Raw genomic sequence first — 111,817 nt, 5'->3', positions numbered from 1 at the left:
GTGGATCTCGCGCGGATCGGCGGCCATGTCGGCGAGGAGGGAATCGGCGATCTTCTCGACGCTCGGGGCCAGGTTCCGGACAGCCGGTCCGGCGAACGCGCCGGTCAGGAGATTGCGCAGCCGCGTGTGTTGCGGCGGATCGTAGAAGACCATCATGTCACTGAACAAGCCGCTCTTGACCCGCTGGTCGCCGCCGTGATCGGTGAGCGCCGCCCGGGCGCCCGGCGACTGGATCACCTTGCTGACGGTGGTGTCGGCGAACGCCGCCTTCGCGGCCTCGTAGCCGGTGACCAGCCATCCGGTGCGGCCGTCGGGAAACCTGACGTAGTGGACCGGCCCCAGGTCGCGCAGCCTGTCGTAGGCGGCATGCGGATTCCGGTAGTACTCGTCGCCCAGTTCGATAGGTGACCGATCGTGCTTCATCCGTCTACTCCCCGCCCGCGCGTCGTTGGATCAGCTTCGCCAGTTGCGCGACCGTCATCGCGAGTTTGATGTCCGCCGGTTCTGTTTCGACGCCGAATTCCTGTTCGATCGCCGCACCCAGGTCGATCGCGCCGACCGAGTCCAGGCCCAGATTCACCAATGCCAGGCTCGCGTAGTCGTCGTCCAGTTCCTCGCCGATGAGCCGGGAAATGAATTGACCGACGAATCTCTCGATGTCCCGAGTTCGTCTTTTGTTCGCCGCGCCGTCATCTTCGGCCGTCGGTCGTGAAAGACGATGCCACGGTCTGTATTTCACCCGCACAATGCTCCCGCCGTTTCTTCCCGAATTGTTGCCGTGTAATAGCTGTACGTCGGGTGCTCCGGTCCCCCCGATCAGTCGCTATTGCATGGGACTACAGCTGGGTCGGGGTTGTCAACAGTCGGTTCTCGGCGGTGCTCGTGGTTTGTGCGCCGGCACCGGTCGCGACCTGGTGTGACGATGTTCGTTGCGCGGATTCGTTGATGAAATCGGTTCTGCTCCTCTAGTATTCGGGTCGAAGGGGGAGGTGGTTCGGTGAATGGAATAACGGACGATTCGGCCACAATCGTGCCTGTCGATCGTTGGCGGCGATACGTTGCCGACAGCCCGTTCAGTTTCGCGATACCGGGCGATCGTCCGCACACTTCGACGCGGACTTCGGCCGCGAACGAGGTCTGCGCCACGGTGCCCATTCCGGATATTCCCGACGACTCGGTCCGGGATCTCGCAATTGGTATGGGGGCGTCTTTTCGGCAGATCTGGCTGGCATTGTTCGCGGCCCTCGTGCACAGGTATACCGGCGAGACGGATTTCCTCGTTGCCGAGGCCACGGCGAAGGGCCTGCTGGCCCATCGCGTCGACCTCGCGGGCTCCCCAGGCTTCCGGGAGCTGGTCGGCAGAGTGACCGCCGAATCCGGCCAGGTGCCGGAACTTCTCGGTCCGATACCGGCCGAGAGCCTCCTCGAGCTGGTTCAGCCCGAGGCACGAGCCTCGGAGCGCACACCCTTCACCGCAGCGTTCGGGACCTCGCTCGACGTATCCGGCACCGGCGCAACGGATATCGCCGAGCTGACCGTGGTCATCGATCGCGGTGTGCTGGTCTACCACCCCGAGCGGTGCTCCCGCGCCGACGCCGAGCTGATCGCGGGCCATCTCGCGACGCTCACCGCCGCCGTACTCGCGGATCCGGATCGCCCGGTGCGCGGCCTGCCGATCCTGGCCCCGCACGAGCGCGCGACCCTGCTCGTCGAGTGGAATGCCACGGCCGTGCCCGTCGAACCCTTCCGGACGCTCCAGGCGAGGATCGCCGAGCTCGCCGTCGCCGACCCGGGGCGCCCCGCCGTCGTCGACGCGACCGCAACCGTGACCTTCGGCGAACTCGACCGGGCCGCCGACCGCCTCGCCGCGTACCTCGGTTCCGTCGGCGTTCAGCGAGGCGACCGGGTGGGGATCCTGCTGGAGCGTTCCGCGGCGAATGTCATCAGCCTGCTGGCGATTCTGCGCAGCGGCGCGTCCGCGGTACCGCTGGATCCGTCGAACCCGCACTCGCGCACCGCGTTCATGCTCGACGACTCCGGGGCGACGGCAGTGGTCACCGTGGACGCCATGACACCACAGCTGGCGGGTACCCACGGGCTGCGGGTCATCAGCCTCGACGGCGACGCCGCCGCCATCGGCTCGGCCGTAGCGTCCGCTCCGCCGCCGGATCCGGAGCCGGACGACATCTGTCATGTGTTCTACACCTCGGGGTCCACCGGGCAACCGAAGGCCGTACTGGAACGGCACGGTGCGATGGCGAACATGATCGCCTGGACCGGGCGCGCCTGTGGCGTCACTCGCGGCGACCGCGCCACCTGGATCTCCTCGCCCGGATTCTCGGTCGGGCTCATGGAGTGGATCCCCTTCCTGGCCAACGGCACCACCGTGTACACGGCATCCGCCGACGCCGCGCGGGATCCGAAACGGTTGCGGGACTGGCTGATCGAGAACGCGATAACGCACACATTGCTGGTCAGCTCGGCCGCCGAACGGGTGTGGTCACTGGATTGGCCGGACCTCTGCGCGCTGCGCTACATGGTGGTCGCCGGTGAACAGGTCCGCCGCTGGCCGCGCGCCGGGCTGCCGTTCGAGGTCGTGGTGAGCTACGGCTCGACGGAGACGACGCTCGTGGCCTCGACCTTCGACGCCGCGACCGGCCTGCGCGTCACCTCGGCCACCGTGACCGAGGCGGAGCGGGACAGCCCGCCGCCGATCGGAAAGCCGATCGCCAACGTTCGCGTCTACGTCCTCGACGAGGCGGGCGAGCCCGTGCCCCGCGGGGTGGTGGGTGAACTGTATGTGGCGGGCACCGGAATCGCCGCCGGCTACCTCGACCGACCCGAGCTGAACAGCGAACGCTTCGTACCGAGCCCAGTGCCCGAGGAGCCCGACGCGATCGTCTGCCGGACCCGGGACCTGGTTCGCTATCGCGCCGACGGAATGCTGGAGTTCCTCGGCCGGGCCGACCAGCAGATCAAGATCCGGGGATTCCGTGTCGAGCCCGGCGAGATCGAAGCCCTGCTGTCGGCCAGGCCGGACATTCTGGAGTGCGCCGTGGCGTTGGAGCCGACGACCACCGGCGGGCGCCTGATCGCCTACCTGGTTCCCGCGGACGGCGCCGAGCTGTCGGCCAGCGGATTACGCGCCGAACTGTCGGAGCGGCTGCCGCATCACATGCTCCCAGCGCAATTCCGGATTCTGGACACACTGCCGAGATCGCGCTCGGGAAAGGTCGATCGCACCGCGCTGACTCCGTCGGTCGGCCTGCGCCTGTCGGGTTTGTCGATCTGATCGGACTGATACGAATGAACGCCATCCCCTCGTCCGGCACGCGGATCTCGCGTGCGCCCGACCCGCACACCGCACTGGCCGAGCGCCGCGCCCTACTGCACGACGGAATGCGCCGCGCCGTCGCGGAACTGAGCGACGAGATCAGACCGATCATCACCTATCACCTGGGCTGGACCGATCCCGACGGAAGACCCGCGAGCGGTGACGCGGGTAAATGCCTGCGCGGCTGCCTGACACTCCTGTCCGCCGAGGCGGTGGGAGCGACACCGGAAATCGCTGTTCCCGGCGCGGTGGCGGTGGAGCTGGTCCACAATTTCTCGCTTCTGCACGACGACATCGTCGACCTGGACCGGGAACGCCGGCACAGGCCGTCCGCGTGGACCGTGTTCGGGGTCGGACCCACCATCGTCGCGGGTGATGTCCTGCTGATGCGCGCCCTCGACGTCCTCGGCGGCACCGGCAACGCCGAAGCCGCCGTCGAGCTGGCCACCGCGACATCGACAATGATCGAGGGCCAGGCGGTCGACCTGTCCTATCAGGTGCGCCGCGATGTCGCCGTCGACGACGTGCTGACGATGTCGGAGAAGAAGACCGCGGCCCTGATCGGCTGCTCGACCTCGCTCGGGGCACTGCTCGGCGGCGGGTCGCCGGACCTGGTCGCGACGCTCCGGGACTTCGGGACCGCTCTCGGCATCGCGTTCCAGGCGATCGACGACATTCTCGGCACCTGGGGCGACCCCGCTGTCACCGGCAAGGACGTCGGTGGCGACGTGCGCCGCCGGAAGCTCACCTTGCCGCTGTCCGCCGCGATGGGGCGGCCCGGGGTGGAGGCCACGGAACTGCGCACCTTGATGAACAATGCCACCGACCTCACCCCGGCGCAGGTCGCCCGGGCGATCCACCTGATCGAGCACTGCGGGGGCAGGCAGTGGACCGAACGCTGTGCGAACCGGCACCATCAGCTGGCGCTCGCCGCGCTCGCCGTCGTGGACAACGGCACCGACGCGTGGCGGCTGTTGTCGGAAGTGGGGGAGTTCGCGGTCGGCCGCTCGTATTGATTCACGACTCGAAATCACACACGACTTCAGAATTGGGGAGATAGATGACTGTCGATATCCAGGTGGGCCGGAGATTTCACCTTCCAGAGCTGAGCCGAGCGGCGGAGAAGGCGCAGAACCTCGATGTGGGGGACATACTGGGGCTCGACATCGATGCCGAACTCCCCGACGACCCCGCCGCGGTGGCCCTGGCGTTGATTCGCGATACCTCGGTCTCCACCGAGGAATTGCGGATCGCCGCCGAACGGCGGATCGCCCAGCGGTCACCGCGACTGCATACGTTCGTTCCGCTGTACACGACGAACCACTGTGATTCCGAATGCAAGATGTGCGGCATGAAGAAGAGCAACACGCGGATGATCCGGAAGCTCGCCGGGAAGCGCGAGATCGAGGACCAGCTGCGTATCCTGCTCGAACACGAGGGCGTCGCCGGCGTCGGGTTCCTGACCGGCGAATACGAAGACGAATACACCCGGCAGGTCAACGCCTTTCGCATCGGCTGGGCGATCCGGACCGCGTTCGACATGGGGTTTCAGCGCGTCTATTTCAATATCGGCAGCATGACGACAGCCGAGATCGAAACACTCGGCGAATGGATCGACCGCGATGAACCGGTGACCATGTGCGTGTTCCAGGAGACGTACGACCGTCACACTTACGAACGCTTCATGGGAAGCAAGGACGGCGCCCCCAAAGCGGACTACGACCGGCGCATCCAGTCCTTCGACCGATGGTTGGACGCCGGGTTCAAGTACGTGAACCCGGGAGCCTTGATCGGCCTGCACGATATCGAATCGGAAATGATCGCGCTGGTCTCCCACGCGACCTACCTCGCCCGGCGCGGCGGGATCGTCGACATCTCGCTGCCGCGGCTGCGGCCCGCCATGGCATCGAGCAGCCGGACCAAGGTCGACGACCAGTCCTACATCCGCCTGATGGCCGCGATCGCTTTCGTCTGCCCGGACCAGCGACTGGTCTTGACCAACCGGGAGGGAAAGGCATTGCGGGACAGCGTCATCGACCTGTGTGGCGTCATCAGCCCCGGCAGCCCGGACGTCGCGCCGTATCGGCGGGGCGACGACATCGTGAACGAGGAGAACTCCTCACAGTTCCTGGTCGCGGACCTGGCCCGGCCGTCGACGATCTTGAAACAGATCACCGACACCGGCCGTGCCGTGCAGAACTTCGCCCCTGATCCCCACTGACGTGCGGCCGGACGGGGGCTCGGCCCCCGCCCGGCGATGCGCTACTTTCGCGTCTTGCGACGCGTGAGGCGTGGATAAGCCCGCAAGACGACACTCAGGAGCAGGGCGATGCCCGGATTGCTGGGATTGATGTACTCGCGGATCGAATCGATACGGCCGTCGCGAATACGCGCTATCCAGCAGTAGCCGTCGATATTCAGCCGGACACCACGCACGACGGCCTTGCGCTCGTACTCGACCACGACATGATCGTCGTTCCGGAACGAGCTGATGATCCGCACGGTGGGCTCGCCGTCGTGCGAATCCTCACCTCCCGAGACGGTGAGCGCCCCGATGACGTCCTCGCGGCCCTTCCAGGTGTAACCGATGGGGACGAGAGTGAACTCGCAATCATCGGTCAGCAGCTCACCGAACTTTTCGAAATCGTGGTCGGCGATGATCTGCAGGTATCGCTCGACAAGTTCCTCGGAGCCGGCGTCTTTCGACGTCATTCGCACTTCTCCTCACTCGTTGCGGGTGGACACGCCGAGGTGTGGTCGGCGTGTGTTATCGGGATCTACGGAAACGCGCACCGGGACATTGCTCCAGCCCGCGAGATTTTGCATGTTCACCCGCCGGCAGCCGTCCCAATCGACCTCGTACCGTGGCATGAAGTCGAGCAATCGCTGCAGGGCGATGGCGCTTTCCATACGGGCCAGCGCCGCCCCCAGGCAGGTGTGGATGCCGAAGCCGAATCCGAGATTCAGCGCCTGGGTGCGGTCGCGATCGATATCGAAGACATCGGGCTCCTTCCAGGCGTCGGGATCGCGATTGGCCGCGCCGACCAGCAGGAACACCGGCTTGCCCGCGGGAATGGTGACGCCGTGCAGCGTGACGTCCTCGCGGGAGCGGCGCACGTTGTACTGCGTCGGTGATTCGTAGCGGAGCACCTCCTCGACCGCGGCGGGGATCTTGCTGCGATCGGCCTGCAATTTCTCCCACTGCTCGGGGTGCTGGGCGAACAACACCACCATGCTGGCCACCAGCCGGGTCACGGTCACCGCGCCCGCTCCGCCCAGAACCAGTGCGAACTGGGCGATTTCGGTGTTGTCCAGGCCGGTGACCTCACCGTTCTCGCGCTGCACCGTGGCCGACACAAGATCGCTGATCATGTCGTTGCGCGGCCGGGCCCTGCGCTCCCGCACCACCTGGTAGTAGACGACCAGCATCTGCAGGGCTGCCTGGAGACCGGTTTGTGAGATCTTCACCGCGCCCGGCTCGCGGTGCAGGAAGTCGTCGAGCCACAGCCGGATCTGCCCCCGACGCTCGTCGGGGACGCCGAGCATCGTGGTGATGACCTCGATGGGGAACAGCGCCGAGAAGTCCTGAACGACATCGAATTTCGCGGTGTCCGCGGCATGGAGATGCCGGTCGATCAGATCCGTCGCCAAGGGGCGCAGCTCTTCGATCGCACGCGGTGTGAACACCTTGTTGACGAGGCCGCGCATATGGCGGTGCTCGGGTGGATCCATGGTGATGATCGACTTGTGCATGGGAGGTTCCCCCGATTGCACGGTGCCGAGGTCCACCCCCTCTGCCGAGGAATATGTCTCGAAGTTCTTGTGCCCGGCCGCGACATCGACATGGCGGCTCAAAGCGTAGAAGTCGTACTTCTCGTTGTAATAGACCGGCGCGTCTTCACGCAACCGGCGATACGTCTCGAACGGTCCGTTGAAATAGTCTTCCGAGAAAGGGTCGAATTCTATTTCTTCAGGAGGCACCTGTGGCCTTCTTTCGCGCATACCGATGTGGCTATGAAGCGGTTTCGTCGTGGTACTTCTTCGTCATCTGATCGATGACCTCTTGGTGCTGCTGGGCGAGTTCGTCGCGCACCTGGGCGGCCCGGGCTGCGGCGTCCAGTGTCGGCTGCGCTTGGCCCTGGAAGTGCGGCATCACCTCGTCGGCGAAGAGCTCGGCCGATCGCTTGGTGGCCGCGGGGTTCGCCCATTCGTGGGCCATCTGCAGCATGCAGCCGAATCCGCCGGACTGGTCCCACAGTCGCTGAACCTGCGCCTGCGCGCGCTCCGGCGTGCCGATGACACCCACTCCGAGATCGTTGATGATGGTGATCATCTCGTCGATCTGCTCGCCCGGCACCGTGAGGTGCGGGAAGGCGGCCACCTTCTGGAAGTAGCGGAACCACGACTCGATGCCGAACTTGACATCCTCGCGGGCTTGCTCGTCGGTCTCGGCGATATGGAACGGCCCGGCCAGGGCCCAGTTCTTCCGGTCGACCCGGGTGCCGAAGGCCGCGGCCTGTTTCTCGGCGATATCCCAGTGGTACTGGAGTGCGTTGAAGTTCTCGAGGGTCAGCGTCGAGCCGATGGAGATCAGGCCGATGCCGTGCTTTCCGGCCAGCCGCGCACCGGTGGGGGAGGAGACCGCCGCGACGGCCAGCGGTATCCCGCCCTCGGAATAGGGGGCGAGTTGCAATCGAGCGTCACGCAATTCGTGCGTCGGTGTTTTCGCGCTGACGGTTTCGCCGGCCAGCAGACGGACAACGATATCGAGATTCGTCTCGAGGAGTTCGCGGGTATCGGTTTGACTCAAACCGATCATTCCGGCGTCCGTCGGAAGTGAACCCGGACCGAACCCGCCGATCAGCCGGCCGTGCGTGAGATGGTCGAGCAGCATCAGCCGGTCCGCGACCCACAATGGGTTGTGGTAGGAGAGGGAGATGACGCCGGTGGCGAATCGGATTCGCTTGGCCCGTTGCGCGGCCGCGGCGATGAAGATCTCCGGCGAACCGATTATTTCGCTGCCCGCCGAGTGATGTTCGCCCAGCCATGCCTCGTCGTAGCCGAGTGCATCGATATGTTCGATGAAGTCGAGGTCGCGCTGTAGCGCGAGCGTCGGGTTGGTACCCGCGCGGTGAAAAGGTGCGATGAAGTACCCGAACCGAAGTCGAGCCATAGTGAATCCTCCCCTTGACGTGATTTCCTGAAGCGTAGCGCGCGGGTCGGCCCGCCGCCATGGTTCGAGTCGACGTTCCGGCGACGGCTGAGTCGTGTCCGCATGCCGCTCCAGCCGTCGATGCTGGTGACCGGCCTGCTCGTGCAAGCTGGGTCCGAATGTTCGGATGTGCGGTGGCCCAGGCGATCTCGCTACCTGCCGGGCGGGTCACCGACCGTTGAAGGGAACCATGACATCCGCCTGATACCGCCGCATCGCCGCCGCCGGGTCGCCCCAGAACAGCGCCGCGGGGACCAATACCCTACTGACACCGAGGCCGCGCAGAATGTCCAGTTCCGCAAGGGCGTTCTTTCCGATGAGGGTGGTACTGACGGTGACCTCGATATCATCCAGATCCCTGTCTTGCGCGACCGCGGCATTTCTCATCTCGGTCAGCAGCGATTTCAGCGCGTCGGCCTCCCTGGTCATCGGAAAGAATCCATCGCCGTAGCTCCCCGCTCGCCTGGCCGATGCGACGGAATTACCGCCGATATGGATGGGTACGGTCTTCTGGGCCGGCTGCGGACGCAGAATGCAGTTGTCGAAGTTGACGTACTTGCCGTGATGGCTGGCGACCGGCTGCGTCCACAGTGCTCGCATGGCGGAAATGTATTCGTCGGCACGCGCACCACGATCCTCGAAAGGTACGCCGACGGCGTCGAACTCCTCCTTCAACCAGCCCAGTCCGATGCCTGCCTCGACCCGCCCGCCGCTGAGGTGGTCGAGCGTGGCGAGTTGCTTGGCCAGGACGACTGGATTCAGCAGGGGAGCGATCATCGTGCCGGTCGCCAGCCGTATGGTGTTCGTCGCCGCGGAGATATACCCGAGCCACACCAGCGGATCCGGGATCGACACATCGTCGCCGCCCGGCATCCGACCGTTCTGGGTATAGGGACACGGTGACGCATAATCGGCGGGAACGACGACATGCTGACTGGCCCACAGGGATTCGAACCCCAACCCCTCGGCCGTCCTCGCCAGGTCGGCCGCAACCGCCGGCTCGCCCATCGTCCCCGTGTTCGCGAAGAGCATACCGAATTTCATCCCTGTTTCTTCCTCCTGATCGATCACATCGTGGCGTCGTGACCGGAGCCTGACCGCGACCTTTCGCCGGGCCTTCCCCGTCGGCGTGCTGAGGTAGCATGCCGACGTACCCTGTGACCCGCCGGTCAGACCGAGGGTATGGCGTGAATCATTCCGGGGGAAGGTCTTTCGTGGTGCTCAAGGTTAGGGCGTGTTTAACAAGTGGCCGTTGCCGAGCCAAACGTTGATGGCTGCGATCTGGGCAGTGGCCAGGTAGCGGACGGCGAGTTTGTCGTAGCGGGTCGCTACTGCGCGGTGTTGTTTGAGCTGGTTGATGCCGCATTCGACGGCGTGACGCTGCTTGTAGATCTCGGTATCGAACGCGTGGGGCCGACCACCGGCGGTTCCTCGCCGTCGGCGGTGGGCGAGTTGGTCGGCAGGGATCGCGATGGTCGCTTTGATGCCTCGCCGCCGCAAGTAGGCGCGATTGGCGCGGGAGCTGTAGGCCTTGTCGGCCAACACGCGGTCTGGTCGCGTGCGGGTCCGTCCAGTCGCGAAGCGGGGGACCTCGATCGCATCGAGGACTGCCGCGAACTGCGGGCTGTCACCCCATTGACCAGGAGTGATCAACAGCACCAAAGGTTTACGGCCCTGCTCGCACGCCAAGTGCAGCTTCGTGGTCCACCCGCCGCGAGAGCGCCCCAGGCCGTGGTCGGCCGGCTCGACGGCAACCCCGCCTGGCGGTTCGACCTGTAGATCCCCCTTTTACGCGCGCCAGCGGCGTGCTGGTGGGCGCGAGCGATCGTGGAATCCACGCTGACCTCTCAAACGATGTCCCCGGCGGCCTCGGCGCAGATCTGCAACGCCGACAAGATCGCTTCCCATACCCCGCCGCGCTGCCAGGACCGGAACAACCCGTACACCGACTGCCACGGCCCATACCGCTCCGGCACGTCCCGCCACGGCGCTCCTACCCTTGTCCGCCAGCGGATCCCGTCGATGAGCTGCCGTTTCATCCATTTCGGCGGGCGCCCGGGCTTCTTACCGATAGGTAGCAGCGGCTCGATCGCCGCCCACTGCTCATCGGTCAGGTCCGCACGCCTCGATGCCGCTACGCTGGTCACGAGGTCTCCGGTATTCGGTTCGTCTTGGTAAACAAACCATCTACCGGAGACCTCGCCCATCTCCCGGGAACGACACGCGAAAACCCAACGCCTACAGGCAACTACGCGTCAATGGCGCCGACATCAGCCCACTTCTTAAACACGGCCTAGGCGGCTCCGCTGGTAAAGACGGCGCAATCGGCGACGACGGTGGTGTGATTCACCGCATGGCGTTCGCGGGCCGCACCTCGACCGGCGACCTGCAAGACCCAACTTTGTCGATACCGCGCCAGTACTCCAACAGCCAGTTGGCCCTGCCGGACGGTGGTGGCATCACCGCCCATTTCTGGGACATCGAATCAGGTCGCAAAGACACCGCCGACCGGGGCCACTCGAACGTGCACGAGCAGTTCGACATCCCGGTCCCGCGTGACGGTGGCATTCAGGACCTGCTCGCCGAAGCGCAGCGACCTGACCGGCGGTTCGACTACGTGATCTGTGAGTCCATCGAACGTATCGCGCGGCGCACGCACGCGGGCACCGCGATTGAGAAACAACTCGAAGATGCCGGGGTGCGTCTGCTGGCCGCCGACGAGCCGTTCCGCATCGGGCAATCGGGCAGCCGCAAAGAGAAGCGGGCCACCCAGACCCTGACCCGCCGGATGAAACAGGGCATCGCCGAGTTCTACGTGATGGAGATGCTCGAGAAGTCCTGGGACGGGTTCGCCGTCCACACCGAGGCCGGATACAACGTCGGCAAAGCCTGCTACGGCTACCGTGCCAAACTCGTCTCCCACCCCGTGCCCGCCAAGCGCGCACGGGGCCAGAAGAAGACCCTGCTCGAACCCCACCCCGCCCAGGCCCCGGTCGTGCAGCGCATCTTCTGGCTGCGCAACGAGGAACGCCTCTCGTTCCAGGCCATCGCCGACCACCTCAACCTCGACCTATCGCTGAACCCGCCGCCAGTGCCGGTCGATCCCCGTTGCGCGGTCGGCCGCTGGACCATGTCCAACGTGCGAGAGGTTCTCAATCAGCCCAAGTACGCCGGGCACATGGTGTGGAACCGGCGCGCGCGTAAGAGCAACGGCGGCAAGTACAACCCACCCTCGGACTGGGTGTGGTCGGAGAAGCCGGTCCACGAGCCACTGATCACCGTCGACGTGTTCCTCACCGCCCAGAAACGCAGAAGCCAGAAGCGCGACACCAGCCGCCGCACCAGCGTGGTCAACACCCACCCCGATACCAAACGGTCCTACCTGTTCCGCTCCTACCTGTGCTGCGACCACTGCAACCGACGCATGTTCGGCAAAACCCGCAAGGTGTCCGCGTATTACGTGTGCGCGCCGAGGAAGGGCTACCGCGAACCGACCCATCCGACGGCCGGATCGTTCCTCGTCCGCGAGCAGGGACTGATCGAGCACCTCAATGCGTTCCTAAACGACCACGTGTTCGGCTTCTACCGCCGCTCGCTGCTGGGCAGCAGCGACCTCGACGCCAGCGTCACCCGGGAACGCGAACAGAAGATCTCCGCACTGCGCCGAGACATCGTGGAAGTCGGAACCAAGAGCAAACGCCTCGTCCGGTCTCTTGAACTCATGGACGAGCCCGACAAAGAGATGATCGCCGACATCAACACCCGCCGCGCCGAACTTCGCGACGAGCAATCCCGGCTCAGCGATCAGCTGACCGAGCTGGAAGCCGAAGACCTGCTCACCCCCACCCCGGCATTGCTGGACGCATTGCCCACCGGCACCGTCGACATCCGGGACCTGCCCGAAGAACTTGCCCGGTCACTGTTCGAGGCGCTGCGCCTGGAGATCCGGTACAACAAAACCCACCACCGCGCGACCTACCGGGTCACACTCGTCGGCCAAACCCTAGCCACCACCCGCAACACGGCACGCAGAACCCTGACACCCCGGCAATACGCGCCCACCGCCCAGGTGGACGGGCGGAATCGGCGCGTCATTCGCAACGCGCCGGTTCCGTTCCCATCTTCGATGTGCCCTCGGCAGGAATCGAACCTGCGACCTGGGGATTCATCGACCCGGCCGAAACGTGGCCGAGCAATGTTTGCACGACGTCACGGTCAACACCCGAGCGGACCCAGCGGGTCGTGCCGCTGTGACGCAACATCTGTGGCCGCGCAGCGAACCCAGCAGCAGCGGCAAGCCGGTCGAACATGTCCTTGACAGCGGAGTAGGTCATCGGCTTGCCCAGCACTCCGCGGAACAGGTTCACGAACACCATGTCGCACTCGGCGGCCGTCCCGTGGCGGCCGTCCGGAGACGGCCAGCATCGGCGCCGGCACTGGAAGCACTCTTCCAGCATATCTGCAGCAAACATGCTGGGGCTTGCGCAGGGGACCTACCCTTCGGTTGCCGTCAGCACTTCGACGTGGTCTGCCAGCGGGAGCGTCTGCTGGCCGGTGTCGCATGTTCGAGGCTCACACCGATCCCCGCCGCGCGTCGCCATGGTCGGCGGCCGGGCGAATAGTCCGTGGCCGGAGACGAACCGATGAGCATTGAGACATCTATCCCGTTGTGCGAAGCGGCCTCTCATGCCCTGCGCTAGGGGAGTTGGCCCACTGCCGACGCCGTGACCTGGGGTTGGCCGTCCTCGATGGCACAACGAGTGCGTGACTTCACCAATGCAGGTGGTCCGTTCGACTTTCCCGTTGTGCGAAGCGGCATTTTATGTCCTCTGCGGCAGGCCAATAGCGTCGGATTCATGGAGTGGAATTTTCGGTCGGCCGAAGAGATCGCGGCTGCCTTGCGTGTCGGTGCGGTGACCTCGGTGGAACTGACCGACGAGGCGATCGCCCACATCGAGCGCGACGACAAGGTGATCAACGCGATCTGTGTACCGGACTTCGACCGTGCGCGGGCCGCCGCACACCGTGCCGACCAGGCGCTCGCCCGCGGCGAGGACCGGCCGCTGCTCGGTATTCCGGTGACGGTCAAAGAGTCCTACAACATGGCCGGGCTGCCCACGACCTGGGGCATGCCGGCGCAGCGGGACTATGTGCCGGCCGAGGACGCGGTACAGGTGTCCCGGTTGAAGGCCGCCGGCGCGGTGGTGCTCGGTAAGACCAATGTGCCGTTGATGCTGCGAGATATCCAGAGCTTCAACGAGATCTACGGCACCACCAACAATCCGTGGGATCACGGCCGCACGTCGGGTGGATCCTCCGGCGGTTCGGCGGCGGCCCTGGCGGCCGGATTCGGCGCGCTGTCCATCGGCTCCGACCTCGCCGGTTCGCTGCGCACCCCCGCGCATTTCTGCGGTGTCTACGCGCACAAGCCGACACTCGGGCTGGCGCCGACCCGCGGCATGGTCGCGCCGTCCGCGCCGGCCTTGCCGATCGACCTCGACCTCGCCGTCGTCGGCCCGATGGCGCGCACCGCCCGCGACCTCGCGCTGCTGCTCGACGTGATGGCCGGACCGGACCCGCTGGCCCACGGCGTCGCCTACGACGTCGCACTGCCGCCCGCGCGCCACGAGCGGCTGTCGGACTTCCGTGTCCTGATCATCGAGGACCATCCGCTCATTCCGACCGGATCGGCGGTGCGGGCGGGCGTGAACCGGGTCGCCGCGGCGCTCGTCGACGAGGGCGCCCGCGTCGAACGGCGCAGTCCGCTGCTGCCCGATCCGACCGAAGCGGCGACGCTCTACATGCTGCTGATGCTGTCGAACGCCGCCACAGGTATTTCCGTCGACGTGTACGAACAGCTGCAGACCCACGCCGCCGCCCTGAGCGCGGACGACCGGAGTCTCGATGCGGCGCGGCTGCGCGGCATGGTGCTCAGCCACCGCGACTGGGTCGAGGCGAACAACCGTCGCGAACTCCACCGCCACGGCTGGCGGCAGCTCTTCGCCGAGTTCGATGTCGTGGTGTGCCCCATCACGCCCACTCCCGCCTTCCCGCACGACCACAACGGAGGTCTGGAGAACCGCCACATCGACATCGACGGCGTCGAGTACCCGTACTTCGACCAGCTCGTCTGGGCCGGTGTGGCCACCATGCCCGGCCTGCCCGCCACCGCCATACCCGCGGGCCGGTCCCCCGAGGGGCTGCCGGTGGGAGTGCAGCTCATCGGTCCGATGTTCGAGGACCGTACCCCGCTGCGGCTGGCCGAACTGCTCGAGCAGAAGATCGGCGGCTTTCAGGCACCGAAGTAGGGCGCACCACCGGGTGTCCGTCGAGGACGAGGTGCGGATGGCAAACGAGGGACGGTGTCGAAGTCTTCGGTCAGCGGCGCGAAGTTGATCGGCTATTCCTGTGTCCGGGTGGGTAAAACCGATGTCACAACCCGAGTTTGGTCACGGCATTGTCTTCCAAGGGGTTGGCCGTGCGGATGTATCCGTGGACGGTGCGCGGGTTGGACCAGCGGCCCTGGCGCATGATCTCGCGGTCGCTGGCGCCGCCGAGTGCGGCCTGCGTGGCGAACCCGGCGCGGAGTGAGTGACCCGAGAAGAGATCGGGGTCGAGCCCGGCCCGGGCGGCATAGCGCTTGACCAGTTCGGCGACGGCGCGACCGGACATAGCGTGGTCGGCGATGGCACCGTGCCGGGTGATGGTGGGGAAAAGGGGAAGGTCCGAGTCGGTGCGTGTGCCGGTGAATCCGTGGCAGCGGTGGATGTCGGCAGCGCCGGTGGGGAGCTCGGACAGCCAGCCACGGACACCGGAAGTTCCTGTGGCGATATGTATTTCGCGCAGACGCAGCCAGTCGGCGAAAGCGCAGACGGGGCAGGTGGCCGGTCGGCGGCCGCGCGGGAGGGCCACGCGCTGTTCGGTCGCGCCGGTCGGGTCGGTCTTCGTGGCGGGCAGCCGGATCAGCAGGATCGGTTCGCCGGTGGCGTGGTCCATGCTCACCTCGACGTCGCCGATGCGCAGTCCGGCGAGTTCGCTGCGGCGCAGGGCTCCGGCGAAACCGACGAGCAGGGCGAGCGCGTCCCGGCGCCGGGCGGGTTCGGTGGGCCAGCCCGGCTCGGGAAGCCCACCCAGGAGTTGGTCGAGAGTGTGCAGCAGCACCGGGCGTTTACGCCGGGGTTGCCCGCGGCGAGTGCGGCGGATACCGCGCAAGGTCAGCCGCACCACATCCGACCGGGTCGGGGAGGGCAGTCCGTTCGCGGCGTGCACCGCGGCGATGGCGGCCGACTTTCGTTCCAAGGTCGCCGGACTGAACGCCCATCCACCCGCATCGCGGTGCGCGTCGGCGGCCGCAGCCAGATAGACAGCGACGTCGAGCGCATCAGCGGGAAGAGCCTGCCTGCCCTCGGCGGCGCACCACGCCGACCAGGCAACCCAGTCGGCGCGATAGGCGCGCAAGGTGTTCGGTGATTGGGAGGCTTCGAGATACCGGCGCAGCGAACCGGCTTGATCGTCGTCGAAGCGATCCCGCACCAGCCGCAGCGCGGCAGTGTCGACCAGCACACTGCGGACGCCGCGGCGCAACTCCGTGCGCACGGATTCGGGGACCGCGACGATGGTGGATCGATCGTCCATGTCTCGGCTCCCGCGTTCCCGTGGCAACTGTCAGTTCGCGCCAAGGTTTCCGCGCGAGATTCCACCCTACGGCACCTCTATCGCCACCTTCGACAACCCGAAGGCCGAGCTCGTTGATGTCCGGTCAACGGTGGCTGGACACCGTGAAAATCGGCTCGACGAGACATGGCATCGAACGGCCGCCAGATGTCTGGCGGGGCACGGACCATGTGGGCCGACCCGCTCGCATGGACGATCCGAGGCGCTTCACCGGTCGTGTCGATGTTGTGCCGTGATGGCCCGGAATCCTGAAGTCGGCCGAGCCGCAATGTAGCTTCGCGCGCAGGCTGATTCGTCTACTGTTGCCCGGCGTGCTTCAGGAGTGGTCGACCGAGGAGATCTGATCGGGTCGTGGACGTTGGTCGGTGAGCAATGCGGCTGGTGGGGAACAAGACGGGCGCGGCTCGCCTCGGGTTCGGTCTGCTGCTGAAATTCTTCGAGATCGAGGCTCTTCGACCTACGACGCGTTGGCCGAGGTGATGGTGCCGGTCGATCGGGTCTGCATGGCGGGTGCCGGAGAACTCTTTGTCGACGAAGATCCGCTCACGCGGCACGCCGAGGGCGATCAGCTGGTCGGTCTGGATCTCGTCGTCTTGTTCGTCAGCCTCGGGAGTTCTGGGCCGTGATGCCGAGAATGGCGAGGAAGGCGGTCGCCGCGGGCGTGCGGCTGACGTGGTTCCAGATGGCGTACTCGACGCGGGCCGGCGCATCAGCTACCTCGATGGTGACTACACCGGCCAGCTGAGGCGCGTAGGCGGAGGGGAGCATGGCCACGGCAAGGCCCGGTCCCACGAGTCGAGCGATGTAGTCCGCGGTGGTCACTTCGAAGGCGACGTCACGGTCGAGACCAGCGGCTGCGAAGGCTTGGTCGGATTGGGCACGTCCTGCTGTCCCGGCGGGAAGGTCCACGAAGACCTCGGAAGAAAGCCTGCGAAGGTCGACGGCTGGTTCGTCGGCGAGTGGATGGTCCGGCGCGACCACGGCGATGAGGCGGTCCCGGGCGAGTTCCTGGGCGGCGACACCTTGCGGTCGCGCTGTGGTCGGCAGCCCAAGGAAAGCCACGTCGATGGCACCTTGCTCGACCTGCTCGGCGAGGTCCTCGCTCGCCCCCACACGCAGTCTGATGCGCACGTGCGGGTACAGCTGGCGGAAGTCACGCAGCGCACCCGGGATATCGACCGCGGCGACGGTAGGGATCAGGCCCACGGCGAGCCGTCCGCGTACTTCCCCGACAGCCGCGGCGACCTCGGCGGCCGCGCGCTCGGCGGCGTCCAGACACTGGCGGGCGGCCGGGAGGAACGCTGCACCGGCCGGTGTCAGCCGCACCCGGCGGCTGGTGCGCTCGAATAGTCTGGCGCCGAGTTCTCGTTCCAGGCGCGCGATCTGGTGACTGAGAGCGGACTGGACAACCAGGCATCGTTCGGCCGCCCGGGTGAAGCTGTTCGTCTCGGCGACGGCGACCACGTAGCGCATCTGCTGGAGTTCCACGGATCAATCTTGAATCACGATTGATGTGGTGACAAACATGTGTTGGACTCATTGATGACTGCTGGGTGAGATTGTGTGTGTGAATAGTCCAGCAGCACAGCGGGTTTCCGAGGGGACCAGCAGGGGAGCTCCCTATGGAAGTCTGTCTCGCGTCGCTCTCACGGCGATCGCTCCCGCGTCGTGGGGCACGACCTATGTCGTCATCACCGAGCTTCTGCCGCCGGGACATCCGCTGTTCGCGGCGGTCATGCGGGCGTTGCCCGCGGGCCTGATCGCGCTGGCGATCACCCGGATCCTGCCGCGCGGAGAATGGTGGTGGAAGGCCGCGGTGCTCGGCGTGCTGAACATCGGCCTGCTCAACGCGCTGCTGTTCATCGCGGCCGAACGCCTGCCGGGAGGTGTTGCCGCGACTCTGGCTGCGGCCCAGCCGCTCATTGTCGCCGTGCTGGCGGTGATCATCCTGCACGAGCAACCCTCCGCCTGGCGCGTCGCGTGGGGAGTGACCGGCATGGCCGGTGTCGGCTTGGTGGTGATCGGGCCGGCCGCGGCGCTCGACACGACCGGGATCGTGGCGGGCCTGGCCAGCGCGGCCTCGATGGCGCTCGGGCTGACGCTGACCAAGCGCTGGGGTCGTCCCGTCGAGGCCACTCCTACTGCGTTCGCGGGCTGGCAACTCGCCGCGGGAGGCCTGTTCCTGGTGCCCGTCACATTCGCGGTCGAGGGACCCCCTCCCGCGATCGACCCGGCCGCCGCCCTGGGCTACCTGTGGCTGGGTCTGGTCGGCGGTCTGATCGCCTATGTCCTCTGGTTCCGCGGCATCGGCACCTTGCCCGTGACCTCGGTCGCGGTTCTCGTCCTGCTCTCGCCGCTGGTCGCCGCCGTGCTCGGCGCGCTCTTGCTCGGCCAGACACTCGGCTCGATCCAACTGGTGGGTTTCGGGCTCGCACTCGCCGCGATCGTCGCGGGACAGCTTCCCGCGCCCACCCGCTCACCCGCCTGAAGTCTCGACGCCTACACCCTGAAGGGGCACTCGAATGAAGATCGCCGTTGTCGGCGCCAATGGCATGGTCGGCTCGCGCGTCGTCAACGAAGCCGCGAGCCGAGGCCATGACCTCATCGCGGTATTCCGGAAAGAGCGGCCTGCCGCCCTGCCGACCGGCGTGACCGCCGTCGAGGGCGACGCGAACGACACCGACCACATGAGCAGACTGTTCACCGGCACCGACGCGATCGTGGCCGCGACCCGCCCCGGGCCCGGGCAGGAACACGCCGTAACCATGACCACGACGGCCCTGCTGGACGCGGCCACGACTGCCCGGACGCGCATCCTCGTGGTCGGCGGCGCCGCCCCGCTGCGGGTTTCGGGGCGCCCCGACCAGCTCGTTCTCGACACCCCGGAGTACGTGCCGCCGGCAATCCGAACCATTGCCGCTGCCAGCGCCGCGCAACTGGAGGCGTGCCGAGCACACCCGGCCGACTGGGTCTATCTCAGCCCGCCCGCCCTCCTCGAGCCCGGACGTCGCACCGGTGAATACCGCCGCGGCACCACCACACTCATCACCGGCGTCGACGGTGCATCCCGAATCTCGGCCGAAGACCCTGCCGTGGCCGTCCTCGACGAGCTCGAGAACCCACGCGGCGCCGAACACTTCACCGTCGGTTACTAGCGAACATCGGGTTCGCGAGACCGCCCGCGCCGACCACCCCGGGCGCCGACTGGAAGCAGCTGATCGTGCCGGCGGATCCGTCCGCACAAGACGATGGAGGGAACGATGAGATGAAGCGAGTGCTCGGTATCTCGGTTGCGCTCGCCTGCCTCGGCGTGGTGCTGGTACCCGCGGACCGTGCGGCGGCGCACCGCCCGGTGTGCCCCGCCACGATCGACCTACCCACGGGGTTCCAGCCGGAGGGTATCGCGATCGGGTCGCTGCCGGTGGCCTACTTCGGCTCGCGGGCAGACGGTTCCATCTACCGCGTCAGCCTGGTGACCGGGCAGGGCGACATCCTGAGCCCCGGGACGGGGACGCCGTCGCTCGGGCTCGAAATCGACCATCGCGGTCGGCTGTTCGTCGCCGGCGGCACCGGCGGCGACGCCCGCGTCGTGGACACCCGTACGGGCGCGCTGCTGGCGAGCTACCGGCTCGCAACACCGCCGGACACGTTCGTCAACGACGTGGTGCTCACACCCACGGGCGCGTGGTTCACCGACTCGCGCACACCCGTGCTGTACCACCTGCCCCTCGGCCGAGATGGTGCGCTGCCGCCGCCCGCGGCGGTGATACGACGTCCGCTGACCGGCGACATCGTTGACGTGCCCGGAGCGATCAACGCCAACGGGATCGTGCGCACGCCCGACGGCACCGCGCTGATCATCGTGCAGTCGGTGACCGGCCACCTCTTCCGCATCGATCCCGCGACGGGCACGACGCGGCAGGTCGCTCTCGGCGCCGAGGCGGTGCCGGGCGGTGATGGACTGCTATTGCACGGCAACACGCTGTATGTCGTCCAGAACCGGCTCAACGCGATCGCCGTGGTCGCACTCGACCGCGCGGGCACGACGGGCACGGTCGAGCGGCGCGTCACCGATCCGCGCTTCGACATACCGACGACCGTCGCGGCGTTCGGAGAGTGCCTGTACCTGCCGAACGCCCGCTTCACCACGTCGCCGACGCCGACCACACCGTACAACGCTGTCGCGGTCGTTCGACCCCGATGAGGGGGTCCGGGGTCGGCCGGAGTCTTCACGGACGCGCCGCCGCATGGCGCGGATCTTCGTGCAGGAGATCGCGACGACGGATCTCGTCGGATCGATTGAGAATTCGCCACTTCTAGCGAGAACTGACACGCGAAGGGGGTGCACAGTTTTCGCGATGTTTCGTTGATAATTCGTAGCGTCACGACAAACGAAACGAAACGTATTGAAATGCACGATTTTCGGTGACACCCAACGAATCTGACCGCCGATAAGGTTCACTTATCGGTGGTCAGACGTGCGGTCGGTCGAGGGCGTGTCTTTGTCGACGATCCCAGATTTCTCGCCGCGACCTACCCGAAGGTCGTCGACGTCACCGCCCTGCTCATCTCGCCCTACTGGCGGCGGATCGCCGCCGACCATCGAACGCGCACGGCGTTTTTCGCTGAATCCGGATGGCGCATCCATGGCGGCCGCCGACGCGGGCCCGGCCGCCATCAACGTCTCTACCGATGGGCCGAAGACCTCGGCAGCGAACGCCCCCTCGAGCTCGAACCCGATTCTGATCTCATCCGATACTTAGACTCGCCCCGATCCTTCCCGACTCAGTGAGTCTGGTGAAGCCGACCGGAGCCCTGCGCCGCAGCAGCTGAGCGAGCCAACGGCAGTGACTTACCTCGCTAACTTAGCATGTTAAGTTAGAGGGATGGAGCGGAAACTGAGCTTCGACCTGCACGTTCTCACGGCCCGTTTGGACAGGGCGGCAGACCGAATCCTGCGCGCAGAGCACGGCGTGTCCTACAGTCGATTCCTTGCTTTGACGTTCGTTGGCGAGTTGGGGGCCTCGACGCAACGGGCGCTTGCCGACCGGCTCGGCGTGACGGAGCCGTCGGTCAGTCGCATGACGGCCGTCCTGGCCGCGGAGGGGTTACTCGTCGTTCAACCCGACCCGGGAGGCGGGCGAAGCCGGCGGCTCAGCCTCACCGGCAAAGGGAAACAGCTGGTGGCCGCCGCCCAGCAGGGCCTCGAAGAGAGGCTGGCGGCCGTCGTCGCCGAAAGCGGTGTGCCCTACGACGAATACGCGCGGCAAACCGCGCGCCTATTGACCACCTTCGAGCATCTGGAGGCCCTCAAATGAGTTATGGCACCCCTGTCGCGTCGACTCGGCAACGCTCGGTCGTCTCGGCGGACCGCACATCCATCAGCTACCGATCGATGGGCAGCGGACCTGGTGTGATCGTGGTTGGCGGCGCGCTGTCCACGGCACAGGACTACCTGCCGCTGGCATCAGAACTGGCTCAGTCCTGCACAGTGCATCTCGTCGAACGGCGCGGGCGCGGCGCGAGCGGACCACTCGGGCACGACTACAGCTTGCAGAAAGAAGTCGACGACCTGCTCGCCGTTCACACCGACACCGGCGCGCGACTGGCGTTCGGTCACAGCTACGGCGGACTCGCGATACTCGAAACCGTGCGGTCGTCGCCGGTGTTCGACCGCATAGCCCTCTACGAGCCGGGAGCCCCCGGCGGGCATGTCGCCACCGAATGGATGGCTCTCTACCGCGCCCGCCTGGCCGCCGGCGATCCCTACGGCGCATTCGCCTACTTCATTCAGGGATCCGGCGGCGCGCCGGGATTCGTGACCAAGCTGCCGCACTGGTATCTGCGCGCCGCATTGCGCATCGGGTTCCGCGGACAACGATGGCAGCGGATGCGTCCGCTCCTGGAAGCCAACCTGGCCGAGCATGAGCAATTGGCCGCCCAGCAGGACCGGCTCGACGAGTTCGCCAACCTCACCGCCGCGACGTTGATCCTTCGCGGAACCCGCACATCCTCGACAACCCGAGCAGAACTCGACGCCCTCACCGACACACTCCCCAACGCCACCCTCGACACCATGAAGGGACTCGACCACTTCGGGCCCGAAGGGAAGTCGGGACAAACCGTCGCTGAGCGAGTCATCACCTTCCTCCTCGAACACTGAGGGCCACAGCGAACAATCGAGCCCCCGTGTTCCGCAGGAGCCGCTATTCCATCACTTGGTTAGGGTTGTTCTGGGGCATCGGTGTTCAGCAGGGCGGGATGTTCGATCTGCTCGCGGAGTATGTCGCCGTGGCCAGCGTGACGTGCGAAGTCCTCGCTCAGGAGCAGGCAGATAAACCGTAGGCTGACGTCACCGAGGTGGGGGTGTGTCTTGGTGTCGTCGAGGTCGAATTCCGCTGCGATCGCGCGGGAGCGGTCGCTGGCGCGCTCGAATTCGGCGATCACGTCGGCCAGAGTTTCGTTGTCGTCGACGACGAAACTGGCGTCGCCCGCCGTCGTGCCGCCGTCGCATTCGCTCTTGGGCAGGCCTGCCAGGACGTGCTGGAACCAGATCCGTTCGGCGACTGCGGCGTGCTTGAGCAATCCGATCGGGGTGGTCATCGACGCAACGAGGCGACGGCGGGCGTCTTCTTCGGACAGACCGCGCACGGTATTGACCAATTCGGCTCGGTTGCGGTCGAGCTGGCTCTCGATCAAGTGGCGTTCAGCACCGGTGGTGACTCGTGGTATCGACCATGTCATTGTCTTCTCGATTCTGTTGGTTGGGGTTGGATCTGACTGTCGGGCTAGTGGTTTCGGGTTTTGCGGCGCCTCCGTCAGCAGGGGGATGATGACCGTCCAGCGGGGCATGTAGCGGACGGGTGACGATCGGAGTTGAGGAAGCGGCGGTGCGGAGGCGCTGGATTTCGTAGTGCTGGGCGGCGATTCCGGCAAGGGTGAGCGTCCGGAAGTCGGTGAGTTTGTCGATCGTGGCGCTGGCCTCGGCGAGCCGCTCGCTGAGCGCGCGGTTGTCGGCCTCGCGTCACAAGATCTGGGTGCCGCGGGGGTCCGGGATGTCGCCGGCCTGTTGCATCGCGCGGAGGCGTTGCTCGAATTCCATCCTCAGATGGGCGTAGGGCCGACCGCCGTAGAAGGCGGTGCGGTCGACTCCGGCTTGGGCGGCGAGGGGCTTGACATCGCAACACCCGCCGGGCGGAATCTCCCCGCGCAAGAGCCGTTCGATAGTAGCACGGATGCGATTCTCGTTTTGGAGACGTTGGGCGGCAGTGATTCTCATTCCCGACCCGGTGCGTTGGTCCGGTGGCAGTGTCGAGCTGGTGACGACCCGGGCGGCCCGGCCTCGGCGGCGGGGCTTGGCGCCTGTGGACTTCACCGGGGCGCTGCGGCCGGCCAGGTCCAGGTCCTCGATGTTGATCTGCAGCAGTTCCTCGACGCGGGCGCACGTCTCGTACAGCAGCAGCCCGTTATCCGGGGTAGCGAAATCGCTCGGGTAAAGCTGCCGAGCGCGCGACAGGCGGCATGTGCGGGTATTCGCCTGGTGTTGAGTTTGTTGCGTGTCAGCGCCGTCCCCGGAAGGTGCGGCGTAGGTCGCCGGTCCATTGGTCGGGGATTTCCCAGGGGATGAAGTGGCCGCCGTGGTCGTGGACGGTGAGGTTGACGTGGTTGTACCACTGGGCGCGGTCGCTGGCGCGGAAGTGTTCGACGCGTTGGGCGGTGCTGATGCCGGGTGGGTTCTCGTAGCCGACGAAGGTGATGCCGGTGGGGGCCTGCACGACTGGCAGACGCTCGTGGGAAGGCGTCCAGGGGTAGCGGTTGTGGTTGGCGTAGAGGCGTATCGAGGTGCCGATGGTGTTGGTGGCCCAATAAATCGTGGCGTGGGTGAGGAGATCGTCTCTGCTGAACACGGTTTCGATGTCGCCGCCGTTGTCGCTCCATTTGAACCAACGTTCCAGGATCCATGCCAGCATGCCCGCCGGGGAATCGGACAGGGCGTGGGCGAGGGTGCTGGGGGCGAGGAGGTGGGCGGCCAGGTGGACGGCGAAACGCTTGTCCAGCTCCACGATTCGTGCGCGTGCCTCGGCGGGCAGGCTGTCGGGAATCGGTAGGCCGCCGCTGAAGTCCCAGGCGCGATCGCCGTTGAACAGGGTGAGTTTCAGTCCGGATCCGATGTGGATGGCGTACAACTCGTCGGCGTACTTGTGGCCGAGCTGCGCGGTGACCAGCGCGCCCACGTCGCAGCCGGCGGCACCGTATTTCTCGTAGCCCAGAACATCGGTCATGAGCGTGTGCCAGAGGTCGGCGACCTTCCAGAAGTTCAGATCCGGGCGGTTCGCCAGCGGGCTGGAGAACCCGAAGCCGGGAAACGAGGGCACGATCACGTCGAACGCCTCGGCCGGATCACCGCCGTGCGCCCCTGGATCCGCCAGCAAGTCGGCGACCTTGGACCAGTGCCAGAACGTCCAGGGCCAGCCATGTGTCAGAATCAGCGGTGTCGGATTCGGGCCGACGCCGGGCCTGCGCATGAAATGTACTGGCACCCCGTCGATTTCGATCTTGTAATGCTGGTAGGTGTTGATCTCGGCTTCGGCTGCGCGCCAGTCGTATCCGCTGCGCCAGTAGTCGACGAGCTCCTGGAGATAGCTGCGAGGCACGCCGTAATACCAGTCTTCATTGCCGACATCCTCGGGCAGGCGGGTCAGATCCAGGCGCTGCCGCAGGTCGGTGAGGACGCTGTCGGGGACGTGAATCTCCGTCGGCGTCAAGGGGAACGGTCGCACATCGCGGGTTCTGTCGCTCATCTGGCCTCCTGCACCGTTAGGGTGTCCACCTTACATAAGTAGCTTATTTAATCAACTTTTATAAGTCCCGGATATACTTGCTCGTGTGGACGACATCGACGCTTTCGACGTGGACACCTTCGCCGCGGTGATCGAGGACTTCAACCGCGTCTACATCCGCATCCCGGTACGGGAGAAGCTGCCGTTCACCACACTGTCGGTGCTCGACACCCTGGCTCACCGGGGCCCGGCGCGGCTGAGCGATCTGACCGAGACCGAGCAGCTGACCCAGCCGGGCATCACTCAACTCATCGCGCGCTTGGAGCGCGACGGGCTGGTGCTGCGCCGCCGTGACCCTGACGATGGACGGGCCGTGATCGTGCACCTCACCGAGGCGGGCCGGCAGGTGCGGCAAACCCGCCACGACGACCGGGTCCGGCACCTGGCTCCGATGGTCTCCGAGTTGAGCGCCGCACACCGTCAGGCTCTCGCCGCCGCGCTACCCGCCCTCACCCGGCTCGCCCAGCTGGAACGAGAGCGCTGACACACAGGATCTACCCGCGACCTACCGCTCGCTCATCGCCACTACAGGACGTAGGTGAGAGGCAGCCGGAGTACGGGGTCCAGGTCGGAAGAGGGTGTCGCGGACCCGGAGCGGCCGATACCCGTCGGCCCGAGCTCGGCGTCGATGTCGACCTCGATTGCGCCGAAGAAGTTGATGTTCTCGCTGTGCGCCGGGCTGATATGTGCCAGCACATCGTCGTCGATGCGTCGCCCCGCCCGGCGCATCTGCTCCACCGCCAGGCCGTAATACTCTGTGGTCCAAGCGATCACGGCGTTGGTGGCCAGGTCGAACACCAGGCTTGTTCGGTCTGGTCTTCGAGCTGGCGGGCGCGGCTCATGCCCTCATGCGCGTACAGCAGATGGACGAGTAGATTGACGGCCGGTCAGGATCTGGTCCGCTGAGCCGGTGCCGGATTACTCGCGGCGAGGGCGTAGCGCTGCGAAGAGACCGAGTACGGCGACGACTACCAGCCACACCGTTGCTCCGAAGCCTGCGGTGACGACCGTTCCCCACAGCATGATGAACGGCCCGTATTCCGCCACACGGGCCCAGTATCCGCAGGGGCCCACATCTTGCGGGATGGTCGCGCATTCGGGGTGGCCGATGGCCGCGAAGGCCAGGGTCGCGAGCATCGGAATCGCAACGGCCACACCGAGTACGATCGCCAGGCTTCCGATGGGACGGGAGAGGACTGCCATGCGGTCAGACCCTAATGCGCGGCCGGGGGCGATTTCCACGCACACCCGCGCAGCCATCCTGCACTCTGTCGCAAGAGGGATCATCAACCCAAGGACTCCACCCACTAAGACAGAGCGGTGCAGCGTTATCGGTGACGACGGCCGGGGTCCTCAGAGCAACCACCCAGCGGAGGACAGCGGTGCATCGGACGCCAGAACGACACCCAGACGTTCACGACACCGGCGAAGACCGGTACGGGTAGGCGGTCGCGGTCCGCCTGACTGCGCTGAGGTCGTGCTACCCGGCGCCTGAATCTGGTGCGGGCTCAACGGATTTGATGCCGATGTGTCATGATCACTGCCCGACAGGATGCCGGTGAGAAATCGAGAGGAGTCTTCGTGCTGAAGAGGATCGTTGGTGGTCTGCTGGTCGCAGGGCCGATGCTGTTGTGCGGTACGGCCGTTGCGCAGGCGGAGGAGCTCGAGCCGGCGCCCGACTGCGTCGAGTACAGCTCGAATCAGGGGACTATTTCGGCTGTCACCCATTGCGTGGGGGGCCTCTACCTCCAGTCGGACATCGACCAGTGCAAGTACCTGGGTAGGAGCCAAACTTGGGCGACGATCGACGGTAAGCTCTACCGCTGCTCGCCGACCGAACCCAGCACAACGCCGTCAACCGGGTCAGCGTGATCGGCTGCGGCATATCCCGCGGCGCGGACCTCGCGGTCGTTGCCGTCTGACAGTACCGATTACCACTGTGGCCTGGCCCGGCTCGTAGCCCACGAGCTGGGCCACCAACTCGACGGTGTGCTCTACCCATACGCCACCGCAGCAGCCGGCAGCTCCTGCGGGTCGGTCGGGAACGCTTGTTGGTGTGACCCACAAATGTTATCGTTGGCCTAGCCCACGTTGGGGCGACCAATCATAATGTCGAAAGGGCCCGATGAACAAGCTCCGCCGTACACTCCCGATCCTTGCGTTGCCGTTGGCGCTGCTGGCCGCCGCGTGCTCGACCGGCGCCACCGCGACCGAGGATGACTCCACCCGGCGGCAACTGCGAGAACTGCTGGACCGTCACGAGATCCATGCCTTGGTCGACCGTCTTGCAACCGCCCTCGACGAAGGTCGATTCGACACGTTCAACACGATCTACACCGCCGACGTGAAGGCCAAGTCTCCCGGCGGCGAGGCGCAAGGACGTGACGCCGTGATCGCGTTGGCCAGTCGGAACCATTCGAACGAACGACGACAGCCGCACTACATCAGCAACGTGCAGATCGACTTGGCGGGCGACCGCGCGGCGGTCCGGGCGAACGCAGTCCTCGCGATTGTTCCGACATCCACCGTGGACGGCAGGATGGCCCCGGAACCCCTGTTCGCAGCGGGAGGGGGCTACCGATTCGACGCCGTCCGCACCCCCGAAGGCTGGCGATTCTCACGCGTGGAAACCGCACCCGTCTGGACTACAGGCACTCTGCCGTCCTGATCCGGTCACGCCGTTCCGGGACTCCTGGCCGACGCAACTACCGCGTCGGTCGGTCCCTCCGCTCGGGACAACATCGCCGGCGGCGAGTGCCGAGCCACCACCCACCCTGAACTCGTCGCGATCACCGCCCTGCTCACTTGCCCTACTGGCGCCACACTACGTCGCGGCAGTGCCAGGCAGCGACCGCACTACATCGCTTCCGGTCGGCCACCGACCAGGGAATCGGCGATACGAAGACCCCGTTCGATCGTATGTATTGTGCCCTTGAATCGCGCGCATCCGGAACGACAATTCATCTGGTAGACGGCGAGCCCCCATCGCCCAGCAGCCGACATGATCAGAGTGGCCCGAAATAGTCGCGGTCCATTACTCGACGGAAACCGGGAAATCTGCTGAAGTCCGCTGTTCGGGGGGTCGGTTGCGGTTCACTTATGCGGGCGGTGTGATCGTTTCTGGGCGGCGTCGAATGCCGGGGCGAGTGGTGCGAGTGTGGCGCGGAGTAGCTGCGGTAGTGCGCCGGACGGCACGACGAGTCCGCTGTTCGCGGGGGTCGGTTGCAGCCATTGTTCGAGCGCGACACGGACCGCGGCGGTCACGCTGGCCGCGAGCACGCGGGCGGTGTGCGGGTCGGCGTCGCCGAGGCGTTCGCCGATCGCGTCGGCGAGAGGATGTTCGATCGCGGTGGCGGTATGGACGAACGCGTCATGCAGTGCGGGGCGCGTGGTGATCAGCAGCAGCACGTCGCGACCGGGGTCGCCCTGGGCGGTGTACTGATCCACGATCGCGTCGATGACGGCATCGGCGAGGCGGACGTCGGCGGGCTGGTCGGCCACTGCGGCCCCGACCCGTGTTTCCCGTTCGGTGGTGACGGCGGCGACGATCGCCTGTTCACGACTGGAGAAGTAGTTGTTGTAGGTCCTCGGGGAGACGCCGGCGGCCTCCGCGATGTCATCGACGCGCACGTTGTCCGGGCCGCGCTCGAGCGCCAGCCGGAGCGCCGCCTCGCGCAACGCTTCCCGGGTGGCCTGCTTCTTCTGCTCGCGCAACCCCGTCCGTCGTGTGGTCACCGTCCCAGCATTGCACCTTTAGTACGTGTGCGCAAACTTGCGTGCGCGCAAGTTTCTTCCTAGCCTGAGGTCCGCATGCTCGACCGAAAGGAGAAGTCACTCGTGACCGTCGATGTCGTGATCAGCGGAGGTGGCCCGAACGGGCTGATGCTGGCCTGCGAGCTGGGCCTGGCCGGGATCCGGTCTCTTGTGCTGGAGCGGCTGGCCGCACCGAGCGAGGAACCGAAAGCGAATGGGCTGCTCGGCCAGGTCGTGCAACTGGTCGACCGGCGGGGCCTCTACGAGCGGCTCAGCGGCAGCCCCGCACCGCCGCAACCGAACTCCACCTACTTCATGTTCGCGGCGATGCCACTGGACCTGAGCCTGCTCGATGACAGCCCGATCTACGGGCTGGCGGCGCCGCAGCGCCACATCACGCAGGTTCTGGAAGAGCGTGCGGGCGAGCTCGGCGCGGACATCCGGCGCGGGCACGAGGTCGTCGGCCTGACGCAGGACGGCGACGCGGTGACCGTGGACGTCGCAGGCCCGGACCGAACTTACCGCCTGCGGGCCCGTTATCTCGTCGGCGCTGACGGGGCGCACAGCGTCACCCGCAAGCTGTCCGGCATCGGATTTCCCGGTGTCACCTACGACCGCACGACCAGCCGGGCGGCGCACGCCACCGTCCCGTCCGATTGGGTGGACCCGGAGACCGGTGCGCTGACCGTGCCCGGCTACGGGACCGTCCGGCCGTTCCTGCCGCTGCGCACCGAGCGCGGCGGGTTCTCCTACGCGCCGTTCCCGGGTCACCCGCCGCTGATCAGCACCATCGAGTGGGACCAGCCCGAGACCGACGCTCCGATGAGCCTCGACGAGCTTCTGGCCAGCGTTCGCCGAGTACTCGCCGCCGACGTGCCATTCGGCCCGCCCACCGGCCAGGGACCGCATGTGCTGCGTCGGCTCGACGGTGGCAACACCCGAATCGCCGATCGCTTCCGAGACCGCCGCGTGTTCCTGGTCGGCGACGCCGCCCATATCTACACCGCAGGAGGCGGCCCGGGTCTCAACCTCGGCCTGCAGGACGCGGCCAACCTCGGCTGGAAACTCGCCGCCGACATCCGCGGCGACGCACCGGCCGAGCTGCTGGACAGCTATGAGACCGAACGTCGGCAAGCCGCGTCCCGCATGGTCACCTACGCCCAAGCGCAATCCGCACTGATCGCCCCGGGCAGCGACGTCACCTCCCTGCGCGCACTGTTCTCCGAACTCCTGCGCGACCAGGACACCGTGCAGCGTCTCGCGGCCCTCACCGCAGGCGCTGACATCCCCTACGACATGGGCGCGGCCGACACCCACCCGCTCATCGGCCGGTTCGCCCCGGACATGGAACTGCGCACCCCGAACGGGACAGTCCGGCTGGCTGAACTGACCAGGACCGCGCGGCCACTGCTGCTCGACCTGACCGACGACACGTGCCTGGCGGGAACGCTGCCCGGATGGCACGGCCGACTCGACGTCGTCACCGCACGCCCCCAGCCCGGCTCGCCCACCGCGCTGCTCCTCCGCCCGGACTGCTACGTCGCCTGGGCAACCGCAGCACCCCACCCGGACGCCGCGGACCGAGAGGCACTCCGCGCGGCAGTGCAGCGCTGGCTGAGGACTGGTCAGGCGCCGACGTAGGCGGCCAAGTGCTCGCCGGTGAGGGTGGAGCGGGCGGCGACGAGGTCGGCGGGGGTGCCCTCAAAGACGATCCGGCCGCCGTCGTGGCCTGCGCCGGGGCCGAGGTCGATGATCCAGTCGGCGTGCGCCATGACCGCCTGGTGGTGCTCGATGACGATGACCGACTTGCCGGAGTCGACGAGCCGATCGAGCAGGCCGAGCAGCTGTTCGACGTCGGCGAGGTGCAGGCCGGTGGTCGGCTCGTCGAGGACGTAGACGCCGCCCTTGTCGGCCATGTGGGTGGCCAGCTTGAGCCGCTGCCGCTCGCCGCCGGACAGTGTGGTGAGCGGCTGGCCGAGGCTGAGGTAGCCCAGCCCGACGTCGGCGAGCCGAGCGAGGATGGCATGCGCGGCCGGCGTACGCGCCTCGCCGCCGCCGAAGAACTCCTCGGCCTCGGTCACCGACATCGCGAGCACCTCGCTGATGTCGCGGCCGCCGAGGTGGTACTCGAGCACCGCTGCCTGATACCGCTTCCCCTCGCACTCCTCGCACGTGGTGGTGACACCGGCCATCATCGCCAGGTCGGTGTAGATGACTCCGGCGCCGTTGCAGGTGGGGCAGGCGCCCTCGGAGTTGGCGCTGAACAGCGCCGGCTTCACACCGTTGACTTTCGCGAACGCCTTGCGAATCGGGTCGAGCAGCCCGGTGTATGTCGCCGGGTTGCTGCGCCGCGAGCCGCGGATGGGTGCCTGGTCGACCGACACCACGCCGGCCGAGGCGGGGATGGAACTGTGGATCAGTGAGCTCTTGCCGGAACCGGCGACGCCGGTGACGACGCAGAGTACCCCCAGCGGGACGTCGACGTCGACGTCACGCAGATTGTTCGCCGCCGCGGCGCGGATCTCCAGCGTGCCGGCGGGCTTGCGCACCGTCTTCTTGAGGGCGGCGCGGTCGTCGAAATGGCGGCCGGTGACGGTGCCGCTGGCCCGCAGCCCCTCGACGGTGCCTTCGTAGCAGACGGTGCCGCCCGCCGTACCGGCGCCGGGGCCGAGGTCGACGACGTGGTCGGCGATCGTGATCGCCTCCGGCTTGTGCTCGACGACGAGAACTGTGTTGCCCTTGTCGCGCAGCCGCAGCAGCAGGTCGTTCATCCGCTGGATGTCGTGCGGGTGCAGGCCGATGGTGGGCTCGTCGAAGACGTAGGTGACGTCGGTGAGCGAGGAGCCGAGGTGGCGGATCATCTTGACGCGCTGCGCCTCGCCACCCGACAGCGTGCCCGACGGCCGGTCGAGCGAAAGGTAGCCCAGCCCGATCTCCACGAACGAGTCGAGAGTATGTGCCAACGCGGTGAGCAAGGGCGCGACCGACGGGTCGTCGAGGCCACGCACCCATTCGGCGAGGTCGCTGATCTGCATCGCACAGACGTCGGCGATAGTGATCCCGCCGATCCGGGAGGAGCGAGCCGCCTCGCTGAGCCGGGTGCCATCGCATTCCGGACAGATGGTGAAGGTGACCGCCCGCTCCACGAACGCCCGGATGTGCGGCTGCATCGCCTCGGGGTCCTTGGACAGGAACGACTTCTGCACCTTGGGAATCAGTCCCTCGTAGGTCAGGTTGACGCCGTCGACCTTCACCTTGACCGGCTCTTTGTAGAGGAAGTCCTGTAGCTCCTTCTTGGTGTACTTGCGGATCGGCTTGTTCGGGTCGACGAAGCCCGACTCGGCGTAGACCCGCACCGTCCAGAAGCTGTCGGACTTCCAGCCGGGGATGGTGAACGCGCCGTCGGCGAGCGACTTGGAGTCGTCGTAGAGCTGGGTGAGGTCGATATCGGAGACCGTGCCCCGGCCTTCGCAGCGTGTGCACATACCGCCGGTGCGGTTGAAGGTCGCTTTCACGGCCTTGGTCTTGCCCTCACCGCGTTCGACCGTGATCGCACCGCTCGCCCGGACCGAGGCGGTGTTGAAGGAGAACGCGCTGGGCGGACCGATGTGCGGCTGCCCGAGCCGACTGAAGAGGATGCGCAGCATCGCGTTGGCGTCGGTGGCGGTGCCGACCGTGGAGCGGGGATCGGCGACCATCCGCTGCTGGTCGACGGTGATCGCGGTGGTCAGGCCGTCGAGTACGTCGACCTCGGGCCGCGCGAGCGTCGGCATGAAGCCCTGCACGAACGCGCTGTAGGTTTCGTTGATCAGCCGCTGCGACTCCGCGGCGATCGTGCCGAACACCAGCGAGCTCTTGCCCGAGCCGGAGACGCCGGTGAACACGGTCAGCCGACGCTTCGGGATCTCGATGCTGACGTCTTGGAGATTGTTCACGCGCGCGCCGTGCACGCGGATCAGATCGTGGCTGTCGGCAGCGTACGGTGCGGGCAACTGCGTATCCGTCCTCGTGGTCATGCTCATCGTGTCTCCATCTGTTAGGCGGGGCCGCCGTCGCGGTCTCCGTAGGCGTCGCCTGGCTCGATCTAACCAGCTTCGAGCAGTGCGTCCGGTTCTCCTTCTTCGGCGCTGTAGGCCGGGGCGCGAGAACCGAGGCAACCACGCCGCCTCGGCCCGTGGCCCGGCCGCGCGGCGCGCTCGGCCGGGGCGTCAGGCCAACCAGCGGCTGTCGAGCACGCACCTCGCGCCAAGCCCGGATGCGGCGCGAGGGGAAACCCGCGACACTGCGTGGCTCGGAGCACCCGGGTCGAAGAGGCTGTGCGCGACGAACCGGTCACCTGCTCCGGCGGCAGCGCGTCGAGGGCCGCACCCTCACCCGCCTCACCCAGACCTCTTTGTCGTGGGTGAGCGGATGCTCGGTGTCGCGACGACGCCCAGCGCGGGAGGGGGCGGCACTCATCGGTCGGAAAGCAGCTCGGGTGGTTGCCCTCGGATCGCTGCCGCTGGCAACCAGGCCGTCGCGCGCGGGCAATCCACTGTGCCGTCTGTGCAGGTCATGGCTGCGATTGCCGGACGGCTCAGCGCAGCTCCTGGATGCGGACCAAGTTGCCCGCGGGATCGCGGAAGGCACAGTCGCGAACGCCATACGGCTGCTCGGTCGGCTCCTGGACGACCTCGGCGCCGCCGGCCTGCACCCGATCGAACGCGCCGTCGAGGTCCTTGGTGGCCAGCAGCAGAGCAGCGTAGGTGCCCTTTGCCATCATCTCCTCGATGGTGCGGCGCTCCTCATCGGTGACGCCCGGGTCGGCACCCGGCGGATACAACACGATGGACGTGCCGGGCTGGTCGGCAGGACCGACCGTGAGCCAGCGCATCCCGCCGTATCCCACGTCTTTGCGGACCTCGAAACCGAGGGTTTCGCCGTAGAAGGCCAGGGCAGCCTCCGGGTCGTTGTGCGGCAGGAAGCTCGCGTGAATGGTGATGTCCATGCCAGTCACGCTAGGCGCGGCTCACGGGTCTGCGCTTCTCGATTCCTGATCGGTCTGGTCACCTGTTTGGCGATGCACGACGGCATTCCCGCCGTCGCGAGCGCCGCCTCACGCCGGTAGGTGCTCGGAGGTATACCGACCAGCTCGGTGAAGCGAGTGCTGAAGGTGCCCAGCGACTGGCAGCCGACCGCGAAACAGACCTCGGTGACGCTGAGGTCGCCACGGCGCAGCAGCGCCATCGCGCGCTCGATGCGCCGCGTCATCAGGTAGCCGTACGGCGACTCGCCGTAGGCGAGCCGGAACTGGCGGCTGAGGTGCCCGGCCGACATGTGGGCGTCGCGGGCGAGCGCCTCGACGTCCAGCGGCTGGGCGTACCCCCGGTCGATGCGGTCGCGGACGCGGCGCAGCCGTGCGAGGTCGCGCAGGTGTTGCTGCGCGGCGGGTTTGCTGGTCACCTTCGTGATCGTGCCACGTTGCACCGGAGTTGCCTAGCGCCGCCGGTGTCCCGCCCACACTCCGCGTCCGCTCTGGTCCGGCGTGCTCCACGTTCGAGGACACCGTCGAGGAGGCGTATCAGCACGCGACGGGGGTGTTCGTCGCGGATCGCGCACAAGACCATTCGCGATCCCGATGTCTGTCATGATCGTGGCTACGGTCTCGGCGGTCACCCGCTCATTGTGTTCGCGCGGTTCGGCGGTGATCCGTGCGGAACCATAGGTGCCGAGGTGACAACGAAGCCAACGTTACGATTTCGCGGTGTCCAACGTGTGCAACTATCCGGGCTGCTCTCGTCCCTTGACGCGGGGAGGCGGGCCCGGTCGGCCATCGGAGTACTGCGACCATCCGGATCACACGCGATGGCGCGCATGGCGAGAGCGGCAACGGCTGCAAAAGGAATCGGAGGCCCCCGCCACCGTTGTCACTGTGACGCAACAGGGTCCGGTGACTGCCGCGCGATTGCGTGCTGATGAGCTGCTCACCCAGTTCCGGGGGCTCGCCGGTCAGTTGAACACCACGTTGCATGCCGCTGTCGCGGAATTGTCCACGCTCGCCGACCCGTCCACAGCCGAGGCTCAGGTCCAAGCGGTGCAGGCGGACGCGGCGCGGCGGATTGCCGAGGCCGAGGCCGCCGCGGTGGCGGCCGAGCAGGCACGCAGGGAGGCGCAGGAAGCGAGGACCCTCGCCGAGTCGGCGGCCGAGGACGCCGTGAATGCCGCCGAACGGGCCGAAGGGCTGATCGCCGAGGCGAACTCGGCGCGCGAGGACGCACTGCGGGAAGTCGAACGAGTCGCCAAGCAAGCAGCCGATGACGTGTTCGTCGCGCGCAGCGACGCCGAAGCCGAGATCCGCACCGTGCGCCGCGAGACCGCCGAGGAAATCGAACGCGTCGAACACGATGCCGCCGAACAGGTCCAGCGCGCGGAGCGCCACGCGGAAACGGAGATCGCGCACGCCCAACGCGAAGCAGCCGCGCAGGTCAGCGCGGCCAACTCCGAACGTGAGCTCGCCATCCAACGCGCGACCGACGCCGAACGCGCGACCGAGCGCGCCGAACAGGCTGCGACAGAACGAGCTGAAGCCGCCGACGAGGCGCGGGCCGAATGGCGCAGGGTGCGTGCCGAACTCGACACCACTCGCGCCGAACTCACCGAATTCCGCCGCGCCGCCGCCGCCGACCTCTCCGCGGCTCGCGCCGACGCCGCCGCGGCCATCGACAAGGTTCGCACTGAAGCCGCCCAGCGACTCGCGGCCCTCGACGAAGCCCGCGCCCAAACCCTCGCTCGCGCCGAACGCGCCGAAGCCCAACTCGACGAACTCCTCGCCGAAATACGTCGCAAACCACCCGCTACTGGATCCGGCGAGAGCGAGGCCACGTGATCATCGAACATCGCGGCTCGAGATGTCGCCGACTCTCCTGTCCCCGCACCGGGATTCGATTCTGCACTTGACAGGCCATCCCGCACCTACGTCCCGGTAGGCGAGCGGGTCGTGCGGATCAATCGCCTCTGGACGCCGCAAGGCGGAAGATCGGGTTCCGGCCATGTCACCGCGCCCCTGGCCGCGCGCGGACGGCACTACCGCCGGTGGGGTATTCGTCCTGTTCGCCGGGTAATTCGAGGTGGAGTCCGACGCGGCCCAGCGATCCGCCGTCCGCGACAGTAAGGTTTTGCTTCCCGGTCGGCAGGACCGAGCTCCCTCGGTCGTTCGCGACACTCGGGCTCGGATCGGCGAGTCCCGTGCCGGGGCGTCGAACGAATATCGGTGCGCCAACGGGGCAAACGGTTCGCTAACCGAATATCGGTCATATCATGTAGCTATGCCCGAAACTGTGGTGGAAGGGCGGACGGAACCACTGGCCGGCGGAGCCCGGCAGTCGGTACTGGTGGTCGGCGCCTGCTCGATGATCGTGGGTGTGGCACTAGCGGTGTGGCCGCACAAGTCGCTGCCGACAGCGGAATTGCTGTCCGGCGGCTACCTTCTGCTCAACGGCGTGCTCCAGCTGATCCTCGCGGTCGGCGCCCGGTTCGCCACCGCCCTGCGAGTGCTGGTGCTGGTCAGCGGCGTCATGTCGGCCCTGTTGGCGATGCTGTGCTTCGCGGGCGGCAATTCGGCACTGCTGCTGTCGTTCTGGATCGGGCTCGCCTGGACGATTCGCGGAATCTGTCATGCCACCGTGGCGGTGTGGGTCGATGACCTGCCCGGGCGTGCACGGCAAGAGGTGTTCGGCTTGATCACGCTGACGCTCGGCGTGATTGTCGGTGCGCTGCCGTTCGATTCGCTGGACGCGCTCGGCTGGGCGGTCGGATTGTGCCTGATGGCGATCGGCGCGCTGGAGGTCCTCAGCGGCACGGCCACCCGGTCCGGCGTGGTCGTGCTACCCGGGATGGCGCCGACCGCACCCGTGGACAGGTGAGCGCGGTGGCGACCGGCGCTCCCTCCGGGTTGACTGGGCACCATGGCATCCCAGCATCCGAAGTTCCGATCGCCCGCCGAACTGATCGTGGTCACCCACACCGCCGATGCCGCGATCACGCCGAGCGCCCTCGGTGAGAGCCGCAGCGTGCAGTCACACCTGGGCATGCGGCTTCCGGAGGGTGGGGAACTGCTGCGGATCTTCGGGCCTGCCAATCGATTGCAGAGCCGGCTCACCGGCACCACGCTCGAAGAAACCGGGTCGGAATACTTGAACTACTTCTACGCCCGCGGCGTCGACGGCGAACTCAACGAACTCGCTGCGCAGCTGCGCGACGACGACACCGTGGCGGCAGCGTATGTGAAACCGCCCGCCGAACCGCCGATCGCGCCGGAAGGCGTCGTCGCGGTCACCGCTCGTTCCGCTGCCGACGCACCGCCGGTCACCCCGGATTTCGCAGCGCGCCAGGGGTATCTGGACGCCGCGCCGGAGGGGATCGACGCGCACTGGGCGTGGACGGTTCCCGGAGGGCGCGGCGCGGGTGTCCGGGTGGTAGATGTCGAGGGATCCTGGCGGTTCACCCATGAGGATTTGCAGGTCAACCAGGGCGGGGTGATCGGAGGCACACCATCACCGGATCGGGGCTGGCGTGACCACGGTACCGCTGTCGCGGGCGTGATCAGTGGTGACGTGAACCCCTACGGCATCATCGGCATCGTGCCGGAGGCCCATATCCGGGCGGTATCGATCTTCGGGTCCGGATCGGCGGCCGCGATCCGTTCGGCCGCGGACGCGTTGCATCCCGGCGATGTGATGCTGCTCGAAGTGCACCGTCCCGGCCCGCGATTCGACTACACGGGCCGGGCCGACCAGCGCGGCTACATTCCGATCGAATGGTGGCCCGACGACTCGGCGGCGATCCGGTACGCGATCGGCAAAGGTGTGACCGTGGTGGAGGCCGCAGGCAACGGCGGCGAGGATCTGGATAGCGCGCTGTATGACACCCGCCCCCAGGAGTTTCCGACCACGTGGCGCAACCCTTTTCGCGGCGGCACGGCCGACTCCGGGGCGATCATCGTCGGCGCGGGTGCGCCACCATCGGGATTCCGCGGCCGCGATCACGGCCCGGCCCGCTCCCGGCTGGCGTTCTCCAACTACGGCGAGCGCGTCGACGCCCAGGGCTGGGGGCTGGAGGTCACCACCACCGGCTACGGCGACTTGCAGGGCGGCGCCGACGAGGACCTCTGGTACACCGACGTATTCAGCGGAACCTCGAGCGCGTCGCCGATCGTGGTCGGCGCGGTAGCGAGCTATCAGGGCATGAGCGGTGCCGGCGCCGGACGCAAGACGCCCGCGGAGGTGCGGACCCGGCTACGCGAAACCGGCTCGCCGCAGACCGACGCTCCGGGGCGTCCCGCGACTCAGCGCATCGGCAACCTGCCGGACCTGCGGTCGCTGCTCGGGCCGGGGTAGGGCGGATCGCTGGTGCGGGACGCCGGCTTTGCCAACTGTGGCCGAGAAGCGCGGCTTACCGAGGTGCCGAGTGCGGCCGACCGCTCCGAGTTCGCGGCGGCGCCGATGTCCCGCTGTGCTCGATCGTCGTGGCGGCGGCACGGTAAGCACCACTTGGCCGATTGCCGACAATGGAATCATCCATCACTATTATTACGTCAACCGAAAGCAATTGGAATGCTCTCTGCGGCGGGTGACGAACGCCTGCGCGCCGGTCTTCAGGCGGCGAATCGCTCGTGGAAGACGATGCGTTCGGTGGCGCGGCGTCCCGGATACGGCGGTGTGGCATCGCTGTATCCGACTGTCACCAGAACGGCGATGGCCAGTGCGGGTTGGTCGTCGATACCGATCGCCTTCTTGACCAGGTCGGGATCCCATCCGTTCATCGGCGCCGAGGCCAACCCGAGTGCGGTGGCGGCCAGCATTGTGTAAGTGGCCGCGATCATGGCGTTCTTGACGGCGTTTTCCCGCAGCAGATCACGTCGGCGCAGGTCGTGGAACTCCGCGCGGCTGTCGAAAAGGGCGGTGAACTCGGCGTTCCAAGCACCGTTGCGGCGTGCCTGTTCGGCGATGTCGGTGTTGGGGGCTTCCCATGCCGTGCTGTCGGCGACGAAAACTAGCGTGACCGGCGCTTCGAGCGGCTGCGGCTGACCGTAGGCGGCGGCGGACAATTCCCGGCGGCGGGATTCGCTGGTCACGACGACGATCGAGCGGTCCTGCATGTTCCACGCGCTGGGTGCCTGCACGGTGAGATCCAGCAGTTCGTCGAGGACTTGGGCCGGGACCGGATCGGGACGGTAGTGGCGGACGGTGCGGCGGCCGCGGATGGCCTCGGAAACCGAAAGGGCTTGCTTCTCCATGTTTCACACTATCGGTTAGTTACGCACCAATAGGAAGACAGCACCTTATTGTGCGCTACACTCCAAAAGGTGCGTACATACGTCGAATCGTCGGGCCTGCCCGCTGACGTCTATTCCGCGAAATGCCCCACCCGGCAGATGCTCGACCACATCGCAGGCAAGTGGACCGTGCTCATCGTGGACGCCCTGGCCGAGGGCACCATGCGGTACACGGACCTGCACCACCGCATCGAGGGCATATCGCAGAAAATGCTGACTCAGACGTTGCGTCGGTTGGAGGCCGACGGTTTCGTGGTCCGCACCGTGCACCCCACCGTGCCGCCGCGGGTCGAGTACACGCTCACCGATCTCGGCCACAGCCTGCGAGTCCCCATCGCGGCGCTGCGAGAGTGGATCGAAACCAATGTCAACCGCATCGGGTCGGCACGCCGCGGCGCAGGCGTTCGGCACGCGGAGGATTCGGCGTGATTCGCTCCGGGAACCCGCGCGCTGGACCGCACGCGGCGAAGTTTGGCAATCGGCTGTCACCGAGGGGCTCGGTGCGCCACACGACATCGCAGGCGCGGTCGAGACCGAGCCCGGAGCGCGACCGAGCCGACCGGTGCGATGGTCAGCGCACGCGAGCAGCCAGCAGCAGATCGAGCAGAAGCTCGCCGAATTCGGCGGGTGCGTCGGTGAATCCGCTGTGTCCGCCGGGGAACTCGGTCAAAGGGATGTGCAGTTGCGCCGCCAGTGTCTCGGCCGGGCGGTAGGGGAGTTTGCCCCTGCCCTCGCGGCCCGCGCCGAGGACCAAGCGGTCGGCGAGGGGTGCCAAGGCCGCAACATTCGGCTGGTGGGATGTGACGACGCGTAATTCGTGCGCCATCATGCGAGGCGCGTTCGCGTGTATGCGTTCGATCATTGCGGCCGCGCGCGGCGGTAGTTCGGCGGGATCGGGCATGGGACGCATTCCGCCGCCGATGCCGTCGAGGAAGCGCGCGCCTGCGGCGGCAAGACCCTCGGTGCGGAATAGTTCGTATACCTCGTCGACGAACGCCTTGTGTTCGGCCGCGTCGGGCAGCACCGCGAAACACGGCGGCTCGTGCGCGACCACGAGCCGCAGGTGCGCCGGGTGCCGGGCGAGCAGGTCCAGCGCGACAACCGCGCCGCCGCTGCCGCCGAACACGTAGGCGGCTTCGCCTGCGGGCGAGAGGTGTTCGAGCAGCCGGTGGGCGTCGTCGCACTGCACCTCGACCGCGATGTCGACGGTGGCGTCGGCGTCCAGCACACTGCGCGAGTAGCCGCGGGGATCGAAGGTGACCACCGTGAAGTGCTCGGCCAGGGGCTCGACGACGGGGTCGAAGACGGCCGCGTCGCCGCCGCTGCCGCACAGCAGCAGAAGCACCGGCCCGGTGCCGCGCACTTCGTAATACAGAGTCGCCCCGGGGACTTTCAGGGTGGCGGATCGCATGCCTTACTTCTCCTTCTGACTGGACGGCCACTGCTCGAGTGCGACGTGCAGGGCGTCGATGATGCGTTCCCAAGAGTCCGCGGTGGAGCGCGCATGCCCGAAGCCGCCTGTCGACTCCAGAACGCTGTATCCGTGAAAGGTGCTGCGTAGCAAACGAACCGCATCGGTGAGATCCGGTTCGGTCAAGCTGTAGCCGCGCAGCATGCCGTAGGTCAGCTCGACGGCACGCAGGGCGCCGGTCGCGGTCTGCGCCACGTCGGGGTTCATCGGCAGCTGGGTGGCCGCGTAGCGACCGGGGTAGCGCAGCGCGTAGTCGCGCCAGGCGCGGGCGTAGGCGGCGAGCGCGTCGCGTCCGGCGCGTCCGGCGATGGCGGCGGCGATCAGGTCGGTCTTCTCGATAGCCGCCATGACGGCCACCCGGGTTCGCAGGTCCTGAAGGTTCTTGACGTGGGAGTACAGGCTCGCGTCCTGGACGCCGCACTTCCGGGCCACCGCCGACATCGTGAGGTTGTCCAGGCCGATCTCGTCGGTGAGATCGGCCGCGGCCCGCGTGATCCGTTCCGCGGTCAGCCCCGCTCGCGCCATCATCCGCCGCCCTCCCTGAAAACTAGGATAGTTAGGATATAACCTAATGTGCCTAGGTTTGGCAAGGACGACAGCGGCCGGGCGATGAATTCCGTTCGTGTGCACCGTCCCCATACGTGGACAGGAACGACACCCACGAGGAGAACTCATGACCCAGACTCCGTCCGCCGTCACCGCGCGCACTCTGGACGTCCCCGGCGCTCACCTCTACTACGAATTACGCGGTGCCGGACCGCTGGTCGTGCTGGTCGGCGCGCCGATGGACGCCGCCGCGTTCGCGCCCTCGGCAGACCTGCTCGCCGCCGATCACACGGTGCTCACCACCGACCCGCGCGGACACCAGAACAGCACGCTGGACGACCCCGCCCAGGACTCCACCCCGGAACTGCGCGCCGACGACCTTGCCCGGTTGATCACCCACGTGGACGCCGGACCCGCGGTGGTCTTCGGCTCGAGCGGCGGGGCGGTGACGGCGCTGGCACTGGCGCAGGCTCGCCCCGACCTTGTCACGACAGTGATCGCGCACGAGCCGCCGATCAGCGCGCTGGTCGCCGACCGCGACACCCACCGTGCCGCGACCGAAGACCTGATCGCGACCTACGCCGATGGCGATGTGCTCGGCGCGTGGCGAAAGTTCTTCGCTGCCGCGAACATTCCGATGCCGGAGCCGATGCTCGAGCAGATGTTCGGGCCCGAGCGCGACCCGCGGCAGGTGGCGAGCGAACGCTACTGGTTCGCCCACGAGATCCGCGGCACCACCACCTGGGAGCCCGACATCGTCGCCCTGCTCGACACGCGCGCCCGGCTCGTTGTCGGTATCGGCGCCGACTCCGCCGGGGAATTCTGCGATCGCACCTCACGCGCGCTCGCCGCGGCCCTCGACTTGGTGCCCACCCTGTTCCCCGGCGGCCACATCGGGTTCGTCGACGATCCCGCCGCGTTCGTCGTCCGGATGCGGGAAATCCTGAGCACACTGTGATTCGGCGGGTCTGCCCGCCGCGCGAAGTTGGTGGACGACCCGGCTCTCCGGTATCGCACGGCCTGCGTCACGGCCCGCCGGGGGTTGCCCGCACGTGGCGGGCGCGGCCGAGGGCCGCTGCGGCGCGAAACGTCTGAGCGGAAAACCGAAACACCGCGGCGGGCATGCTGTTTCGGTTCATAGGGTGAATCGGCGTCCCTTCGCGGCCCACTCGCCGCGGCCCCGTGGCGTGATCGCCCAGCGGCCGCGGTTGTGGGCATCCATGATCAAGCCGCGCGACTGCAGGCGCAACAACGCACGGCGCACCGACCATGCGGTCAGTCGCGCCTGTTGAGCCAGCTGCTCGACGGTGAGTAGGCCGCCCGGCGCCAGCACACCCAGCACCGCGAAGTCGGCGGCAGTCCTGGGTCGTCTCATCATGTGGGAGCCCTTTCCTTCGGGGAAAAGGCAACTCGGGATCGAACTCGCCGCGGTGGGTTCCCGAGGTGCCGCATCGACGGTAAGAGCGCACCGGTGCCGCCGCCATGATTTTGCGTGACTTTGCGAAGTGCGTTGACCTGCATACCGTCCGGTGGGGACGATTGCACGACACCGCCCATCGGCTCCCGCAAAGGATCAGCTATGAACCTGCGACTTCTCGGATCCGGATCCGATCATGGAGCTTGCCCCGCCGTATACGCGACCGACACGGGTGTGCTCGTGGTGCAGGGCGACGCCACCGACCGCACCGGCACGGTCCTCGTGCCACACCAGTTGCTGGACTGGCTGGAGCCGGGTATGCGGCTACCGGTGGAGGCGACCGGAACCTGTGGTTCGGTGCTGGTGGCCGGTGAACCGGTCACCGATCCCGCGCTGCTCGCGCAATTGACCCTCGCATGCCACGAAACTGCCGTGGTGGTGCGCTGATGCTGCACGTCGCCGGCGACCGCTGTTTCGAGCCGCTGTTCCGGGCGGCTCGATTCCGCGCCTTCCACCTGGAGGTCAGGGACTTCTACGTGCTGGAGGACGAGCAGGAAGCGTTGCGCCGCTTCGATGCCGGAATGGCGTACGAGCGAGAGGAACAGCCCGAGTCTTGGAGAGCCTGGGACGCTCTGATGGTCGAGTCGGCCGGTCGCGGAGTCACACTCGAGCGCCTCCGCGTCGTGACGGTCCCGCACTCCGACTACACCCGGTGGCTGTTGTCCGCGACCGACGACAACATCGCCACCGGCGAGACCGTGCGCTGGCTGCCGCGGCATCTGGCCGACCCCGCGGACGTGCCGCACGACGACTACTGGTTGTTCGACGCGAACACGGTCGCGTTCAACACCTTCGCCGCGGACGGGACGTTCACCGGTCTGTCGATCACCAGCGACCCGGTCCTGGTCGGCCGCTGCCTGCAGGTGCGGGAACGTCTGTGGCCCAAGGGTATTGATCATCAACGATATTACGAGAGCGAGCGCGTGGGCGAGTGAACGGTGTGTCGGACGCACGCGCGGCGCTGGGTGCGCGCCTGCGCGAACTGCGTCGTGCCGCCCACCTGACCGGCCTGGAACTGGCGGCCAGATGCGGCTGGCATTCGAGCAAGGTCTCCCGGATCGAGGGCGGCAAACAGACGCCGTCGGAAGCCGACCTCGCCGCCTGGTGCGAGGCGTGCGGTAACACCGCCGTGCTGGACGATCTGGTTGCCAACGCGCGCAATTTGCAGTCGATGTATCTGGAATGGCAACGCACCGTCGCCTCCGGCCATGCGCGAAGACAAAGACAGTCGATCGATCTGGAGGCACAGACCGCCCAGATCCGCTGGTATGCCCCCGACACGTTGCCCGGACTGCTGCAAACCGAGGGCTACGCCCGCGCAATCCTCACCGCGTGTATCGCGGTCACCGGCGGACGCGACGACCTCGAAGACGCGGTGGCCGCGCGGATGGCCCGCAAACAGGTGCTCCACCGGGCGAAGCACCGGTTCCACTTCCTGATCAACGAGGCCGCGCTCTGGCGGATGGTCGGCGACGCGGCCACCATGGCCGAGCAGCTGGCCTACCTGCTCGCGGTGATGTCCAATCCGAGGGTCCGGCTGGGGATCATCCCGGTCTGCGCCGACTATCGCGCGCCGGCGACGAACTTCGTCATCTACGACCGTTCGCAGGTGCTGACCGAGACGGTCTCGGCCGAGCTGACCATCACTCGCCCCTCCGAGATCGCCTTGCACGAGAAGACCTTCGCGATCCTCGCCGACCAGGCCGAGTACGGCGACCGCGCCCGTGTGCTGATCGCCAGCGCGCTGGAGCGGCGGCGCGGCGCATAGCGCGTCGATCCGGCGCGGGCAATGCCGCCGCGGTCGGGGCGGCGGCATCACCCGAGGCCGGTCAGCGGACGAATGTGGCCGCCTGGTCGGCCAGTTCGAGCAGCGGCTGCGGGAAGACACCGAGCACGAATGTGACAGCCGCGGTGATCGCCACGATGGTGGTGGTCAGCGGCGGGGTGACGAGCACAGGGGCGTCGGTGGGCGGGTCGGTGAAGAACATCAGCACTATCACGCGCAGGTAGAAGAACGCCGCGATGGCACTGCAGATCACGCCGACGATCACCAGTGCTGCCGCGCCGCCCGACGCCGCGGCCTCGAAGACGGCGAACTTGCTGACGAAGCCGCTGGTGAGCGGCAGGCCTGCGAACGAAAGCAGAAACAGCGCGAAAACCGTCGCCAGCCAAGGGGAGCGGCGGCCGAGACCAGCCCACCGGGGCAGGCCGGTGGCCTCCTCGCCTGCCGGTTCGCGGACCAGGCTGACCACGGCGAACGCACCGAGGGTACCGATGCCGTAGGCCGCAAGGTAGAACAGCACCGCGGCGACGCCGCGGTCGTTGGCCGCCACCGGCGCGGTGAGCAGGAAACCGGCATGGGCCACCGAAGAATACGCGAGCATGCGCTTCACGTCGGTTTGTGTGATCGCCATGACCGCGCCGACCGCCATGGTGGCGATCGCGACGGCAGCGAGGATCGGGCGCCAGTCGTCGCGCAGTCCGGGCACCGCGACCTGCAGCACGCGCACCAATGCGCCGACGGCAGCGATTTTGGTGGCTGCCGCCATGAAACCGGTGATCGCGGTGGGGGCGCCTTGGTACACGTCCGGCACCCACGACTGGAACGGCACCGCGCCGATTTTGAACAACAGCCCGACCGCCAGCATCGCGATCCCGAGCAGTGCCAGCGTCGTATCCTCCGGATGCTGGGCGATGGCGTCCGCGATGCCGCCGAGCCGCACCGTGCCCGCCTGCCCGTACAGCAGCGCGACCCCGTAGAGGAAGAACGCCGAGGAGAACGCGCCGAGCAGGAAGTACTTCAGCGCCGCCTCCTGGGAGAGCAGCCGGTTGCGTCGCGCCAGCCCGCACAGCAGATACAGCGGCAGCGACAGCACCTCGAGCGCGACGAACATGGTGAGCAGATCGTTGGATGCCGGGAACAGCAGCAGGCCACCGACGGCCAGCAACGTCAGCGGGAACACCTCGGTGGTCGCGACACCCGCGCGCACCGCGGCGATTTCGGCCGCGCTGCCGGGTACCGCCGAAGCCTGTGGTGTGAACGCGTCCACACCGCGGCCGAGGGTCGCGGCGGCCAGACTCCAGGTGCCAGGGCCCGAGCGCGCCTGCTCGCGAGGCTCGGCTCCGCGCTCGGCGATGAACAAGACGCCGAGAATCGACACCACCAGGATCGTTCCTTGCAGGAACAGCGTGACACCATCGATCGCCACGGCTCCGGCGACGGCGGTGGACTCGGTGCCCGCCAGTGCCACCACGGCGACCAGTGCCGCGGCCAACCCGGCCAGGCTCAGCACCAGATGCGTCGCATAACGGAAGCGGCGGGCGACGAAGGCCTCGACGAGCACACCGAGCACGGCGACGCCGAACACGATGAGCATGGGGGACAGGGCGCCGTATTCGATGCTCGGCGCGGGGACGCTCGCGGCGAGGATCGTGGCGTAGTCGACGTCGTTCACTCAGGCCGTCCTGTGTTTGTTCGGCAGCGTGCGCACGGTCGGCTCATTTGTGGGCACCTCCAGGATGTTGAACCGATCCCGCCTCGGGCAGCGTGGGTGTGGACGGCGCGGGGTCGCTGCGGCCGATGGTGGTGAGGGTTTGGCTCACGGCGGGATTGATGAAGTCGGTCAGGACTTTCGGGTAGACGCCGAGGAACAGCAGCGCGAGGATCAGCGGGACCACCACGGTGATTTCGCGGGGCGCCAGATCGTAGATCCGCTCGTTGCCTTCCTTCACCGGACCGGTCATCATCCGCTGGTAGACCCACAGCACATACAGCGCGGCCAGCACCAGCGCGCTGGCGGCGACCACGGCCGCGAACTGATAGCGGGTGAAGGTGCCGACCAGCACTAGGAATTCACTGACGAACGGGGCGAGCCCGGGCAGCGACAAGGTCGCCAGACCGGCGATGAGGAAGGTGCCCGCCAGCACGGGGGCGACCTTCTGCACGCCGCCGAATTCCGCGATGACGCGAGTGCCCCGCCGCGATACCAAGAACCCGGCCACCAGGAACAGCGCGGCGGTGGAGATGCCGTGGTTGACCATGTACAGCGTCGCGCCGGTCTGGCCCTGGCTGGTCATGGCGAAGACGCCGAGGATGATGAAGCCGAAATGGGAGATCGACGTGTAGGCGATCAGGCGCATCAGGTCGGTCTGCCCGATGGCCAGCAGGGCTCCGTAGACGATGCCGACGACCGCGAGCGTGATCACCAGCGGCGCATAGGTGTCCGAGGCGCCCGGGAACAATGGCAGGCAGTAGCGCAGCATGCCGAAGGTGCCCACCTTGTCCACCACGGCCATCATCAGCACCGCACTGGACGGTGTCGCCGCGACGGCGGCGTCCGGCAGCCAGGTGTGCAGCGGCCACAGCGGCGCCTTGACCGCGAACGCGAACATGAACCCGAGGAACAAGGCGTTGAGCACCGCGGGCCCGGCGCCGAGCTGACCTGCGTTGGCCGCCGCGACCACGGTGCGGAAATCGAACGTCCCCGACGATCCCTCGCCCAGCCCCTCGCGGGCGGTGAGCACGTACAACCCGATGACCGCGGCCAGCATGATCAGTCCGCCGAACAGGTTGTACAGCAGGAACTTCACCGCCGCACGTGAGCGCTGCTGGCGCAGCCGCACGTCCCCGGTGCGTGGCCCGAATCCGCCGATGAGGAAGTACATCGGGATGAGCATCGCCTCGAAGAACACGTAGAACAGCAGGATGTCCAGTGCGACGAAGGAGATCAGCACCATCGCCTCGACGAGCAGGGTGAGTGCGACGTACGTGTGCGCCACCCGCTTACCGCTGCCCACTTCGCGGTCGTCGTGCCAGCCCGCCAGGATCAGCAGCGGAACCAGGGCCGTGGTCAGCAGCACCAGCGCCAGCGCGATGCCGTCCAAGCCGAGGGTGTATCCGGCGCCGAACGCCGGAATCCACTGGTGGGATTCGACGAACTGGTATTGCGCTCCGCCGGGGTCGAAGCGCACGGCGAGCACGATGCCGATGGCCAGCACGAGCACCGAGAGGCTCAGGGCCACAACGCGTGCCAGGACGCGTTGGGTGGCGGGCAGCATGAGCACGATCGCCGCACCGACGACCGGAGCCAGCCACAGCGTCGTCAACCAGGGAAATTCGCTCACCACAACCTCACCGCCAGCAGGGCGGCGGCCACCAGGGCCGCGCCGGTGAACATGGACAGGGCATACGAGCGCACGAACCCGGACTGCACGCGCCGGGCCCGCGCGGACAACCCGCCGATCAGCGCCGCGGTTCCGTTCACGATGCCATCGATGCCGCGGTTGTCGAGGAAGACCAGCGCCCTGGTCAGATGCTGTCCGGGACGCATGAACGCCGCTTCGTTGACCGCGTCGCCGTAGAGATCCTTGCGTGCCGCGACGGTCAGCGCGGACACGGCTCCGGGTGCGGTCTCGGGGATGTCACGCTGCGCGTACTGGGAGTAGGCGACCGCGACGCCGACGGCGACCACACCGAGCGCGAGCACCGTAACCAATGCCGCGGGAACGGTTTCGGTGCCGTGGTGAGCGCCGACCACCGGTTCGAGCCAGTTCTGCAGCGAGGAGCCGAAGACGAACACCGCGCCCGCCCCGGCCGAGCCGAGCGCGAGCAGGATCATCGGACCGGTCATCACCGCGGGCGCCTCGTGCGGATGGGTGTCCGGTTTCCAGCGGCGCTCGCCGAAGAACGTCATCAGCATGACCCGCGTCATGTAGAACGCGGTCAGGCCCGCGCCGAGCAGCGCAACCAGACCCAGCGTGATGCCACCGAAACCGCCTTGGTTGAACGCCGCCTCGATGATCCGGTCCTTCGAGAAGAACCCGGCGAACGGTGGGACCCCGATGATGGCGAGGTAGCCGAGGCCGAAGGTGACGTAAGTGATCGGCAGCAAGGTGCGCAATCCGCCATAGCGGCGCATGTCGGTTTCGTCGTTCATCGCGTGCATCACCGAACCGGCGCCGAGGAACAGTCCGGCCTTGAAGAATCCGTGCGTGAGCAGATGCATGATGGCGACGGCGTAGCCGGCCGGGCCGAGACCGGCGGCCAGCACCATGTAGCCGATCTGGCTCATGGTGGAGGCGGCCAGCGCCTTCTTGATGTCGTCCTTGGCGCAGCCGACGATCGCGCCGAACAGCAGCGTGACCGCGCCGACCAGCACCACCCCCAGCCGGGCGTTCGGTGCGAGGTCGAAGATCGGGTTGGACCGCGCGATCAGGTAGACGCCCGCGGTCACCATGGTGGCGGCGTGGATGAGCGCCGACACCGGGGTAGGGCCTTCCATCGCGTCGCCGAGCCAGGATTGCAGCGGTACCTGCGCTGACTTGCCGCACGCGGCGAGCAGCAGCAACAAGCCGATCGCGGTGAGCGTGCCCTCGCCGGCGTGGGGCGCGGCGCCGAACACGGCGTCGAAGTCGATCGAGCCGAACGTCGCGAACATCACCATCATGGCGATCGCCAAGCCCATGTCGCCGACCCGGTTGACCACGAACGCTTTCTTGGCAGCCGTTGCCGCCGAGGGCTTGTGGTACCAGAACCCGATCAGCAGGTAGGAAGCCAGGCCCACGCCCTCCCAGCCGAGGTAGAGCACGAGGTAGTTGTTCGCCAGCACCAGCAGCAGCATGGCCGCGAGGAACAGGTTGAGGTAGGCGAAGAACCGCCGCCGCCCCGGGTCGTGGCTCATGTAGCCGATCGAGTAGATGTGGATCAGCGAGCCGACGCCGGTGATCAGCAGCGCGAAACACATCGACAGCTGGTCCAATTGGAGCGCGAAGTCGACTTGCAGCCCGGCTACCGGGACCCAGCTGAACAGATCCTGGTGGATGGGCCGTTCGGCGGCGTCGCGCCCGAGCATGTCGGTGAACGCGATCGCCGCGACCACGAACGAGGCCAGCGCCATCGCGGCGCCGAGCAGGTGCCCCCACTTGTCGCCGTAGCGGCCGGTCAGCAGGAGGACGATCGCACCCGCCAGGGGGAGGGCGGGCAGCAGCCAGAGCGTTGCGGTGTCCACGTCAGAACTTCAGCAGGTTGGCGTCGTCGACGGAGGTCGAGCGGCGGGCGCGGAAGATGGTCATGATGATGGCCAAGCCGACGACCACCTCGGCCGCGGCGACCACCATCGTGAAGAACGCGAACACCTGCCCGTCCAGGTTGTCGTGCATCCTTGCGAAGGTGACGAACGCGAGGTTCACCGCGTTGAGCATCAGCTCGATGCACATGAACACCACGATGGCGTTGCGCCGCAGCAGCACGCCGGCTGCGCCGATCGTGAACAGCAGGGCGGACAGGAACAGGTAGTTCTCGGGATTCACCGGTTGCCTTCCTCGTCGCTGGGGTTGTCGGTCGCGTCCGATGCGGGGGCGGTGCCGACCGAGATGACGGCCGCTTCGGTGAGCGCCCTGGTGCGGCGGTGCCGCAGGATGGTGCTGACCGACAGTTCCTCGAACGAGCCGTCGGGCAGTCGCGCGGGGATGTCCACCGCGTTGTGCCTGGCGTACACGCCGGGGGTGGGCAGCGGCGTCGCCCGGTGTCCGGCCTCGCGGAATCGGCGGCGCGAGAGTTCGCGCTGGTCGGCGCGTGGCCCGAACTGCTCGCGGTGGGCCAGCACCATGGCGCCGATGGTGGCGGCGATCAGCAGAGCGCCGGTGAGTTCGAAGGCCCACACGTAGCGCAGGAAGATCAGCTCGGCCAGCTCGGCGATCACGTCGCGGCCCACGAAACCGGAAGTGGGAAAGCTGATTCCGGACTCACGCACGCCGCGGGCGATGCCGCCGCTGAGCAGCAGGCCGAAGCCGAGGCCGACGCCGGCGGCGGCGAGGCGCTGGCCGCGAATGGTTTCCTTCAGCGATTCGGCGGAGTCGACGCCGACGAGCATCAGCACGAACAGGAACAGCATCATGACCGCGCCGGTGTAGACCACGATCTGCACGACGCCGAGGAACAGCGCGTCCTGGGCGATGTAGAACGCGGCCAGGGCGATCATCGTCGCGGCCAGGCAGATCGCGGAATGCACGGCCTTGGGGGCGAAGACCATGCCGAGCGCGCCGAGCGCCGCCAGCGGGGCGAGGATCCAGAACTGGACGGCCTCACCGGTGGAGGTGTTGGCCAGCGGCTCGGCTGCCAGGATCAAATCGGTCACCGTGCTGCTCCTTCCGCGCCCGCGGCGGCCGGCTGCCTGGGCGGGTCGGCCTGCTCGCCGCCCGTGGTGGCGGCGCCGGTGTCGTGCGGGCTGCCGGGCACCTTGCCGAGGTAGTAGTCGGCCTCGTCGGTACCGGGGTGCATCGCGTGCGGCGGCGCGGTCATGCCGGGCTGCAGCGGGGCGAGCAGTCGGTCCTTCTCGTAGATGAGGTCGGCCCGGTTGTCGTCGGCCATCTCGTAGTCGTTGGTCATGGTGAGCGCGCGGGTGGGGCACGCCTCGATGCACAACCCGCAGCCGATGCAGCGCAGGTAGTTGATCTGGTAGACGCTGCCGTAGCGTTCACCGGGTGAGTAGCGTTCGGTCTCGGTGTTGTCCGCGCCTTCGACGTAGATCGCGTCGGCCGGGCAGGCCCAGGCGCACAGCTCGCAGCCGATGCACTTCTCCAGGCCGTCGGGATGCCGGTTGAGCTGGTGCCTGCCGTGATAGCGCGGCGCGGTCGGCGTCTTGTGCTCGGGGTAGAACTCGGTGTTCGGCTTCTTGAACATGGTCGCGGCGGTGACCGCGAATCCGGACAGTGGTTCGAACAGACCGGCCTTGGCGCGGGTGGCGTCGCGGGCGTGGGCGTCGGCGGGCAGCGGCGGCACCGGGAAGCCGAGGAAGACACTGGAATCGGCGGCGGGTTCCTCGACCGGTGGCGGGGAGGCCTTCGCCCGGCCCGCCTGCAGGAACCGCAGCACCAGCAACCCGGTGACCACCAGTCCGCCGATCACCAGGATCGGTGTCTGCACCCGGTAGCCCTCGGCCTGCAACACCCGGGCGGTGGCCACCACCATGACCCAGCCCAAGGAGGCCGGGATGAGCAGTTTCCACCCGAGACTCATGAACTGGTCGTAGCGCAGTCGCGGCAGCGTGCCGCGCAGCCAGATGAACACGAACAGGAACGTCCAGACCTTGGCGGTGAACCACAGCACCGGCCACCAGCCGGAGTTCGCGCCGTCCCACATGTTCAGCGGCCACGGCGCGCGCCAGCCGCCCAGGAACAGTGTGGTCGCCAACGCGGAAACCGTTGCCATGTTCACGTATTCGGCCAGCATGAACATGGCGAACTTGAGCGAGGAGTACTCGGTGTGGAAACCGCCGACGAGCTCGCCCTCGGCCTCCGGCAGGTCGAACGGCGCCCGGTTGGTCTCACCGACCATCGAGACGCAGTAGATCAGGAACGACGGCAGCAGCAGGAAGACATACCAGGTTCCTTCCTGCGCGGACACGATTCCCGAGGTGGCCATGGTGCCGCCGAGCAGGAACACGGCGGCGAAGCACAGCGCCATCGCGATCTCGTAGGAGATGACTTGAGCGGTCGATCGCAAGCCGCCCAGCAACGGGTACGTGGAGCCCGATGACCACCCGGCCAGCACGATGCCGTAGACGCCGACGGAGGTGATCGCCAGGATGTACAGCACCGCCACCGGCAGGTCGGTCAGCTGCAGTGCGGTGGTGACGCCGAAGACCGACACCTCCGGCCCGAAGGGGATGACCGCGAACGCCATGAAGGCGGGCACCACCGAGATGATCGGCGCCAGAATGTAGATCGGCTTGTCCACGATCGCCGGGACGATGTCCTCTTTGAGGGCCATCTTCACGCCGTCGGCGATGCTTTGCAGCGAGCCGAACGGGCCGGTGCGGTTGGGGCCGATGCGCATCTGCATGCGCGCCACGATCTTTCGTTCCGCCAGCACCGCGACCAGCGGAATCAGCATCAGGTAGACGAAGACGGCGAGCGCCTTCGCGATCACGAGCCACAGCGGGTCGTGTCCGAAGCCGACGGGCGCGTAGGGCGCCGCGATGAACAGAGCCGGGTCACTCATGACGGTGTTCCTTCATCCTCTCGTCGGCGCGCCGCAGCTGGACGATGGCGCCGGGCTGGACGGCGAGTTGCTCGGCGACGGAGCAGCCGGGCGAGCGTTGCGGCAGCCAGACCACACGATCGGGCAGATCGCTGATCATCAGCGGCAGCGTGACGGCGCCGTGGCCGGTGGCGACGGTGACCGGATCGTGCTCGGCGACACCGATCTCTGCGGCGGTGGCCGCCGAGAGCCGCACCACCGGGGGCCGGGCGACACCCGCCAGGTTCGGTTCGCCGTCCTGCATGCGCCCCTCGTCCAGCAGCATTCGCCAGCTGGCCAGGATCGCGGTGCCCGGTTGTGGTTGGGTCAGCGGGCGCGGCCGGTGCGTGGGCGCGGCGACCGGTGCGCCGTCCCAGGCGCCGAGTTCGGCGAGTTCGGCGCGGGCGGACTCGGTGTCGGGCAAACCGAGACGCACCGACATCTCCTCGGCGACGGCGTGCAGTACCCGCTGATCGGACAGCGGTGCGGTCTGGCGGCGCACCATGTCGTCGCCGAGCGCGGCGGCGAACGGACGTGGCCTGCCCTCCCAGGTGCGGAAAGTGCCGGACTTCTCCATCGCCGAGGCGACCGGGAAGACCACGTCGGCGCGCTCGGTGATCGCACTGTGCCGCAGTTCCAGGCTGACCACGAACCGGGCCGCGTCGATGGCGGCCAGCGCGGTGGCCGGGTCGGGCAGGTCGGCCACGTCGACACCGCCGATCACCAGCGCGCCGAGGCCGGATGCGGCAGCCAGGATGGCCGTGGTGTCGCGGCCGGCGCCGACCGGCAGCTCCGCCGCGTTCCAGACCGCCCGAACCTGTTGGCGGGCACGTGGATCCGCGACCGGGCGCCCGCCAGGAAGCAGGCAGGGAAGCGCGCCCGCCTCGACCGCGCCGCGTTCACCTGCCCGGCGCGGAACCCAGGCCAGGGCGGCTCCGGTCTCGTCGGCGAGCCGGACGACCGCCGACAGCGCGCCCGCGACGCCGCTCATCCGCTCGCCGACCATGATCACGGCACCGGGTTCGCGCAGCATCCGCGCCAGGTCGGCCAGCTGCGCGGGATCCGCGCCGGGCGTGGTGATCTCACCGGTGCGGATCGCGTCGAGCAGATGCGGTTCGCCGCCCGGCACGGCGCGCATCAGGCGGCCGGACATGCGGTCGAGTCCGCGCGAGGCGTATGGCGCCAGCGAGTAGACCGGCAGTCCGCGTTTGCGGGCGGCTTTGCGCAGGCGCAGGTAGACGATCGGCGACTCCTCCTCCGGTTCGAACCCGACCAGCAGGACGACCGGTGCGGCTTCCATGCTGTCGTAGGTCACCGTGGTGGGCTGACCCGCGACGCGGGCGGCGAGGAAATCGGCCTCCTCGGCGGAGTGCGCACGGGAGCGGAAATCGATGTCGTTGGTACCGAGGGCGATTCGCGCGAACTTGGCGTACGCGTAGGCGTCCTCCTCGGTGACCCGGCCACCGACGAGCACGCCCGCGTTGCCGAAGGACGCTGCGAGACCGGCCGCCGCGGCGGCCAGCGCCTCCGACCACGACGCGGGGGCGAGGTCGCCGTCCCAGCCGCGCACCAGCGGGGTGGTGATCCGGTCGGGTTCGGTGGCGTAAGCGAAGGCCCAGCGCCCCTTGTCGCAGTTCCATTCCTCGTTGACCTGCGGGTCGTCACCGGCCAGCCGGCGTAGTACCTTGCCGCGCCGGTGGTCGGTGCGCTGCGCGCAGCCGGAGGCGCAGTGCTCGCACACATTCGGGCTGGACACCAGGTCGAACGGGCGCGCGCGGAACCGGTAAGCGGTGCCGGTGAGCGCGCCGACCGGGCAGATCTGCACCGTGTTGCCGGAGAAGTAGGAATCCAGTGGCTCGGCCTGCGCGGTGCCGACTTGTTGCAGCGCACCGCGATCCATCAGCTCGATGAACGGGTCTCCGGCGATCTGCTGGGAGAAGCGCGTGCAGCGGGCGCAGAGCACGCAGCGTTCCCGGTCCAGCAGCACGGCCGTGGACAGCGGAATCGGTTTGGGGTAAGTGCGTTTGTGTCCGTCGAACCGGGATTCGGCGCGGCCGGTGGACATCGCCTGGTTCTGCAGCGGGCACTCGCCACCCTTGTCGCACACCGGGCAGTCGAGCGGATGGTTGATCAGCAGCAGCTCCATCACGCCCTCCTGCGCCTTGTCGGCGACCGGGGAGGTGAGCTGGGTGCGGACGACCATGCCGTCGGTGACGGCCATAGTGCAGGAGGCGACAGGTTTGCGCTGGCCCTCCACCTCGACCAGGCACTGGCGGCAGGCGCCGACCGGGTCGAGCAGCGGATGGTCGCAGAAGCGGGGGACCTGGATGCCGATCAGTTCGGCGGCCCGGATCAGCAGGGTGCCGGGCGGCACGCTGACGGTGGTGTCGTCGATGGTCACGGTCACCAGGTCGGCCGGAGCAGGCCCGCTGGTGCTGCCACTCGCGATGGCGGGCCCACCCGTCGCCCGGCTGCCACCCCGCATCGAATCACTACGCGATACCGGATTCATCGCACCCCTTCTCCTGACTCGGCCCATGCGGTACAGAGCGCCGGGTCGAATGGGCATCCGCCGAGCCGCAGGTGGTCGGCGTACTCCTCGCGGAAGTACTTCAGCGAGGAGAAGATCGGGCTCGCCGCGCCGTCGCCGAGGGCGCAGAACGACTTGCCGTTGATGGTGTCGCTGATGTCGAGCAGCTTGTCCAGGTCGGACTCGTCGCCGTCGCCCGCCTCGATCCGCTGTAGCAGCTGAACCAGCCAGTAGGTGCCCTCCCGGCAGGGGGTGCATTTGCCGCAGGACTCGTGCGCGTAGAACTCGGTCCAGCGCAGCACCGCCCGCACCACACAGGTGGTGTCGTCGAAGATCTGCAGCGCCTTGGTGCCCAGCATGGAGCCCGCACCGGCGACGGCCTCGTAGTCCAGCGGCACGTCGAGGTGCTCCTCGGTGAACAGTGGCGTGGACGATCCGCCGGGCGTCCAGAACTTGACCCGGTGCCCGGCGCGCACGCCACCGGCGTAGCCGAGCAGTTCCCGCAGCGTGACGCCCAGCGGCGCCTCGTACTGGCCGGGCCGCGCCACGTGACCCGACAGCGAGTAGAGGGTGAAGCCGGGGGATTTCTCGCTGCCCATCGAGCGGAACCAAGCGATGCCGTTGCGGATGATGGGTGGCACGCTGGCGATCGATTCGACGTTGTTCACCACCGTGGGGCAGGCGTAGAGGCCGGCGACGGCGGGGAACGGCGGACGCAGGCGGGGCTGTCCACGGCGGCCTTCCAGCGAATCCAGCAGCGCGGTCTCCTCGCCACAGATGTAGGCGCCCGCGCCCGCGTGCACGACCAGTTCGAGGTCGTAGCCGGAGCCGAGGATGTCGTGGCCGAGGAAGCCCGCCTCGTAGGCCTGCGCCGCCGCGGCCTGCAACCGGCGCAACACCGGAACCACTTCGCCGCGGACGTAGATGAACGCGTGCGCCGCGCGGATGGCGTAGGAGGCGATGACGATGCCTTCGATCAGCGTGTGCGGCGTGGCGAGCATGAGCGGAATGTCTTTGCAGGTACCCGGTTCCGACTCGTCGGCGTTCACTACGAGGTAGTGCGGTTTGGTGACGCCGTCGGGACCGGGACCTTGCGGGATGAAGCTCCACTTCATGCCGGTGGGGAAGCCCGCACCACCGCGGCCGCGCAGACCCGCGTCCTTGACGGTCTGGATGACCTGGTCGGGGTCCATTCGCAGCGCGGTGCGCAGCGCCTGGTAGCCGTCATGGCGCAGATAGGTGTCCATCGTCCAGGACTGCGGATCGTCCCAGTACTCGGTCAATACCGGTGTGAGCGTCATCGGAGGCCCTCCGCATCGTCTTGCGGCGCAGGGGCTTGCATGCCCTGCTCGCGGGCGATGCGCAGGCCGGCGAGCGTGGCCTCGCCCGCGGCCCCGTCGAGGACGCCCTCGCGTTCGTCCGGGAATCCGGCCAGGATGCGCGCGGTCTGCTTGAACGTGCACAGTGGCGCGCCGCGGGTCGGGGTGACCTGTTGTCCGGCGCGTAGGGCGTCCACCAGGGCGCGTGCCGATTCCGGGGTCTGGTTGTCGAAGAACTCCCAGTTGACCATGATGACCGGGGCGAAGTCGCAGGCGGCGTTGCACTCGACATGTTCGAGGGTGATCGCTCCATCCGCCGTGGTCTCGCCATGTCCGATGCCGAGGTGGCGCTCGAGCGCGGCGAGGATGGCGTCACCGCCCATGACCGCGCACAGCGTGTTGGTGCACACGCCGACGTGGTAGTCGCCGGTCGGGGTGCGCCGGAACATCGAATAGAAGGTGGCGACCGCGGTGACCTCGGCGCCGGTGAGGCCGAGTTGTTCGGCGCAGAAGTCGATGCCGGTGCCGGTGACGTAGCTCTCCTCGGACTGCACCAGGTGCAGCAGGGGAAGCAGCGCCGACCGCGGATGGGGGTAGCGAGCGATGATCTCCTTGGCGTCGGTCTCCAGCCGCTCACGCACGAAGGGCTGGTACGGCTCGGGCCGGGTGCCGAGCTTCAGCAGGATTGCCGACCCACCCGTCGACTGGCCACCGCTCGTCGAATCGCTGTGCGATGCTTCGCGCCCGCCCGTCAGCCGGCCACCATCGCTCATGGAATCGCTGCGCGATTCTGTACTCATCGGTCCACTCCGCCCATGACCGGGTCGATGCTGGCGACCGAGGCGATGACGTCGGCGACCATGCCACCCTCGCACATCGCCGCGACCGCTTGCAGATTGGTGAACGAGGGGTCGCGATAGTGCACCCGGTAGGGGCGCGTACCGCCGTCGCTGACCATGTGCACGCCGAGTTCTCCCCGCGGCGACTCCACGGCCACGTACACCTGGCCCGCCGGGACGCGGATGCCCTCGGTGACCAGTTTGAAGTGGTGGATGAGCCCCTCCATGGAGGTCCCCATGATCTTGCCGATGTGCTGGGGAGAGTTGCCCAGTCCGTCCGCGCCGAGCTGGAGGTCGGCAGGCCAGGCGATCTTCTTGTCGTCCACCATGACCGGGCCCGGCCGCAGCCGGTCCAGACATTGCTCGACGATCTTCAGCGACTCCTTCATCTCCTCCACCCGGATGACGTAGCGGCCGTAGGCGTCACAGCCGGTGGTGGTCGGAACGTCGAATTCGTAGTTCTCGTAGCCGCAGTAGGGCTGCGCCTTGCGCACGTCGTGCGGGAGGCCGGTGGCGCGCAGCACCGGGCCGGTGATGCCGAGGGCCATGCACCCCCGCAGATCGAGGTAGCCGATGTCCTGGGTGCGGGCCTTCCAGATCGGGTTGGACGTGAGCAACTGCTCCATGTCGCGCAACCGCTTGGGCAGCAGCGCGAGCAGTTCGCGCACCTTGCTCACCCCGTTGTCGGGCAGGTCCTGGACCAGGCCGCCGGGCCGGATATACGCGTGGTTCATCCGCAGCCCGGTGATCGTCTCGAACACGTCGAGGATCAGCTCACGCTCGCGGAACCCGAACAGCATCGGCGTCAGCGCACCGAGTTCCATGCCGCCGGTGGCCAGGGCGACCAGATGCGAGGAGATGCGGTTGAGTTCCATCAGCAACACCCGGATGATCGTGGCGCGCTCCGGGATCTGCTCGGTGATGTCGAGAAGTCTCTCCACGCCCAGGCAGTAGGCCGTCTCGTTGAAGAACGGCGCCAGGTAGTCCATGCGGGTGACGAAGGTGACGCCCTGAGTCCAATTGCGGAATTCGAGGTTCTTCTCGATACCGGTGTGCAGGTAGCCGATTCCGCAGCGGGCCTCGGTGACCGTCTCGCCTTCGATTTCCAGGATCAGCCGCAGCACGCCGTGCGTGGACGGGTGCTGTGGGCCCATGTTGACGACGATGCGTTCCTCACCGGCGCCGGCCAGCGTCTCGGTCACCTGGTCCCAGTCCTGCCCGCCGACGGTGACCGTGGCGGGTTCCGGTCCGGTGCCCTCGGTGATGCCGGGCCTGGTGTCGATGTCGTTCAGCCCACCCGTCGCTCGACCGCCACCCCTCACGGAATCGCTTCGCGATGCTTTCATCAGCTGTATGCCCTCCGCTCGTCGGGCGGCGGGATGCGCGCGCCCTTGTATTCGACCGGGATCCCGCCGAGCGGGTAGTCCTTGCGCTGGGGGTGGCCTCGCCAGTCGTCCGGCATGGTGATGCGGGTGAGCGAGGGATGACCGTCGAACCGGATGCCGAAGAAGTCGTAGGTCTCGCGTTCGTGCCAGTCGGTAGTCGGATACACCGCGTAGAGCGAAGGGATGTGCGGGTCCGCGTCCGGCGCGGACACCTCCACCCGCAGGCGGCGGTTGTGCGTGATCGACATGAGGTGGTAGACGGCGTGCAGTTCGCGGCCGGCATCTTCCGGGTAGTGCACGCCGTTAACGCCGAGGCAGAGTTCGAAACGCAGTGCGGGATCGTCGCGCAACGCCTGTGCGACGGCGAGCAGGTGTTCGCGGCGCACGTGCAGGGTGAACTCGCCGCGGAAGACGATCACCTTCTCCAGCGCCGTGTCCAAGCGGGTGCCACCCGCGGCGAGCGCGGCGCGCAGGGCGTCGACCACCTCGTCGAAGTAGCCGCCGTAGGGGGGCGGCGTGCCGCCGGGCAAGGTGACCGGACGGACCAGGCCACCGTAGCCGGAGGTGTCGCCGGTGCCGGTGACGCCGAACATGCCGCGCCGCACCGCGATGACGTCGGCGCCGGGCTGCGCGGAATCCGCTTCGGGCAGTGTGCCTTCGGGACCCGCAGTGGCCGCGGCGTCGATCGCGTCGTGCGCGGGCGGCGTGCCGGTCTCGTCGGAGGTATCGAAGGTCATCGCAGCAGACCCTCCATCCGGATGGTCGGTGTCGAGGCGAGCGCGGCCTCTTCGGCGGCGCGGATGGCCTCCTCGCGGTTGACGCCGAGCGGCGTCTGTTGAATCTTGGCGTGCAGTGCCAGGATCGCGTTGAGCAGCATTTCCGGGCGGGGCGGGCAGCCGGGCAGGTAGATGTCGACCGGTACCACGTGGTCGACGCCCTGCACGATGGCGTAGTTGTTGAACATCCCGCCGGAGGACGCGCACACGCCCATGGCCAGCACCCACTTCGGTTCGGTCATCTGGTCGTAGACCTGGCGCAGCACCGGGGCCATCTTCTGGCTCACCCGGCCCGCGACGATCATCAGATCGGCCTGCCGTGGCGAGGCACGGAAGGCCTCCATGCCGAAGCGGGCGATGTCGAAACGGCCCGCGCCGGTGGCCATCATCTCGATGGCGCAGCAGGCCAGGCCGAAGGTGGCCGGCCACAGCGAGCCCTTGCGCAGGTATCCGGCGAAATCCTCGACCGTGCTCAGCAGGAAGCCGCTGGGCAGTTTTTCCTCGAGACCCATGTTCTCTGACTCGCTTCCACTCGTCGGCTACGAATTCGGTTGCGCGGCACTCAGTCCCAACTGAGCCCGCCGCGTCGCCATTCGTAGGCATAGGCCACGGAGACGTTGAGGATGAACAACGCCATCGCGGCTAGACCGAAGAGACCGAGCGCATCGAAGTGGACTGCCCACGGGTAGAGGAACACGATCTCGATGTCGAAGATGATGAACAGCATGGCGGTGAGGTAGTACTTCACCGGAAAGCGTTGTCCGGTAACGCTTCCCGGCCCGCCAGCGACGGCGTGCGGCGTGGGTTCGATGCCGCATTCGTAGGCTTCCAGCTTGGCCCGGTTGTAGCGCTTCGGGCCGATCAGGGCCGCCATGACGATGGAGAACAGCGCGAACGCCGCCGCGATCGCGCCGAGGACAAGAATCGGCACCTCGATATTCACGACTGCACTTCCCCTTCTTGCGAGCTGCAGCTGGGTGACAACAGCGTCCGAGGCGGGCTGACGTCGTTGTCCGCCTCGGCCAGACTCGCCCTTTGGCTTCACCGGGATGGGGTCATTACCAGGACCGTTCCCGTGTGAGATAGGGCACAGCCTACAACCGAACGGTCCGGCCGCCGCGAGTTTCGCGAGGTCGTTTGATCGAATTCAGTACAACTATTTATGACTGAAACGGGGGTAATCCGGGAAGTCGGCATGTGAGGTTTGCTGAACGTCGAGAAGGCGACGCGAAGTGTCGGTCCTTGCGACGTCAAATGTGGTTCCGAGCAGGTTCGGAGTCGGCATCCGCGACAGGGATCGGTGCCGATGTGACCGTCTGGACCGCGGTGAAGTTGCTTCGCATGTCGCGCCGAAGTCCGAGCCCCGGCGAAGGGTTAATTAATGCATGATCGCTATGAATGCCGCTTGTTGGGACGGCGGCGATCAGGCTGCGGAACGGCTGCGCAGCAGTCCGACCACGGCCTCGGTGAGACGGATCGGATCGATCGGATGGGCGACCGACGCCTCCGCGCGCGACCAGTTGGCCAGCCACGCGTCGTCCGCGCGGCCGGTGAGCACCAGAATCGGTGGGCAGGGGTCGATTTCGTCCTTCAACTGCTTGGCGATGCCCAGCCCGCCCGTCGGGGCCGCCTCGCCGTCGAGGATGGCCAGATCGATGCCACCGGCATCCATCTGCGCGATCACCACCGCCCCGGTGGCCACCTCGAGATACTCGAATGCCGGGAACTCCGGGTGCGGGCGCTTGCCCAGGGCCGAGATCACCTGGCGGCGGGTGTCGGCGTCGTTGCTGTATACGAGAACCCGCAGTGGGGTGATACGAGCGGAATCGGCCACGAACGGCATGGTACGTCCGCGACGGCGGGCCGCGTGGCAGGTTGGCGCAGATCGTCTCCGCGCGTCGTACGGCGGCTCACCGCGCGTCACCGGGGGCGTCATTTCGCTGCAACGCGATGACAAGTTGTCGATAAGAATCTGCCGGTAGAGTCCGGCCGATGCGGGGAGATATCACGCAAGCCCTCGTCGATACCGACGTGTGGACCGATGCGGTGCTGGACGGAGCCGGGATTCCGGTGATCGACGTACCGTTCGTGACCATCGGCAGCGGGATCGGATCGTTCGTCACGTATGACACGCTTCGCATCTTCGGCGTACCCGCGCACGCGATGGCGGTGCTCGGGCCGCAGGAACACCCGTGGGCCTCCTATGAATACCTGACCAGGGTCTCGCAGATTCCGCGCTCGGAACGCCTGCGCAGCGACTCGGCGTCCACGCCGGACAACATCTGGGGCTTTCCCTCCTACGCGGTGCGGGAGGCCATCGCGGACAAGTCGATCGGGCCGCTGTGGAACGTTTTCGTCGAACCCATCTTCGCCAACTACTACACCCCGCGGGCGGGCCAGGCGTTCGCGGCCATGGAGCGGGAATTCCACCGCATCGGCTACGCGAACTCGCTGCACCGGGGGCACGCTCGCATGGTGCGCAAGCGCCACGGCGGCGGCTATTTCACCATTCTCACCCCGCCCGCGGGCTCGACGCCGACCAAGCGGGTCGCGTTCCGGAGCACGTATGTTCATGTGGCGGTGGGTTATCCGGGCTTGAAGCTGTTGCCGGACCTGCAGGACTACCGCGAGACCCATCGTGATCCGACCCGCGTGGTCAACGCCTACGAGCCGCACGAGCACGTCTACCAGACGCTGCGGCGGCGGCCCGGCACGGTGATGATCCGCGGCAGCGGGATCGTGGCCAGCCGTGTGCTGCAACGGCTCGTCGACGACCGGGACGCCTACGGGCTCAGCACGCAGATCCTGCATCTGTTCCGCACCTACGTCGCGGGCCCGCACGGCACGAACCTCTTCAATCGGCGCAGGGGCGGCGATGGGTGGGCCTACCAGGGGTTCAACTATCCGAAGTCGGTGTGGGGCGGTCAGCTCAAGCAGAGGGTACGCGGGCTGCAGGGCGAGGAACGTGCCAAGGCGTACCAGGAGTTCGCGGGCACCAACACCCCGATCAGAAACAATTGGCAGGAACAATTGCGCCGCGGTCGCAAGCAGGGGTGGTATCAGGTGATGGCAGGCACGATGCGGGCGCCGCGCCCAGCCGAGGGACGCCAAGGCGTGGTCGCGACGATTCTTCCGGACACCACGGCGCCGTTGCCGTTTCCTCCGCCGACGCAGCCGTTCGACACGACCGTCGATTACATCATCGACTGCACCGGGTTGGAGGCCGACATCCGTGAGCACCGGCTCCTGGCCGACTTGCTCGACCACTCCGGCGCCGGGCGCAATCCGATGGGACGGCTCGACGTGGACACCACGTTCGAGTTGATCGGCACCCGCAGCGGCGCGGGGCGGATGTACGCATCCGGCAGCGCGACGCTCGGCGGGCCCTTCGTCGGCGTGGACACCTTCCTCGGTTTGCAGATCGCCGCGCAGGAGATCGCCGATGATCTGGCCGCGCTGGGATTCTGCCGCCGGATGGGTCCGCTGCGCTCGACGCGGCAATGGTGGCTGTGGGTTACGAACAAGAAGATCTGAGCAATGCTTCCTACCTTGAACGGGCGAATTCAGACCCGTGTTCTCGCGCTGAGCGTGATCGGATTCTTCGTCGCGCTGATCATCACCCCATTTCTGCCGACCGGATCGCCGAGTATCGGTCAGGCGTATCGGGTGACGTTGTCGGTTCTGCTCGCCACCGTTCTGGTCGGCGTGCTCTGGGAATTGCTCTACCATTTCCTGCAGCAGTTCCGCTGGGAAAAGGATTGGCCGACATTGTTCGGTTTCGTCACCATTCTCAACGAGGGCGCGCTGATGTGGGTCCTCGTGCGCTACACGACGGTGGTGCTGCCCGGGCAGCTACGTCCGTCTCTCGCGGCGTTTCTGCTCCAGTTCGTCAGCACGTGGATCGTGTTCTGGCTCATCGTCAATGGGCCGATGCGGGTCGTCTTCCACCGGTGGCGGTTCCAAGGCGGCAGGTTCCTATGAGCGGACAGATCGAGGTGGTGCCCGGCTCCCATGTCGTGGCGAGCGCGAGCGGCGCGGTCGTGGTGGTCGCGCACCGAGCCGACGGCCCGGTCACGGCGGACGGGGTCGCCGCCCGGACGACAGCGGCCCTGCTCGACATCGTGCGGGAGGCTGTCGCGCGCGATCGGCGCCGCAGCGGGCGCGCGGTGGCGCGGCTGGCGACGACCTGGCTGATGAACCTGCCGGACGGCGAGGAGGACGAAGTCGAATTCGGTGTGATCACCCCTGTGGAGGATGGCGTCGCGGTGTTCCTGCACGGGGGCGTGACCGCGATTCTGGGCGATCCCGAGCGCACGGAGGTGCTGCGCGGCCGGGACGCCGGATTCACCGTCGACCGCGTGGTGACGCCGGGGCCGGGCATCGGCGCCGCGTTGTTCGTGGACGAGGCCGGGCACAGCGTGGGTTCCTTGCCAGGGCATGGAATCTTCGCGCTCGGGGAGGGGACGGCGCCGGGGTCCGGCGCTGTGCTGTGGGCGACGGCTCAGGCGCGGTCGGTATCGCAACCGCCGCCGGGTGCGCCGCCCGACACCGCTGCCGAAGCACGAGCCACATCGAAACCAGACCCGGTCGCAGGGCGGCCGATCGCGGAACCGGCCGCGGAAGTGACATCTCATGAGAGCTCCGCACCACACCTGGTTTCCGAACAGCAACCGCGGCCCACAGCGACCCCCTTCTCCGAGCCCGAAGCGGTGTCCGCACCGCATGGTGCCGAGCCGGTCCTCGATGCGCGCTCTGCGGTCCCGCCCGATGCGCGCTCTGCGGTCCCGCCCGATGCGCGCCCGGGTCCCGAGCAGGCGGCCGGGCCGCCGCCGCGACGGATGCCGAGCCTGCGCAAGGACGAATCCGGCGATGACGCAACGGAAGTCGATCTCCAGGCGCGAGCATCCGGCGCGGGCGTGACGCCGCCGGTGGCGCAGCCGGTCCTGCCGCAGCCGGAGCGCGGCGGGCCACGGCCGGAACGCAGCGGTCCCGACCACGCGATCGCCACCGACGCGAATCTCGCCGAGACGGTGGCGCCGTCCGCGGAGGTCGTCGCCGACGCGCGCGGATCCGCCGGTGCGAACACACTGGGCCATCGGGTGATCGTGCCGGGTTTCCAATGCGCGCGGCATCATCACAACGATCCGCGGGTGTCGTTCTGCGCTGTGTGCGGCATCCGGATGGACCAGCTAACCTGCGTGCTGACCGAGGGTGTGCGCCCGCCGCTGGGGGTGCTGCTGCTCGACGACGGTACCTCGTTCGTCCTGGACAACGACTGTGTTCTCGGGCGCGAACCGGAGTACGCGGAGGCGGTCGGGTGCGGTGCCCGACCGGTGCGGCTGGAGGACAGCTCGGGCGGGATGTCCCGGGCGCACGCGGAAATCCGCCTCATCGACTGGGACGTGACGGTGATCGATGGTGGCTCCACCAACGGCACCCACATTCGCCAGCCCGGCCACCAGGAGTGGATCCGGGCCATCCCCGGCCATCCGGTCACCCTTCTCCCCGGCGCTCAGATCCAGCTCGGCGGACGCGTTCTCACCTTCGACTCACCGCACGGTCAGCTGTAGCCGCGGCCTCGGGTCCCGAGCAGATCGGTGCGCAGGTCGTGTCGGAAGGGACAGGTGTCCAAGACGGCGGCGAGATCGAGGACGCGGGTCGCAACCTTCGGCCGATCGCTGTGCCGATCAGTGTGGTCCTGGTGACGAGGCGGGGCCGTTGCGCATCACCGGCGGGCGATGGCGCGGCCGCTGTGTTCACCCGCCGGCTGGTCGGCCGGCCGATCACGGAACAGCGCGGTACTGCGCCGCATTCGGCAGGCGGGATCAGTGCGGGTGAAAGGCGTCGGTCCCGACCTCGGCGGGGTCGAGGAGGTGGGTGAGGAAGAGGCGTGTGGTGGGGGTCGGCGTGCGGGTGGTGATCGCGTGCCAAGGGCGGTCGAGCGGGGTGCCGTCGACGGGAAGAATCCGCAGAACGCCGTTCTCCAGGTCCTGGGATATCGCGTCGCTGTGAATCAGCGTGACGCCCAATCCTTCTCGAGCGGCAGCCAGGACCGCGCCGTGTGATCCGAGGGTCAGGGTGGGCGGCTGGATCCGCAGCTGGTCGAGCAAGCCGAGGGTGGCCTCGCGGGTGCCGGAGCCCCGGCCGCGCAGCAGCCAGGTGGTGTGCAGCGGGTCGAGTTCGGGGCGGCCGACCACGACGAGTCCGCTCGGCCGCCGGGCCCGCACCACGAGTCCGGTGTCGCGCGGCGGACGCCCCGCGATGACGAGATCCGTTTCATGGTGCTGCAATTCGAGGAACAACACGTCGCGCGGATGTACCGACAAGCTCAGCTCGATGTCGGGAAAACGGCGGCGGAACGACGCGAGCGGGCGCAGCAAGACGTACTCGCCCGCGGTGGCGACCACGCCGATCCGCAGCCGTCCGGTCTCGGCGCGGCGGACGGCGGCCTGCGCCTCCTGCATCAGTCCCAGGATGCCGCGGCAGTACTCGGCGTAGATGCGACCGGCCTCGGTGAGTGCGATGCCGCGCCCGGATTTCGCGACGAGCTTGGCGCCCAGCTGTTTCTCGATGTGCGCGACGGCGGCGGAGACGGCGGCCTCGGTGATGTGCAGTTGCGCCGCCGCGCGGCGGATGCTGCCTTGGCGGGCGACGGCCAGGAATGTTTCCATCCGTCCGGCGCTCACCATACCCATCAAACGACGGTAACAAACTCAACGAATTCATTGAGTGTGGCCAGGAACAATCAAATTGTTTGTCGGTATCCGGCCCGTCATCCTGGAAATCCCAAGGCACGCCCCTTTGCCCGGGTGCGGGTGTCCCGCAGTGGCACAGCAGGAGGAACGATGGCCGAAGAAACCGAACGCGACCGCTGGGATCCGGGTGTCCAATCCTATGCGTCGATGGGCTATTACGCGCCCGACTACCAGCCGTCGGAGACCGACGTGCTCGCCGTGTTCCGGGTGACCCCACAGCGTGGCGTCGACCCGATCGAGGCGGCAGCCGCGGTGGCCGGTGAATCCTCCACGGCAACATGGACGGTCGTGTGGACCGACCGGCTCACCGCCCATTCGCGCTATCAAGCCAAGTGTTATCGCATCGACGAGGTGCCCGGCCGTCCGGGGGAGTACTTCGCCTATATCGCTTACGATCTCGACCTGTTCGAGGAGGGTTCGATCACCAACCTGACCTCGTCGATCATCGGCAACGTATTCGGGTTCAAACCGCTGCTGGCGCTGCGGCTGGAGGACATGCGGATTCCGGTGGCCTACGTGAAGACGTTCCAGGGACCGCCGCACGGCACGGTGATGGAGCGCGAGTATCTCAACAAGTACGGTAGGCCGCTGCTCGGTGCGACGGTGAAACCGAAACTGGGGCTATCCGCGCGCAATTACGGGCGAGTGGTCTACGAGGCATGCAAGGGCGGGCTGGATTTCACCAAGGACGACGAGAACATCAACTCGCAGCCGTTCATGCGCTGGCGCGACCGGTACCTGTTCGCGATGGAGGGCGTGAACCGGGCGATGGCCGAGACCGGCGAGATCAAGGGGCACTACCTCAATGTGACCGCGGCGTCGATGGAGGAGATGTACGAGCGGGCCGAGTTCGCCAAGGAACTGGGCAGTGTCGTCATCATGATGGACCTCACCGTCGGATTCACCGCGATGCAGTCGATGTCGCACTGGGCGCGGCGCAACGGTGTGCTGCTGCATCTGCATCGTGCCGGGCATGCCACCTACACCCGGCAGAAGACGCACGGCGTCAGCTTCCGGGTGCTGGCCAAGTGGTGCAGGCTGATCGGCGTCGACCATCTGCACGCGGGCACCGTGGTCGGAAAGCTGGAAGGAGATCCCGCGACCACCAAAGGGTTCTACGACACGCTGCGGGAGAACCACGTTCGCGCCGAACCGGCCAACGGCATCTTCTTCGACCAGTATTGGGCGAGCCTGCCCGGCGTGATGCCCGTGGCCTCCGGCGGCATCCACGCCGCTCAGATGCACCAGCTGCTCGACCTGTTCGGTGACGATGTGGTGTTGCAGTTCGGCGGCGGCACGATCGGCCATCCGCTCGGCATCGCCGCGGGCGCGGAAGCGAACCGGGTGGCGCTGGAGGCGGTCGTGCAGGCCCGCAACGAAGGCCGTGACCTGTTGAAGGAAGGACCGGAGGTGTTGCGGAAGGCAGCCGAGACCTGCCGTCCGCTCGACGTGGCGCTCACGACCTGGGGTGATGTCACGTTCGAGTACACCTCCACCGACGCGCCGGACGCCGTGCCGACGGCCAGCCGCTGAGAACCCTTGAAGGACAAGCCATGTACTTGCGTCACGGTACGTTTTCCTACCTGCCGCCGCTGACCGACGAGCAGATCGCCGCCCAGGTGCGCTACGCACTGCTCAACGGCTGGCCGGTGTCCATCGAGTACACCGACGATCCGCATCCACGCAACGCCTACTGGGAGATGTGGGGGCTGCCGCTGTTCGACCTGGACGAGCCCGACGGTGTGCTGGCCGAGATCAACGCCTGCCGGGCGACGTTTCCGCGGCACTACGTGCGGGTGCTGGCCTACGACGCCCGTTACACCAGGCAGACGACGGCGCTGAGCTTCCTGGTGCAGCGCCCGCCCGACGAGCCCGGCTTCCTGCTGGCCCGCACCGAGGGCCCGGACCGCCAGCAGAAGTACGGCCTGCATTCGTATGCGACCACCGTCCGTCCGGGAGAGCGGTATGGCGGCTGAGCGCAACGGCTCCGGATTCCGTCTGCACCGGCCGGGGATGGACATCCCCGGCGCGGTGCGGACGGCGCCCGCCGAATCCGAGGCGCCCGAGATCCTGGCCGAGGACGCGGTGCTGGATCTGTCGACCGACATCGCGGGCCACGACGTCGAGGAGACGCTGCGCAGGCTGGATGCCGAACTGATCGGGTTGGCGCCGGTCAAGCGGCGGGTGCGCGAGATCGCGGCGCTGCTGCTGATCGATCGGGCCCGGCAGCGGTTCGGCCTGGCGTCCTCCCGGCCGACCATGCACATGAGCTTCACCGGCGGCCCCGGCACCGGCAAGACGACGGTCGCGCTGCGCATGGCGCAGATGCTGCACGCACTGGGCTATGTCCGGAAACCCAAGGTGCACACCGTGACTCGCGACGACCTCGTCGGCCAGTTCATCGGGCACACCGCGCCGAAGACGAAGGAGGCGCTGGCCAAGGCCGCCGGCGGCGTGCTGTTCATCGACGAGGCCTACTACCTGTTCCGGCCGGAGAACGAACGCGATTACGGGCAGGAGGTGATCGAGATCCTGCTGCAGGAGATGGAGAACGAGCGCACCAGCCTGGTAGTGATCTTCGCGGGTTACCCCGACCGGATGGAGCGCTTCTTCTCCGCCAATCCCGGGTTGTCTTCGCGGGTGGCGCATCACCTGCAGTTCGCGGACTACGCGCATGCGGAACTGATGGGCATCGCCGAACTGATGGTCGCTGCGGAGAACTTCCGCTTCGACGACGCGGCGCGGGGGGCGTTCGACGAGTACCTGGAGCGCCGGATGGCCCGCCCCCGGTTCTCCAACGCCCGCAGCGTGCGCAACGCGCTGGACCGCTGCCGGCTGCGCCAGGCCAAACGCCTCGTGGAGCTGCGCAGGCCGCTGACCAAGACCGACTTGATCACGCTGACCGACCGGGATGTCTACGGCAGCAGTGTGTTCACCGATCCCGAGCTACCGGACGGGCCTGCCGCGCGAGCTCCCGCGTGAGGAGAACGAGGCGCTATGCCAGAAGGACTGAAGACGCTCACCCGCTACACCATCGAGCAGGAGCACCGGCATCCCGGATCCTCCGGTGAGTTCTCCGCCCTGGTGAACGTGATCGCGACTGCGACGAAGATCATCGCCAATCAGGTCACCAGGGGTGCCATCGTCGGATCGCTCGGCGCGTCGGAGCCGGACAATCTTCCCCCGACGGTGCACCGGAAGCTGGATGCGATCACGAACGACATCATGGTCGCCGAAACCCAATGGACCGGTCATCTTTCGGCGCTGCTCGCGGAGCAGATGAGCGAGATCCACCCGGTGCCCGACGCCCATCGCCGCGGAAAGTATCTGCTGGCCTTCGATCCGTTGGACGGTTCGTCGAATATCGACGTGAACCTGCCGGTGGGGACGATCTTCAGTGTGCTGCGCGCGCCCACCCGGGTGCGGGGCAAGAGCTCCGAGAGCACACCGACCGCGGACGACTTCCTGCAGCCGGGCGTCGAGCAGGTATGCGCGGGGTTCACCCTCTACGGGCCTGCAACCATGCTGGTGCTGACTACTGGCAGCGGAGTGGACGGGTTCACCCTGGATCGGGAGATCGGCGCGTTCGTGCTGACCCATCCGCGGATGCGCATACCCGAGGACACCTCCGGATTCGCGATCAACGCGGCCAACGAGCGGTTCTGGGAACGGCCGGTGCGCCGCTACGTGCAGGAGTGCCTGGACGGCGTGGACGGTCCCCGTGGCCGGGATTTCAACATGCGCTGGGTGGCGTCGCTGGTCGCCGACACCTTTCACATCCTCACCCGCGGCGGGGTCTACCTGTATCCGCGCGACAGGCGGCCGCCCGCGCGTCCTGGGCGGGTCGCGTTGCTCTATGGCGCCAATCCGATCGCCTTCATCGTCGAACAAGCCGGGGGCGCGGCGACGACGGGCAGCGAGCGGGTGCTGGAGGTGGTGCCGGATCACGTTCACCAGCGGGTGCCGCTGATCTTCGGCTCCCGCAACGAAGTCGAGCGCATCGAGCGCTACCACCGCGAACCCGATGCGGGTCCCAGCTTCGACACCTCGCTGTTCGGGACCCGGTCGCTGTTTCGTCCGGCTCGACGCTGAACAGGAGAATCCCATGTCGGTCAAGCATCCCGTCGTCGCGATCACCGGGTCCTCCGGTGCCGGAACGACCAGCGTGACACGGACATTCCAGGAGGTATTCCGCCGGGAGGGCATCAACGCGGCCATCGTCGAAGGTGATTCGTTCCACCGCTACGACCGCAACGAGATGAAGCTGGCCATGGCCGAGGCGGAGCAGAACCGCAATCTGCGGTTCTCGCATTTCGGCGAGGAGGCCAATCTGCTGAAGGAGCTGGAGGCGCTGTTTCGCGACTACGGCGAGACCGGCGTCGGGACGGTGCGCCGGTACCTGCACGACGAGGCGGAGGCCAAGCCGTACGGCCAGCCGCCGGGCACCTTCACCCCATGGGAGGAGTTGGCGCCGGGCAGTGACCTGCTGTTCTACGAGGGCCTGCACGGCGCCGCGGTCACCTCGGCAGTGGATGTCGCCCGGTACACCGATCTGCTGGTCGGCGTGGTGCCGATCATCAATCTGGAGTGGATTCAGAAGGTGTTCCGGGACAAGACCGAGCGCGGCTACTCCAGCGAGGCGGTGATCGACACCATCCTGCGGCGGATGCCGGATTACGTCACCTATATCTGCCCGCAGTTCTCCCGCACCTATGTGAACTTCCAGCGGGTGCCCACCGTCGACACCTCGAATCCGTTCATCGCGCGCAGCATTCCGACAGCCGACGAGAGCTTCGTGGTGATCCGATTCGCGGACCCGAAGGTCATCGACTTCCCCTATCTCCTATCGATGCTGCACGACTCGTTCATGTCACGGACGAACTGCATCGTCGTGCCCGGCGGCAAGATGGAGCTTGCCATGCAGCTGATCTTCACCCCGCTGATCCTGCGATTGATGGACAAGCGACCGAAGCGCTCGTATTGAGTGGCCGGGGGAGGCTCGCCATCTCGATGCGGCGTAGCATGACCGACGACCGATAGCCCCAGTCCCGAGTGAGGCGACCAGTGAGCGTTCTACCGGCGTGGGCCGACGATCCAGGCGCACTGGAGTTGTCCGAGGCGGAATACGACCTGCTGCCGGATGACCTGCGCAAGCTGATCGAGGTGATCGACGGTAACGTGATCCGCTGCCAGAGCGGGTCGGCCGAACACAGCGATGTCGCCCGCAGGCTGGCGAACCAGCTCGAGACGGCGAAACCCGCAGATCCATGCACGCGGGTGTCGACCGACGTCGACGTGCATTTCAGCAGGCGGCGAGATCACGCGGAGGCTTTCTCGTTCCGCCGCCCGGACGTGACGGTCTACCGCTGTATCGAACGTGGAACCAAGCTGACGACGAGTGATGCATTACTGGTCGTCGAGGTTGTTTCGCCGGGATCGGTGTACACCGACACCATCGACAAGCTCGCCGAGTATGCGTACGAGGGCATTCCTGTCTATCTCGTCGTCCATCTCGACGCGAATCTGTACGTGAAAGTGATTCAGGAGTACCGACTGGACTGGGCCAGTCGGAGCTATCGGCTCGTCGACACTCACCAAGAGTTGCTGATCCTCGAAAGTCCTTTCCCGGCATCGATTTCGTTCGCGCAACTCGACGGCTGAGCGGGACGTTCAGTCGGGGAGGAGGGGGACGGAGAGGCCCTCGCCGCGGTTGAGCAGGGCGGCGCGGGTGACGGCGCTGGAGCCGAAGCGTTTGCGCAGGTCATCGAGGGTCGTGTCGAGGGTGTTTGCGCCGCGGGCCTCGAAGGGCAGGGTCAGTTGGACGGTGTCGGCGTCGTCCAGGTTGGTCAGCGCGAGGCCGATCAGGGTCAGGCCGCGCTCCTGGATCATCGGCATGGCCCCGGCCAGCAGGGTGCGGGCCGCGTGCAGGATCGTCTCGGTGTGGTCGGTGGCCTCGGCGAGGGTGTGTGAGCGGGTGGCGCGGGTGAAATCGTCGAAACGCAGGCGCAGCACCACGGTTCGGCACACCCGGTCGGCGGCGCGCAGGCGCCTGCCCAATCGATCGGTGAGGCCGTGCAGGTAGGCCTCGATCTCATCGGGCGGGCGGTGGCGGCGGCCGAGGGCGCGCTGGGCGCCGATCGAGCGGCGGCGCCTGCCGGTCTCCACCCGGCGCGGGTCGCGTGCCCAGGACAGGGCATAGAGGTGGCGGGCCGCGGCGGGGCCGAGGATTGCCCGCAGCGGGCGCTCGCCCAGTTCGGCCAGCTGACCGACCCGGGTGATGCCGTGCTCGTGCAGCATGCGGGCGGTGACATCGCCGACGCCCCAGAGTCTTTCGACGGATAGCGGGTGCAGGAATTCCAGTTCGCCGTCCGGCGGCACCAGCCGCAACCCGTCGGGTTTGGCGACTGCGCTGGCCACCTTCGCGAGGAACTTGGTGCGGGCGATACCCACCGAAATGGGCAACCCGACCCGATCGCGAATCTGCGCGCGCAACTTCGTCGCGATGGCCACCGGCTCGCCCGCGATCCGGCGCAGCCCGCCGACATCGAGGAATGCCTCATCGATGGAGATGCCCTCCACGAGGGGAGTGGTGTCGCGGAAGATCTCGAAGACCGCCTTGCTCGCCTCGGCGTACGCGGACATGCGCGGTGACACGACGATCGCCTGCGGGCACAACCGGCGTGCCTGCCCGCCGTTCATCGGTGTGCGCACGCCGAACGCCTTCGCCTCGTAGCTGGCCGCCAGCACCACGCCGCCGCCGACGATCACCGGTCTGCCCCGCAAACGCGGGTCGTCGCGCTGCTCGACCGAGGCATAGAACGAGTCGAGATCGGCATGCAGGATCGACGCCTCCGCCCGCGCGAGAATCCGGGGTCTGCCGGATCGAGAGACGGGCGCATCGGACACGAACATATGTTCGCATAGGCCTCCGACAAATATCGCCCGCAAGCCTTTCGCGGCGGATCGATCTACTACTTACCTCCGTAGTAATCGGCCCTGGCCGGTACCCTGTCCCCACGACGGGGCACAGCTTTGATGAGGGAGTCGGTATGGTGCGAGGATTCGGGGACCTAGAGGCGGTGATCATGGATCGCATCTGGGATCAGGACGCAGAGGACACAACGGTGCGCGAGATTTTCGACGAACTGTCGGCTCAGCGGGACATCGCCTACACCACGGTCATGTCGACCATGGACAACCTCCATCGCAAAGGCTGGCTGGCGCGCGAGCGCGCGGGCAAGGCGTATCGATATTGGCCGACACTCACCCGAGAGGAGCACAGCGCTCGGCTCATGCTGGAGGCGCTCGGCTCCGGCGGTCGCTCGGACCTGGTGCTCAGTCATTTCGTCGATCGGATCAGCGCCGAGGAGTCGGCCGGACTGCGTGCCGCGCTGCGCAGACTGGCGGCGCGCAAGACACCAGAAGTACCGTGAGCCTGGTCATTTCGCTGATGCTGTACGGCATCGCCGTGGCGGTCTTCGGTCCGCCCGTGCTGCGCAGTCTGACCCATCGCGGCATCGCGCCGCGCCTCGGCGTGGTCGCCTGGGTGGTCGCGATCGTCGGTGCGCTGAGCGCGTGGGGTATCGCGGCGATGCTGGTGACCGTCGAGTTCGCCACCTACTGGGGACATCCGAAGGATGTGTTGCGCGCCTGCTTCGCGTTCCTGTGGACGCCGATGCACCTGCACGGCGCCGCCGCCAGCCGGGCGGCCACCTTCGCGGTGGCGGCGCTGGTGGCAACCGGCGCGGTCGCGCTGGTCGTGCGTGCGGCGCGGGTTGCGGTGCAGATGCGCAAGCGGACCAGTGTCCACGCGCGTGCCGTCCGCCTGGTCGGCAGGCGGGTGCCCGGGATCGGCGCCGTCGTGCTCGATTCGCCGGAGCGCCAAGTGTATTGCGTGCCCGGTCCGGACACCATCGTCGTCACCACCGCCGCCCTCGATGCGCTCAGCGCGGATCAGCTCGCCGCCGTTCTCGCCCACGAACGCGCGCATCTGAGCGGCAGGCACGCGGCGTTGACCGCGGTGCTGCGCGCGGTGGCCACGACGCTGCCCGGCCTGCGGTTTTTCACCGGCGGTGCGGCCGAGATCGCGCGGCTGCTGGAGATGTGCGCCGACGACAAGGCCGCCGACGAGCACGGCTCGCTTCCGCTGCTGGGCGGGCTGCTGGCAATCGTCGGCATCGCCGAGGCCGCGCCGGGCGCGCTGGCCGCGGCCGGCACCGCGGTGCTGGCGCGGGCCGAGCGACTGGCCGATCCCGTTGGTGTGATCCGGTGGGCCACGACCAGCACCGCACTGGTCGGCGTGATCGCGATGACGGTGACCGGGTCGGTGCTGACGGCCGTGACCGTCGCCGGTTTCGGCGCGCTGCTGAGCTGAGGAGAAGAGGAGTGCGCGTGCGGGTCACCTGGGATCAGGTCTTCGCGTGGCGGCTGAGTCGTCAGTACGTGGCGTCCCGCGCGGACGAGGGCGCGGTCGAGATCGCCGAACGGCTGTGCGGGGTGCAGGCCCAGGTCACCTCCGCCGCGGAACTTGCGGTGGCGCTGCGCGGCACGAAGCCGGAGCCGGGCGCGCTGGTTCGTGCCCTCGACGACGGCGTGCTGATGAAGACCTGGGCGATGCGCGGCACCCTGCATGCGCTGACGCCTGCGCTGGCCGCCGCCTGCCTCGCGCTCATCGGCTCGGCGCGCACCTGGGAGAAGCCCTCCTGGCAGAAGCACTTCGGCGCCTCACCTGCGGAGGTCGCCGCGCTGACCGAGGCGGTCGCCGAGGTGCTCGACAGTGCGGTGCTCACCCGCGACGAACTAGTGGAGGCCCTGGTCTCCGATCCCGGATTCCACCGGCTCGGTGCGGAATTGCGCTCCGGCTGGGGCGCGCTGCTCAAACCACTCGCCTGGCAAGGCGCACTATGTCACGGCCCGGCTCGGGGCAGCAAGGTGACGTTCGCCGGTCCCGCGCATCTGGTGCGTGACTGGCCGGGCCTCCCGGAGCCGGACGCCGCGGCCCCGCTGGCGATCCTCGGCTACCTGAACGCCTACGGACCGGCGACGCCGGAGACGTTCGACGCCTGGCTCAGCCGAAACAGCCTGCGCAAGACGACCGTGCGGCGGTGGTTCGCCGACCTGGGCGACCGGCTCACCGAGGTGGACGTGGAGGGCCGCAGCGCGTTCCTGCCGACCGACCAGGTCGACCCGCTCGCCGCCACGGCGCCGAACACGTCTGTGCACCTACTCGGCGCCTTCGATCAGTACGTGCTGGGGCCGGGCACCGGTGACACGGCGCTGCTGCCGGGCGCGCACCGGGCGAAAGTGAGCCGGACCGCGGGGTGGATCTCACCGATCGTCGTCGTGAGCGGACGGATTGTCGGCACCTGGGAACTCGCCGACGACGCCGTCGAGATCGCCATGTTCGACGGCGCGCACCTGCCGAAGCAGGGGCTCGACGCCGCCGTCGCGCACGTGGCGGTCGCGGTGGGACGCGAGACGCTCACCGTGCGTCCGGTATAGCCCGGCGTCCAGCCGCCACGAGTACGCGAGCTACCAGCCGACCAGTCTGCCCTCGCCGCATCATCCACCGATGCCGCTGCCGGGGGTTCTGGGGGCCGTCGAGATGGGCTGGGCCATCAGACAAGTCGACGGTTCACGTTCCGGGCTTCCCATGATGTGTAAGCGGCTTGCGCCGTTCGGTCCCCGCTCGGCTAGCATCGCCGGGTCAGTTGGCATGCGGCCGGTGCTGCCAATCCTCCTTTGCAGTAAGGATATTCAGCAATTGCGTGTAACACAGATGATGCAGGCGGCGCTCGTAGCGGGCACGATACTCGGCGGCTCACTCGCCGCGGCGGGCCCTGCCGCGGCCTCGCCTGATAGCGCCGAGGCGTCGCCGGAGAGTGTCTGCGGCAGCGGCTACCGGGAGATCGACAGTCACGACCTTCCCGGACTCGCGACCGTTTACCTGCTCGACAACGGCAATACCAACTGCGTTGTCACGAAGAAAACGGCGTACGTGGGGAAGCCCACTTTCGTTAGTGCCGGCGTCGACACATCGCCTCCTACATGGGAAGTCGGGAAGACCGTCGATCAGGGCGAGTTCAAATACTACGCTGGCCCCAAGTACGTCCACGCCTCCGGGAAATGCATCTCGTGGGCAGGGAGTGCCGCACCGCTGGGCCAACAGAACCCAGATCCCGACCATATTTTCTTCTCCCAGCCGTCCCACTGCGACTGACCTGATAGTCGGCACCGCGCGGTGTCTGGTGTGTGTCGTCGACATGTGCGCGGGCGGCGAAGGCGTTGCGGATGGGCGCAAGGGTGGGAGGAGCCGGCGGGGGGGCGTTGCCGATCCCGGTATGGGTGGAACTCGTGCCGGGGCCGCGTATCGAACGGCTTCCGCGCCGCACCGCCAGTCGGCGAAGTCGCCCGGGCGGCTGGTCGTTACATGAGCACATAGAGTGCGAGCGTGATGACGATGCTGCTGAGGACTCCGCTGGCGACTTCCACCGCGAGGTAGCCGCTGGAATAGGTTCCCATCGTCCACAGCGCCCACACCGGTGCGCAGACGCGCAGTGCCGCGAAGAACGCGGCCAGTGCCATCGCCCCGGTCAGTCCGTTCATCGGCAGTAGCGGATGCAACCACGCGTATCCAATGGTCATGACATACGCCTCGAGCTGGGTGCCCAGGAAATGCACGGTGAACCTCCGCGGACCCGGGTGACTGCTCTGTCCGGCGACGTTGGCCCTCTGGTGGTGGCGGTGGATGCGCGCCACCCACGGGTTCGAGTAGAACACCACCATTGCGGCGGTATTGACCAGTCCCGCGACCAAGCCCCACACAAGTATCTCTGTGGCGAGCATTTTCCTCGTTCCGATAATTCATCACGCGACCGCGCAGCCACGTGTAGCTGCGGTGCCGGGTCTTCGCAGCCCGATCGCATAGGTTCAACGTCGCAGCCCGGTAACGGTATCGGCGTGGCGCCTCACCAGGTCGCCGCACAGTTCCCAGAACTGGCAGCTGGGAACACCCTTTCATGGTGTCCGGAGTCGGGTTATCGCGTCGCGGTTGGCGTGCGGGTCGAGGGTTATCGCCGCCGCCCACGCGTGCGCGGCGACGACACGCTGATCGAACAGCTCGACCCAGGTGTCGGTGTCGGCGCGGGTGTCGTTCACCCAGGTCGGGGTTGGTCCGAGTTCGGGAAGGTGGGTGTAGGTGAGCGCCGTGTAGGTGCGTGCGCGAGCATCGAAAATGGTTGCCGCGCACATTTCGTCGGCTGCGGGTCGCTCGTGCAGCTTCCCCGCTGTCGCTGCCTGTATCACGTCGTGGGGGACGCCGTCGGGGCCGGTGAACACCTCGCCGACTGTCCGGTAGGCGAGCCCGAACCCCCAGAGGCGGCCGGTGAATCTGCGGATGAGCCATTCGGCCGAATCCAGGATCGGAGAGCGCTCGGCGTCAGGGTCGAGGACGATCGCGGTGTGGGCGGTCGCTTGCGTGGTGGGGTGGTCGGTGTTGGCGAATCCCCAGACGTGCATGGTGTCGACGCTCGGTCGGGTGGTGTCGGCGCTGCGTTCGGCCACCATGGTCCTGAGTAGCGTGTCGATCACGGCGTCCGGCGGGTATCGGATCGTGGAGCCGGTCGTTGGTGGTTTCCGCGGCGCTTTCGGCTTGTGCCGTGGCCGGTTTCGTCGTTTGGACATTTCCCCTCTTCGAATCGATGCCTCGTAGGAGGTCGCCGCGTGCGGTTCTTTCGAGTGGCACACTCTGGCGGGACCTACTCGCGTTCTGCCGCAACCGTGTGCCACTCGTCGGTCGGGCGTGCGCCGCCTGCGGACAACAGCGCCTCCCAGTACTGCGTGCGCACCGCGTCCCAGAGGCGAAAATGACGCGGGAACCATTCGCGCACCTGCGCCAGATCCGGCAACGCGCGCTCGTCGAAGGCGACCAACCCGCACTGTCCCAACGGAATCGGCACGGTGTTGCCGCTATTCCGTAGCCGGTAGGCGGGCGTGGTGTCGGCGTTGTCGCAGAAGTACAGGATCTCGATGCGATGCCCCACCAATCGCCAGCCCGTGTGGGTGGTTCCGATCGTGGTCTTGTGCAACCGTTGTCACCTCCCCGACGGTTCCGGTGGGGCAGCCGCCGCCGACAGCCTCTCCAGCACCTCCCGCATCGTGGTTGCGTTCGGACGCCGGTCGGCGAGACCGGACTCGTCGCTGGGTGGGAATCGAATGCCCCGTGCGGCAGCGCGCTCACGCGGGCTCACCGTCTGCGGCGTCAGCCGTCCCGCTGACACCAATGTCTGATACGCCGCCGCTTTCCACGCACACCACTGCACCCGGCAGGCCCGATGCGCCCGCATCTGCTCATGCGCCACAAGCACATCGGCGTGGCTACAAACATCGGGCGGCGTGAGAAGAACATCCCGAGTCATCGCCCCGCCGCCCTCTCGACAGTGTGCGCCGACGCCGCAACTCGTGCCCAGGTGCCCGGAGGACATACCGTTTCCAGGTCGAAGTCCTCGCACACTCGCGCGGGCCGGTCATCGACTTGCGTCAGGTCGTAGACCACGATCGCCACCACACCCAGCCCAGCTGCGAGACCCAGTGCGAACCCCACCGGATCGGCACATCCACGCGGAGGTCGCACCGTGTACACGTACTGATAGCCCAGCTCGCGGGCATGCCGTGCCACGGCAACGGCGTGCCGGGGCGCGTCCAGCCCCGACACCTCACCCCGCACCAAGCCAACGGCCTTCGATCGATCGGCGCCGGGCTGACTTCGTGTCGTATCGAGTTCTGTCACTTCAGCATTCGTCATCGCTTCGAACCTTCCGTCTATGGTTGACCCGATGACCGGGGCCGCTGAGGGCCACCACGCGGTTCGCGCCGGTGCGATCCCGGCAGTGTCTCGGACGAATCGCACACGTTTGCAAAAGGATTGTGCGGCTAGTGGATCCGAGGTTTCCCGGTCATCGGGGCGACTCCAAGTAGACCCGAAAAAGTTGCTGCTGGACGGAACGCAGCGGACTTTCCTTCGAATACACTGGGCGTCCACTGTGGGGCGGTTCTTCGTAGATAGGTCCAGTTTGGGCCGAATCAGATAGCGAGGCTAAATAATGGTCAGTGGTTCAACCCTTCCTCGACGCGCGCTCGGTCGTCGGTTTCGCGATTTGCGGACCAAGGCCAAGAAGAGCCAGCTGTCGGCGGGATTGGCGATTGAGGTATCAAAACAGGGCATCGGACGACTGGAAGACGGCCAAGTCGTCAGAATCAGCACAGCGCAATTCCGCGACCTGCTCGATTTCTACGGGGCAGATGAGGATGCCAAGACGGAGGTGCTCGGCCTCCTTCAGGAAGTCAAGGCCGCCAAGGGTGATTCGTCCAGCGGCTGGTGGCGTGCCTACGCCGACGTGGTGAATCCGCATTTCGATCACTTCATGAGCCTCGAGCAGGCATGTTGCCGGATGACGAGCTTCCACCTCACGTTGCTGCCCGGCTTGCTTCAGACTCCTGCGTACCGCAGATGGCTTGTGGCGACAGCCGATCCGGCGATGTCCGCGGTGGATGTGGAGCGACGACTCGAATTGGCCGCGCGGCGGCAGCGCAGGCTGGTAGAAGACCCAGATTTTTCGCTCGAAGTACTGCTGTCGGAGTCGGTGTTGCGGCACCAAGTCGGAGGACGAGGGGTGATGAGCGAGCAGTCGAGGCACCTCGTGGAGGTCGGGCGTCTGCCGAACGTGTCCATTCGGGTCATCCCATTCGATGCTGGTGGGCACCTCGGATTGGTGGTCCAGTCGTTCACCCTGTTCGACTTCCCGCCTCTGCATGCCAGTCGGATGGCAGAACCTCCGGTGGTGTTCGTGGAGGGCTTCACAGGCGCATTGTTCCTGGAAGACGATAGTGTGATCGAGCGCCACAAGGCGGCGCTGGCAGGCCTCCGGCAGGTGGCATTGAGCGAGGATGACACCAGGGTTCTGGTGCAGCAAATTGCAGAGGAGTACGCCGCGTGAGCGTGGACTTGTCCGGGGCGAAGTGGTTCAAGAGCCGACACAGCCAGCCAAGTGGGGACTGTGTCGAAGTTGCCTTCGTAGACGGGGGCGTCGGCGTGCGCGATTCCAAAGACCCGACCGGACCAGCATTGGTGTTCGCACCGGGCAAGTGGGACGCCTTCACCGCAGCCGTGAAAGAGAACGAGTTCACCTGGCCTGCCTGACCAATCGAACCACGCAGCAGACGACAGCCCGATCTTCGCCCATGGGCGAAGATCGGGGCCTTCCTCTCCCAGATCCCCGAATTGCACCGGACGCGAGGGAACGATGCCCATGGTCGTCGGCAAGTAAGGTCAGTGGGTCGTCTGCTAGAGTGTGCGCATTCTGAGCCGTCGCAGGTGGAGAGGGTGGGGATGGGGCGTCGAATCACGTTGATGCTGCTTGGTTTTGTGCTTGCAGCAAGTACTGTTGGCTGCGGAACCACCACGGGCGGTTCTGCCACCACAAGCACCACCGCAGCCAAGGCCCTGTTCAATCCGTGCACGGAGATTTCCGATGATGTGCTGCGGGCAGCGGGCCTCGATCCCGCGACCGAGGAGCCCGGCATCGCCGGAGTGGATCAGTCCGGCTGGGAGATCTGTAGCTGGGATGCACCCAAGTACCTCATTACAGTATTTTCAACTGGACGCACTGTGTCAGAATTCGAGCGGAAGCCCGGAAACATCGAGTTCAAGGATGTCACAGTCGCGGGTCGTCAAGGTCGGCAATTCAAGGTCGATGGCGCCACGAAAGACCTCGGTTGCGACATCTTGTTCCCGGCATCCCAGGGCGTGACCCAATTGAGAATCCTGAACAAGGCAGCAGCGTTGGGCGATCTTACCGATGATTCGTGCACGATGCTGTATCGCGCAGGAGATTCGCTGGTTCCAGCATTTCCGAATTGATCTGGGAGGGGAAAGATGAGCCAGAACGACGCAAATCTCTGGCGGCAGCTAGCAGAAAAGGCTCGAGCGGGGGAACTTTACCTGGATGACGAGAATGCCGCGTATCTTTGCGCGAAAGCCTGTGATAAACGTTTGGATGATCTGGTGAAGCTGCTGGCTTTCGCGCGAAACGCCCAGAACGTCTCAGGTTTTGGCGATTTCAAGATGGCGGACGATTTGGCCAAAAAGTTCGTGAAGCAGGCGACGGGCGACCCAAATTCGATAGACCAGGTCATCGCTGAAGACATCGAGACCGTGAAGAACATGCGTGAGGTCATGGCGATCTCGTTCAAACGCATCACTGGTCAGGACATCGAGAACGCCGCCGCGATCGTGAACGAAACCGGGCAGGTGGGCTGACGATCGGCAACCCATTCGGTGGCCGAGACGATCCGGAAATTCGCTGTGGGGGAGCGGGTTCGGTGCTGCGAGTGACCGGTCCCCGGCCGACACGGCCTCGAAGTCCGAAAGTGGGTGGAATCGGGGCGGTAGCCGTGACAATCGGAGGATGGGCCAGGCGCTTGCGCCAGGACGAGGAAGAGCCGGGCGGGCTGCTGAGGGGGCACCGGGATGGGAAAACGACGTGGTCGCCGCGGATCGGATGCGGCGGCGTTGATGTTCATGGCCACCGTTGCCACGCTGGTGGTTGCACCCAAGGTCGCGGACATCGCCGCACGGCAAGCCGCGGCACTCGCTTCTGTCGGGGCCTGTGTGCTGGCCGTCGCCGCCGTGCTGGCGGCGCGGCATCGCCGCCAGGTGCGTGCTCGCGATGACGCGCGGGCGCTGTCGGCGCTACGGCAGAACTCGCTGAGTCCTTCCGAGTTCGAGGAGGCGCTGGCCGCGTTGTGTCGCCGCGACGGGTGCACCGATGTCCGGGTGGTCGGCGGATCCGGTGATCTGGGCGCCGACGTGATCGCGCAGGCACCGGACGGCCGCCGAATCGTGCTGCAGGCCAAGCGATACCGCAACGGCCGCAGCGTGGGCAGCCAAGACGTGCAGCGCTTCGGCGGAACCGCGCACACCATCCACGGCGCCGACGTGGCGGCCGTGGTGACCACCGCGCACGCGTTCACCCCGCAAGCACGCGCGTATGCGGCCGAGGCCAGGATCCTGCTCATGCCAGCAAAAGCGCTCGCAGCCTGGGAATCACAGACCGGGCCGACTCCCTGGGATTGAGCCCAAGATCCCGTGGCCTCGTCTTGCGGTCAGCAGTTTGTTGAGAACGATCGCCTTATCGACACCGAACAGCGATGCGGGCGCTGGCTACGGGGGCGTGAAACCGTCTGGCCACTGTGTGGTGCGGTCGTAGGTGATGCGGGTGAGGTCCGTGCGGGTGAGGTCCGCGCCCCTGAGATCCGCGCCGGTGAGATTGGCCCCGATGAGTTTCGCGCCAGTGAGGTTCGCAGCACCGAGGACGGTGTTGATGAGGCTCGCACCGGTGAGGTCGGCATCGGTGAGATTCGCGTACGGGATGAAGGCGCGGGTGAGGTTAACCATTGTGAGGTTCGCGCGGGTGAAGTCCGCGTGGGAGAGCATCACGTCGGAGAAGTCGCCCTCTGCCAGGCAGGTCAGGCGTAGGTCCAGCTTGTCGGCGAGGGGTTCGGGACCGAGGACGCGACGTGTGATGACAGTCAGCACCGCCTGGATGTCGGCGGGTATCGGCTGGAGTGGACTCTGGATCCGGCATTCGCTCGCGTTCGTGTGGGTGCGCAGGAACGCTGAAAGCATCGCAAAGACGGTCGGGTGATCGGCGGGGGAGTCTTTGGCGAGACGCTCCAGCAGGTAGATACCCGACAGGCGGACATCGATCTTGTCGGAGGCAAGTTGTTCTGCCGCCAGGCGAAAGCGGTCGGTCACCGCTGTTTGCTGCGATAGGGAATGCTGGCTGTTCGTCGCGCGCAGAGACTGAGCGGTGAACCACAGGGCACCAGCGGCGGTGAGCGTCGCGCCGAGCGTGGCCATTGTCGTAGCCATTGCCGCTACTTTCGGCCACCCCGACCAATGCAGCAATCGACCAGCTCGGGATGGTCGGGACGCGGGGGGCCTCAGCGAACGTCCTCGGCCTGCGACTAGACCGCGCCGCGATGGCGTTCCCCCGTGCTCATGCGTCATCTCCTTCGAAAGCGCCTGCCACTACGGTAGTCAAGATCATGCACTCGCTTGGCCGACTCGCGAGGAGGATCCGGGACTCACCCTGTTCCAACGGCGTGAGCTGGCCTTTGGCCACTGCTGTCCAAACTTCATTGCCCAACCGCACCAGTTACCGGGTGTCGAGAATCGTTCGGTTCTTGGATACCCCGGCGCCTTGGCACAGTCTGGTCCGGAAGCCCAGGTCACCTGCACCGACCATGTGTCGATGTCGCGGCGGGCGATGAGCCGGTCGATCTCTGTGCGCGAACGTACCGGGGTGTCGGAGTCCGGCGGGGTGGACCGCCCGGCCGAGGCCGGGACCGTCGGTGCGTCCGAGGACCCTGGTTGGGCGGTGTGGAACCGGACGGTGAGGTCCGGTGGCTGCACCCCGATCCTCGTGCCCAGGCGCGACTACCAGTCCCGTCCGACCGTGATCGAGGTCGCAGACCCGGACGCACCGCAAGAGTAGAACACCCCGGCGAGCTGGTTGCCTGGTAACAACACGAGACCGGGAGTGGCGCCCGGTAGATGATCCAAGGTTGAGTTGTATTCGGCGGTCCGCGCCGATTCCCGGGCGGGGCTGAGCAACAGGGAGATCGAGCGTAAGCACGGCGTCGGGTGGTGCACCGTGGCTGCTGCCTCGTCGTCGTGTCCTGCTGCGCGCAAGCCCTATCCGTGGCGGGGGTCGAAGCTGGATCCCTTCGAGCCGGCGCCCAACCCGAATGGGATCAACGCCAGAATCCCGGAACGGCCCCACCCATAGCACTTCCGCCCCATGAGTTTCCTGGCACCGCCGGGCCGAATACAGGGTGGCATGATCGGACCATGGTTTCCCCTGCCCGTGCTCGGTATGCCGCGCTCGTCGCCGCTGCCGCAGCTCCGGTCCTCGCCGCATGTTCCGGCACCGACTACACACCCACCGAGTCTTTGTCGGCCACAAGCGCAGCGCCGGCCTCCACCCCAGCCTCGCCGTCCTACAACGTCGGAATCATCGGCAACGAGATTGATGTGATGACTTCGACCGCAAATCCGGTCGATCTGTTGCACATATATAACAGGGTTGCTCAGACTATGCGCCGCAGAGTCGACCTACCCGAGGGCGGATATCGGGTACAGATCAACTGCTACAGCCTGAACTCGGACAAGTACGGTAAGCGTTTGGCCAACGGGCACATCGATGTTGGCAAAGATGGCGCCGCGCCGAACGGTGACCTGGGAGGATTTTACGAAGTCGTTCCTGGCGCGGACTGCCCATAGCTTTGCGTGGCGGGCGCGGTCAGCGGGGTGTCCGGCGCTCGAGTGGCGGCGATCCAGGAGCGCGGCAACCGCTCGAAGAGCTCGCCGACGCACTGCGACTATCTGCGGTAACTCCTTAGCGCTGGATCGGGCGGATTCGCTCCTCGCCCCCGTCACGCTGGGCAACATAATGTTCGAGCCCGTCGAGGATCCGCTGTAGACCGAAGCCGAAGTGGTCGAAATCGGTCGAGAACGCGTCCTCCGAGAGGGCGGCCATGATGGGATAGCGGCCAGTGGCTATGGCCCGGTCCAGCACAGGGACCTGTGCCTGCCAGAACTCCGCGTCGGTCATGCCCGACTTGCGTTCGGCCTCTTGCTGATACAGCTGCGTGCGGGCGACGCCGAGCACGTGGCCGGAGATCATCATGACCACCGAGACGAGTTCGCGATCGGGCAAGCCCATCGGCCGGATCGCGCCCAGCACCTTCTCCAGGCCTTCCATCGCCCCGGGTCCGAGCACTGGACGCGACTGGTTGATATCCGTCAGCCAGGGGTGCCGCCGATACTGCGCAAGTGATTCGTAGGCGAGGGTTTCCAACGCGGCCCGCCAACCGCCGACAGCTTCGACCCCGCCGTCGACGGGTCGTTGCACCTTGTCGAGCATCAGATCCAGCAGTTCGGCCTTGCCGGGCAGGTACCGGTACAGCGACATGGTGCCGGTACCGATCTCGGTCGCGACCCGGCGCATGGTCACCGCGGCCAGGCCCTCGGCGTCGGCCACTTCGACCGCAGCGTCGACGATCCGGTCCAGGGTCAAACCGGGTTTCGGCCCTCGGCTCGGCTGGGGACCCGAGCCCCAGAGCAGGTCGAGGGTGCGGGCGATGTCGCCGCTGCCGCTGGTCTCCGCGCTGGCCATGGGGTCAGCTTATCCGCTTGGCAAGAAACTGGGTACGTTGTACCCTGAACCGAGTACATTGTACCCAGTTTTGGGTAGGTCATGGGAAGGTAAGTAGTGAACGATTTCGCGGTCCTCGCCGAAGGACTGGAAAAGAGATACGGGGACAAGCGGGCCCTGGACGGATTCGATCTGACCGTGCGCCGCGGCACGGTGCACGGGTTGCTCGGCCCGAACGGCGCGGGCAAGACCACCGCGGTGCGTATCCTCTCGACGCTGATCCGGCTGGACGGCGGTCGCGCCGACGTGGCCGGGCTGGACGTCGCGCGCAACCCGCATGAGGTGCGGGCGCGCATCGGGCTGACCGGCCAGTACGCGGCCGTCGACGAGGTGCTCACCGGGCGCCAGAACTTGGAGATGTTCGGCAGGCTGTTCCATCTCGGTGGTCGGCGTGCCAAGCAGCGGGCAACCGAACTGCTGGAGCGCTTCGACCTGACCGAGGCGGGGGATCGGGGGGTCGGCAAGTACAGCGGCGGCATGCGCCGCAGGCTCGACCTGGCCGCCTCGATGATCCTGGCACCGGATGTGCTGTTCCTCGACGAACCGACCACCGGTCTCGACCCGCGCAGCCGCGGCGAGGTCTGGGAAGCGGTGCGCGCCTTGGTCGCCGATGGCACCACGGTGCTGCTGACGACCCAATACCTCGAGGAGGCGGACAAGCTCGCGTCCCGGATCACCGTCATCGATCACGGGCGCGCCATCGCCGACGACACCCCGGACGGGTTGAAGAGCACCGTGGGCGGCGACCGTATCGAGGTCGTGGCCGCGGACATCGCCGACCTGCCCGCCGTCGCCAAGGTCGTGGCGCGGGTATGCGACGGCGAGCCGGACACCGACGACGTCGAACTGCGCGTGTCGGCGCCGGTCACCGATCGCGTCGCGGCGCTCACGGAAGTCGCACGCACTCTGCAGGACGAAGGGATCGACGTGGAGGACATCGGCCTGCGCAGGCCCAGCCTCGACGACGTCTTCCTCCAGTTGACCGGACATCGCACCACCACCGAGGAGGCTGCCCGATGAGTACGTTGGATCTCACCCCGAGCCGCTCGCGGTCGCGCGCTTACTGGGCGGTCGCCGACTGCTGGAATATGCTGCGCCGCGGTCTGACCCACTATCAGCGCCAGCCCGTGAACATCGCCTGGCAACTCGGGTTCCCGATTCTGTCGGTGCTGATGTACGGGTACGTGTTCGGCAGCGCCATGAGCGTGCCGGGCGGCGGCGACTACCGCAGCTTCCTGATGCCGGGGATGTTCGCGATGACGATGGCCTTCGGGTTCGTCAACACCGCGTCCGTGGTCGTCTACGACGCCACCAACGGTGTCATCGACCGCTTCCGCTCGATGCCGATGGCGTCGTCGGCGGTGGTGTCCGGGCGCGGGGTGACCGATCTGATCGTCGCCTGCGCCGAGCTGACCATCCTGATGCTGACCGCCTTGGCGATCGGCTGGCGCCCCGAGGGCGGTGTGCTGCGCGGTGTCTCGGCATTCGGGCTGCTGCTGTTGCTGCGCTTCGCGCTGATCTGGGCGGGCGTGTGGCTCGGGTTGCTCGTGCCCAACCCGGAGGCTGCGGGCGGACTGTTCGCGGTCGCCTTCCCGCTCACCATGATCTCGAGCATTTTCGTTGCGCCGCAATTGATGCCGGACTGGCTGGGCGCCATCGCCGCGTGGAACCCGATCTCGTCCACGGTCGCGGCGACTCGCGAGTTGTTCGGCACCCCGGTGGGCAGCGGTGATTCCTGGGTGGAGCAGCACTCGCTGCTGATGGCGGTGGTGTGGCCGTTGATCCTCACCGCGATCTTCCTACCGCTGGCGGTGCGGCGATTCCAGCGGTTGAGCCGCTGATCCGCGATCGCGCGTGAACCCTTTCGGCGCCTGGCATTTCGAGCCGGGCGCCGAAAGCAGGGGGTACACCGGGCCGACGTACTGCCGGTGAGCAAGCGCATCCGGCAGCCGTTATGACAGAGCGCGGTGACGAGTTGGAAGCGCGTATCGGCCGCGAGTGCGCGGTGCGAGGACTCCAAGCTCGCGGGCTCCGACCGCGAGCACGCCGAAGCGTCCCTGCTGGCGTTATCGCTGCCGAGCCGATCCGAACATGCGCGCGGTGCTGATCACGCTGTGGTGGGTGACAGAACGCCTCCTGCGGCCTCGATGCAATGCGCGTACGCTTATGTGTCGACACCATTCAGTGAGGTGTGCCACCGGTTCGCCGGGAGGTGGATATGCTCAGCGCTACCGAGCAGTTCAGCAGGGAACGCGCCCCATGCGGGAAGCTGAGGGGCGGGGCTCGTCACCGCGAAGACGACGAAGCGGGCTTGATCATCGAAGATCTGCGTTACGACTGTGGCTGCCGCCGGATTCGGCACGTATTCCACGACGGCAGCATTCGGATCAGAATCGTCCGTCATGACGGCAAGGTCCTGATGGACGAGCACAGCGCCGACCACGAGGCCTGACAGACGCCCGGTGGTGCCACTATGACGACCCCTTTTCACCATGTCGTGATCGTCGGCGGGGGCGGCGCGGGCCTACGTGCGGCCATCGCCATCGCGGAACACAACCCGCGGTTGAGTATCGCGATCGTGTCCAAGGTCTATCCGATGCGCAGCCACACCGTCTCGGCCGAGGGTGGGGCCGCCGCAGTCGCCGGTCGCGACGACAGCATCGAAGAGCACGCATACGACACCGTCTCCGGCAGTGATTGGCTCTGTGACCAAGACGCCGTCGAGGCCTTCGTCGAGGAAGCACCCCGAGAGCTGCTCCGGCTGGAGCATTGGGGCTGCCCATGGAGCCGCCAGCCGGACGGGCACATCGCGGTGCGGGCATTCGGCGGCATGACGAACAACCGCACCTGGTTCGCAGCCGACAAGACCGGTTTTCACTTGCTGCACACCCTGTTCCAGACCGCACTGTCCTATCCGGACATCGTCAGGTACGACGAGTGGTTCGCCACAACATTGCTCGTCGACGACGGCAAGGTGTGCGGCATCGTGGCGATAGAACTGGCCACCGGACGCGTCGACACCATTCTCGCCAGCGCTGTCATCGTGTGCACCGGTGGCTGCGGCCGGGTGTATCCGTTCACCACCAACGCCAATATCAAGACCGGCGACGGTATGGCATTGGCCTACCGGGCAGGCGCGCCGCTCAAGGACATGGAGTTCGTCCAGTACCACCCGACCGGCCTTCCGCTCACCGGCATCTTGATCACCGAGGCGGCGCGCGCGGAAGGTGGCTGGCTGCTGAACAAGGACGGTTACCGCTACTTGCAGGATTACGACCTCGGGACGCCCTCTCCGGTGCCGGTGTCGCGAAGCATGGAACTGGGACCACGCGACCGGCTGTCGCAGGCATTCGTGCACGAACTCGACAAGGGCCGGACCATCGGCACACCGTACGGACCCGTCGTCCACCTCGATATACGCCACCTCGGTGCGGATCTGATCGACACGAAGCTACCGTTCGTGCGCGAGCTGTGCTCGAAGTACCAGAACATCGACCCGGTCCGGGAGCTGATCCCGGTTCGCCCCGTCGTCCACTACATGATGGGCGGCATTCATACCGACATCCATGGCGCGACACCACTGGAGGGGCTGTACGCCGCCGGAGAGGTCGCCTGCGTCAGTATCAACGGCGCCAACCGACTCGGGTCGAACTCCCTGCCCGAGCTGCTGGTCTTCGGTGCGCGAGCCGGTCGTGCCGCGGCCGAGTACGCGAGCACGGCCACCGCCGACCAGATGCCGGCGATCCTGGCGCGCGGCCGCGCCGAACGGGATCGGCTGGAACGTGACCTCACGCGACACTCCGAGGGATCCGAACGCATCGCGCACATCCGCACCGAGATGCAGGAGACGCTGGAGACCAGTGCCGGGATCTACCGGGACGGTCACTCCCTGGCCGAGGCGGTCGACACGTTGCGCGAGCTTCGCGATCGGTTCGGCACCGCTTGCCTCGATGACCACAGCCGGGCGTTCAACACCGAACTGGTGGCGATGCTGGAGCTGTCGTGCATGCTCGATGTGGCGGAATGCATCATCGCCTGCGCGCTGGCGCGGGAGGAATCCCGGGGCGCGCACCAACGGACCGATTTCCCCGCCAGGAACGACCAGCGATTCCTGGCTCATTCAGTGATCCATCGAGAGCCGGACGGCTCGGGCCGCGTCTCGTACCTCCCGGTCACGATTACTCGCTGGCCACCCGGCGAGCGCGTATACGGGAGGTGATGGCGATGGTAGACCGGATAACCTTGCAGGTCGCGCGTTACCGACCGGATCGAGAGGACGAACCGGTACTGCAGTCCTACGAGGTTCCGCTGCGCAAGGAATCGACGGTGCTCGACGGCCTGAACTACATCAAGGACTACCTCGACGGAACGGTCTCCTACCGGTGGTCCTGCCGGATGGGCATCTGCGGTAGCTGCGGCATGACCGTCAACGGCGAGCCAAGCCTGAGCTGCGCCACCTTCCTGACCGACTACGCGCCGGGGCCGGTGCGGGTCGAGCCGTTGCGCAACTTCCCGGTGATCCGGGATCTCGTCATAGAGATCAGCGACTTCATGCACAAGCTGACCGAGGTCGAGCCATGGTTGATCAGGGAGGAACACCGGCCACTCGAGGACGGCGAGTACCTGCAGACACCGTCCGAAATGGACGACTACAAGAAGTACAGCATGTGTATCAACTGCATGCTCTGCTACTCGGCCTGTCCCGTCTATGCGCTCGATCCCGAGTTCCTCGGTCCGGCGGCGATCGCGCTGGCCCAACGCTACAACCTCGACTCGCGCGATGAGGGAGCCGAAGATCGGCGGGACGTTCTCGCGTCGGCCGAGGGAGTATGGTCTTGTACCTTTGTCGGCGAGTGCACCACCGCGTGCCCCAAAGGAGTCGACCCGGCCGGCGCGATCCAACGCTACAAGCTCACCGAGGCCACGCAATCGCTCCGAGATTTGCTCATGCCTTGGCGGGCGCGATGACCACGACACCCCGTTTGTACCGAAAGCCGATCTCCACGTTCTGGTGGGTGCGACGCCGCTCATACCTGATTTTCGTCCTGCGCGAACTCAGCAGCGTGTTCATCGCCTGGTTCGTGGTCTACCTCCTGCTTCTGGTCAACGCGGTCAGTTCAGGAAGCGAGGAGTACCGGCGGTTTCTGAACTGGAGCGCGGGCCCGGGGATGCTCGCGTTGAACATGATCGCCCTGCTGTTCGTGCTTCTGCACACGGTCACCTGGTTCCACCTCGCGCCCAAGGCGATGGTGGTGCGGGTGCGGAGCCGGCGCGTCGCACCGGCCGCGATTGTTGGACTGCACTACCTGCTGTGGGGTCTACTGACGGCGATCGTGATGTTGGTGGTGCTGCGATGACGAACAGGAAGTCCCTGGAACCGTTGGTGTGGCTGCTGTTCAGCATCGGCGGGATGGCCGCCGCGCTGCTCGTACCGGTGCTGCTGTTCCTGTTCGGCCTCGCCTTCCCGCTGGGCTGGCTTTCCGCGCCGGACCACGCATACCTGCTCTCGGTGTTGCGCCATCCGGTCACCCGGCTGGTCCTTTTCGGGCTCTGTGTGCTGGCTCTATTCCATTGGGCACACCGCTTCCGGTACATGCTGTACGACGGCTTGCGGCTCGAGCAGTTCAGCGGGTTGATCATTCTGGCCTGCTACGGCGGGGCCGTCATCGGCTCGGGAGCTGCCGCGTATTTCCTGCTCTCCGTCTAGCTCAGGAGACTGCTGATCCGGGGGTGCCGATGATCGAGCATCTGATCGCACTGATCGCTGGGCAGATTCGTTCGGATTGCCCGCTTTTGTTCCCGAACACGCGAGCCAGGAGATCGTCGAGTTCGATGGCCAACCGTGCGGTGCAGTGCCGCGTGACGCCTCGAGACTGGCGGGGCCAATTGCCGTGCTGGGATCGCATATTCGACATCGCGGCCCGATCGTGTGTTGCCCGGACTCAACGGCGGGAGTTCGGATCCCACACCATCGCTGCGGCCGCACCGCCGAGCAGAAGCACGACGATGGCCACGATTACCACCCACAGCAGTACCACAGCTACTTCTCTCCAGTCATCCCCGTCCGCACCATATGGCTTGTTATCCCAAGGCGGACAATTACTTTCGTGCTCGCCAGCATTCTTTACAGGCAGGGCGACCGCCGCGACTCGAGGCGAAGATTCTGTGGTGTTGCAGCACAACGGACTCCTGAGGTTTGGGATACGTCTGGTAACGCATACCGTGCCCGTCACATTTCTCGCCCGTGGTTCGTCTGACAGATGACCCGGTCACGAACATGAGGAGGAGCGAATGTCGTCTGCGCAGGAAGCGAGCAACAAAGCAATCTTCACGCGTTTTCACGACGCCATGAACACTGGGGATCCGGAGGTGATCTCGCAGACGATCGATGAGATTGTCGAGCCCGAGGTGCTGCTGCGCATACCGCTGCCGGTTGCGGCAACGGGGGCGCATGCGGTCAAGCAGGTCTGGGCGATGCTCCTGCGGGTCTTTCCCGATGTCCACGTCGCGGTTCAGGATTTGATCGCGGCCGGGGACACGGTTGTCGGCCGGTCGGTGGTCACCGGGACCCACGAGGGCGAGTTCATGGGTGTGGCCCCAACCGGCAAGTCCGTCACCTACAACGAGATCTTCATCTTCCGCTTCGCCAACGGTCGGATCACCGAGATTTCCGGGGTCGTCGACGGTTTCGCGCTCATGCAGCAGCTCGGCGTCGTCCCGGTCCGAGCGACCGGCGTCCCGTCTGCGCCACAACTATGACACACCCGCCAGAGAGGCCAGCGCCACCTCGGTGACCGCCTGCCGCGCTTGCTGGGCGGTCCCGGGGTGCCGGTAATAGTCGACCCAGAACAGGTCTGCGCCGCGGCGGACCACTGCTGAACCGTGCGCGGTACCGCCCTGGCCCTCCTCGCTGTAGACGGTGCAAGCCTCGTTCCCGAGGCCACTCGCACCGTGGAACTGCCCGGCTACAGCGGTGCCTTTGCAGGAGTGGGCGAGTGCGGCCGAGGCTCGGTCGGCGCCTGAATCCCAGCCGACCTGGCCGTAGCGGAGAAGCCGTACGTGCAGGAAGCCGTACATGTCGGAACCGATGGGACGGTTGTCTGCGGTGGAGTAGTCGCAGGCGGCATCTGATCCCGACGAGTAGATCGACTCGGTCTGCCGGACTCCATCGGGCACCAGCTGCTCGAACAAGGTGGGTCCGATCGCCGCGCACAGGTCCGCCGGGGCTGCGGCGGGTGGGTGGGATCTCTCCGACCAGGCTTGAAGTTTCAGGTATCCGGCGAATCCCGCGACGACGAGAATCGCGACGGTCAGCGGCAACAGGCAGCCCCACCGGCGGCGCGGTGTGGACGGCGGCATGTGTTCCTCCATCGTCCCAATTCTCCGTGCCGCGCCTCGGCCGGTTGCTCCCATGCCGAGGACGTATCATCGAAGACCAGGGATAAGGGGAGAAGACCGTGGCCGAGCAGGATCCGGATACAGCGGCAGACCCACGTGCCCGCTGGCGGCGCTTGCCGCCGGAACCAGCCCAGTGGATTGCGGAAACGGCGGTCGAGCCCACGTCCGCGAGCTATACGGTGCCCAACGTCGACCCCGCTAAGGACTTCATCCGACGCTACGGCGGATAGCGGAACGAAAGACGGCGGGGAACAGTTCCGACTTCCTGCGCACCTCCTCGAGCTGTTGGCCCAGCGTGACCTGTGATCAGGTCCAGGGACCGCGGATCGGCAGACGCTCGGCGGGGATGCGTGACTGCAGATAGGACCGCATCTGCTCGACCTCGCGCGGAGATCCGATCCCGCGCAACTTCATCCGCACCGTGGTCGTTGCCGTGTTGTTGTAGCTGATCAGCAGCGAGGCGGTGTGCGTGAGATACTCGCGCGCGTCGCGCACATAGGTCGGTGGTTCGGTGATCTGGTAGTACCACACGAACTGCCTGGAGCGCCGAAACACCCCGGTACTGACGTCCATTCCGTAGTCGTACAGCTGCGTGGTGTACGCCCGCGTCCGGATGTAGACAGTGATCGGCGACAGCGCAATGTTCATCAGTAGCAGCAAGGCAGCCAGCATCAGCAACTGCGCCAGCGGATAAGTCGCTTCGGGGTCGACGAAAGCGAAGAACGGACGCGCGAAGAAGACCATCGACAACAACGTCGCAACCGAACCGAAGGGCAGGATATGCCGCGCGCGCAGGCGCAAGGTCATTCCCGGGTTGCCGCGTTCGGCGACGTAGGACTGCTCGATCATCTTCCGCACCGGCGGCACTGCGCCGGCGCGTTCACACTGCCGCAACCGCGCCTCTGTGTCGGCATAGTCGTTCACTGCCAACACATTCCGATACCGTGCCGCCGCGCCCGCGAGATCTCCCTGATCCTGCAGAAGCCTGCCGAGCTGGTATTCGGCTCCGTAGTGCCCCGGATGGGCGGCAATGACCCGGCGCAACGTCTCGCGTGCTCGAGCTCGCTCACCCAGGTCGAGCTGGCACACGGCCAAGGCATACAAAGCACCGACATCGCCGGGCCGCTCGGCCAGGAGGGAGGTCAGTACGGCACTTGCTTCGGCCAGACGCCCTTCCCCGCGCAACGTCTTCGCTTGCTCATATCTGCTATCCGCCACGACATCTCCCCGTTTGCTGATCGTGAATCCATGCTTGACCTGGAGCGGGTCAGTCGCGCATGAGGTAGTGGAAACTCCGCGTGGGGTCGTGCTCGCCGCCGGCGGGACAGTGGGTGGCGGCCAGACCGTTGTCGGCGAAGAACATGACATTGCACTTGAAGCAAGACCGCCAGCCCGCCTGGGCGCCGGGCCCGTTGTTGGCGACGTCGGTTTCCATGCGGAAGGAGACCCAGGAGGCCCCGCCTGGAGCGATCTCCCTGTCTCCCTCGCTGTGTAGGGCGAGGGGCGTGGGGTTGTTCGGACAGACGCCTCTGCCGACCTCGCCGTCGCCGTAGTAGAAGGCGGCTTTGCAGTACCTGCACCAGTGCCAGCCGATCTGGCCGTTGCCGGGCTCGGTGGACTTGCGCAGTTTGTAGACACTGCCGTGCTGGTAGTGGCTGTGGTCCCACAGATGGGTGACGGGGCAGTGTCCGTTGTCGCCGCCGCCGTTGAACCACAGGCTCTGGCACCGGTCGCACCAGGGGAACGCGGTAACCTCGGCACGCGCCGGAACGTCGCCGAGCGACAGACCCGCGGTGACCGCCGCGCCACTCCACACCGCCCTTCGCAGCACGCTGCGCCGCGAAAGACCGATGGGCGCCGGATTTCCGTCATTCATCGACATGTCTCCTCCGAAGCTGTGACCTGCCCCGAACGATAGATTTCCGTGCCGCGCCCCGGTATACGAAGAACTTCGTATACCAGTCCTCAATCGGGCTGCTCTCCGGGAAGCGGCCATAGACAATGTGGTAATGACGGCTTTGCCTGGGGGAGACGCCAAGCGCATTCACGATCTTGCGATGGAGATCATCACCGAGAAGGAACCGGTACGGGTCTGGCCACTACTCATGGAGAGGCTGACCGCCGACCTCCCGTGCGACTTGGCGGTTCTCATCGACCTGGACTGGGCGGCCGGCACCGGCCACGCCCTCACCGGATCACCCGATTGGCTGCACGAGGCCCCGCTCGACGCACTGATCCACTCGCACATGCGATCTCATCCGCTGCTGCGCCACTACGCGCGGACCCGCGACTCGACACCGCTGACGATGGACGAGGTCGCCGACGACCGCTGGTGGAAGAGCGAGGCCTATTGCGCAGGCAAGGAGGCGATCGGAATCGACCGCCAGCTGGCGCTGCCACTGGACTCCCGTCCGGGACGGATTCGCGGCGTCATCATGAGCCGCACCCGTCAGGGCTTCACCGACCGCGACCTCGAATACGCCCAGCTGGCCCGATCACTGCTCAACACCGTCGAAGCCCACGAATCAGCAGCATTCGCCCGACCGATACCCGCCGATCCGTCCGAATACACAATAACCCCCCGCGAAATCGCAGTACTGACGCTTCTCTCCAAGGGGCTGACCGCCCACGCCATCGGCACCCGACTGGGGATAAAGGAAGGCACGGTGACCAAGCACAAGGAAAACCTCTACCGCAAGCTCGGCGTCCACGATCGCGTCGCAGCGATACGGAAGGCGCAGCACCTCGGCCTCGCGCTCCCGCCGGAGCCACTCCGAGGAGTTGAGCTGCCCCGCAACTCTCCTCGCTGAACCCTGTGCGTTCCTGGGAGGCGCTATGGGCACCTACCTATGGTCGGACTGGTGCGGTCAGTATCGTCAGCGCATATCGGGCCGACCAGCCCCGAAACCCCTTGGCAGCAGATCAGGTCGCGGCCGGTTCGGTGACCGGATCCGGTTGCGCGGCAGCCGATCCTGGCATCCGCGCGGCCATGCCGACCAGGCCCGCGAGCGCGGCGACCGCTGCTGTCGCGTACCAGCCGCGCCGGAAGGCGTCGAGCGTCGCTGCCGGGCCCACAGGCGAGCCCAGCACCGCGACGAGGACCGCCACTCCGACGGCAAGGCCGATCTGTCGCGCCATGCTCAGCACCGCGGACCCGGTGGCGAATCGGTGGGGTGGCAATCCGCTGGTCCCCGCGGCGAATGCGGTCGGCAGCGTCAGCCCGACACCGATGCCGCTGACCACCATGCCACCGAGCAGGCCACCCACGTAGTCGGGTTGCAAGGTGATTGCCTGCGCCCACCACAGCATGCCAGCGGCGAAGACGATCCCGCCCGCCGCGATGACCGGCCCTGCGCCGATTCTGCCGATGAGGCGCCCCGCCAGAATCGCCACCACCGGTACCATCAGCGGGCCCGGCGCGATGGCCAGGCCGGTGCGCAATGCCGACCAATCCCACACGTTCTGTGCCCAGAGCACTGCCGAGAGCAGCATCGCGCCGAACGCGACATTGAAGAACACCGCGTTGCCGGTCATCAGCGCGAAATTGGGGGCGCGTAGCAGCGCCGGGTCGACCACCGGGCTGTGGTGGCGGGCCGAGGAGACGACGAATGCGATCGCCAGAATCGCCGCTGCGGCGAAGGCGGCCAGCACGCCGGTCGCCGACCAGCCCCAGTCCTGGCCCTTGACCAGTGCGAGCACGAACGTGGCGATCGTGCCGACCAGTAGGGCGGCACCGAGCAGATCGGGCAGTCTGCCGCCGTCGCCCGGCGGATCGGGCAGCATTCGCAGCCCGACGACCACGGCGACCAGCCCGATCGGCACGTTCACCAAAAAGACCCAGCGCCAGCCGAATTCAACGAGGATTCCGCCCAGCACCGGCCCGAGCGCCGCGCCGAGCCCGCCGAACGCGACCCACAGCCGCACCGCGGCGGCGCGCCGCTGCGGAGGGCTCGCCGCCAGCACCAGGCCGAGTGAGGCAGGGGTCAGCAGGGCGCCGCCTACGGCCTGGATCACGCGGAACACCACCAGCGACCCGACGTCCCACGCAGTCGTGCAGAGCGCCGATCCGATGACGAACACCGCGAGTCCGAGGAGAAAGGTGGTGCGGATGCTGCTGCGATCACCGAGTCGCCCCGCCGGGACCAGCAGCGCGGCGAACACGATCGCATAGGCGTTGAGCACCCAGGACAGTCCGGAGAGCTTCGCTCCGGCGAAGTCGGCGGCCATATCCGGCAGAGCGACGTTGACGATGAACAAGTCCAGGCTCGACAGCAGCACGCCGACCGAGACGATAGCGAGCACGACCCGGAAGTCGGCGGCGGGCCGATTCGCCTCCGTGGCAGGGGAATTCACGATCCGCTCCGTTTCAGCCGAGTACGCGGCGGGTCTGCCGGGCCGAGGCGAGTAGCTGCCCGCCCCGGTTCCGGATCGCGATGTCGTCCACCGACCAACCGCCGCCGGTCGAGGCGTTCGTGGCCCGCACCAGCACGGGCCGGCGCCCAGCGGGGTCGCCGTGCAGGTACATCGACTGCGCCACGGTGGGGACCGCGACAGGCGCGCCCAGCGTGGGGAACACGAGCGTCCATGGGGTGAGTTGCATCATGAAACGCACCATAGAGTAGTGAGTTCTATGAAGCAACTGACTATGCTGACGGGTATGCGCAGGACGAGCTTCACGGACATGAACTGCTCGCTGGCCCAGTGTCTCGAGGTGGTCGGGGAGTGGTGGACGTTGCTGATCGTGCGCGACGCGCTGTTCGGCGTGACGCGCTTCGACGACTTCCGCGCCCGCCTCGGCATCGCGCGCAATGTGCTGACCCAGCGGCTCGAGCATCTGGTGGACCACGGCGTGCTCAGCCGAGAGCCCTACCAGGACAACCCGGTCCGCTACGACTACCGTCTGACCCCGAAGGGACGTTCGCTGTGGCTGGTTGTCACGGCGATGCGCCAATGGGGCGACGAATGGGCGGCACCGGACGGCCCGCCGGTACAGTCGCTGCACACAGGTTGCGGACACGTGGCGACCATCGAGCCGGTGTGCTCCGCGTGCGGAGAACGCGTCGGAGCCCGCGATCTGCGGCCGGTGCTCGGGCCGGGCGCCAAGGACCCATTCCTCCTCCCGTCCGGCTGATCAGGGCCCGCGCGGCGCGGTACGCCATGCGGCGTTAGGCTGCGGCGGTGGCGGACGGGCGAGTGCGGCAGCTGATCGACACGGTGGCGTGGGTGCGGATCGAGGACGGACGGATCCTGTGCGCCAGACCGCGCGGCAAGGACGTCTTCTATATCCCCGGCGGCAAACGCGAGGGCGGCGAGACCGATATCCAGACGCTGGTGCGCGAGATCGAAGAGGAGCTCGCCGTCGCGCTGCTGCCCGAGACCGTCGCGCACGTCGGCACCTACGAAGCGGCGCACGGTCCTGCGAGCGCCGCAGTGGTGCGGATGAGTTGCTACACCGCCGACTACCGCGGGACGCTGTCCGCAAGCAGCGAGATCGAAGAAGTCGCGTGGTTTCGCTACGCCGACCGTGTCCTCGTTCCGCTGGTCGACCAGCTGCTATTCGACGATCTGGTGCACGCCGGTCTGCTGCGCTGAATCGCGGGCCGAACAGCGCTACCGTCGGCACTATGTTGTGGCTTCGGGCATTCCTTCGGTATGCCGCATATGCGCTGTGGGCGTTGCCGCTGGCGGTACGGCGGGTTCCGACCCGATTGCGGGTGCCGCGGCGAATGCTGGGCGAATCGGTTCTTCCGCACATGTTCTCGGTAGCCCGATCGGTGCTGCACTCGCTGCTCAGTGGCGTCGTCGGCCTGCTGGCCTGGTTCCTGGCATTTCTCGCGGTGATCGCCGCGATCCGGGGGATCTGTTATCCCCTGATCGCGCGCGACAATCTCGAAGGGTCCTGGGGCGGGCCGACATTGGCGGGCGCGTGGGCAGTGCACGCCGTTCTCGGCGTCGGCCTGCTGCCGGTCTGGCTGCTGGTCCTGGCCGGGCTCGGCGCGTTCCAGGTGCGCCTGACCCGCGGCCTGCTCGGCCGGAACGGGCTGTGGTGGCCCGCTCCGATCGCCGTAGCGTTGGCCGCGGGCGGCGCGCTGCTGTTCGTCGCCTGGCTGCGCCGAGTGTGAGCGTTCAGCAGACGGACGGCCGACCGACGGATTGTCCTTTCAGCAGGCAGATCAGGGCCTGCAAGACTTTCCGTCCATCCTGCGCCGCCGGTACCGTCGCGCGGTCGGGTGACCCGACAGCGCTGCCGTCGGGAGACCTCTCAGGTGGTGACCTGTGCGCGCTGCGCCCGCTGGATCAGATGCTCGACGAGGGTCAGGAGCACGGTCTTACACGAGCCGCGGTCACGGGCGTCGCACAGCATCACCGGGGTGACCGTGTCGAGGTCGAGTGCGTCGCGCACTTCGTCGATCGTGTAGCGCGGTGAGCCGTCGAAACAGTTCACCCCGACCATGAAGGGCAGCCCGCGCCGCTCGAAGAAGTCCACGGCGGCAAAGGAATTTCCCAGCCTCCGCGTGTCCGCGAGCACCACCGCGCCGAGCGCGCCGCGCGCCAGTTCGTCCCACAGGAACCAGAACCTGTCCTGGCCGGGCGTGCCGAACAGGTAGAGCACCAGGTTGCGGTCGATGGTGAGCCTGCCGAAGTCCAGCGCGACCGTGGTGGTGGTCTTCTGCTCGACGCCGGAGAGGTCGTCGATGCCGGTGCTCATCTCGGTGATCAGCTCTTCGGTGCGCAGTGGCGCGCATTCGCTGATCGCCGACACCATCGTGGTCTTGCCTACGCCGAACCCGCCGGCGACGAGGATCTTGACCGACGCGGCCAACTGCGGCACGCCGCTCGGGTCAAATTTTACGGATTCCATCCAGTACCGCTCGCAATATGTTGAGGTCATCGGGTCCGGCCTCTGTCGGGACAGGGGCACGGAAAATCAATTGCCCATCGCCGATCAGATCACCGACGAGGATCTTGGTCACCGCAAGCGGCAACCGCAACTGGGCGGATACTTCGGCCACGGTCTGTGAAATCCGGCACAGCCGAAGAATATCCGAATATTCCGGTTCGAAACGCCGGAGTGCGGGCGCGGAGTGGTCGACGACCACGGACGTGAGCATATCCAGTTCGGGTCCGGCGCCCGTGGTGCGTCCCCGGGTGAGCGCGTAGGGACGCACCAGCGGGCCTGCCGCCTCGTCGAACCAGGGCTCACGCGGGTGGATCATGGCAGGTTGGGCTCGACCTGTCCGACGAGATCCTGCCGCGGGGTGGTGGACAGGTAGTTGCCGACGCGCTGAACGGTCAGGTTCATCTCGTAGGCGACCATGCCGAGATTCGCCGACTCGGCGGCCTGCAGTGCCAGACAGGCATTGTCGCCCGCGGAGGTGACGAACAGCACCGCGCGGTCGAGTTCGATGACCGCCTGCCGGACGCCGCCGCCGTCGAATCGGTTGCCCGCACTGCGCGCCAGACCGTAGAGCGCCGACGACATCGCGCCGAAGTGTTCGGCGTCCTCGCGGCTCATTCCGCTGGAGCGGCCGAGTAGTAGGCCGTCAGTGGACAGCACCACCGCGTGGCGCACGCCCGCCAGCCGGTCGACGAGATCATCGAGCAGCCAATTGAGATCACCTGCGGGAGAAACGGACACCCCTAGCCTTCCTGTTCGTCCGAAATGACGGCGCGGCGGCCCTGCCGCGTCCCGTTCTCGATGGCCGACATCAGATCACGGGCCTGTTCGGCAGAGCGTACGGGTTGCGTGGACGCGGCTTGCTCCTGGACGGGTTGCGCCAGTTGCGGTGCGAGATTGGTCTGTCGGTTCCGCCGGGGCAGCGCGGGGCGGCCGTCCGGGCCCGGCCGCGCCTCGGTGAACGGCCGCGGCGCGTAGCGCGGGGGCGCGGCCGGCTCGATGGCAGGCGTCGCGACCGAGGGTATGCCGGTCGGCGCGTAGTCGCCCGCACCCGCGGGTGTGCCGTTGACGCTGTGGCGCCTGCTCGGATCGGTGAGCTCCGCCGGTGTCTGCGGCGTGTCCGGCTCGCCGGTGATGAGCGCGGACGGAATGATGACGATCGCTTTGATCCCACCGTAGTCGGAATCCGACAGCCGCACCGTGATGCCGTGGCGCGCGGCCAGCTGGGCGACGACGAACAACCCGAGCCGGGAGTCGGCCGACAAGGCGGCCAGGCCGAAGTCCGGTGGGTTGCGCAGCATCTCGTTCGTCTTGGTCACCTCGGCCTCGGACATCCCCATGCCCTGGTCGGTGATCTCGACCATCGCGCCCTTGCCGACCACGTTGCCGGTCACTTCGACCCGCGACTGCGGCGGGGAGAACGACGTGGCGTTGTCCGCCAGCTCGGCGAGCAGGTGGATGAGGTCGGCGACCACGGAGCCGAGCACCTGGATATCGGGCAGCCGGCCCAACCGGACCCGCGCGTAGTCCAGCGTCTCGCCGACCGCGCTGCGCACCAGGTCGATCAGCGGAACCGGGTTGCGCCACTGCCTGCCCGGCTTGCCGCCACCGAGAATGGTGAGGTTCTCGGCGTTGCGCCGCTCGCGCGTGGCGAGGTGGTCGAGGCGGAAGAGGGTGTCGAGCAGGATCGGGTCTTCCTGCCGCTGCTCGGCCTCGTCGAGGATCTCCAGCTGCCGGTGCACCACGATCTGGCTGCGGTGCGCGATATTCAGGAACACCGCCTTCACGCCTTCCCGGGTGCGGGCTTCGGCCACCGCGGCGGCGACGGCCGCGGAGTGCGCGTGCTGGAACGCCTTGGCGACCTGGCCGATCTCATCCTGGCCGTAGTCCAGGTCCGGGGATTCGGCCGCGGCATCGACGGTTTCGCCATCGCGCAGCTTGCGCATCATGTCCGGCAGCCGCTCGTCGGCCAGCGCGAGCGTCTCGCCGCGTAGCCGCTTCAATCGGCGAATGACTCGGTTGGCGATGACCACAGCGACGAGAAACGCCAGCCCGCTGACCACGAGCACGCCGCCGCCCGCGACGGCCGACCTGGTTGCCGCGGCGGCGGCCTTGTCCTCGGCGAGTTTCTGCGAGGCCCGGTTGTGCGCGGTCCAGGCATCGATCAGGCCGCGGCTGACTTCGGCGGCGGCACTGTGCCATTCCTGCGTGCTCAACGGCAACGGGGGCGGGGCAGCGGCGCGCGTGCCGTTGCCGGACGTGCTCGAGCCGGTCGGAGCGGCGGCCGGGACGGGCGCCATGGCGCGCTGGGCGATCGCGTTCTCCATCGCGGTCAGCTGCTGCCACGCCGTCCCCGCGGTGAGGGTCTGCAGGTGCTGCTGCTCCGCGCCCTCGAGTTCGGCGCTGAGCGCGGCGATCTCGGTGTGGTAGAAGCCGATCTGCCGGACGTACTCCTCGACGGGGATGGACGGGGGATGGGCGCCGTCGCCGTATATCGCGCCGAGCGCGTCGCTGCGCGCCATCGCCTCGGTGGCGTTGAACAGCCGCATGCCGGTGGCGATGCGGACGGCGATCTCGGCGTCCGGCGCGGTCTGCTCGGCGACTTTGGTGCCTACCGAGATCACGTCGAGCAGCCGGTTGAAGAAGAGGTAGCCGTCCGCGGGCGGCAGCGCGGCCGCGTCCACGCCGGAACGCACCGCCGTCATGTGCTGCGTAAGGGTGGTGAAATTGGCGACGTTGTCGCCGAGCTTCGAGTCGTCCACGTCGCGGATACCCTCCGACGCCGCGACGAGGCCACGCAGGGCCGCGTCCAAGCGCATCCGCGCGGCGCCGAGGGCGGGCGCGACGGTGCCGTCACCGGACAGCTGCGCGAGCGTGAGGTGGCGTTCCTGCTGAACCGCTTCCATCAATTCCCTGGTCGAGGGAATGGCCTTCTGGTTCTCCGCGGCCCAGTCCTTCGCTTTCGTGCCCTCCGCCACCAGGTAGCTCGCAGCGCCCACGCCGACGACAAGCAGAGTCAGGCTCGGGATGAGCGCGATCGCCAGAATCCGGGTCCGGACCCCGAGCCTCGCTCTGAACATCCGCACAACGTAATGCACGAACCCGGTCTTCAGGGCCTTCTGTCCCAGTGAGCGGGACTCGATTTGACTGGGACCAGGCCATTGTGGGTGATCGGCTTGCCCGACGAAAGTGATTGCCTCGGCGCATAACTGGAACACACGGAGTGGTATGCGGGTGCGCATCCCCGCTGCCACGACGGTCGACACGGCGCCCGTCGCGCTCGCGGCGGGTTCATGACGAGCGATGCGCGGCGTAGATTGTGTGTATCCGGGAGTTACTCACAAGTAGGAGGCGACGATGCCCGCGCCGGAAGCCGACGTATTCGCAAGACTGAGCGCGCTGGCCGCGATCGAGGCGCCCACGGACCGACAGCACAAGACGATCGTCGAGACGTTCACCGGAAACGCGCTTGGCAGCGTGCCCGTGGGCACCGCGGCCGACGTCGCGGCCGCGTTCGACAGGGCCCGTGCGGCGCAGGCGCGCTGGGCGGCGCGGCCGGTGGCCGAACGCGCCGCGGTGCTGGAGCGCTATCGGGCGCTGGTGGTGGAGCACCGCGAGTTCCTGATGGACGTGGTGCAGGCCGAGACGGGCAAAGCGCGCTGGGCGGCCCAGGAAGAAATCATGGGCCTGATGTTCGCGGCCCGCTACTTCGCCAAGGTCGCACCCCGCTTGCTGAGCACCCACCAGGTCCCGGGCGCCTTTCCGGTGCTCAATCGGGCGTCCGTTCGGTCCCACCCCAAGGGTGTTGTCGGTGTCATCGCGCCGTGGAACTACCCACTGCTGCTCTCGATCGGCGATTCCATTCCGGCACTCATCGCGGGCAACGCCGTGGTGGTGAAACCAGACAGCCAGACCCCGTTCTCCACGCTGGCCGGCGCCGAACTGCTCTACCGGGCGGGTCTGCCGCGGGAGCTGCTCGCGGTCGTGCCCGGACCGGGCGCCGTGGTCGGCACAGCGATCGTCGACGCGTGCGACTACCTGATGTTCACCGGGTCCTCGCAGACCGGCCGCCACCTGGCTGAGCAGTGCGGCCGGAGGCTGATCGGCTTCTCCGCCGAACTCGGCGGCAAGAACCCGATGATCGTCGCCAACGGCGCCGACCTGGACAAGGCCGCCAAGGCCGCCGTGCGCGCCTGCTTCTCCAACGCCGGACAGCTGTGCATCTCCATCGAGCGGCTCTACGTCGAGCGGGACGTCGCGGCGGCGTTCACCGAGAAATTCGTCGCGGCGGTGAACGCCGCGAAGCTCGGTGCGGCCTATGACTATTCGACCGATATCGGCAGCCTCATCTCCGAAGCGCAGCTGGAGACGGTGGCCAAGCATGTCGCCGACGCCACCGGCAAGGGCGCGAAGGTGCTGACCGGCGGCAACGCGCGCCCGGACCTGGGGCCACTGTTCTTCGAACCAACGGTGCTGGCGGAGGTGACCGACGAGATGGAGTGCGGCCGCGACGAAACCTTCGGCCCGCTGGTGTCGATCTACCCTGTCGACAGTGTCGAGGAGGCCGTCCGGCTGGCCAACGATACCGACTACGGTCTCAATGCCTCGGTCTGGGCGGCGAGCAAGTCCGAAGGCGAACGCATCGCGGCGCGGTTGCACGCGGGCACCGTATGCGTGGACGAAGGCTATGCACCCGCCTGGGGCACCACAGCTGCCCCGATGGGCGGCATGGGCATCTCCGGCGTCGGGCGTCGCCACGGCCCCGACGGCCTGCTGAAGTTCACCGAACCGCAGTCCATCGTCGTCACCCGGTTTCTGAATCTCGATGCGCCGAAGCTGTTCCCGAACGGCAAGTGGCAGGCGTTCCTGATGACCGTCGCCCGCAGCCTGCGCTTCCTGCCCGGTCGTTGACGCGCGTCCGCCCGGGTGGTCGTGCCCACCCGGGCGGACGCCCTACCGGCTCGCTGACGCAGCTCAAGCCAACCGGTCGGCTCCGGTGCGCGGCGGACCGCCGTCCGCCAGCGCTGCTGCTTCCTCGTCGGTGAGCAGCCGGGACTTGATGACGAAGCGCGTGTCCTCGGGCGTTTCCGCAGAGCAGCCGCGCCCGTCGAGCACGTCCAGGGTCAGGTGGGCGTGCTTCCAGCGTTCGTATTGCTCGGCGCCGACCCAGAATTCGGTGTGCCACGGCAGGGTGCCCAACAGCACGTCCGCGCCGCCGATCCGGGCCTCGCGGATGGGCAGGCACCTCGGCGCGCTCCCGTCACGATCCACGCCGGACTGATGGAACAGCACCGCGCCGTGCTGTTCGATCATGCGACGCAACACGATCCTGGCACGGTCGGTGATCTCCACCCTGCGAGTGCGCGGCGCCATCGCCGCTCCGTCCGCCACACGTCGATGGCGTGGTCGTAGTGGGTCGGATAGCCGACGATGCCGGGAGCTCGCCCCTGCTCTGGTGTAGGTCATGATTCCTCGCAGATCTCTCGGATCGGGCCCACTATGGTCGGCCGAGGTTGGTGCGAGGTTGGTGCGAAAAGCTAGTCGTGCAAAGCGGTGTGCAGCCGGGCGGCGACCACCGCGCGGCGGACGTCGTTGCGCGGCAGCAGCCCCAACGCGTGCTCGTGCACTTCGATATCGCGCGGCGCGCGTTCGCCGAACGCCACCGCGTGCTCGGCACGGTCGCTGGCGAGCACGGCGGTCCGCACGCCCACGTCGAGGTAGTCGCGCCACTCCAGCACGCCGGGCGTGTCCGACCCGGGCAGCAGCGGACCGCGGTACAGCCAGACCGCCGAGGCAGTGTCGCCCGCCGCGATGGCGGCGAGCAGGTCGACCGCGTCACAGGCCACCGGTCCGGTCAAAACGTATCGGCGATTGCTGATTTCGCCGCCCGTGGCGCGGCGCAGATGCGAGACGTCGGCCTTCAGGGTGCTGGTGGATACCGAGCGGTCGCCGTAGATGGCGGCGTGCAGCTGCTCGGGGGTGAAGCCCTCCGGCTGGAGTGTCAGCAGCGCGAGGATCTCCAACTGCCGGGGCGGCAGCCGCAGCGGTCTGCCGTCGCGCGACAGTCGCGCGGTGCCGAGGCATTCCAGGCGCACTCCCGATGTCGGCGCGGGCTCGGCGGTGCGCAGCATCGTCTCCGCCGCGGTGGCCAGCGCCCGGACCGAGGCGAGCACCGCAGGGTGCGAGCGGTCCCAGGAACTGGACAGATCCAGCGCTCCGACCACTCTGCCGTCGGGCCCGTGGATCGGTGCGCAGTAGCACACCCAGCCGTGCAGTGCGGCGACCAGATGCTCGGCGGAGAACACCGAGGCCGCGCGGGCGTTGTGCAGCGAGAGCGCCACACCGTTGGTGCCCATGTGGCTTTCGTCCCAGCAGCCACCCGGAGCGAAGTTCACCTGCTCGGCTTGCCTGCGCAGCGCGCGGTCACCGCAGGACCACAGAACGGTGCCCGCGGCGTCGGTGACCACGGCCAGGTAGCCGGAGTCCTCGGTGATGGCGCGCAGATCGCCTGCCAGCGTGGTCACCGGTCCGCGCAGCGGCGACGTGGCCCACCGGTCTCCGACGTCGTCCACTCCCGGCGCCACGGTGCGACCGGGATCGATGGTGCCCAGCGAGCGCCGCCAGGATTGCGCCACGTCGTTGCGCAGCACGGTGGTTCGGGTTGCGGGTGGGGTTTTCGGAGCCGTCGCCCAGCGCTCCCATTCTTTCTCCAGTTCGGTCCGCTGCTGTGTAAGGGTGCGGAACTGCGCCACGTGGAAAACCCATCGTCGTGTGAGTGTGAGCTCATATTCGCTCTCTCATTCTGGCGGACGCCCGCTACAGCGCGCGAGCTGTTTCGAACTTACCGGCCGGTCGCGGCAGGTCTTCGGCGATCCGCGCCGCGACGGCCTACGCTGCTGACATGGCGACCGTTTCGCGGCGGGCCCGCCTCGCCGATGTCCACGAGACAGCCTCCGGCATGCCGCATGTGACGCGTATCGACGGACCACGCGGCAATCCGGTCTATCAGGTCGGCGGCAGATCGTTCGTGTTCTTCCGGAATCCGCGTCCAGATGCCTTCGATCCGGTGACCGGCGAGCGCTACGCCGATGTGATCGTGTTCTGGGTGCCGTCGGAGTCGGACAAGCAGGCGCTGGTCCAGGACCCGGACTCGCCGTTCTTCACGACCCGGCATTTCGACGGGCATCCCTCGGTGCTGGTGCGCGCGTGCCGCATCGGCGAGCTGAGCCGTGCGGAACTCACCGAGGTGATCCAGGATGCCTGGCTGGCGCGGGCCTCGCGCAAGCGGGCGGCGGACTGGCTCGCCACCCACCCGCCACGCTGACCGGCACCGTCACTTGCGGATGAAAATGCCTGCGACGTCGGCGTTCTTGATCGGGGTATCGGCGTTGGCCTGAGCGCCACACAGCAGGTCGACCGACACCATCGTGGCGTCCACCACGGTGCCCGCGGGCTCACGGTCGTCCTTGCTCTGCTGCTTGACGAACTTGGTGATCGTCGTGCGCTTGGTGTCCTGGTCCTGCTTGATGTACTCGCTGCACGGAGTGTCGCCGCCGCGGTTGAGGGCACGCTCGACATCGGTGCAGCCCGCGAGCGCCATGGCGACCACCGCGATCCCGAGGCCGATACGGCCGGTCCGTGACAGCGTGGCGTTCATGGGCTCCTCCTGAAGGTTCGTGCACGGCGAGACCTGCCGCGATCGCTGTCCACCCTAAGGCCAATGTGCCTGCGTGTTCACCGACCGGCGGGTGGCATGGCGCCCATCAGGCGCGGAAGACGCACAGCGGGACGTTCATCTCCGCCGGGGTGAGCGAACCGTGGTGGCCGATCAGCCGCGACTGCAACGGTTCGATGCCGCTACGGATGACGCCACGCCGCCCGCGGGCGACCACGACGAGATCGCCGATGCGCTCGGCGATCGAGCGGGTGACCGTCGGGCCGAACCAGCCGCGGGCCACCGCCGCATCCCTGGTGAGTACCTCGAAGTCGGCGCCGAGCGTGTCCTGCCAGGCCGCTTCGACGTCGGCGCCCGCGCCCGCGACGGTGTAGACGTGCCGGGCGCGGGCCTCGCCGCCCAGTTCGCGGACTCCATCACGCAACGCGGCGGTGGTGTCGAAATCGACGCGTCCGTCCAGTTCCACCATGCCGTGGTCGGCGGTGACCAGCAGCGCCGCGCCGGGCGGCAGTTGTTCGGCCAGTGCGGCGGCTAGCCGGTCGGCGTGGGCGAGCTCCAATTCCCAGGCTCGGGACGAGGGGCCGCGCACGTGTCCGGTGAGGTCGAGGTAGCCGTGGTAGGTGTAGACCAGCGAGCGCGGCCCGCACCGCACCGCCTCGGCCACGTTGGCGACGAGGTCGCCGACGGACACCTGCGGGCGGAATTCGCACCCGCGGAAGACCGCTCTGGTCAGCCCCGACCCGGCCTGATCGCGCGGCGAGACCTGAGCGACCGCGATTCCGTCGGCTGCGGCGCGTTCGAAAACCGTTGGGAGGGGCTGGAATTCCTCGGGCAGGAGCTCGGTGCGCAGATCGGCTTTGGTCGGGTCGCCGTGCAGCCGCCAGGCCAGCGGATTCAGCAGCCGGTCGTAGCCGGGGATATTGAGCAGATAGCCGACGATCCCGTGCTCGCCGGGCGGGGCGCCGACCCCGAGCGAGCTCAGGCTGGTGGCGGTCGTGGTCGGGAACCCGGCCGTCAGCCGCGCGGGCGCGAGGCCGGACAGGAACGGCGCCGCAGCGGGATTCGCGGTGAGCGCTTCGTAGCCGAGCCCGTCGATCAGCAGGACGCAGACCCGGTCGACGTGGAGTTCGAGACCCAGGCGGTCGTCGGCGCCGGGCACGCCGAGTCCGGCCAGGACCGAGGGAAACAGATCGGCCAGAGAATCCATACCGTAGCGGGGCGCGACGAACACGACGTCAGAATGTCAACGTGGGCGGCCGGATGGCAAGGGCATTCAGGCCTGTCCGGTCTCGAAGCGGCTCACCTTGCCGTCGCGCACGACGAACCGCCAGTTGGTGCGCATCGACCCCCACCGCGAATTGGTGTAGTCGGCAACCAGTTCGGTGCCGTCGTCACCGATGGATTCGACCTGCATGCGGCCGTTGCTATCGAATATCTCCGCTGCGGTCCACTGGGTGAGGTTGCGTTCCACGCCGTCGTCGGACATGGTCGCGTCATCGGTGAGCACCGCGTAGAACCGGTCCTGATCGTTGGCGTTGAGCGCGTCGACGAACTCCTGCACCGTCGGATCCAGCTGGGCGTTCATCCGTGTCGTCCTCTCGGATCGATGGGGGGAGAATCAGACAGCAAGCCTCTGGCGTCTACTTTAGGTCAGCGGCGGTGCGCTGGGCTCGATCAGTGCGGCGAAGGTCCGCATGACGTCGTCCACCAGATCCGACGCGGTGGCGCCGAACTGTCCCGCGCGTTTTTCCAACTGTCCGTCCAGCCACAGCGAGGCCAAGCCGTGGCCGAGTCCCCAGAACATGACCGCCAGCGTGTCGGCTTTGTCGGTGGGTAGCGTCCCCGCCCGCACACATTCGGCGATCGCGTCGGCGAGCACGGCGAACGCGGCGTCGCCCGCGGCCATGGCGTCGGGGTGTTTGTCGGGCTGGGAGAGCTCGGGCCGGAACATCAATCGGAAATAGGCCGGTTGCTCGCGGGAGAACCGGACGTAGGTATCGGCCAGCGCCGTGAGGGCTGCCATGGGCGTGGCCGCGTCCGCGCGGGCGGCTGCCAACTGTTCGCCGAGCAACTGGAAGCCCTGGGTGGACAGCGTCGCGAGCAAGGCGGCCCGGTCGGGAAAGTGATGGTAGGGCGCGGCGGTGCTCACTCCGGCCTCGCGGGCAACCCGGCGCAGACTGACCGCGGCGAGGCCCTCGGTCTCGATCAAACGCAGGCAGGCGGCCAGCAGCGCGTCGCGCAGGGCGCCGTGGTGATAACTGGTCCGCTTCACCCTCCGAGCGTATGCGACGTGCCATGGACAACCTAACTATGCGATGCTTAGATTATCTGAGCGGCGCTCAGATTTGCGTCGCGGTAGCCACTCCACGGGACGGATGAACAGATGAGCACACGGGTATTGGTCACCGGCGCGACGGGATTCGTCGCCGGTCAGGTCATCGCCGAGTTGCTGGAGCACGGCTACGCCGTGCGCGCGACGGTCCGCGACCTCGCGGCCACCGGCAAACGAGCGCACCTGGTCGAGCTGGCCGAGCGCACCGGGGGCGAGCTGGAGTTCACCCGAGCGGACCTGGACCGCGACGACGGCTGGACGGCCGCTGTCTCCGGCTGCACCGAGGTCATGCACGTCGCCTCGCCGTTCCCGACGACACCGCCGGACGACGAACGCGAGCTCATCGACACCGCGGTCGAGGGAACCCTGCGCGTGTTGCGCGCCTGCGCCGCCGTCGACGGCGTGCGCCGAGTGGTGTTGACCTCGTCGACCGCGGCGATCGCCTACGGGCATGCCGCGGACGCGGTGCGCACCGAGGCCGACTGGACGGTGGTCGAGCGCAGCGCGGCCTATCAGAAGAGCAAGACCCTGGCCGAGCGGGCGGCATGGGACTTCGTCGGAAAGCTGCCGGCCGACGACGCGTTCGAGCTGGTAGTCGTCAATCCCGGCATGGTGCTCGGGCCGGTACGGTCCGCGGCGACGAGCACCTCGCACGAGCCCGTGCGCAGGCTGCTGGCCCGGGACATCCCTGGCACACCCCGGGTCGGCTGGGCCCCGGTGGACGTGCGCGATCTCGCGGTGGCGCATCGTCTCGCGCTGGAGACGCCGGAAGCCGCGGGCAACCGCTATATCTGCGCGGGTGAGCACCTCTGGATGGGCGACATGGCACGCGTCCTCGCCGAGGAGTACGGCCCGCGCGGGTTCCGGGTTCCGACCAGGCAGCTGCCGAACTGGCTGGTGCGCTCGGTCGCGATCTTCGACAAAGGCGTTCGGCTCACCGTGCCGACGCTGGGACGCACCGAACTGCTCAGTGCCGAGAAGGCTCGTCGCGAACTGGGCTGGACCATGCGACCGGTCCGGGAATCGCTGTTGGACACCGCCGAAAGCCTGCTCCAGCACGGGATCGTCGCGGCGCCGACCCAGCGGAAGACCGGGTCGTGGCCACCGGCTCGGTCGGCCGCGCGCGTGTGAGGAGCACGTCATGCTGATCGCGACACTGATCATCAGCACGGTCGTCGTGGTGCGGCGCTGGTTCGGACGGCGGGCCGCGGGCGCGAACTCCGCCGAGCGGCGGCGTGCCGCCTCGGTCCGGCGGACGTTGCGCCGTCCGGTTCCGGTGGCCGCCACCATGGTGGCGCTGCTCGGGATCACCGCGGGCGCGGGCGCGCTCACACAGTGCTGAACGGACCTCAGGCGGGGGCCGGAGTCGACCCGCGTCGCCCGGTTCGCTAGACAAGACGCGTGACTGCGCAGCGCCCCTTCCGGTTCGGTGTCAACATGGTGGTCCCCGAGTCCCGGTCGTACTGGATCGAAAAGTGCCGTAGGGCAGAGGAACTCGGCTTCGACGTGGTCGGCGTCGCCGATCACCTCGGACTTCCCGCGCCGTTCCCCGCGATGATTCTGGCCGCCGAGGCGACCGAGCGAGTGCGGTTGAACACCTTCGTGCTCAACACCGCGTTCTACAACCCGGTGCTGCTGGCCCGGGACGTGGCCGGCGCCGATCAGTTCACCGACGGACGAGTCGAACTCGGCCTCGGCGCGGGCTACGTGCAGGCCGAGTTCGAAGCCGCGGGTATCCCGTTCGAGAGCGGCCGCAAACGCGTCGAGCACCTGGAGAACACCGTAATCACGCTACGTAGCCTGTTCTCGGACCCGGAGTACCAGCCGCAGCCCGCGCAGCCGTCGGGCCCGCCCGTGCTCATCGGCGGCTGGGGTGATCGGCTGTTGGCCGTGGCCGCGCGGCACGCCGACATCATCGCCTTCACCGGCGCGGCGGCCGCACGCAACGGCGGACCATTGCAGATGGCCGGACTCGCCGAAACCGAGGAGCGCGTCA

At 67.3% G+C, this 111,817-nt stretch carries 115 protein-coding genes and 3 pseudogenes (2 of these 118 cut by a window edge); 59 read left to right on the top strand and 59 right to left on the bottom strand.

The window, feature by feature from the left end; genetic code table 11:
* Positions 1-423 carry the 5' end (the start) of a cytochrome P450 family protein gene (locus OHA40_RS34310; RefSeq protein WP_330230952.1) on the bottom strand. 798 nt of this gene lie to the left of the window's left edge, so 423 of the gene's 1,221 nt are visible here — the first part of the coding sequence; its start codon is at positions 421-423; its stop codon lies beyond the left edge, outside the window.
* A gap of 4 nt (positions 424-427) precedes the next feature.
* Positions 428-739 carry an acyl carrier protein gene (locus OHA40_RS34305; RefSeq protein ID WP_330230951.1) on the bottom strand — a complete coding sequence of 104 codons (312 nt, stop codon included), beginning with the start codon at positions 737-739 and terminating at the stop codon, positions 428-430.
* 408 nt (positions 740-1,147) lie between these two features.
* On the opposite strand from OHA40_RS34305, the gene OHA40_RS34300 reads away from it, so the two are divergent.
* The 3 genes from OHA40_RS34300 to nocL are packed head-to-tail and all read left to right on the top strand — an operon-like array spanning position 1,148 to position 5,555.
* Positions 1,148-3,292 (top strand): non-ribosomal peptide synthetase, encoded by a 2,145-nt coding sequence (locus tag OHA40_RS34300; RefSeq protein ID WP_330230950.1) that lies wholly within the window; start codon positions 1,148-1,150, stop codon positions 3,290-3,292.
* A gap of 14 nt (positions 3,293-3,306) precedes the next feature.
* On the top strand, positions 3,307-4,350 hold the full coding sequence (locus OHA40_RS34295; protein WP_330230949.1) for a polyprenyl synthetase family protein: 1,044 nt from the start codon (positions 3,307-3,309) through the stop codon (positions 4,348-4,350).
* 44 nt (positions 4,351-4,394) lie between these two features.
* The gene (gene nocL, locus OHA40_RS34290; protein ID WP_330230948.1) at positions 4,395-5,555 is read left to right on the top strand and encodes a 3-methyl-2-indolic acid synthase; all 1,161 of its coding nucleotides are present in this window, start codon (positions 4,395-4,397) and stop codon (positions 5,553-5,555) included.
* A gap of 41 nt (positions 5,556-5,596) precedes the next feature.
* Here nocL and OHA40_RS34285 read toward each other — a convergent pair whose 3' ends face one another.
* From OHA40_RS34285 to OHA40_RS34265, 5 genes and pseudogenes are all read right to left on the bottom strand, one after another.
* Positions 5,597-6,046, bottom strand: a complete 450-nt coding sequence (locus OHA40_RS34285) for a nuclear transport factor 2 family protein (RefSeq protein WP_330230947.1) — start codon at positions 6,044-6,046, stop codon at positions 5,597-5,599.
* A gap of 12 nt (positions 6,047-6,058) precedes the next feature.
* Positions 6,059-7,315, bottom strand: coding sequence for a cytochrome P450 (locus OHA40_RS34280; RefSeq protein ID WP_330230946.1), 1,257 nt, complete (start codon positions 7,313-7,315; stop codon positions 6,059-6,061).
* Between the two features lie 31 nt (positions 7,316-7,346).
* Positions 7,347-8,507 (bottom strand): LLM class flavin-dependent oxidoreductase, encoded by a 1,161-nt coding sequence (locus tag OHA40_RS34275; protein WP_330230945.1) that lies wholly within the window; start codon positions 8,505-8,507, stop codon positions 7,347-7,349.
* A 207-nt stretch (positions 8,508-8,714) separates the two neighbouring features.
* The gene (locus OHA40_RS34270; protein WP_330230944.1) at positions 8,715-9,617 is read right to left on the bottom strand and encodes an LLM class F420-dependent oxidoreductase; all 903 of its coding nucleotides are present in this window, start codon (positions 9,615-9,617) and stop codon (positions 8,715-8,717) included.
* 156 nt (positions 9,618-9,773) lie between these two features.
* A pseudogene (locus OHA40_RS34265) lies at positions 9,774-10,693 on the bottom strand (IS5 family transposase).
* Here OHA40_RS34265 and OHA40_RS34260 point away from each other — a divergent pair.
* Positions 10,675-11,805 (top strand): annotated as a pseudogene (locus tag OHA40_RS34260) (recombinase family protein); the annotation flags it as partial. The pseudogenes OHA40_RS34265 and OHA40_RS34260 overlap by 19 nt on opposite strands.
* A gap of 832 nt (positions 11,806-12,637) precedes the next feature.
* On the opposite strand, the gene OHA40_RS34255 reads toward OHA40_RS34260, so the two are convergent.
* Positions 12,638-12,880, bottom strand: coding sequence for a site-specific integrase (locus OHA40_RS34255; protein ID WP_330234474.1), 243 nt, complete (start codon positions 12,878-12,880; stop codon positions 12,638-12,640).
* Positions 12,881-13,306: 426 nt separating this feature from the next.
* Between OHA40_RS34255 and OHA40_RS34250 the strand changes: the two genes are divergently transcribed.
* Entirely contained in the window at positions 13,307-14,854 is a 1,548-nt protein-coding gene (locus OHA40_RS34250) for an amidase (protein WP_330230943.1), read from the top strand.
* Positions 14,855-14,978: 124 nt separating this feature from the next.
* Here the strand turns inward: OHA40_RS34250 and OHA40_RS34245 are convergent, their stop codons facing one another.
* Positions 14,979-16,181 carry a site-specific integrase gene (locus OHA40_RS34245; protein WP_330230942.1) on the bottom strand — a complete coding sequence of 401 codons (1,203 nt, stop codon included), beginning with the start codon at positions 16,179-16,181 and terminating at the stop codon, positions 14,979-14,981.
* A 639-nt stretch (positions 16,182-16,820) separates the two neighbouring features.
* Positions 16,821-17,708: a LysR family transcriptional regulator gene (locus tag OHA40_RS34240; protein WP_330230941.1), complete on the bottom strand. Its 888-nt coding sequence runs from the start codon at positions 17,706-17,708 to the stop codon at positions 16,821-16,823.
* A 79-nt stretch (positions 17,709-17,787) separates the two neighbouring features.
* Here OHA40_RS34240 and OHA40_RS34235 point away from each other — a divergent pair, with 79 nt between their 5' ends.
* The 5 genes from OHA40_RS34235 to OHA40_RS34215 all read left to right on the top strand — a co-directional run bounded on the left by OHA40_RS34235 (position 17,788) and on the right by OHA40_RS34215 (position 22,383).
* Positions 17,788-18,708: an EamA family transporter gene (locus tag OHA40_RS34235; RefSeq protein ID WP_330230940.1), complete on the top strand. Its 921-nt coding sequence runs from the start codon at positions 17,788-17,790 to the stop codon at positions 18,706-18,708.
* Positions 18,709-18,742: 34 nt separating this feature from the next.
* Positions 18,743-19,375 carry an NAD(P)-dependent oxidoreductase gene (locus tag OHA40_RS34230; RefSeq protein WP_330230939.1) on the top strand — a complete coding sequence of 211 codons (633 nt, stop codon included), beginning with the start codon at positions 18,743-18,745 and terminating at the stop codon, positions 19,373-19,375.
* 110 nt (positions 19,376-19,485) lie between these two features.
* Positions 19,486-20,424 carry an SMP-30/gluconolactonase/LRE family protein gene (locus OHA40_RS34225; RefSeq protein WP_330230938.1) on the top strand — a complete coding sequence of 313 codons (939 nt, stop codon included), beginning with the start codon at positions 19,486-19,488 and terminating at the stop codon, positions 20,422-20,424.
* Positions 20,425-21,106: 682 nt separating this feature from the next.
* On the top strand, positions 21,107-21,538 hold the full coding sequence (locus tag OHA40_RS34220; RefSeq protein WP_330230937.1) for a MarR family winged helix-turn-helix transcriptional regulator: 432 nt from the start codon (positions 21,107-21,109) through the stop codon (positions 21,536-21,538).
* Complete coding sequence (locus OHA40_RS34215) at positions 21,535-22,383, top strand: alpha/beta fold hydrolase (protein WP_330230936.1); 849 nt, start codon at positions 21,535-21,537, stop codon at positions 22,381-22,383. Before OHA40_RS34220 ends, OHA40_RS34215 begins: the two co-directional genes overlap by 4 nt.
* A gap of 59 nt (positions 22,384-22,442) precedes the next feature.
* On the opposite strand, the gene OHA40_RS34210 is transcribed toward OHA40_RS34215, so the two are convergent.
* Both OHA40_RS34210 and OHA40_RS34205 read right to left on the bottom strand, forming a co-directional pair.
* Complete coding sequence (locus tag OHA40_RS34210) at positions 22,443-23,072, bottom strand: DinB family protein (RefSeq protein WP_330230935.1); 630 nt, start codon at positions 23,070-23,072, stop codon at positions 22,443-22,445.
* A gap of 707 nt (positions 23,073-23,779) precedes the next feature.
* Positions 23,780-25,021, bottom strand: a complete 1,242-nt coding sequence (locus OHA40_RS34205) for an epoxide hydrolase family protein (RefSeq protein ID WP_330230934.1) — start codon at positions 25,019-25,021, stop codon at positions 23,780-23,782.
* A gap of 85 nt (positions 25,022-25,106) precedes the next feature.
* On the opposite strand from OHA40_RS34205, the gene OHA40_RS34200 reads away from it, so the two are divergent.
* Complete coding sequence (locus OHA40_RS34200; RefSeq protein WP_330230933.1) at positions 25,107-25,544, top strand: MarR family winged helix-turn-helix transcriptional regulator; 438 nt, start codon at positions 25,107-25,109, stop codon at positions 25,542-25,544.
* A gap of 87 nt (positions 25,545-25,631) precedes the next feature.
* Here OHA40_RS34200 and OHA40_RS34195 read toward each other — a convergent pair.
* Together OHA40_RS34195 and OHA40_RS34190 are read right to left on the bottom strand one after the other, a co-directional pair.
* Positions 25,632-25,923, bottom strand: a pseudogene (locus tag OHA40_RS34195) (Tn3 family transposase); the annotation flags it as partial.
* A gap of 55 nt (positions 25,924-25,978) precedes the next feature.
* The gene (locus tag OHA40_RS34190) at positions 25,979-26,263 is read right to left on the bottom strand and encodes a hypothetical protein (protein ID WP_330230931.1); all 285 of its coding nucleotides are present in this window, start codon (positions 26,261-26,263) and stop codon (positions 25,979-25,981) included.
* A gap of 378 nt (positions 26,264-26,641) precedes the next feature.
* Here OHA40_RS34190 and OHA40_RS34185 point away from each other — a divergent pair, with 378 nt between their 5' ends.
* Together OHA40_RS34185 and OHA40_RS34180 are read left to right on the top strand one after the other, a co-directional pair.
* Positions 26,642-26,932, top strand: a complete 291-nt coding sequence (locus OHA40_RS34185; protein ID WP_330230930.1) for a hypothetical protein — start codon at positions 26,642-26,644, stop codon at positions 26,930-26,932.
* A gap of 253 nt (positions 26,933-27,185) precedes the next feature.
* Positions 27,186-27,728 (top strand): nuclear transport factor 2 family protein, encoded by a 543-nt coding sequence (locus tag OHA40_RS34180; RefSeq protein WP_330230929.1) that lies wholly within the window; start codon positions 27,186-27,188, stop codon positions 27,726-27,728.
* 425 nt (positions 27,729-28,153) lie between these two features.
* Here OHA40_RS34180 and OHA40_RS34175 read toward each other — a convergent pair whose 3' ends face one another.
* Positions 28,154-28,795, bottom strand: coding sequence for a TetR/AcrR family transcriptional regulator (locus OHA40_RS34175; protein ID WP_330230928.1), 642 nt, complete (start codon positions 28,793-28,795; stop codon positions 28,154-28,156).
* 102 nt (positions 28,796-28,897) lie between these two features.
* Here OHA40_RS34175 and OHA40_RS34170 point away from each other — a divergent pair, with 102 nt between their 5' ends.
* Positions 28,898-30,454 carry an FAD-dependent monooxygenase gene (locus OHA40_RS34170; RefSeq protein ID WP_330230927.1) on the top strand — a complete coding sequence of 519 codons (1,557 nt, stop codon included), beginning with the start codon at positions 28,898-28,900 and terminating at the stop codon, positions 30,452-30,454.
* Here the strand turns inward: OHA40_RS34170 and OHA40_RS34165 are convergent.
* From OHA40_RS34165 to OHA40_RS34155, 3 genes are all read right to left on the bottom strand, one after another.
* Positions 30,439-32,829, bottom strand: a complete 2,391-nt coding sequence (locus tag OHA40_RS34165; RefSeq protein WP_330234473.1) for an excinuclease ABC subunit UvrA — start codon at positions 32,827-32,829, stop codon at positions 30,439-30,441. The two genes, OHA40_RS34170 and OHA40_RS34165, sit on opposite strands and share 16 nt — an antisense overlap.
* 560 nt (positions 32,830-33,389) lie before the next feature.
* The gene (locus OHA40_RS34160; RefSeq protein ID WP_330230926.1) at positions 33,390-33,800 is read right to left on the bottom strand and encodes a VOC family protein; all 411 of its coding nucleotides are present in this window, start codon (positions 33,798-33,800) and stop codon (positions 33,390-33,392) included.
* A gap of 5 nt (positions 33,801-33,805) precedes the next feature.
* Complete coding sequence (locus OHA40_RS34155) at positions 33,806-34,255, bottom strand: helix-turn-helix transcriptional regulator (RefSeq protein ID WP_330230925.1); 450 nt, start codon at positions 34,253-34,255, stop codon at positions 33,806-33,808.
* Between the two features lie 469 nt (positions 34,256-34,724).
* Between OHA40_RS34155 and OHA40_RS34150 the strand changes: the two genes are divergently transcribed.
* The 3 genes from OHA40_RS34150 (at position 34,725) to OHA40_RS34140 (ending at position 38,187) form a co-directional block, all read left to right on the top strand.
* The gene (locus tag OHA40_RS34150; RefSeq protein WP_330230924.1) at positions 34,725-35,678 is read left to right on the top strand and encodes a hypothetical protein; all 954 of its coding nucleotides are present in this window, start codon (positions 34,725-34,727) and stop codon (positions 35,676-35,678) included.
* Between the two features lie 439 nt (positions 35,679-36,117).
* Positions 36,118-36,714, top strand: a complete 597-nt coding sequence (locus OHA40_RS34145) for an HdeD family acid-resistance protein (RefSeq protein WP_330230923.1) — start codon at positions 36,118-36,120, stop codon at positions 36,712-36,714.
* A gap of 42 nt (positions 36,715-36,756) precedes the next feature.
* Entirely contained in the window at positions 36,757-38,187 is a 1,431-nt protein-coding gene (locus tag OHA40_RS34140; protein ID WP_330230922.1) for a S8 family serine peptidase, read from the top strand.
* A 257-nt stretch (positions 38,188-38,444) separates the two neighbouring features.
* On the opposite strand, the gene OHA40_RS34135 is transcribed toward OHA40_RS34140, so the two are convergent.
* Positions 38,445-39,086, bottom strand: coding sequence for a nitroreductase family protein (locus OHA40_RS34135; protein ID WP_330230921.1), 642 nt, complete (start codon positions 39,084-39,086; stop codon positions 38,445-38,447).
* Positions 39,087-39,155: 69 nt separating this feature from the next.
* On the opposite strand from OHA40_RS34135, the gene OHA40_RS34130 reads away from it, so the two are divergent.
* On the top strand, positions 39,156-39,554 hold the full coding sequence (locus tag OHA40_RS34130) for a winged helix-turn-helix transcriptional regulator (protein WP_330230920.1): 399 nt from the start codon (positions 39,156-39,158) through the stop codon (positions 39,552-39,554).
* Positions 39,555-39,696: 142 nt separating this feature from the next.
* On the opposite strand, the gene OHA40_RS34125 is transcribed toward OHA40_RS34130, so the two are convergent.
* Positions 39,697-40,536 (bottom strand): alpha/beta fold hydrolase, encoded by an 840-nt coding sequence (locus OHA40_RS34125; protein ID WP_330230919.1) that lies wholly within the window; start codon positions 40,534-40,536, stop codon positions 39,697-39,699.
* A gap of 3 nt (positions 40,537-40,539) precedes the next feature.
* A complete protein-coding gene (locus tag OHA40_RS34120) occupies positions 40,540-41,124 on the bottom strand; it encodes a TetR/AcrR family transcriptional regulator (RefSeq protein WP_330230918.1) in 585 nt (194 codons plus the stop codon).
* A gap of 145 nt (positions 41,125-41,269) precedes the next feature.
* Between OHA40_RS34120 and OHA40_RS34115 the strand changes: the two genes are divergently transcribed.
* Positions 41,270-42,100 carry an alpha/beta fold hydrolase gene (locus OHA40_RS34115; RefSeq protein ID WP_330230917.1) on the top strand — a complete coding sequence of 277 codons (831 nt, stop codon included), beginning with the start codon at positions 41,270-41,272 and terminating at the stop codon, positions 42,098-42,100.
* 177 nt (positions 42,101-42,277) lie between these two features.
* Here the strand turns inward: OHA40_RS34115 and OHA40_RS34110 are convergent, their stop codons facing one another.
* A complete protein-coding gene (locus OHA40_RS34110) occupies positions 42,278-42,520 on the bottom strand; it encodes a MarR family transcriptional regulator (protein WP_330230916.1) in 243 nt (80 codons plus the stop codon).
* A 201-nt stretch (positions 42,521-42,721) separates the two neighbouring features.
* On the opposite strand from OHA40_RS34110, the gene OHA40_RS34105 reads away from it, so the two are divergent.
* The 3 genes from OHA40_RS34105 to OHA40_RS34095 are packed head-to-tail and all read left to right on the top strand — an operon-like array spanning position 42,722 to position 44,387.
* Positions 42,722-43,006, top strand: coding sequence for a hypothetical protein (locus tag OHA40_RS34105; RefSeq protein ID WP_330230915.1), 285 nt, complete (start codon positions 42,722-42,724; stop codon positions 43,004-43,006).
* Positions 43,006-43,554: a DUF6879 family protein gene (locus OHA40_RS34100; RefSeq protein ID WP_330230914.1), complete on the top strand. Its 549-nt coding sequence runs from the start codon at positions 43,006-43,008 to the stop codon at positions 43,552-43,554. The genes OHA40_RS34105 and OHA40_RS34100 overlap by 1 nt, the downstream gene beginning before the upstream one ends.
* A gap of 5 nt (positions 43,555-43,559) precedes the next feature.
* On the top strand, positions 43,560-44,387 hold the full coding sequence (locus OHA40_RS34095) for a helix-turn-helix domain-containing protein (RefSeq protein WP_330230913.1): 828 nt from the start codon (positions 43,560-43,562) through the stop codon (positions 44,385-44,387).
* 61 nt (positions 44,388-44,448) lie between these two features.
* Here OHA40_RS34095 and nuoN read toward each other — a convergent pair whose 3' ends face one another.
* The 14 genes from nuoN to OHA40_RS34020 all read right to left on the bottom strand — a co-directional run bounded on the left by nuoN (position 44,449) and on the right by OHA40_RS34020 (position 61,329).
* Positions 44,449-46,074, bottom strand: a complete 1,626-nt coding sequence (gene nuoN / locus OHA40_RS34090) for an NADH-quinone oxidoreductase subunit NuoN (protein WP_330230912.1) — start codon at positions 46,072-46,074, stop codon at positions 44,449-44,451.
* Between the two features lie 43 nt (positions 46,075-46,117).
* Complete coding sequence (locus OHA40_RS34085) at positions 46,118-47,743, bottom strand: NADH-quinone oxidoreductase subunit M (protein WP_330230911.1); 1,626 nt, start codon at positions 47,741-47,743, stop codon at positions 46,118-46,120.
* Entirely contained in the window at positions 47,740-49,626 is a 1,887-nt protein-coding gene (nuoL, locus tag OHA40_RS34080; RefSeq protein WP_330230910.1) for an NADH-quinone oxidoreductase subunit L, read from the bottom strand. Before nuoL ends, OHA40_RS34085 begins: the two co-directional genes overlap by 4 nt.
* A 1-nt stretch (position 49,627) precedes the next feature.
* Positions 49,628-49,927 (bottom strand): NADH-quinone oxidoreductase subunit NuoK, encoded by a 300-nt coding sequence (gene nuoK / locus OHA40_RS34075; RefSeq protein ID WP_040778694.1) that lies wholly within the window; start codon positions 49,925-49,927, stop codon positions 49,628-49,630.
* On the bottom strand, positions 49,924-50,754 hold the full coding sequence (locus OHA40_RS34070; RefSeq protein ID WP_330230909.1) for an NADH-quinone oxidoreductase subunit J: 831 nt from the start codon (positions 50,752-50,754) through the stop codon (positions 49,924-49,926). The genes nuoK and OHA40_RS34070 overlap by 4 nt, the downstream gene beginning before the upstream one ends.
* A complete protein-coding gene (gene nuoH, locus OHA40_RS34060; protein ID WP_442943874.1) occupies positions 50,751-52,619 on the bottom strand; it encodes an NADH-quinone oxidoreductase subunit NuoH in 1,869 nt (622 codons plus the stop codon). Before nuoH ends, OHA40_RS34070 begins: the two co-directional genes overlap by 4 nt.
* A complete protein-coding gene (locus OHA40_RS34055; protein WP_330230908.1) occupies positions 52,612-55,122 on the bottom strand; it encodes an NADH-quinone oxidoreductase subunit G in 2,511 nt (836 codons plus the stop codon). The genes nuoH and OHA40_RS34055 overlap by 8 nt, the downstream gene beginning before the upstream one ends.
* A 23-nt stretch (positions 55,123-55,145) precedes the next feature.
* A complete protein-coding gene (nuoF, locus tag OHA40_RS34050) occupies positions 55,146-56,468 on the bottom strand; it encodes an NADH-quinone oxidoreductase subunit NuoF (RefSeq protein WP_330230907.1) in 1,323 nt (440 codons plus the stop codon).
* On the bottom strand, positions 56,465-57,286 hold the full coding sequence (gene nuoE / locus OHA40_RS34045) for an NADH-quinone oxidoreductase subunit NuoE (RefSeq protein ID WP_330230906.1): 822 nt from the start codon (positions 57,284-57,286) through the stop codon (positions 56,465-56,467). The genes nuoF and nuoE overlap by 4 nt, the downstream gene beginning before the upstream one ends.
* Entirely contained in the window at positions 57,283-58,617 is a 1,335-nt protein-coding gene (locus OHA40_RS34040; RefSeq protein ID WP_442944091.1) for an NADH-quinone oxidoreductase subunit D, read from the bottom strand. The genes nuoE and OHA40_RS34040 overlap by 4 nt, the downstream gene beginning before the upstream one ends.
* 53 nt (positions 58,618-58,670) lie before the next feature.
* Positions 58,671-59,447, bottom strand: coding sequence for an NADH-quinone oxidoreductase subunit C (locus OHA40_RS34035; protein WP_330230904.1), 777 nt, complete (start codon positions 59,445-59,447; stop codon positions 58,671-58,673).
* Positions 59,444-59,998, bottom strand: a complete 555-nt coding sequence (locus tag OHA40_RS34030) for a NuoB/complex I 20 kDa subunit family protein (protein WP_330230903.1) — start codon at positions 59,996-59,998, stop codon at positions 59,444-59,446. Before OHA40_RS34030 ends, OHA40_RS34035 begins: the two co-directional genes overlap by 4 nt.
* A gap of 50 nt (positions 59,999-60,048) precedes the next feature.
* On the bottom strand, positions 60,049-60,429 hold the full coding sequence (locus OHA40_RS34025) for an NADH-quinone oxidoreductase subunit A (RefSeq protein WP_330234471.1): 381 nt from the start codon (positions 60,427-60,429) through the stop codon (positions 60,049-60,051).
* A 480-nt stretch (positions 60,430-60,909) separates the two neighbouring features.
* Positions 60,910-61,329, bottom strand: coding sequence for an Rv3143 family two-component system response regulator (locus OHA40_RS34020; RefSeq protein ID WP_330230902.1), 420 nt, complete (start codon positions 61,327-61,329; stop codon positions 60,910-60,912).
* A 149-nt stretch (positions 61,330-61,478) separates the two neighbouring features.
* Between OHA40_RS34020 and OHA40_RS34015 the strand changes: the two genes are divergently transcribed.
* From OHA40_RS34015 to OHA40_RS34005, 3 genes are read left to right on the top strand one after another with little or no spacing between them, the layout of a single operon-like run.
* Entirely contained in the window at positions 61,479-63,020 is a 1,542-nt protein-coding gene (locus OHA40_RS34015) for a hypothetical protein (protein WP_330230901.1), read from the top strand.
* Between the two features lie 3 nt (positions 63,021-63,023).
* On the top strand, positions 63,024-63,467 hold the full coding sequence (locus tag OHA40_RS34010; protein ID WP_330230900.1) for a hypothetical protein: 444 nt from the start codon (positions 63,024-63,026) through the stop codon (positions 63,465-63,467).
* Entirely contained in the window at positions 63,464-65,056 is a 1,593-nt protein-coding gene (locus OHA40_RS34005) for an FHA domain-containing protein (protein WP_330230899.1), read from the top strand. The genes OHA40_RS34010 and OHA40_RS34005 overlap by 4 nt, the downstream gene beginning before the upstream one ends.
* A 255-nt stretch (positions 65,057-65,311) precedes the next feature.
* Here OHA40_RS34005 and OHA40_RS34000 read toward each other — a convergent pair whose 3' ends face one another.
* Positions 65,312-66,181 (bottom strand): LysR family transcriptional regulator, encoded by an 870-nt coding sequence (locus tag OHA40_RS34000; protein ID WP_330230898.1) that lies wholly within the window; start codon positions 66,179-66,181, stop codon positions 65,312-65,314.
* A 150-nt stretch (positions 66,182-66,331) separates the two neighbouring features.
* Here OHA40_RS34000 and OHA40_RS33995 point away from each other — a divergent pair, with 150 nt between their 5' ends.
* From OHA40_RS33995 to OHA40_RS33970, 6 genes are all read left to right on the top strand, one after another.
* Positions 66,332-67,774 carry a form I ribulose bisphosphate carboxylase large subunit gene (locus tag OHA40_RS33995; RefSeq protein WP_330230897.1) on the top strand — a complete coding sequence of 481 codons (1,443 nt, stop codon included), beginning with the start codon at positions 66,332-66,334 and terminating at the stop codon, positions 67,772-67,774.
* A gap of 20 nt (positions 67,775-67,794) precedes the next feature.
* The gene (locus OHA40_RS33990; RefSeq protein ID WP_330230896.1) at positions 67,795-68,217 is read left to right on the top strand and encodes a ribulose bisphosphate carboxylase small subunit; all 423 of its coding nucleotides are present in this window, start codon (positions 67,795-67,797) and stop codon (positions 68,215-68,217) included.
* On the top strand, positions 68,207-69,223 hold the full coding sequence (locus tag OHA40_RS33985; protein WP_330230895.1) for an AAA family ATPase: 1,017 nt from the start codon (positions 68,207-68,209) through the stop codon (positions 69,221-69,223). The genes OHA40_RS33990 and OHA40_RS33985 overlap by 11 nt, the downstream gene beginning before the upstream one ends.
* A gap of 15 nt (positions 69,224-69,238) precedes the next feature.
* Positions 69,239-70,333 carry a class 1 fructose-bisphosphatase gene (locus OHA40_RS33980; RefSeq protein ID WP_330230894.1) on the top strand — a complete coding sequence of 365 codons (1,095 nt, stop codon included), beginning with the start codon at positions 69,239-69,241 and terminating at the stop codon, positions 70,331-70,333.
* A 13-nt stretch (positions 70,334-70,346) separates the two neighbouring features.
* Positions 70,347-71,225, top strand: coding sequence for a phosphoribulokinase (locus tag OHA40_RS33975; protein WP_330230893.1), 879 nt, complete (start codon positions 70,347-70,349; stop codon positions 71,223-71,225).
* 80 nt (positions 71,226-71,305) lie between these two features.
* The gene (locus OHA40_RS33970) at positions 71,306-71,902 is read left to right on the top strand and encodes a Uma2 family endonuclease (RefSeq protein WP_330230892.1); all 597 of its coding nucleotides are present in this window, start codon (positions 71,306-71,308) and stop codon (positions 71,900-71,902) included.
* 9 nt (positions 71,903-71,911) lie between these two features.
* Here the strand turns inward: OHA40_RS33970 and dinB are convergent, their stop codons facing one another.
* Complete coding sequence (gene dinB / locus OHA40_RS33965; RefSeq protein WP_330230891.1) at positions 71,912-73,153, bottom strand: DNA polymerase IV; 1,242 nt, start codon at positions 73,151-73,153, stop codon at positions 71,912-71,914.
* A gap of 137 nt (positions 73,154-73,290) precedes the next feature.
* On the opposite strand from dinB, the gene OHA40_RS33960 reads away from it, so the two are divergent.
* From OHA40_RS33960 to OHA40_RS33945, 4 genes are all read left to right on the top strand, one after another.
* Positions 73,291-73,674: a BlaI/MecI/CopY family transcriptional regulator gene (locus OHA40_RS33960; protein WP_040778742.1), complete on the top strand. Its 384-nt coding sequence runs from the start codon at positions 73,291-73,293 to the stop codon at positions 73,672-73,674.
* The gene (locus OHA40_RS33955; RefSeq protein ID WP_330230890.1) at positions 73,671-74,615 is read left to right on the top strand and encodes a M56 family metallopeptidase; all 945 of its coding nucleotides are present in this window, start codon (positions 73,671-73,673) and stop codon (positions 74,613-74,615) included. The genes OHA40_RS33960 and OHA40_RS33955 overlap by 4 nt, the downstream gene beginning before the upstream one ends.
* A 17-nt stretch (positions 74,616-74,632) precedes the next feature.
* Positions 74,633-75,742 carry a DNA glycosylase AlkZ-like family protein gene (locus tag OHA40_RS33950; RefSeq protein WP_330230889.1) on the top strand — a complete coding sequence of 370 codons (1,110 nt, stop codon included), beginning with the start codon at positions 74,633-74,635 and terminating at the stop codon, positions 75,740-75,742.
* Between the two features lie 70 nt (positions 75,743-75,812).
* Positions 75,813-76,460 carry a hypothetical protein gene (locus OHA40_RS33945; protein WP_330230888.1) on the top strand — a complete coding sequence of 216 codons (648 nt, stop codon included), beginning with the start codon at positions 75,813-75,815 and terminating at the stop codon, positions 76,458-76,460.
* Between the two features lie 206 nt (positions 76,461-76,666).
* On the opposite strand, the gene OHA40_RS33940 is transcribed toward OHA40_RS33945, so the two are convergent.
* The 4 genes from OHA40_RS33940 to OHA40_RS33925 form a co-directional block, all read right to left on the bottom strand.
* Positions 76,667-77,086, bottom strand: a complete 420-nt coding sequence (locus OHA40_RS33940; protein ID WP_330230887.1) for a hypothetical protein — start codon at positions 77,084-77,086, stop codon at positions 76,667-76,669.
* 171 nt (positions 77,087-77,257) lie between these two features.
* Positions 77,258-77,923: a hypothetical protein gene (locus OHA40_RS33935; protein ID WP_330230886.1), complete on the bottom strand. Its 666-nt coding sequence runs from the start codon at positions 77,921-77,923 to the stop codon at positions 77,258-77,260.
* A 74-nt stretch (positions 77,924-77,997) separates the two neighbouring features.
* A complete protein-coding gene (locus OHA40_RS33930) occupies positions 77,998-78,327 on the bottom strand; it encodes a hypothetical protein (protein ID WP_330230885.1) in 330 nt (109 codons plus the stop codon).
* A 326-nt stretch (positions 78,328-78,653) separates the two neighbouring features.
* The gene (locus OHA40_RS33925; protein ID WP_330230884.1) at positions 78,654-79,043 is read right to left on the bottom strand and encodes a hypothetical protein; all 390 of its coding nucleotides are present in this window, start codon (positions 79,041-79,043) and stop codon (positions 78,654-78,656) included.
* A 298-nt stretch (positions 79,044-79,341) separates the two neighbouring features.
* Here OHA40_RS33925 and OHA40_RS33920 point away from each other — a divergent pair, with 298 nt between their 5' ends.
* The 5 genes from OHA40_RS33920 to OHA40_RS33900 all read left to right on the top strand — a co-directional run bounded on the left by OHA40_RS33920 (position 79,342) and on the right by OHA40_RS33900 (position 82,373).
* On the top strand, positions 79,342-80,235 hold the full coding sequence (locus tag OHA40_RS33920) for a helix-turn-helix domain-containing protein (RefSeq protein WP_330230883.1): 894 nt from the start codon (positions 79,342-79,344) through the stop codon (positions 80,233-80,235).
* Positions 80,232-80,438 carry a DUF397 domain-containing protein gene (locus OHA40_RS33915; protein ID WP_330230882.1) on the top strand — a complete coding sequence of 69 codons (207 nt, stop codon included), beginning with the start codon at positions 80,232-80,234 and terminating at the stop codon, positions 80,436-80,438. The genes OHA40_RS33920 and OHA40_RS33915 overlap by 4 nt, the downstream gene beginning before the upstream one ends.
* Positions 80,439-80,648: 210 nt before the next feature.
* Entirely contained in the window at positions 80,649-81,158 is a 510-nt protein-coding gene (locus OHA40_RS33910; protein ID WP_330230881.1) for a DUF3558 domain-containing protein, read from the top strand.
* Positions 81,159-81,173: 15 nt separating this feature from the next.
* Entirely contained in the window at positions 81,174-81,557 is a 384-nt protein-coding gene (locus OHA40_RS33905) for a hypothetical protein (protein ID WP_330230880.1), read from the top strand.
* A 210-nt stretch (positions 81,558-81,767) separates the two neighbouring features.
* Positions 81,768-82,373, top strand: coding sequence for a restriction endonuclease (locus OHA40_RS33900; protein WP_330230879.1), 606 nt, complete (start codon positions 81,768-81,770; stop codon positions 82,371-82,373).
* An 87-nt stretch (positions 82,374-82,460) separates the two neighbouring features.
* Here OHA40_RS33900 and OHA40_RS33895 read toward each other — a convergent pair whose 3' ends face one another.
* The gene (locus tag OHA40_RS33895; RefSeq protein ID WP_330230878.1) at positions 82,461-83,159 is read right to left on the bottom strand and encodes a pentapeptide repeat-containing protein; all 699 of its coding nucleotides are present in this window, start codon (positions 83,157-83,159) and stop codon (positions 82,461-82,463) included.
* 343 nt (positions 83,160-83,502) lie between these two features.
* Here OHA40_RS33895 and OHA40_RS33890 point away from each other — a divergent pair, with 343 nt between their 5' ends.
* Positions 83,503-83,796, top strand: a complete 294-nt coding sequence (locus tag OHA40_RS33890; protein ID WP_330230877.1) for a hypothetical protein — start codon at positions 83,503-83,505, stop codon at positions 83,794-83,796.
* Positions 83,797-84,152: 356 nt separating this feature from the next.
* Entirely contained in the window at positions 84,153-84,584 is a 432-nt protein-coding gene (locus tag OHA40_RS33885) for a hypothetical protein (protein WP_330230876.1), read from the top strand.
* 115 nt (positions 84,585-84,699) lie between these two features.
* Here OHA40_RS33885 and OHA40_RS33880 read toward each other — a convergent pair whose 3' ends face one another.
* Positions 84,700-85,479: a TetR/AcrR family transcriptional regulator gene (locus OHA40_RS33880; protein ID WP_330230875.1), complete on the bottom strand. Its 780-nt coding sequence runs from the start codon at positions 85,477-85,479 to the stop codon at positions 84,700-84,702.
* Positions 85,480-85,575: 96 nt separating this feature from the next.
* Between OHA40_RS33880 and OHA40_RS33875 the strand changes: the two genes are divergently transcribed.
* The 8 genes from OHA40_RS33875 (at position 85,576) to OHA40_RS33840 (ending at position 92,277) form a co-directional block, all read left to right on the top strand.
* Positions 85,576-86,538, top strand: coding sequence for an ATP-binding cassette domain-containing protein (locus OHA40_RS33875; RefSeq protein ID WP_330230874.1), 963 nt, complete (start codon positions 85,576-85,578; stop codon positions 86,536-86,538).
* Positions 86,535-87,359, top strand: a complete 825-nt coding sequence (locus tag OHA40_RS33870; protein ID WP_330230873.1) for an ABC transporter permease — start codon at positions 86,535-86,537, stop codon at positions 87,357-87,359. Before OHA40_RS33875 ends, OHA40_RS33870 begins: the two co-directional genes overlap by 4 nt.
* Before the next feature lie 377 nt (positions 87,360-87,736).
* On the top strand, positions 87,737-87,970 hold the full coding sequence (locus OHA40_RS33865) for a hypothetical protein (RefSeq protein ID WP_330230872.1): 234 nt from the start codon (positions 87,737-87,739) through the stop codon (positions 87,968-87,970).
* A 21-nt stretch (positions 87,971-87,991) separates the two neighbouring features.
* Positions 87,992-89,737, top strand: a complete 1,746-nt coding sequence (gene frdA, locus OHA40_RS33860) for a fumarate reductase (quinol) flavoprotein subunit (RefSeq protein ID WP_330230871.1) — start codon at positions 87,992-87,994, stop codon at positions 89,735-89,737.
* A gap of 5 nt (positions 89,738-89,742) precedes the next feature.
* Positions 89,743-90,486, top strand: coding sequence for a succinate dehydrogenase/fumarate reductase iron-sulfur subunit (locus tag OHA40_RS33855; RefSeq protein WP_330230870.1), 744 nt, complete (start codon positions 89,743-89,745; stop codon positions 90,484-90,486).
* The gene (locus tag OHA40_RS33850) at positions 90,483-90,875 is read left to right on the top strand and encodes a fumarate reductase subunit C (protein WP_330230869.1); all 393 of its coding nucleotides are present in this window, start codon (positions 90,483-90,485) and stop codon (positions 90,873-90,875) included. Before OHA40_RS33855 ends, OHA40_RS33850 begins: the two co-directional genes overlap by 4 nt.
* Positions 90,872-91,225, top strand: a complete 354-nt coding sequence (gene frdD / locus OHA40_RS33845; RefSeq protein WP_330230868.1) for a fumarate reductase subunit FrdD — start codon at positions 90,872-90,874, stop codon at positions 91,223-91,225. The genes OHA40_RS33850 and frdD overlap by 4 nt, the downstream gene beginning before the upstream one ends.
* 584 nt (positions 91,226-91,809) lie before the next feature.
* Positions 91,810-92,277, top strand: a complete 468-nt coding sequence (locus OHA40_RS33840) for an ester cyclase (RefSeq protein ID WP_330230867.1) — start codon at positions 91,810-91,812, stop codon at positions 92,275-92,277.
* On the opposite strand, the gene OHA40_RS33835 is transcribed toward OHA40_RS33840, so the two are convergent.
* The 3 genes from OHA40_RS33835 to OHA40_RS33825 all read right to left on the bottom strand — a co-directional run bounded on the left by OHA40_RS33835 (position 92,272) and on the right by OHA40_RS33825 (position 94,792).
* Positions 92,272-92,889, bottom strand: coding sequence for a hypothetical protein (locus OHA40_RS33835; RefSeq protein WP_330230866.1), 618 nt, complete (start codon positions 92,887-92,889; stop codon positions 92,272-92,274). The genes OHA40_RS33840 and OHA40_RS33835 overlap by 6 nt on opposite strands.
* A gap of 333 nt (positions 92,890-93,222) precedes the next feature.
* Positions 93,223-94,134, bottom strand: a complete 912-nt coding sequence (locus tag OHA40_RS33830) for a tetratricopeptide repeat protein (RefSeq protein WP_330230865.1) — start codon at positions 94,132-94,134, stop codon at positions 93,223-93,225.
* A 49-nt stretch (positions 94,135-94,183) separates the two neighbouring features.
* Positions 94,184-94,792: a hypothetical protein gene (locus tag OHA40_RS33825; protein ID WP_330230864.1), complete on the bottom strand. Its 609-nt coding sequence runs from the start codon at positions 94,790-94,792 to the stop codon at positions 94,184-94,186.
* A gap of 133 nt (positions 94,793-94,925) precedes the next feature.
* On the opposite strand from OHA40_RS33825, the gene OHA40_RS33820 reads away from it, so the two are divergent.
* Positions 94,926-95,726, top strand: coding sequence for a helix-turn-helix transcriptional regulator (locus OHA40_RS33820; RefSeq protein WP_330230863.1), 801 nt, complete (start codon positions 94,926-94,928; stop codon positions 95,724-95,726).
* Between the two features lie 112 nt (positions 95,727-95,838).
* Here the strand turns inward: OHA40_RS33820 and OHA40_RS33815 are convergent, their stop codons facing one another.
* On the bottom strand, positions 95,839-97,269 hold the full coding sequence (locus OHA40_RS33815) for an MFS transporter (protein ID WP_330230862.1): 1,431 nt from the start codon (positions 97,267-97,269) through the stop codon (positions 95,839-95,841).
* A 13-nt stretch (positions 97,270-97,282) separates the two neighbouring features.
* The gene (locus tag OHA40_RS33810; RefSeq protein WP_330234470.1) at positions 97,283-97,618 is read right to left on the bottom strand and encodes a hypothetical protein; all 336 of its coding nucleotides are present in this window, start codon (positions 97,616-97,618) and stop codon (positions 97,283-97,285) included.
* Here OHA40_RS33810 and OHA40_RS33805 point away from each other — a divergent pair.
* The 3 genes from OHA40_RS33805 to OHA40_RS33795 are packed head-to-tail and all read left to right on the top strand — an operon-like array spanning position 97,574 to position 99,038.
* A complete protein-coding gene (locus tag OHA40_RS33805; RefSeq protein WP_330230861.1) occupies positions 97,574-98,047 on the top strand; it encodes a winged helix-turn-helix transcriptional regulator in 474 nt (157 codons plus the stop codon). The two genes, OHA40_RS33810 and OHA40_RS33805, sit on opposite strands and share 45 nt — an antisense overlap.
* 47 nt (positions 98,048-98,094) lie before the next feature.
* Positions 98,095-98,508, top strand: coding sequence for an NUDIX hydrolase (locus OHA40_RS33800; RefSeq protein WP_330230860.1), 414 nt, complete (start codon positions 98,095-98,097; stop codon positions 98,506-98,508).
* Positions 98,509-98,540: 32 nt separating this feature from the next.
* On the top strand, positions 98,541-99,038 hold the full coding sequence (locus OHA40_RS33795; protein WP_330230859.1) for a hypothetical protein: 498 nt from the start codon (positions 98,541-98,543) through the stop codon (positions 99,036-99,038).
* Positions 99,039-99,178: 140 nt separating this feature from the next.
* Here the strand turns inward: OHA40_RS33795 and OHA40_RS33790 are convergent, their stop codons facing one another.
* Genes OHA40_RS33790 through OHA40_RS33775 form a run of 4 tightly spaced genes read right to left on the bottom strand, consistent with a single transcriptional unit; the run spans position 99,179 to position 102,894 of the window.
* A complete protein-coding gene (locus OHA40_RS33790) occupies positions 99,179-99,778 on the bottom strand; it encodes a GTP-binding protein (RefSeq protein WP_330230858.1) in 600 nt (199 codons plus the stop codon).
* Positions 99,759-100,133, bottom strand: coding sequence for a DUF742 domain-containing protein (locus OHA40_RS33785; RefSeq protein ID WP_330230857.1), 375 nt, complete (start codon positions 100,131-100,133; stop codon positions 99,759-99,761). The genes OHA40_RS33790 and OHA40_RS33785 overlap by 20 nt, the downstream gene beginning before the upstream one ends.
* Positions 100,130-100,555, bottom strand: coding sequence for a roadblock/LC7 domain-containing protein (locus tag OHA40_RS33780; RefSeq protein WP_330230856.1), 426 nt, complete (start codon positions 100,553-100,555; stop codon positions 100,130-100,132). Before OHA40_RS33780 ends, OHA40_RS33785 begins: the two co-directional genes overlap by 4 nt.
* A gap of 2 nt (positions 100,556-100,557) precedes the next feature.
* On the bottom strand, positions 100,558-102,894 hold the full coding sequence (locus tag OHA40_RS33775) for a sensor histidine kinase (protein WP_330230855.1): 2,337 nt from the start codon (positions 102,892-102,894) through the stop codon (positions 100,558-100,560).
* 277 nt (positions 102,895-103,171) lie between these two features.
* On the opposite strand from OHA40_RS33775, the gene OHA40_RS33770 reads away from it, so the two are divergent.
* Positions 103,172-104,725 (top strand): succinic semialdehyde dehydrogenase, encoded by a 1,554-nt coding sequence (locus OHA40_RS33770; protein WP_330230854.1) that lies wholly within the window; start codon positions 103,172-103,174, stop codon positions 104,723-104,725.
* A 63-nt stretch (positions 104,726-104,788) separates the two neighbouring features.
* Here OHA40_RS33770 and OHA40_RS33765 read toward each other — a convergent pair whose 3' ends face one another.
* Together OHA40_RS33765 and OHA40_RS33760 are read right to left on the bottom strand one after the other, a co-directional pair.
* Positions 104,789-105,187, bottom strand: coding sequence for a DUF779 domain-containing protein (locus tag OHA40_RS33765; RefSeq protein ID WP_330230853.1), 399 nt, complete (start codon positions 105,185-105,187; stop codon positions 104,789-104,791).
* Positions 105,188-105,351: 164 nt separating this feature from the next.
* On the bottom strand, positions 105,352-106,566 hold the full coding sequence (locus OHA40_RS33760; protein ID WP_330230852.1) for a transcriptional regulator: 1,215 nt from the start codon (positions 106,564-106,566) through the stop codon (positions 105,352-105,354).
* 149 nt (positions 106,567-106,715) lie between these two features.
* On the opposite strand from OHA40_RS33760, the gene OHA40_RS33755 reads away from it, so the two are divergent.
* On the top strand, positions 106,716-107,138 hold the full coding sequence (locus OHA40_RS33755; protein WP_330230851.1) for an MmcQ/YjbR family DNA-binding protein: 423 nt from the start codon (positions 106,716-106,718) through the stop codon (positions 107,136-107,138).
* 9 nt (positions 107,139-107,147) lie between these two features.
* Here OHA40_RS33755 and OHA40_RS33750 read toward each other — a convergent pair whose 3' ends face one another.
* The 4 genes from OHA40_RS33750 to OHA40_RS33735 form a co-directional block, all read right to left on the bottom strand.
* Positions 107,148-107,471 (bottom strand): hypothetical protein, encoded by a 324-nt coding sequence (locus tag OHA40_RS33750; RefSeq protein ID WP_330230850.1) that lies wholly within the window; start codon positions 107,469-107,471, stop codon positions 107,148-107,150.
* 106 nt (positions 107,472-107,577) lie between these two features.
* Positions 107,578-108,720 (bottom strand): alkaline phosphatase family protein, encoded by a 1,143-nt coding sequence (locus tag OHA40_RS33745; RefSeq protein ID WP_330230849.1) that lies wholly within the window; start codon positions 108,718-108,720, stop codon positions 107,578-107,580.
* Between the two features lie 42 nt (positions 108,721-108,762).
* Complete coding sequence (locus OHA40_RS33740) at positions 108,763-109,074, bottom strand: nuclear transport factor 2 family protein (RefSeq protein WP_330230848.1); 312 nt, start codon at positions 109,072-109,074, stop codon at positions 108,763-108,765.
* 60 nt (positions 109,075-109,134) lie between these two features.
* On the bottom strand, positions 109,135-109,761 hold the full coding sequence (locus tag OHA40_RS33735; protein ID WP_330230847.1) for a TetR/AcrR family transcriptional regulator: 627 nt from the start codon (positions 109,759-109,761) through the stop codon (positions 109,135-109,137).
* Between the two features lie 111 nt (positions 109,762-109,872).
* Here OHA40_RS33735 and OHA40_RS33730 point away from each other — a divergent pair, with 111 nt between their 5' ends.
* The 3 genes in view from OHA40_RS33730 to OHA40_RS33720 are tightly spaced (at most 59 nt apart) and all read left to right on the top strand, a layout consistent with a single transcriptional unit that may run on beyond the window.
* A complete protein-coding gene (locus tag OHA40_RS33730) occupies positions 109,873-110,952 on the top strand; it encodes an SDR family oxidoreductase (protein WP_330230846.1) in 1,080 nt (359 codons plus the stop codon).
* Positions 110,953-110,962: 10 nt separating this feature from the next.
* Positions 110,963-111,163 carry a hypothetical protein gene (locus tag OHA40_RS33725; protein ID WP_330230845.1) on the top strand — a complete coding sequence of 67 codons (201 nt, stop codon included), beginning with the start codon at positions 110,963-110,965 and terminating at the stop codon, positions 111,161-111,163.
* Positions 111,164-111,222: 59 nt separating this feature from the next.
* A protein-coding gene (locus OHA40_RS33720; RefSeq protein WP_330230844.1) for an LLM class F420-dependent oxidoreductase crosses the window boundary here: on the top strand, positions 111,223-111,817 show its 5' portion. The gene runs 290 nt beyond the window's last position; 595 of the gene's 885 nt are visible here — the first part of the coding sequence; its start codon is at positions 111,223-111,225; its stop codon lies beyond the right edge, outside the window.

Source organism: Nocardia sp. NBC_00508, from assembly GCF_036346875.1.
Lineage (GTDB): Bacteria > Actinomycetota > Actinomycetes > Mycobacteriales > Mycobacteriaceae > Nocardia.
This window is presented reverse-complemented; position numbering and strand designations above follow the sequence as displayed.

What these genes read in the sequence shown, in the direction of transcription:
- OHA40_RS34295 (WP_330230949.1), top strand. Translation starts at nt 3,307, where the DNA reads ATGAACGCCATCCCCTCGTCCGGCACGCGGATCTCGCGTGCGCCCGAC.
- nocL (WP_330230948.1), top strand. Translation starts at nt 4,395, where the DNA reads ATGACTGTCGATATCCAGGTGGGCCGGAGATTTCACCTTCCAGAGCTG.
- OHA40_RS34285 (WP_330230947.1), bottom strand. Translation starts at nt 6,046, where the DNA reads ATGACGTCGAAAGACGCCGGCTCCGAGGAACTTGTCGAGCGATACCTG.
- OHA40_RS34275 (WP_330230945.1), bottom strand. Translation starts at nt 8,507, where the DNA reads ATGGCTCGACTTCGGTTCGGGTACTTCATCGCACCTTTTCACCGCGCG.
- OHA40_RS34255 (WP_330234474.1), bottom strand. Translation starts at nt 12,880, where the DNA reads ATGACCTACTCCGCTGTCAAGGACATGTTCGACCGGCTTGCCGCTGCT.
- OHA40_RS34245 (WP_330230942.1), bottom strand. Translation starts at nt 16,181, where the DNA reads ATGGACGATCGATCCACCATCGTCGCGGTCCCCGAATCCGTGCGCACG.
- OHA40_RS34230 (WP_330230939.1), top strand. Translation starts at nt 18,743, where the DNA reads ATGAAGATCGCCGTTGTCGGCGCCAATGGCATGGTCGGCTCGCGCGTC.
- OHA40_RS34225 (WP_330230938.1), top strand. Translation starts at nt 19,486, where the DNA reads ATGAAGCGAGTGCTCGGTATCTCGGTTGCGCTCGCCTGCCTCGGCGTG.
- OHA40_RS34220 (WP_330230937.1), top strand. Translation starts at nt 21,107, where the DNA reads ATGGAGCGGAAACTGAGCTTCGACCTGCACGTTCTCACGGCCCGTTTG.
- OHA40_RS34215 (WP_330230936.1), top strand. Translation starts at nt 21,535, where the DNA reads ATGAGTTATGGCACCCCTGTCGCGTCGACTCGGCAACGCTCGGTCGTC.
- OHA40_RS34210 (WP_330230935.1), bottom strand. Translation starts at nt 23,072, where the DNA reads ATGCCCCGCTGGACGGTCATCATCCCCCTGCTGACGGAGGCGCCGCAA.
- OHA40_RS34205 (WP_330230934.1), bottom strand. Translation starts at nt 25,021, where the DNA reads ATGAGCGACAGAACCCGCGATGTGCGACCGTTCCCCTTGACGCCGACG.
- OHA40_RS34190 (WP_330230931.1), bottom strand. Translation starts at nt 26,263, where the DNA reads ATGGCAGTCCTCTCCCGTCCCATCGGAAGCCTGGCGATCGTACTCGGT.
- OHA40_RS34180 (WP_330230929.1), top strand. Translation starts at nt 27,186, where the DNA reads ATGAACAAGCTCCGCCGTACACTCCCGATCCTTGCGTTGCCGTTGGCG.
- OHA40_RS34165 (WP_330234473.1), bottom strand. Translation starts at nt 32,829, where the DNA reads ATGACCACGAGGACGGATACGCAGTTGCCCGCACCGTACGCTGCCGAC.
- OHA40_RS34160 (WP_330230926.1), bottom strand. Translation starts at nt 33,800, where the DNA reads ATGGACATCACCATTCACGCGAGCTTCCTGCCGCACAACGACCCGGAG.
- OHA40_RS34145 (WP_330230923.1), top strand. Translation starts at nt 36,118, where the DNA reads ATGCCCGAAACTGTGGTGGAAGGGCGGACGGAACCACTGGCCGGCGGA.
- OHA40_RS34140 (WP_330230922.1), top strand. Translation starts at nt 36,757, where the DNA reads ATGGCATCCCAGCATCCGAAGTTCCGATCGCCCGCCGAACTGATCGTG.
- OHA40_RS34135 (WP_330230921.1), bottom strand. Translation starts at nt 39,086, where the DNA reads ATGGAGAAGCAAGCCCTTTCGGTTTCCGAGGCCATCCGCGGCCGCCGC.
- OHA40_RS34125 (WP_330230919.1), bottom strand. Translation starts at nt 40,536, where the DNA reads ATGCGATCCGCCACCCTGAAAGTCCCCGGGGCGACTCTGTATTACGAA.
- OHA40_RS34120 (WP_330230918.1), bottom strand. Translation starts at nt 41,124, where the DNA reads ATGATGGCGCGAGCGGGGCTGACCGCGGAACGGATCACGCGGGCCGCG.
- OHA40_RS34115 (WP_330230917.1), top strand. Translation starts at nt 41,270, where the DNA reads ATGACCCAGACTCCGTCCGCCGTCACCGCGCGCACTCTGGACGTCCCC.
- OHA40_RS34110 (WP_330230916.1), bottom strand. Translation starts at nt 42,520, where the DNA reads ATGATGAGACGACCCAGGACTGCCGCCGACTTCGCGGTGCTGGGTGTG.
- OHA40_RS34105 (WP_330230915.1), top strand. Translation starts at nt 42,722, where the DNA reads ATGAACCTGCGACTTCTCGGATCCGGATCCGATCATGGAGCTTGCCCC.
- OHA40_RS34100 (WP_330230914.1), top strand. Translation starts at nt 43,006, where the DNA reads ATGCTGCACGTCGCCGGCGACCGCTGTTTCGAGCCGCTGTTCCGGGCG.
- nuoH (WP_442943874.1), bottom strand. Translation starts at nt 52,619, where the DNA reads ATGAGTGACCCGGCTCTGTTCATCGCGGCGCCCTACGCGCCCGTCGGC.
- OHA40_RS34055 (WP_330230908.1), bottom strand. Translation starts at nt 55,122, where the DNA reads ATGCGGGGTGGCAGCCGGGCGACGGGTGGGCCCGCCATCGCGAGTGGC.
- nuoF (WP_330230907.1), bottom strand. Translation starts at nt 56,468, where the DNA reads ATGACGCTCACACCGGTATTGACCGAGTACTGGGACGATCCGCAGTCC.
- nuoE (WP_330230906.1), bottom strand. Translation starts at nt 57,286, where the DNA reads ATGAGTACAGAATCGCGCAGCGATTCCATGAGCGATGGTGGCCGGCTG.
- OHA40_RS34035 (WP_330230904.1), bottom strand. Translation starts at nt 59,447, where the DNA reads ATGACCTTCGATACCTCCGACGAGACCGGCACGCCGCCCGCGCACGAC.
- OHA40_RS34030 (WP_330230903.1), bottom strand. Translation starts at nt 59,998, where the DNA reads ATGGGTCTCGAGGAAAAACTGCCCAGCGGCTTCCTGCTGAGCACGGTC.
- OHA40_RS34020 (WP_330230902.1), bottom strand. Translation starts at nt 61,329, where the DNA reads ATGCCGTTCGTGGCCGATTCCGCTCGTATCACCCCACTGCGGGTTCTC.
- OHA40_RS34015 (WP_330230901.1), top strand. Translation starts at nt 61,479, where the DNA reads ATGCGGGGAGATATCACGCAAGCCCTCGTCGATACCGACGTGTGGACC.
- OHA40_RS34010 (WP_330230900.1), top strand. Translation starts at nt 63,024, where the DNA reads ATGCTTCCTACCTTGAACGGGCGAATTCAGACCCGTGTTCTCGCGCTG.
- OHA40_RS34005 (WP_330230899.1), top strand. Translation starts at nt 63,464, where the DNA reads ATGAGCGGACAGATCGAGGTGGTGCCCGGCTCCCATGTCGTGGCGAGC.
- OHA40_RS34000 (WP_330230898.1), bottom strand. Translation starts at nt 66,181, where the DNA reads ATGGGTATGGTGAGCGCCGGACGGATGGAAACATTCCTGGCCGTCGCC.
- OHA40_RS33995 (WP_330230897.1), top strand. Translation starts at nt 66,332, where the DNA reads ATGGCCGAAGAAACCGAACGCGACCGCTGGGATCCGGGTGTCCAATCC.
- OHA40_RS33990 (WP_330230896.1), top strand. Translation starts at nt 67,795, where the DNA reads ATGTACTTGCGTCACGGTACGTTTTCCTACCTGCCGCCGCTGACCGAC.
- OHA40_RS33985 (WP_330230895.1), top strand. Translation starts at nt 68,207, where the DNA reads ATGGCGGCTGAGCGCAACGGCTCCGGATTCCGTCTGCACCGGCCGGGG.
- OHA40_RS33980 (WP_330230894.1), top strand. Translation starts at nt 69,239, where the DNA reads ATGCCAGAAGGACTGAAGACGCTCACCCGCTACACCATCGAGCAGGAG.
- OHA40_RS33975 (WP_330230893.1), top strand. Translation starts at nt 70,347, where the DNA reads ATGTCGGTCAAGCATCCCGTCGTCGCGATCACCGGGTCCTCCGGTGCC.
- dinB (WP_330230891.1), bottom strand. Translation starts at nt 73,153, where the DNA reads ATGTTCGTGTCCGATGCGCCCGTCTCTCGATCCGGCAGACCCCGGATT.
- OHA40_RS33960 (WP_040778742.1), top strand. Translation starts at nt 73,291, where the DNA reads ATGGTGCGAGGATTCGGGGACCTAGAGGCGGTGATCATGGATCGCATC.
- OHA40_RS33945 (WP_330230888.1), top strand. Translation starts at nt 75,813, where the DNA reads ATGCCGCTGCCGGGGGTTCTGGGGGCCGTCGAGATGGGCTGGGCCATC.
- OHA40_RS33940 (WP_330230887.1), bottom strand. Translation starts at nt 77,086, where the DNA reads ATGCTCGCCACAGAGATACTTGTGTGGGGCTTGGTCGCGGGACTGGTC.
- OHA40_RS33935 (WP_330230886.1), bottom strand. Translation starts at nt 77,923, where the DNA reads ATGTCCAAACGACGAAACCGGCCACGGCACAAGCCGAAAGCGCCGCGG.
- OHA40_RS33925 (WP_330230884.1), bottom strand. Translation starts at nt 79,043, where the DNA reads ATGACGAATGCTGAAGTGACAGAACTCGATACGACACGAAGTCAGCCC.
- OHA40_RS33920 (WP_330230883.1), top strand. Translation starts at nt 79,342, where the DNA reads ATGGTCAGTGGTTCAACCCTTCCTCGACGCGCGCTCGGTCGTCGGTTT.
- OHA40_RS33910 (WP_330230881.1), top strand. Translation starts at nt 80,649, where the DNA reads ATGCTGCTTGGTTTTGTGCTTGCAGCAAGTACTGTTGGCTGCGGAACC.
- OHA40_RS33905 (WP_330230880.1), top strand. Translation starts at nt 81,174, where the DNA reads ATGAGCCAGAACGACGCAAATCTCTGGCGGCAGCTAGCAGAAAAGGCT.
- OHA40_RS33900 (WP_330230879.1), top strand. Translation starts at nt 81,768, where the DNA reads ATGGGAAAACGACGTGGTCGCCGCGGATCGGATGCGGCGGCGTTGATG.
- OHA40_RS33895 (WP_330230878.1), bottom strand. Translation starts at nt 83,159, where the DNA reads ATGGCCACGCTCGGCGCGACGCTCACCGCCGCTGGTGCCCTGTGGTTC.
- OHA40_RS33885 (WP_330230876.1), top strand. Translation starts at nt 84,153, where the DNA reads ATGGTTTCCCCTGCCCGTGCTCGGTATGCCGCGCTCGTCGCCGCTGCC.
- OHA40_RS33880 (WP_330230875.1), bottom strand. Translation starts at nt 85,479, where the DNA reads ATGGCCAGCGCGGAGACCAGCGGCAGCGGCGACATCGCCCGCACCCTC.
- OHA40_RS33870 (WP_330230873.1), top strand. Translation starts at nt 86,535, where the DNA reads ATGAGTACGTTGGATCTCACCCCGAGCCGCTCGCGGTCGCGCGCTTAC.
- OHA40_RS33865 (WP_330230872.1), top strand. Translation starts at nt 87,737, where the DNA reads ATGCTCAGCGCTACCGAGCAGTTCAGCAGGGAACGCGCCCCATGCGGG.
- frdA (WP_330230871.1), top strand. Translation starts at nt 87,992, where the DNA reads ATGACGACCCCTTTTCACCATGTCGTGATCGTCGGCGGGGGCGGCGCG.
- OHA40_RS33855 (WP_330230870.1), top strand. Translation starts at nt 89,743, where the DNA reads ATGGTAGACCGGATAACCTTGCAGGTCGCGCGTTACCGACCGGATCGA.
- OHA40_RS33850 (WP_330230869.1), top strand. Translation starts at nt 90,483, where the DNA reads ATGACCACGACACCCCGTTTGTACCGAAAGCCGATCTCCACGTTCTGG.
- frdD (WP_330230868.1), top strand. Translation starts at nt 90,872, where the DNA reads ATGACGAACAGGAAGTCCCTGGAACCGTTGGTGTGGCTGCTGTTCAGC.
- OHA40_RS33840 (WP_330230867.1), top strand. Translation starts at nt 91,810, where the DNA reads ATGTCGTCTGCGCAGGAAGCGAGCAACAAAGCAATCTTCACGCGTTTT.
- OHA40_RS33835 (WP_330230866.1), bottom strand. Translation starts at nt 92,889, where the DNA reads ATGGAGGAACACATGCCGCCGTCCACACCGCGCCGCCGGTGGGGCTGC.
- OHA40_RS33825 (WP_330230864.1), bottom strand. Translation starts at nt 94,792, where the DNA reads ATGAATGACGGAAATCCGGCGCCCATCGGTCTTTCGCGGCGCAGCGTG.
- OHA40_RS33820 (WP_330230863.1), top strand. Translation starts at nt 94,926, where the DNA reads ATGACGGCTTTGCCTGGGGGAGACGCCAAGCGCATTCACGATCTTGCG.
- OHA40_RS33805 (WP_330230861.1), top strand. Translation starts at nt 97,574, where the DNA reads ATGCGCAGGACGAGCTTCACGGACATGAACTGCTCGCTGGCCCAGTGT.
- OHA40_RS33795 (WP_330230859.1), top strand. Translation starts at nt 98,541, where the DNA reads ATGTTGTGGCTTCGGGCATTCCTTCGGTATGCCGCATATGCGCTGTGG.
- OHA40_RS33790 (WP_330230858.1), bottom strand. Translation starts at nt 99,778, where the DNA reads ATGGAATCCGTAAAATTTGACCCGAGCGGCGTGCCGCAGTTGGCCGCG.
- OHA40_RS33785 (WP_330230857.1), bottom strand. Translation starts at nt 100,133, where the DNA reads ATGATCCACCCGCGTGAGCCCTGGTTCGACGAGGCGGCAGGCCCGCTG.
- OHA40_RS33775 (WP_330230855.1), bottom strand. Translation starts at nt 102,894, where the DNA reads ATGTTCAGAGCGAGGCTCGGGGTCCGGACCCGGATTCTGGCGATCGCG.
- OHA40_RS33770 (WP_330230854.1), top strand. Translation starts at nt 103,172, where the DNA reads ATGCCCGCGCCGGAAGCCGACGTATTCGCAAGACTGAGCGCGCTGGCC.
- OHA40_RS33765 (WP_330230853.1), bottom strand. Translation starts at nt 105,187, where the DNA reads ATGGCGCCGCGCACTCGCAGGGTGGAGATCACCGACCGTGCCAGGATC.
- OHA40_RS33755 (WP_330230851.1), top strand. Translation starts at nt 106,716, where the DNA reads ATGGCGACCGTTTCGCGGCGGGCCCGCCTCGCCGATGTCCACGAGACA.
- OHA40_RS33750 (WP_330230850.1), bottom strand. Translation starts at nt 107,471, where the DNA reads ATGAACGCCACGCTGTCACGGACCGGCCGTATCGGCCTCGGGATCGCG.
- OHA40_RS33740 (WP_330230848.1), bottom strand. Translation starts at nt 109,074, where the DNA reads ATGAACGCCCAGCTGGATCCGACGGTGCAGGAGTTCGTCGACGCGCTC.
- OHA40_RS33730 (WP_330230846.1), top strand. Translation starts at nt 109,873, where the DNA reads ATGAGCACACGGGTATTGGTCACCGGCGCGACGGGATTCGTCGCCGGT.
- OHA40_RS33725 (WP_330230845.1), top strand. Translation starts at nt 110,963, where the DNA reads ATGCTGATCGCGACACTGATCATCAGCACGGTCGTCGTGGTGCGGCGC.